We start from the raw sequence: 114,013 nt of genomic DNA, 5'->3' as shown, positions 1-114,013 counted from the left end.
GCTCGGTCACACCGACGCGCTGATCGGCTATCTCCGGGAGGCCGAGGCCAACCACATTCTCGGTTCGGACCCGTTCGCAGTGGAAGACCTCGTACGCCGGATGAAGTACGGCGACTACGGCCGGGCGGGTGAGATCGTCATGTCCGGCATCGCCGTCGTCGAGATGGCCTGCTGGGACATCAAGGGCAAGGCGCTGGGCGTGCCCGTGTGGCAGCTGCTCGGCGGGAAGGTCACCGACAAGGTCAAGGCGTACGCCAACGGCTGGTACACCACCGAGCGGACGCCGGAGGCGTACCACAAGGCCGCCCAGGGGGTCATGGCGCGCGGGTACAGGGCGCTGAAGATCGACCCGTTCGGCACCGGGCACTTCGAGCTCGACCACGAGCAGACCCTGTACGCCGTGTCGCTCATCGAGGCCGTGCGGGACGCCATCGGGCCGGACGCCGAGCTGATGCTGGAGATGCACGGCCGGTTCTCGCCCTCGACCGCGGTGCGGCTGGTGCGCGAGCTCGCCCCCTTCAAGCCGGCCTGGCTGGAGGAGCCGGTGCCGCCGGAGAACCTGAAGGCGCTGGAGAAGGTCGCCGCCAAGGTGGACATCCCGGTCGCCACCGGCGAGCGCATCCACGACCGCATCGAGTTCCGCGAGCTCTTCGAGAGCCAGGCGGTGGACATCATCCAGCCGGACGTCGGCCATATCGGTGGTATCTGGGAGACGAGGAAGCTCGCCGCCACCGCCGAGACGCACTACGTGCTGGTCGCTCCGCACAACGTCGGCGGCTCGGTGCTCACCGCCGCCTCCCTCCAGGTGGGGTTCACCTCCCCGAACTTCAAGATCCTGGAGCACTTCAACGACTTCGCCGACGCCGAGATCAAGAAGGTGGTCAAGGGGGCGCCGGAGGTCGTGGACGGGTACTTCCACCTGTCCGACGCGCCGGGGCTCGGGGTCGAGTTCGACGCCGACGCGGCCGCCGAGTTCCCGCAGCAGCAGGCCCGGTTCGACCTGTGGGCCGAGGGCTGGGAGCAGCGCAAGCCCAAGGGGACCCAGTGAGCTCCCAGGTCGTCGTCGAGGCGCCCGGCGTCCACCGGGTCGAGGCGCACACGCCCCGCGAGCCCGGCCCCGGCGAGGCGCTGGTCGCCGTGCACGCGGTCGGGATTTGCGGAAGCGACCGTGAGGTGTACCAGGGGAACCGGCCCGAGGGGTATGTGCGATACCCGTTGACGCCGGGGCACGAGTGGTCGGGGACGGTGCGCTCGGTCGGTACCGGTGTCCCCGCCTCGCTCGTCGGCCGCAAGGTCGTCGGCGAGGGGTTCCGGAACTGCCAGGTGTGCGACCGCTGCCATGCCGGTGAGACCACCCTGTGCACCGACGGCTACGAGGAGACCGGCTTCACCCAGCCGGGCGCCATGGCCGCCACCCTCACCCTGCCGGCCCGCCTGCTGCACGCCCTCCCGGACGACGCCGACCTCACGGCGGCCGCCCTGCTCGAGCCCGCCGCCTGTATCGCGGCGGCCGCGCTCAAGGGCAACGCCCGGCCGGGCGAGCGGGTCGCGGTGGTCGGCACCGGGACGCTGGGCATGTTCGCCGTCCAGTTCCTGCGCGCGATCTCGCCGGGCGAACTGCTGGTGGTCGGGACCCGGAACGACCGGGAGGCCCTCTCCCGGCAGTTCGGCGCCACCGACTTCCGTACCAAGGACCAGCAACTGCCCGACGATTTCGACGTGGTCATCGAGACCGCCGGGTCCGCGTCCGCCGCGCGCACCGCCGCCTCCCTGCTCAGGCGCGGCGGACGCCTGGTCCTGACCGGTATCCCGGCCGCCGGTGCCGAGGGTCTGGACCCGACCGACCTCGTCGTACGGCAGCTGGAGGTGCACACCGTCTTCGGGGCACCGCCGGACGCCTGGGCGCACACGGTCCGGGTCTTCGGGGCCGGTCTCCTCGACCCGTTGCCACTGGTCACGCATGAGCTGCCGTTGACCGAGTTCCCGCAGGCCATCGAGCTGGTGGGGGCCGGTGATCCAAAGGTGGGCAAGGTGCTGCTCCGCCCCTGAGTCGTACGCCGGTCGCGGCGTGCCCTGACCTCGCCGTGACCGGCGTACCACCAACGCCGTTTTTCTACCCAGAGCCGCGAACCTTGTCCGAAATACCGAACACGAAGGACAGCTTGTGACGACCGACGCTTCCGTTACGGCGGCCCGCCGACCCGGTGAGCAGGCGCTCACCGCTCTCGGCCTGGGTGCGCCCGCCCTCGACCCCGCCGACGCCTCCGCCCACAGCTTCCCGGGCGGCGGCAAGTGGCGCACCGAGATCCCCTCCTGCGAGGGTCCCGAGGCGCTGGCCGTCGTTCTCAAGGAGTCCTCGCGGCTCGACGTGCCCATCCACCGGATCAGCCAGGGCAGCGGTGTGTGGATGCTCACCGACGCCGAGATCACCGAGATGGTCGACGCGACCGGCGAACGGGACATCGAGCTCTGCCTGTTCACCGGACCGCGCGGCACCTGGGACATCGGCGGCTCGGTGCGCTCCGACTCACGGGGGGCCGGACTGCGTGCCCGCGGCCACGACGCCGTCGCCGGGTGCGTCGAGGACGCGGTCCGGGCGACGGAGCTGGGCGTCAAGTGCCTGCTCGTCGCCGACGAGGGCGTGCTGTGGACGCTGCACCGGGCCCGGCAGGCCGGGATCATCCCGGCCGACACCACGCTGAAGGTGTCCGCGCTGATCGGACCGGTCAACCCGGCCTCGTACTCGGTCTTCGAGCACCTCGGCGCCGACTCCGTCAACGTGCCGAGCGACCTGACGCTCGATCACCTCACCGAGATCCGCCGGGTGTCCGGCGCTCCTCTGGACATGTACATCGAGGCTCCGGACGACCTCGGCGGCTACATCCGGATGTACGAGGTCGCCGAGCTGATCCGGCGCGGCGCGCCGATCTACCTGAAGTTCGGGCTGTCCAGGGCTCCCGGCATCTACCCGTGGGGCACCCATCTGCGGGACGTCACCCTGGACACCGCGCGCGAGCGGGTGCGGCGGGGGCGGCTCGCCCTGGACCTGCTCGCCCGGCACGGGGCGGACGGGGAGATGGCGCCGCTGGGGTCGCGGCTGCCGGGTTCTCTCCGCCGGTTCCCGGTCGAGGGTTCCGCCTGATGAACGTCGGGGGCTGCGGGCCGTCAGTGGCTGGTCGCGCCCACGCGGCGGAGCCGCACATCGATACAGCCCCGCGCCCCTTACGGGGCGCTTTCACCGACCTTGCTTGAAATCTCTCAACGTCGAGAAGAACAGGGACCGATCACATGCGCACTCGCAGAAGCGCCCTTACCCTCATAGCCGGGGCCGCCTCGCTCGCTCTCACGTTGTCCGCCTGCGGGCAGAGCAGTGAGGGGGGCAGCAAGGAGAGCAGCGGCAGTGTCAAGGGCTCGACCATCGGCATCGCCATGCCGACCAAGTCCTCCGAGCGCTGGATCGCCGACGGCAACAACGTCGTCAAGAACCTGAAGGCCAAGGGCTACAAGGCCAAGCTGGTCTACGGCGAGGACGACCCGGACACCCAGGTCTCGCAGATCGAGAACCTGATCACGCAGGGCGTCAAGGGCCTGATCATCGCGGCCATCGACAACAAGTCCCTGAACAACGTGCTCCAGGAGGCCGCGGACGCCAACATCCCGGTCATCGCGTACGACCGGCTGATCCTCGGCACGAAGAACGTCGACTACTACGCGTCCTTCGACAACGAGAAGGTCGGTGTCGAGCAGGGCACGTACATCGTGCACAAGCTGGGGCTGGACAGCGGCAAGAAGGGCCCGTTCAACATCGAGCTGTTCGCCGGCTCGAACGACGACAACAACACCAAGTACTTCTTCAACGGCGCGATGAGCGTGCTCCAGCCGTACATCGACAAGAAGGAGCTGGTGGTCAAGTCCGGCCAGACCGCGCTGAACAAGGTCACCACGCTGCGCTGGGACGGCGCGACCGCACAGGCCCGGATGGAGGACATCCTCACCTCCTCCTACAAGTCCGCCAAGGTCGACGCGGTGCTCTCGCCGTACGACGGCATCTCGATCGGCATCATCGCCGCCCTGAAGTCGGACGGCTACGGCTCCAGCAGCCAGCCGCTGCCCGTCATCACCGGGCAGGACGCCGAGCTGGCCTCGGTGAAGTCGATCATCGCGGGCGAGCAGACGCAGACCGTCTACAAGGACACCCGGCAGCTCGCCAAGGTCGCCTCGACCATGATCGACGACGTCCTGAACAAGAAGACGCCGCAGACCAACGACACCAAGACGTACGACAACGGCTCCAAGGTCGTCCCCGCCTACCTGCTGCAGCCGGTCAGTGTCGACAAGTCCAACTACGAGGACGTCCTGGTCAAGGGCGGCTACTACACCGACGCCGAGCTCAAGTAACCGCCGCCCCCTACTGATTGGAAGGCAGACCATGGCGGGACCCGTCCTGGAAATGCGCTCGATCGTCAAGACCTTTCCCGGCGTCAAGGCGTTGTCGGACGTCACACTGACCGTCCGTCAGGGCGAGGTCCACGCCATCTGCGGGGAGAACGGCGCCGGCAAGTCGACCCTGATGAAGGTCCTCTCCGGCGTCCACCCGCACGGCAGTTACGAGGGCGAGATCCTCTTCGAGGGGGAGCCCTGCGCGTTCGGTGACATCCGGGCCAGCGAGCAGCGCGGCATCGTCATCATCCACCAGGAGCTGGCGCTGTCGCCGTACCTCTCGCTGGCGGAGAACATCTTCCTCGGCAACGAGCACGCCAAGGGCGGGTTCATCGACTGGCGGGAGACCCTGCGGCACGCCACCGAACTGCTGCGCCGGGTCGGTCTCGACGACCACCCGGAGACCCGCGTCACCGACATCGGCGTGGGCAAGCAGCAGCTGGTGGAGATCGCGAAGGCGCTGTCGAAGAAGGTGAAGCTGCTCATCCTGGACGAGCCGACCGCGGCCCTGAACGACGAGGACAGCGGCAAACTCCTGGACCTGATCCTGGAGTTGAAGAACCAGGGCATCACCTCGATCATCATCTCGCACAAGCTCAACGAGATCCGCCGGGTCGCCGACTCGGTGACGATCATCCGGGACGGCCACTCCATCGAGACCCTCGACGTGAAGTCGAAGGAGACGACCGAGGAGCGGATCATCTCCGGCATGGTGGGCCGCGACCTGGACCACCGCTTCCCGGAGCGGACCGCGTACAAGGGCGAGGCGGACGCGGCACCGGCCCTGGAGATCCGCGACTGGACCGTGCGGCACCCGATCGACCAGGAACGCAAGGTCGTCGACGACGTGTCGATCCACGTCCGGCGCGGCGAGATCGTCGGCATCGCGGGCCTGATGGGCGCCGGCCGCACCGAACTCGCGATGAGCGTCTTCGGGCGGACGTACGGCCGCTACGACGGCGGCTCGGTCCTCAAGGACGGCACGGAGATCCGTACCAAGTCGGTCGCCGAGGCGGTCGGGCACGGCATCGCGTACGTCACCGAGGACCGCAAGCACTACGGCCTCAACCTGATCGACACCATCAACCGCAACATCTCGCTGACCGCACTGAACAAGGTGGCCAGGCGCGGGATCGTGGACGAGCACGAGGAGCGGCAGGTCTCCGAGGGCTACCGCAAGTCCATGAACATCAAGGCGCCGACGGTCTTCGAGCCGGTGGGCAAGCTGTCGGGCGGCAACCAGCAGAAGGTCGTCCTCAGCAAGTGGATCTTCGCGGGTCCGGACGTGCTGATCCTGGACGAGCCGACCCGCGGGATCGACGTGGGCGCCAAGTACGAGATCTACACGGTCATCGACCAGCTCGCCGCCCAGGGCAAGGCGGTCGTCTTCATCTCCTCCGAGCTGCCCGAGCTGCTCGGCATGTGCGACCGCATCTACACCATGGCCGCGGGCCGCCTGACCGGCGAGGTGCCCAGGGCCGAGGCCACGCAGGAAGTGCTGATGCGCCATATGACGAAGGACAAAGAGGTATCGCGATGAGCACGGATGTCACCGCCAAGAGCCCGGCGCCCGCGCCGCCGGGCAGGAGCGGATCGGCCGTGGACCGAGGTCTGCTCCGCCTCGTCCTCGACGGGCTGCGCCGCAACATGCGCCAGTACGGCATGCTGATCGCGCTCGGTCTGATCGTCGCCCTGTTCGCGGTGTGGACCAACGGGGACCTGCTGCTGCCGCGCAACGTCTCCAACCTGGTGCTCCAGAACAGCTACATCCTGATCCTCGCCATCGGCATGATGATGGTGATCATCGCCGGGCACATCGACCTGTCGGTCGGCTCGCTGACCGCGTTCGTGGGCGCCTTCGCGGCCGTGCTGACGGTCAATCACGGGGTGCCCTGGCCGATCGCGCTGGTCCTGTGCCTGGTGATGGGTGCCGTGGCCGGCTCGCTGCAGGGCGTGCTGATCGCCTACCTGGGCATACCGTCGTTCATCGTCACCCTCGCCGGGATGCTGCTCTTCCGGGGCCTCACCGAGATCCTGCTCCAGGGCCAGACCATCGGCCCCTTCCCGAACGGCCTCCAGAACCTGGGCAACGGCTTCCTCCCCGAGGTGGGCCCGCACACCAACTACCACAACATCACGATGCTGCTGGGCATCGTGCTGATCGCCGCCGTGGTCTGGCAGGAGTTCCGCGACCGGCGCCGCCAGCAGGAGTTCTCCCTGGACGTGCTGCCCACCCGGCTCTTCCTGGTCAAACTGGTCGCGCTGGGCGCCGCGATCCTCGTCCTCACCCTGCTGCTCGCCAGCTACAAGGGCGCCCCGATCGTCCTGATCGTGCTCGGCGCGCTGGTCGTCGGCTACGGCTACGTGATGCGCAACGCGGTCTTCGGCCGGCACATCTACGCGATCGGCGGCAACCTGCCGGCGGCAAAGCTGTCCGGCGTCAAGGACAAGAAGGTCACCTTCTACGTCTTCCTGAACATGGGCGTGCTCGCGGCCCTGGCCGGTCTGGTGGTCGCCGCCCGGCTGAACGCGGCCTCGCCGAAGGCGGGTGACGGCTTCGAACTGGAGGCGATCGCCTCCTCGTTCATCGGCGGCGCCTCCATGAGCGGCGGTGTCGGCACCATCCTCGGTGCCATCATCGGCGGTCTCGTCCTCGGCGTGCTGAACAACGGCATGAACCTTCTCAGCGTCGGCACCGACTGGCAACAGGTGATCAAGGGCCTCGCCCTCCTGGTGGCGGTCGGATTCGACGTGTGGAACAAGCGCAAGTCCGGTTCATAAGTCAGCTCGGGCCCCGCCGGAAGGCGGGGCCCCACCTTTGTGGGAGCCGCACATGGAACTGAACAGACGCACGGTCATCGCAGGAGCCGCAGCCGCGGGTATCGCCGCGAGCACGCTCGGCGCGGGTACGGCGCAGGCCGCCTCGGGAGGCAGGAAACCCGTGAAGGAACTCTTCGGCACCCTCGCCGACGGCACCAAGGTCTACCGCTGGTCCCTGGAGAACGGCGGCACCCGCCTCAAGGTCCTCTCCTACGGCGGCATCATCCAGTCCCTGGAGATCCCGGACCGGCACGGCAAGTACGCCAACGTGTCGCTCGGTTACGACAACCTGGCCGCGTACGTCGCCGGAACCACCTTCTTCGGCGCGACCATCGGCCGGTACGGGAACCGGATCGCCAAGGGCCAGTTCACCCTCGACGGCAAGTCCTACCAGCTCTCCGTCAACGACGGCGTCAACAGCCTGCACGGCGGTGCCAAGGGCTTCAACACGAAGGTCTGGGACATCGAGGGCTTCACCTCGGGCTCCGACGTCGGCCTGCACCTCCACTACACGAGCGTCGACGGCGAGATGGGCTACCCGGGAACCCTCAGGACGAAGGTGACCTTCACCCTCGACCGGCACGGCGCCTGGATCATCGACTACGAGGCCACCACCGACAAGCCGACCGTGGTCAACCTCACCAACCACACCTACTGGAACCTGGCCGGCGAGGGCACGGGCACGATCGAGGACCACGAGCTGACGATCGCCGCCGGCCGCTACACGCCCACCGACTCGGGCCTGATCCCCACGGGCGAGCTGGCCACGGTCTCCGGTACCCCCTTCGACTTCCGCAAGGGCAAGCCGGTCGGCCGGGACATCCGCGCGGGCCACCCCCAGCAGGTGCAGGCCAAGGGCTTCGACCACAACTGGGTCCTCGACAAGGGTGTCACGGCCAGGCCGGAGCACATCGCCACGCTGCGCGACCCGCGCTCCGGCCGCACCCTGAAGATCGCCACGGACCAGCCGGGCCTGCAGTTCTACTCGGGCAACTTCCTCGACGGCACACTCATCGGCACCTCCGGTCACACCTACCGGCAGGGCGACGGGCTGTGCCTGGAGACACAGCACTTCCCGGACTCGCCGAACCACGCCGACTTCCCGTCGACGGTGCTCCGGCCGGGGCAGGTCTACAGGACGCGGACGGTCCACACGTTCGACGCCTGAGGTGAGACAGCGTGGGCGCGGCCGGTAAGGGGCTGGTCGCGCCCGCGCGCGTTCGGTTCCAAGAAGAAACGTAAACTCACACTTTTTTCACACGCGTTGAACGGCGCCGCACCCGCCCCCGTATTCAAGGACGGCCCGTGCTCCCCCGCGCGGGCCGCCCAAGACGACGGGCCCGGACGTCCCCATCGGGCCCGCCTCATACGGAGGTTCAATGGCCGGCAGCGTCACCTCGTTGTTCCGCAGCGGTGCTCACAGCCCGTCGATGGCGGCGCTGACCCGCGAGGGGGGCGACGGAACCGGCCCGGTCGACTTCTGCATACCCTGCAACCCGTACTTCCCCACCCCGGCCATGATGGAAACGATGGCCGCCCGGCTGAAGGACATCGTCACCTACTACCCGAGCAGCGCCGACACCATCACCGCCGAGCTGTGCCAGCTCCTCCAGCTCCCCCCGCAGGCCGTGGCCATGGGCAACGGGTCCACCGAGCTGATCACCTGGATCGACCACCTGCTGGTCCGCGAGTCCCTCGCCATCCCCGTCCCCACCTTCGGCCGCTGGACCGACCAGCCGATGGAGACCGGCAAGCGCGTCGACATGTTCCCGCTCCAGGAGTCCAACGGCTTCGCGCTGGACCTCGCGCAGTACGCCGAGTTCATCCGCAAGCGGGGCACCAGGGTCGCCGTCATCTGCAACCCCAACAACCCCGACGGCGGCTTCCTGCACAAGCAGGCGCTGGTGCAGTTCATGGACGCCATGGCCGACCTGGACCTGATCGTCATCGACGAGTCGTTCCTGGAGTTCGCCGACGCCGAGGCCGAGCCCAGCGTCGTCCAGGAGGCCATGCTGCGGCCCAACGTCATCGTGCTGCGCAGCCTCGGCAAGAACTTCGGCCTGCACGGCATCCGCTTCGGCTACATGGTCGCCAACCCCGCGCTGGCCGGCAAGGTCCGCTCGATGCTCCCGAAGTGGAACCTCAACGCGTTCGCCGAGTACGTCGTCTTCATGCTCAAGGAGCACGGCGCCGAGTACGCGCAGAGCCTGCTGCAGGTCCGCAAGGACCGCCTGGAGATGGCCAGCCAGCTCGCCACCCTGCCCGGCCTGACGGTCTACCCCTCGCAGGGCAACTTCCTCTTCGTGCGCCTTCCCGTCGGCGCCGAGGGCACCGTGGTGCGGGACCGGATGCTCACCGAGCACCGGATCCTGGTCCGCGAGTGCGGCAACAAGATCGGATCTTCCAGCCGCTTCCTGAGGCTCGTGGTGCGCCCCGAGGTGGACGTGCGTCGCCTGGTGTCCGCCATGGAGCAAGTCCTCTACGGGTCCAGGAGGGGAGCCGCCGTACCCGAGCTGAGCACCGGGACCAGCTACAGCTCGGGTACGGCGGCGGTGGATCGGCTGGTCAGCGAGACCAACGGGGCGGGCATGCAGCTCGCGCAGGCCGTCGGCGCGATGCCCGTCCCGGGGCTCGCCGCCGCTCCCGCCGCCGGCGTCGGCATGCCGCTCCCCGTCGCCGCGCAGCACGGCGGCGCCGGGATGCCGATGCCGGCGGCAGCCATGCAGATGCAGCAGCCTCAGCAGCAGCCGATGATGGCACCAGTGCCTCAGATGGCACCGGCACCCCAGATGGCGCCGGTCGCCCAGATGGCACCCGCACCCCAGATGGCACCGGTCGCCCAGATGGCACCGGCGCCCGCACCGGCCCCGATGCCCATGCAGATGCCGACCCCTGTTCCGGCCCCCGCCCCGGCCGGGCCCACGCCGCCCGGCGTGCCGGCGCGGGGTGGTCTCACCGCCGCGCAGGTACGGGGCATGACCGCGCCCGCACCCCCTGCCCCGAACCTGGCCCCGGCCCCGGCCACCGGCTGGCCCAACGCCCAGAGCTGGCCGAACGCGGCGGGGATGGGCCAGGCCGGTTAGCCACCCGCCGTAGGGGTGCGGTGCATGGCCGGGTGCGGCACCGTCGCGGCTTGTCGCGCAGTTCCCCGCGCCCCTTACGGGGCGCTTGACCCGAGCGGCACCACAAGTCACCGTGACTGGCCGCGCCCACGCGGCGGCAGCCGCAGATTCAACACAGCCCCGCGCCCCTTTCGGGGCGCTTGATCTGCCCGGAGTCAAAAGTCGCCGCGGCTGATCCAGTCCCGTACCCGCAACCGTGCCCCGTAAGGGGCGCGGGGAACTGCGCGACCAGCCCCCACCGGCCCGCGGTGGGCGAAACGGCGGAGTGCTCAGCCTCGCACGGCGCTCAGCAGTGAGGCTCCCAAGGGCAGGGGATGGCAGGCCTCCGGCTTGAAGCCCGCCTCCTCCAACAGGCGCCCGTAGTGGGCCTCTTCCCTTTCACGGCCGCCCACGTTGCACAGCATGTGGAGGTCCCAGGCCGCCGCCGCCCGGCTGGGGAGGAGGCGTTCCACGATCAGTAGGCGGCTGCCCCGGCGCATCGCCCGGGCGCACCGGTGCAGGATGGTCAGGCAGCGGTCGTCGTCCCAGTCGTGCAGGACGCGGGACAGGAGATAGACGTCGCCGTCAGCCGGGACGGAGTCGGTGAAGTCGCCCTCGACGAAGGTGCAGCGGCCGGTCAGGTCGGCCAGGTGGGCGCGGGCAGCCGTCAGGGCCTCGGGGCGTTCCAGGAGGACGCCGTCCAGGTGGCCGTGGGCGCGCAGGACCCGGCCCAGCAGTGCGCCGTTGCCACCGCCGACGTCCACCACGCGTCGTACGCCGGAGAAGTCGACCAGGTCCGGCACCGGTGTGAACATCTCGGCGCTCGCCGCCATCGACCGGTGGAAGAGGTCGCCGAGTTCGGGGTGCTCGGCGAAGTAGCGGAAGTGGTGCTTGCCGTAGCGGTGGGCGAAAGCTTCCTGCCCAGTGCTGACGGCGTACGGGAGGCCGGCGAAGGAGTCGTAGAACGGGCCGCCGTAGAGCAGTGCGAGGGGGTGGAGGGAGTGGTCCGTGCCGGTGCGCAGGGGCTCGCCCAGGGCGGTGAGGTGGTAGGTGCCGTCGGAGGAGGCTGTCAGCAGGCCCAGGGTGGAGAGGTAGCGCAGGAGGCGGTGGAGGGCGTCCGGGTCGGTGTGGGTGCGGGTCGCGAGGGTGGCGGCGTCGAGGCCGGGCCGGTCGGCGAGGTGGTCGGCGATGCCCAGTTCGGCCATGGTGCGGACGGCCTGGGTGGCCCAGGCGCCGGTCATCACGCCGAGCAGCGCGAGGGTGGGGTCGGGGAGGGGTTCCTGGCGCCCGGGGAGGCGGAGTTCGAAGCGCCGGTGGTCGGTGGTGCGGAAGTAGAGGACGGTGACGTTCTCGTGGTTGTTGTAGCCGCCGCCGTCCGGGACCGCGCCGCCGCGTTCCGTCAGCAGGGTGCGCAGTCCGGCGGGGATCACCCGGCCCGGTGCGGTCACGGCGAAGGCGTGGTGGGACTCGTGGCCGTTGCTCCGTTCGTCGGCGGCGACCGTCTCCAGCGGGGAGCCGGGCGGCACGGGCAGCGCGAAGATCTCCACGCTCCGCCCGGCCACGGGCACGTGCACGATCCCGACCGGGCTGTCCCCGAGGGCGGCGCCGTAGCGCCGGGCCAGCCGCCCGCGCACCACCACGCTCGGTGTGACGGGGCCCGGGTCGAGGCCGGCGCCGCGCAGGTCGTCGCGGAGCCCGTCGAGGGCGGTGGGGAAGACCAGTACGGCAGTGTGGTCGTAGCCGAGGTGGCGGGCGACGTCGGTCCGCTCGTCGGCCGTCAGGCCGGGCAGCAGCCCGGCGAGGACCTGGTCCGTGTCGTGGTCGCGGGCGTGGTCGGCCGCGCGCCGGATGCGTACCAGGTCGGCTTCCGTCAGACATGCCTGTACGACGGAGAGGTTCATGAAGAATTCCCGTTGATCGTGATGGTGGGGCAGGAAGAACCGGGGACGATGGGCCCCGGGGGTCAGATGCCGGTGTAGTTCTCGGCGAAGAAGTCCTGGTGCGTGCGGGAGGTGCGCAGGCTCTCCAGGCGGGCGTACTGCAACGCACGTGCGTAGCGGGCCTCGTCGGCGTCACCGGTGCCGGTGCCGGTGCCGTCCGCGCCGGCCGGGCCGTGCAGGAGGCCGCTCATCCAGTGCGAGAACTCATGGGCGCGCCAGACGCGGGGCAGGCAGTCGGCGGCGTACCTGGCGAGGCCGGTTCCGTCGCCGTGCGCCAGGGCCTCTTCGAGGGCCCGGGCCAGCAACTCGGCCTGGAGGATGGCGAGATTGGCGCCCTTGGCGGCGGAGGGGCTGATGAGTCCGGCCGCGTCGCCGGCCAGCCAGAGGCGCCCGGCGCCCGGGGACTCCAGGACGTCGGAGCGCAGGTCGACGACCGCCTTCTCCAGGACGGTGCCGTCGCGCAGCGGCCCGAACTCGGCGGCCCGCAGCCGGGTCGCCAGCTCCGTCCAGATCCGGTCCTGGCTCCAGTCGGCGGGGGCGGTGCCGCGCGGGCACTGGAGGTAGTAGCGGGTGACGGTGGCGGTCCGTGCCATGTGACCGGCGAACCCGCGCTCGTGCAGGGCGTATCCGACCGCCTCCAGGCTGGGCGGGGCCGCGACCAGTACGGCCAGCCAGGAGACCCCGTGGTCCCAGCGGGCGGTCCGGATGCCGCGGGCGGTCAGTGCGGCGCGGCCGGTCCCGCGGTGCCCGTCACAGCCGGCGACGTACCGCCCGGTGACGTCCGCGCCACCGCGCACCCGCACCCGGCCCTCGGCCACCTGCTCCGCCTCGGCGCCGAAGCGGATCTCCCCGCCGCGCCGCAGGTACTCGGCGACCAGGTCCCGTACGAGTTCCTGCTGGGGGTAGACGGTGTGCGGCTCGCCGAGGCCCGACTTGCCGTAGTCCAGGGTGAATTCGCCGCTCTCGCTGCGGAACAGGCAGGTGGTGTGGGTCGTCCCGCGGGCCAGCAGGCCGGCCGCCAGGCCGTGCTCGGTCAGCACGCGCACGGAGTGCGGGGCGAGGAATCCGGCCCGGGCCCGGCCCTCCACCGCGGCACGGTCGCGCCGCTCCAGGATCACGCAGTCGATGCCGCGGTCCAGCAGCAGGTTCCCCAGTACGAGCCCTGCCGGGCCGGCACCGAGGATCACTGCATCGACCTGTGCTGTTGCCATGCCCCACCCCTGGAGTTGCTCTTTGTCCAGAAGGTTTCATATCAGCCACATCCGGCACAGAAGCGGAGGAAGTGGACTAATTACCCCTAAAGGGTTGCCTGAGGCAGCGAGAGTCGTCGAAGACGCGCGCGAACAGCGCCGAAACGGCGCGATGCCCGCCCGCAACGAATGCGGACGGGCATCGGATCGAGCGCCGGGCAGGCCTTGCACCTGCATTTCCCCGCAGGAAGCGGAGCGTCTTTCCTTGGACCACCAACGCAGCACCAGCCACCGCGAGTTACGGCGACCAGCTCGGTAACGATCATACCGCACGCAACGCGTCGCCCCGCCCCTCACCTTCATCGAGCTTGCTGACCAGGCCGCGCAGTACCGGACCGTACTCGGGGTGGGCGAGGGCGGAGGCCATCTGGGCGACCAGGTAGTCGGCGGGGTTGCCGGTGTCGTACCAACGGCCCTGGATGACCTGCCCGTACACGGCCCGGCTGGCGGCGTAGGCGTTGATGGCGTCGGTCAGGTAGACCTCGCCGGTCCGGCGCTCGTACCAGCGGCGGGTCTGCTCGCGCAGCTCGTCGATGATGCCCGGGGTGACGACGTAGCCGCCGATGGCCGCGTACGGCGACGGCGCGTCGGCCGGTGCGGGCTTCTCGACCAGGCCGGTGATGCGCAACTGCCCGTCGCCGAGGTCCTCCTTGACGATGGGTACGCCGTAGCGCTGCGAGTCGGCGGGGTCCATCGGCAGCAGGGCCAGCACCGGGCAGCCGGTCTGCTCGTAGGCGCGGATCAGCTGCTGGGCGCGGGGCACCTCGGCGACGAACACGTCGTCGGGCCAGAGCACGAGGACGGGCTCGTCGCCGAACGACCGGGCGGCGTTCAGCACGGGCGTGCCGTTGCCGTACGGGCCGTACTGGTCGAGGTAGGTGATGTGCCCCTTGCGGGCCAGCTCGGCGACCTCCTCGACGGCGTCCGCGTAGGCCGTCTTCCCGTCGCGGCGCAGCTGCTCGACGAGTCCCGGATTGGGCCGGAAATGATCCTGGATCAGGCTCTTCCCGCCCGAGACGACGATGGTGATGTCGGTGATGCCCGAGTCGACCAGTTCTCGCACGGTGTGCTCGATCACCGGTTTGTCACCGACCGGGAGCATCTCCTTCGGCGTGGCCTTGGTCAGGGGCAGCAGGCGGGAGCCCAGTCCGGCGGCGGGGATCACCGCCCTGCGGATCTTCGGGGACATCGGGCCTCTCTCGGTCGAACGGCACGGGCTACGCGGACGCTACCAACGGGGTCTGTGCCCCCGGGGAAACGCGGGTTGCCGGGGACGCTTCGTCCGGATGACGTTCGGACGTCGTCCGGACGACGTCCGGGTGTCGCCACGATGCCACCACGGCCGGGGCGCTCAGTAGGCGACCGGCCATCCCGAGCTCCAGTCCAGGAGGTTGATGCCCAGCTTCGGTGTCCCGCCGTCGTTGCCGTCGTAGTAGTGGTAGACGATCAGGTCACCGTCGGTGTCACTCATGATCGACTCGCCGCCGGGGCCGATGACCGCGCCGTGGGACTCCAGGACCGCCGTGCCGCCGTTGTCCGTCATCGCCACGCCGCTCCTGTCGTAGTAGGGGCCGGTGACCGACGTCGCCCGCCCCACCTTGACCTTGTACGTCGAGCTGGTGCCCTGGCAGCACAGGTCGTAGGAGGCGAAGAGGTAGTAGTAGCCGTTGCGCTTGACGATGTACGGCGCCTCGACCGCCTTGCTGCCCGTGGGCCGCGCGGCGAGCGAGTGGCGGGTGGTGTCGCCCGCGTACTGCTTCCCGGTCGACGGGTCGATGCGGATCATCTTGATGCCGGTCCACCAGCTCCCGAACGACAGCCACCAGGTGCCGTCGCCGTCGACGAAGAGGTTGGGGTCGATGGCGTTGTAGTCGCCGGCGGACGTCGACGTGTAGACGATGCCGTAGTCCGACCAGGAGCCGGGCAGGCCCGTGGTGGAACCGGCCAATCCGATGGCCGAGGTGTTGGAGCCGAAGGTGGAGACGGCGTAGTACATCAGGTACTTGCCGCCGTGGTACGAGATGTCCGGCGCCCACGCCTCCGTGGCGTACGCCGACCACCAGGCGGGCTTGGTGGTGAACGCGTCGGAGCCCGCCGTGAAGGCGACGCGGTCGGTCGAGGTCCTGTAGGCCAGGCCGCCGCCGGTGGAGTAGAGCAGGTAGCGGCCGGCGGAGGTACGGACCATCGTCGGGTCGTGGACGACGACGTCACCGGTGACCGTGCCGGGGTTGGGGTAGGCCGACGCGGTGGTGGGGACCAGGGCGAGCAGGATCGCGGCGGGGAGGGCGAGGAGTGCGGTGCGGGTGCGGGTGCGGGTGCGGGTGCGGGTGCGGGGCACGCTGGGCCTCCTTGTGAAGTTGTGCGGAATGTCGAACGGCGATCGCCAATTCGGACGGACCGTAGAATCGAATCGTTTTGCCGTCAACGGTCTTCGCACGTGTCACCCGTCAACCCACCTGTCTCAACATGGGACTTGACGGGCACTCACTTTGCAAAACTGACAGCCGGCCGACAGGTGTCATTCCTACGGTGCCGTGTCCATGACAGACACCTCAGATGACGCCCGCTCCGTCGGCCGCCGTACCGTACTCGTCGCCACCGGGACGACCGCCGCTGCCCTGGCCGTAGGCGCAGCGCTCTCGACCGAGGCCCCCGCTGCCGCCGCCGCCCCCGACCTCCAGCCGGCCGCCGCAGCGGCAGCGGTCTGCACCCTCACGGAGGAAATGACAGAAGGCCCCTACTACCTCGACGGCGCGCTGGTCCGCACCGACATCACCGAAGGCAAGGCGGGCATCTCGCTCAAGCTCGTCCTCACCGTCGTCAACTCCGCCTGCACCGTCATCCCCAACGCCCTCGTGGAGGTCTGGCACACCGACGCGCTCGGCGAGTACTCCGGCTACGTCGGCAACAACGGCCACAGCGAGGCCGACGACGGCACCTTCCTGCGCGGCGGCGTCCTCACCAACTCCAGCGGCGTCGCCAACATCACCACGATCTACCCGGGTTGGTACCGGGGCCGCTGCATCCACATCCACGTGAAGGTCCACACGGGCGTCACCCTGACGTCCAACGGCTCCTTCACCGGCGGTACGACCGTGCACACGGGCCAGCTCTTCATCAACGAGACCATCACCACGGCGGTCGCCAAGGTCTCGCCCTACTCGACCAACACGACCACCCGCACCACCCTCGCCCAGGACGGCATCTACGACGACGGCGGCGCCTCCTCCGGCCTCATGACCGTCACCGGCTCCACCACCGCCGGCTACACCGGCACGCTCACCCTGGGCGTCTCCGGCTGACGCCCCGGGCCCCGGGGGACGACGAGGTGCGCACGTCCCCCGGGGCCCCTCACCCGGAGTCCCCGGTCGCGGTCCTGCGCCGTACCTGCCAGTACCACTCGTTCTGCACGGCCGTGGAGAAGCCCGTCACGGAGCAGATCAGGGCCTGGAGGGCGGCCAGCAGAGCAGCGGCCTCCCACCAGAGACGGGGCGCCGCGGGCCGGGAACCCCGGTGGACCGCGAACCGGCCCTCGGGGTCCACGGTGACGGTGAGGCGGTCGCCGGTGGCGAGGCCTTCGGCGCTCACCGTGCCGGCCAGCCGGTGACCGGACAGATCGGCCAGCCGGGCCACCCGCCCTCCCGCGCCCAGACCGCCGGCGCCGTCGGCGTAGTACACCGAGGTCACGACCGCCTGCTCGACCCGACCGCGGTCGTGCAGCGCCTGCTGCTCCAGCGCGTAGGTGAACACGGCCGTCGTCAGTGCGACGCACACCGCGGCCACGACATCCGGCTTCCCGAACTCCCGGTGCGCGTCGAGGAGCAGACCGACCAGTCCGATCAGGCAGCCGGTCGCGACGACGACGCCCACGAAGATCAGGAGCGACGACCACCAGTCGGGCGTGCTGGCCACGCCGTACGCGATGCCGAACGAGCCGGCGGTCACCAGGGCACTCGCGGGGACGGCCAGTACGGTCCACAGCACCCGCACGGTCCACTTCCGCAGCCGCGTCGTCTCCCCGGCCTTCTCCATGACACGTACCACTCTCTCGGTCACGCCGAAGGCGGCCACCAGAGTCCTCCTTCGAACGGGTCCTACCCAGACCACCGGGGGCGATACCTGCGGCGACGCCTGACGTCACGGGCGGGGTGCCGCGCAGCGGTGCAGCCGGAGCGGCAGGTCCACCTCGGCCCGTACGGTCTTGCCCGGTGCGCCGTCGCAGTCCCGCTCCAGCACCTCCCACCGATCGGCCAGCGCGTCCACGAGCACGAGCCCGCGCCCACCGGCGTCCAGCGGCCCCGCCGGCCGTACGTCCCGGGGGCCGGGCGGCCGCCGTCCGTCCCGGGTGTCGGTGACCTCGATCCGCACGCTCCCCGTCACCACCGAGAGCCGCAGCTCGAAGTCCCGCCCGGGCACCCGGCCGTGCGTCACGGCGTTCGCGGCCAGCTCCGCGACGATCACCGAGACCTTGTCGATCACCTCCGCCGACGCGAACCGGCCACCCCACGCATGGAGTTGGGCAACCGCGAGATGCCGCGCGAGCCGGGCGCCCCGCGGGGTCGGGCTGAGCCGCTGGGCGAGTGTCCGACTGACGGTGACGGTGGTGGGGGGTGCGTCCATGCCCCCAATCTGGCGCCTGGAGCAGGCAGTTCTCCAGGTGGGAGCCGCGTACGCCGGACCCGCGTACGCGGTCACCGACTGGACCGTACCGGTGACTCGCCGTCACCATGGGGTCGGGAGGTGGCCTACGTGGGCGATGGAGCGGAGCCGGAGTCGTCGGACAGTCTGCGGACCTTCGGGGCGGTGGTCCAGGCCTTGCGCGAACACGCGGGGCTGAGCAGGGAGGAGTTCGGGGAGCGGGTGCGGTTCTCGAAACACACGGTGGCTTCGGTGGAGTTGGGGAGGCGGATGCCGGACGAGTCGTTCGTGGAGGCGGCGGAGGAGGCGCTGGGAAATACGGGGGCCTTGCGGCGAGCGGCGGGGCATGTGGCTCGGCAGCCGGGGTTGGCGGCCTGGTTTCGGCGGTGGGCGCGGATGGAGGCGACGGCGATCACGCTGTACACCTACGAATGCCGGTTGCTTCCTGGGCTGTTGCAGACGGAGGCGTACGCGCGGACGTTGTTCACCCAGCAACTGCCGCCGCTGGACGACGAGCAGATCGAGGCGCAGTGGGTGGCCCGGGCGGACCGGCAGCGACTGCTGCGCGAGCGCCCCAACACGGCGTTCAGCTTCATCCTGGAGGAAGGGGTGTTCCTGCGCCGGACGGGTGGGATGGAGGTCACCAGGGAGCTCCTCGATCACGTGCTGCGGCTCGCGGAGCTGCGGAACGTCGAGATCCAGGTCATGCCGCAGGTACAGGAGACGCATGCCGGCCTGGACGGTCCCATGCAGCTGCTGGAAACACCCGAGAACCGCCGCTTCGCCTACTGCGAAGGCCAGGAGAGCGGTCAGCTGATCGCTGATCCAAAAGTGGTCAGCATGCTCCAGATGCGGTATGCCAGGATGCGCTCGCAGGCTCACACTATTAGAGACTCAGTCGGCCTGCTGAAGCGGATGCGAGGGGACTTATGAGCACCACCAACCTGGCCTGGTTCAAGAGCAGCTACAGCAGCGGCGGTTCCGGCGACTGCGTCGAGGTGTCTCTTTCCTGGCGCAAGTCCGTGTACAGCATCAGCGGTGCCGGTGACTGCGTCGACGTCGCCACCCGCCCCGCCACCATCCACATCCGCGACTCGAAGGACCGGCAGGGCCCCCAGCTCACCGTCTCCCCCGACGCCTGGGCCAACTTCCTTACGCACGCCGGAGTATGACCCTGCGCGGGGCACCTTTCGGCCGAGGCAGCTTCGCGCGGTTCGACGCTGACGGCGTTCCGGAGGAACGGGGCCCTGCGGCCCGCGCGCGGATCACCGACACGAGCTCACCGCGGGACTGGGGCCTGTACTCGCTCGCGGCCCTCGGCATGGTCTTGGTGGTCGACTCCATCGGATACCTGGTCCGGGTGGGGTCCGGATACGGCGCGGAGGGATCGGTCGGCGCCGCGCACGCGGACTGGCTGCCGTTCTTCGCGGCACTGCTGAAATGACGGCCGTCGTGGGAAGATCCAGCCATGTCCAGACGTGTTTTCGCCGTGTTCCTGGCACTGAGCGCCGCCGCCCTCACCTCGTGCTCGGACGGCGGGGGCACGGCCCTGGACGGCGCCGGGCAGGGCAGCAACCTCGTCGGGTACGAGCACACCCAGGTAGGCAAGGAGTACTGGGTGACCATGCCGGAGATGTCCAACAACTCGGGTAAGCCGCTCACCGTCCTCGGCGCAAGGATCGTCCATGTGCCGGCCGGTCTGCGCGTCACGGGTTACCGGGTCGTCAGTGCCGGCGCCGGCGGTCACGTCATAGGGGTGATACCCGTAGGCGTCACGGACGACAACGCCCTCTATCACAAGGGCAGTTCGTTCCAGGTCAAGGCGCACGGCTCGTCGGACCTGTACTACGAGGCCCGGGTCAGGGTGACCGGCGCCGTACACGGTGACCTGACCACCTGCCGCTACGAGTACCGGCAGGGCTCCACCACGTACCACGAGGACATCGGCTGCGACACCCGGATCCGCCTCGGCAAGCCCTGACCGGCCCAAGCCCTAGACCACCCACTTCCCGTCGCGCATCAGGGTCCGTCCGGCCAACTCCGCAACGGTTCCCCATGCTTGCAGCACCTGCGGGGTGACCTGGAAGAAGACATACGACGGGTGGTCCTCGCGGGGGTCCCAGCCGTCCTTGGCGGCGAAGGCGTCACCCACCCCCTTCGGAAGCTCCTCCCGGGTCAGCGTGCGCGCGATGCCGTGGACCAGGACCACGTCCCGGGTAGGACCGAAGGAGAGCCGGACCCGGCCCGAGGCACGGAGGTTGCGCCCGGTCGGGTTGGTGTCGCGGGTGGACAGCCAGACGGTCTCGCCGTCCCACCAGAAGGCAAGCGGAACGAGGCACGGCTCGCCGGTGCTGTCGGCCGTGGCGACCCATACGTCAGTGTCCCGCGCGAGCCGTTCCAGGGCCTCCTGCTTGCGCTGCTCCGGGCTTCGGGGTCCGCTGGGGCGAGAGTCGACTGATGCCATGCGGCGAGGCTATGACGTACAGCACTTGGTCACATCGGGCGGCGGAACTAGGGCGAGAGACGGAGGACCGTACTCGTACGGACCCGCTGGCCCGACCCGGCCTAGTCGTGCGCCTCGGGGTCGAACCCCTCGGGCGCCCGGTCGAGGAAGACCGTGACGGAGCTGATCCGGCCGTCCGCGTCGAGGTGCAGCACGTCGGTGCCGGTGGCGAAGGACGTACCGGCGCCGTCGCCGGTGAGGATCTCCCACCGGAGCCGGGCGCGGTCGTGGTGGACCTGCGGCTGGTCGCGCAGGCGGAGGGTGACCGGGCCCATGTGGGCGGCGAACTGGTTGCGGAAGTCGATCAGCGCCTGGGTCCCGTTGAGGACTCCGATCTGGGCGCGGTACTCGACGCCGTCGGCGAAGGCGGCTGCCGCGTGCGCGCGCTGCTCCTGCTCGGTCCCGGTGTTCCAGAACCGTACGTACTCGTCGAGCCGTTCGGCGGTCTCGGTCATGGTGACTGTCCTTTCGCGGTGAACCGTGCTGCTCTGCTGCGACTTTGGGGCCGCGCTGCGCGCGCTGTCGATGACCTGCGAGGTCATTGCCGTGGCCCGCGCCGCCGGGCAGCCTGGGAGCCATGACGACGACCACCACCGAGCCGGTCGGAGTGCAGGTGCGGCGCTGGCGCGAGCGTCGCCGGCGTTCGCAGCTCGACGTGTCGCTCGCCGCCGAGTTGTCGACCCGGCACCTGAGCTGTATCGAGACCGGGCGGGCGAACCCGAGCCGGGACATGATCCGGCGGCTGTGCGACGAACTCGACGTGCCGCTGCGGGAGCGCAACGCGCTCTATCTGGCGGCCGGTTTCGCGCCGGTGCACCGCGAACGCGCCTACGCCGATCTGGGCGCGGCGCGCGCGGCGGTGGAGGCCGTCCTCACCGGCCACGAGCCGAATCCGGCGCTCGCCGTCAACGTGCGGTGGGAGCTGCTGGCCGCGAACCGTGCCATGGGACTGTTCCTCGGTGACGTCCCGCCGGACGTGACCGGTCCGCCGCTGAACGTGCTGCGGGCGACCCTGCACCCCGACGGCCTCTCCGCACGCATCCGGAACCTCGCGCAGTGGCGTGCGCACGTGCTGCGCCGGCTCCGCCGCCAGCTGGACCGGACCTCGGCCGCAGGACTCGCCGAACTCCTCACGGAACTGGAGAGCTACCCGGCCCCCGGGCCGGACGAGCCCCGGGACCCCGGATCACCCCACGACGACCTGGTGGTCCCCCTCCGCCTGTCCTCCGACCACGGCGACCTCGCCCTCCTCTACACCACCACGGTCTTCGGTTCCCCACGAGACGTGACCCTGGACGAGATCGCCATCGAGACCTTCTTCCCGGCGGACGCACGCACGGCTGCGGTGCTGCGGGCGATGACCGAATGACCAGTCGGTCGTCAGGCGACTCGAGCACCCCGAACCGGCCGTGTCGGTGCCGGTGTTGGTGGGGGCCGGCGACAGTGCCGGCCCCCACCGCGCGGTCAGAACGCCGCGAGGCCGTTCGGTGTGCCGTTGCCCGTGGGGCCGTCGTAGCCGGTGGCGCCGTTGCACTGGTAGTCGCCGCCGCAGTCCACGCGCTCCGCGTTGGTGCCGCCCACGACGTCGTTGAGTCCCGTCGTGCCGCCGTAGAAGTACGACGCGTCCGCGTACCGCTCCGGGTTGCCCGCCAGGGCGATGACCCCGGCGATGTACGGCGCGGACGCGCTGGTGCCGCCGATGACGACCCAGCCGGGATAGCCGCCGTAGCTGTCGTACACCGCCGGACCGGTCAGCGGGTCGGCGACCGCCGCGACGTCGGCGACCATCCGGCCGGGGCAGTTCTCGTCGGTCTGCCAGGCCGGTTTGCCGACCCACGCCGAGCAGCCGCTGCCGGCGCCGCCGTAGGAGTTGCCCCACGCCTTCTCGGTCCAGCCACGGGCGTTGTCCGCCCGGCTGAGCGAGGTGCCGCCGACCGCGGTGACACTGGTGAGGTCGGCCGGCCAGTTGGGAACGCCGTATCCGTAGTCGCCGGAGGACACGGTGATCGCCACGCCGGGGTGGGCGTAGGAGGCCGAGTAGCTCTGCAGGCCGTTCGACTCGGCCGTGCCGTAGCTGTTGGACACCTCGGTGGCGCCCAGCGCGACGGCGGTGTCCACGGCCTTGGACAGGTTGGCGACGCTCGCGTCGTCGCCCTCGACGAGCAGGATGCGGCAGTCCGGGCAGGCCGCGGACACCATGTCCAGGTCGAGGGAGATCTCGGCGCCCCAGCCGCGGTCGGCCGGCAGCGGTGTGCTCTGCCCCTGCTGGTCGACCTTGCTGAAGCAGCCGTTGGCCGTGGTGCACGGTGGCAGGCCGTACGTCTGCCGGTACACCGCCAGGTCGGCCTCGGCCTTCGGGTCGTCGCCGGCGTCGACGACCGCCACCGTCTGGTCCGCGCCGCCCGAACTCGGCAGGTCGTAGGCCGCGTCCAGGTCGGCGGGGCCGTACCCGCCGGGCAGGGAGGTGGCGGTGGCGTTGGTGGTCGTGCTGCCGACGGCGTTCGGGCCGCGGACGCCCCTGCCGCCGTCGATGGCGGTGCGGACCAGCGAGAAGCAGCGCGCGAAGCCGGGGCTCGCGGCGCCGCACGCCGGGGTCACACCCGCGGAGGCGGCGCTCGCCGACGTGGCGTTCGGCGGCGTGGCGTTCGCCGTGGACGCGGTCGTGGCCACCAGCACGGCGGTCAGGGCCACCAGAAGCACGCGGATACGGGACGGGGTCGCCGGGGTCATCGGGCACCTCCGGCAGTGGTGGTGGACGACGTGGTGGCGGGCTTGGCGATGGTGTACGCGTTGGTGACGGTCTGGGTGATCGAGCCGCCGGCCGCGTCGGTCGCGGTCACCTTCAGTGCGGGTGAAGTGCCGCGCGCTGAAGCCGGGTTGAGCCACGCGACCTGGTACGTCCCGTGCCCGCCCACGACAAGGGCGGGCTTCCAGGTGGCGCCTGAGTCGTAGGAGACGGACACCTTCGCCGAGGTGATCCGGGAGTGCGAGCCGGCGCCGTCGTAGGAGACATGGCCCACGTCGAGCCGCATGGTCTGGATCGGCCGGTCACTCGTGTTGTCGTTGTCGGAGGTCAGCCGGTAGCCGAGGGTGAGGGCGGGGAGGATCTGGCAGGGGGTGGCCGCCGACTTGCCGAAGCAGGTGTCCGTGTCGGGCAGCGCGCTGCCGCCACCCGTGCGCGGGACGTACCGGAACGTCAGGTCGGTGTGCGTCCTGGTCGACTGGCTGAACGCCGGATCGGCGCTCAGGTCGGTGTCGTACACCGTGCGGTAGGTCGTCGGCGTCGTCGGCGCCCCCTGGATCTCGACGCCGTACTGGTTCGTCGAGTCGAAGACCCGCTGCCCGTCCGCGTACAGGGTGAAGTGCTGCGGCACCGTCACGAACGCGTAGAAGCCGACGTGCGTCGCAACGCTGTCGACCGCCGGGTCCAGGATCATCGTGAGGTTCGGACCCGCCGCGCAGGCGTAGCAGAACTGGTAGCCGACGTGCCGGCCGAGCGCGGGCTTCAGCGGGCCGTGGTTCCAGTCCACCGAGTACGAGCGGCCGCCGGCGAAGGTGACGGGATCGGCGTACTGCCACACGGCGCCCGGGGAACTGGCCATCTGCTCCCAGGTGCCGCCGTCACCCGTGCCGAGGTACTCCGTCAGGTCGGCGGGCCACTGCTGCCCGTTCCACGGGCTGACCTGCGTGGCCCCGCCGGCGGCGTTGTAGGAGTCGACGAAGCCGTTCAGCAGGGAGCCGTGGTAACTGTTGTCCGCCGCCGGGTCGATGGCGAAGTGCTGGTGCACCGTGGCGAGCGTGCGGGCCGTCTCCCCATGCGTCTGGTCCGCGGGTACCCCGTCCGACCCGTACGCGAGGTCGTAGCGGTACGCGTCGCTCGCCGTGGTCGCCGTGGCGCCCCACTGGATGACGTCGTGGATCTCGCCGACCTCGGCGGCGGGCTGTGCGTTGGTGTACAGCGGGGTGCTGCCCCACATCAGCAGCAGCATGCTGGCCAGGGCGCCGGTCGCGTCCCGCCGGAAGTAGTCCGCCATGAGGATGTCCTGGACCGCCGGACGCGGGGTCCGCACCGAGAACAGCGAGCTCGCGGTGGTCTCGTCGAGCGACACCGTGGTGGTCCCGGTGGCGGAGACGGTGAAGTCGCTGAGGGTGAACTGGCGCACGGCGGACAGCCGGCCCTGCGCGTCGTAGTCGTAGAAGAGGCCGTAGAGCCCGTAGTTTCCGGCCGGCACCGCGACGCGCGCGACGCCGTCCACCACGGTGACGGAGGTGTTCTCGCGCGTGAGCGAATCCGTGTTGTACAGCTGCAGGTAGGCGGTGGCCGGCAGACCGGTCGGCCCCGTCACGTCGATCTGCAGGATCTTCAGGGGGTACTTGGGGCCGACGGTTCCCTCGGGAGTGCCTTCGGCGGGCGCACCGGCCAGGCTCATCGAGGTCAGCCCGTCGAACAGCGGTGTGCTGCCCGGCCGGCGGCCCGCGGCCACGTCGGTGCCGATCGCCCTGCGCAGCGCCGCGGTGAACGCGGTGCCCGAGGAGGCGGTCAGATATCCGTGCGCGGTGGCACCGGACACGGAGGTCAGGGTGACCCCCGCGGGCCCGGTCGGGGTCGTGCCCGGGGCGAAGGACAGGTCGACGGATATTCGGCCGCCGGTGCCGCCGTCGGCGGTGGCAACGTTGTCAGAGGCTGTGCCGGCGGTGCCGGAACCCTCCTGGTCCTGTGCGAGCCGGGTGATGTCGAAGAGCGAGAGGTCGAGTCCGTTGCCCAGGTAGGGCATCGCCACCGCGGGGATGGCGTAGTGGTCGCCGGACGCGTCGTCGTACGACTCGATGGCGCCGTCCTCGCCCGCGGCCGGGCGCGCGATGTACGTCGGCTGCTGACCGGGCCGGGTGGTCACGACGATCCGGTCGCCCGTCACCAGGGTGACGGTCGTCTGGGTGGTGCTGACACCGGTCGCCGTCAACGAGGTGGCGGCGGTGCGGGTACCGGTGTCCGCGGCGGCGGGAAAGGCGGTCAGGAGAGCGCAGGCCATGCCGACGGAGACGGCGACGGCGGCGAGACGGCGCCGGCCGGCGCGCCGCTTCGGGGGTCTGAGCAGGGGGAACGGCATAGGGGGTCCAGCCTCCTCGGGTTCGGGCATGGGAACTCGCCGCAGGGAGGCCACACTTCGTGCGCGACGGCGACTCTGCACCCGAAGTCGTGACCTCAGCTGGGGCAAGCACGCCGCCTTTGGCGCGTGGTTCGCGATCAGTATCGGGACGCGGGAGGGATCGCACAAGAACGCCGCGTTGCCCGACTCCGGGTTCCGACGGATCGTCAGATGGCTTTCCGTGGACGGTTGTTGGCCGAGCATGGCCACCTCGCGCCGCCCCGCACCACCACCGCGTCCGGTCTCCGCCGCGACGTCACGGCCGCACCTCGGCATTACGGCCGCACCGCGGCATCACGGCTGCGCCGCCACGCGCGATGGCCGGATGGGCCGCAAGCGATAGAATCGTGCCATGTCCGTCACCGTCGGCTTCCTGCCCACCCGCCCTCACCGGGTCGTCGTGCTCGCCCTCGACGGGGTCTACCCGTTCGAGCTGGGGATCCCGAACCGGGTCTTTCCCGGGGTTCCCGGTGCCTACGACGTGGTGACCTGCGCGGCGACGGACGACCGTACGGTGGCGACCAACGCCGACTTCACGGTCACCGTCGGGCACGGGCCCGAGGCGCTGGAGAGCGCGGACACCGTGGTCGTGCCGCCGTACGACATGGCGCGGATCACGCAGGAGCTGCCCGAGCCGGTCGCCGCCGCGCTGGCCCGGATCCGGCCCGGTACCCGGATCGTCTCCATCTGCACGGGGGCCTTCGCGCTCGCGGCGGCCGGGATGCTCGACGGGCGGCCGGCGACGACGCACTGGGCGCTGGCGCCGCGGTTCCGGCGGATGTTCCCGCACGTGGCGCTGGATCCGGACGTGCTGTTCATCGACGACGGGGATGTCCTGACCTCGGCCGGGGCGGCCTCCGGCGTCGACGTGTGCCTGCACATCGTGCGCTCCGACCACGGCAGCGCGGTCGCCAACAGTGTGGCCCGGATGTGTGTCGTACCGCCGTGGCGGGAGGGCGGCCAGGCGCAGTACATCGAGCTGCCGGTGCCGGACGAGGGCGCCACCGGTACGGCGGCCACCCGGGCGTGGGCCCTGGAGAACCTGGAGCGGCCGCTCGCGCTCCGGGAGCTGGCCGCGCACGCCCGGATGAGTCAGCGCACCTTCGCGCGCCGGTTCCAGGAGGAGACGGGGACGAGCCCGGGGCGCTGGCTGATTCAGCAGCGGGTGCACCGGGCCCGTCATCTCCTGGAGACCAGCGAACTGCCGGTCGACCGGATCGCGGCCGAGGTCGGCTTCGCCACGGGCACCTCGCTGCGGCAGCACCTGCACGCGGCGATCGGCGTCTCCCCGCAGACGTACCGGAACACGTTCCGGACATCGGCGACGGCCAGGGCCTGAGCCACCAGCACCCCGGCTAGTGGGCCCAGGGCGGTGCCATGGTGCTGCCGTCGGCCAGTTCGGCGGTGAGTCCGACCCGTGTGGTGACCCACATGTGGGCGGGCTGCTCGTCGGTGTTGGCGAGCGCCAGTTCGGAACCCGCAGGTGCCACTGCCGCGTCACCTGCGCGGAGTTCGGCGCTGTCGCCGTCGATGGTGAGCCGGAGGCGGCCGGAGAGGACGTAGAAGGTCTCCTCCTCGCTGATCGTGTGGGTCGGCCCCACCATCGCGGCCGGGATCTCGACGCGCCAGGCGGCAAGGTCCCGGCTGCCGGTGCCCGGACGGACGTAGGAAACGAAACGGCCCCCGTGGATCTCGTGCACGACGGCCTCGTCACTGCGGATGAACGACATGCCGGCACCCTATCTAGACAAGTTCCTTGTCTAGATAGACAAGCGGATTGACGAGTTATAGTCAAGCTCATGGACGACGCCGTGGCCTTCTCCGCAAGCGTGCTGGCACTGTCCGGACAGCTGGTGCAGGAGATCCACATCCGCGTGTCCCGGCAGGGGTTCGAGGATCTGCGACCCGCACACGGCTTCGCCTTCGTCCGCATCTCGGCAGGCGGCGCCACCACGGCCGACCTGGCCGAGCACCTGGGGGTGACCAAGCAGGCCGCCGCCCAGCTGGTCGAGGAGCTGGTCCGAAAGGGATACGTGGAGCGGCATCCGCACCCGCACGACGCTCGCGCCCGCCTCCTGGGACTGACCGAGACCGGCTGGGCCGCCACGCGCGCCGCCGACCAGGCGGCCCGGGAGGCCGTCGCACCGTGGCGACAGGCACTGGGCGAGGCGCGCTTCAGCGAACTCGTCGCCGACCTGACACGACTCGCACCGCCGGGACCGATCCGCCCCGCCTGGTGAGCCGACGGCCCACCACCCTGGAGACCGCCGGCTGGACGTGCCGTCCGCCGTCCGCTCAGCCGAAGTGGCGGACGCGGGCCGGTGTCGCCGGGGCGTACGGGAGCCAGTCGTGGACCGAGCCGGTCCTGACGAACTCGGCGACCGCGGTGCCGAACTCGTGTCCCAGGGCACGCTGGGCGTCTCCGACCCCGCCGAGCATCGGGCTGTCCGGGTAGGCGTCGAAGGTGTTGAAGAGGAAGGGCAGTTCGACGCAGTGGGCGGCACCGAGGGAGTGCGGGTCCTCGGCCGGGCGGTAGTCGAACTGGTAGACGTAGGTCGCGTTGCCGCCGGCCGCGTGGTGGTCGGCGATCTCCAGCGAGCCGTCGCGGAAGAGCGCGTCGGTGCCGATCGCGGTGAAGATCTGTGCAGGGGTGCCCTGCGGGAGCCGGGCGGCGTACGCGTCGTGGACCGTGCGGGCCCGGTCGCCGGCCTGGGCGGACAGGAGGTCCAGGGCACCGGCGGTCGTGAGGTGCTGGATGTGCGGGTCGAAGGCGAAGAAGGACGTCGCCTCGTCGGCGGTGGTGCCGATGAGCAGCGGCTTGCCCTCCAGGGCGCCGTCGGTGAGCGCCCGCTGCCAGGTGCGGGGCATGCCGGGGGCACCGAGCACCGGGTACATCGGCGGGGCGGCGTTGCCGGGGCGCGCGATCCGGACCGCGAGCCGGCCGTAGGCGGACAGGAGCTGCTCGGCGGTCAGCGCGCGCAGGGCCTTCGCGATGTCGGCGCCGGCCTGGATGCCGAGCAGCCGCAGGTAGGCCTCGGCGTGCTCGGCCGCGTCCGCGGGGTCCTGCGGGGCCAGGCCGAAGGGGCCGCTCTGCACGAGCACCCGGGTGACGAAGCCGGAGGTCTGCGGGTCGAGCGCCAGGGACAGCGTGGAGTAGGCGCCGGCCGACTGGCCGCCGACCGTCACCTCGCGCGGGTCGCCGCCGAAGGAGGCGATGTTGTCCCGCACCCAGCGCAGCACGGCGGCCTGGTCCTGGGGGCCGAGGTTGGCGGCGCCGATCTGCGGGAGGTAGAGGTAACCCAGCGGTCCCACCCGGTAGTTGGCGGTGACGACCACGATGTCGCCGAGGGCGGCGAGGCGGCCGCCGTCGTACCAGTCCCAGCCGCCGGAGCCGCTGGTGAAGCCGCCGCCGTGCCACCAGAGAAGGACAGGGCGGGGCGTGCCGTCCGCCAGGGCCCCGCGCGGCGCGAAGACGTTGACGGTGAGGCTGCCGTCCTCGTTCCAGTCCGGCACCCGGCGCCCCATCACCTGTTCGAGGCGGGACGGGCCCTGCGGAACGGCCGGGCCTGCCTGCACCGCCTCCCGCACCCCGGCCCATCCCGGGTGCGGCCGCGGCGGGGCGAACCGCAGCTCGCCGACCGGCGACGCGGCGTACGGGATGCCCCGGAAGGAGACCGCCCCGCCTTCCGCGATGCCCTGGACCCTGCCCCGGTCCGTGGCCACGACCGGGTTCTCGACGCCCACCATGGTGCTCACCTCTCTCGGTTCGGTTGCGATGCCACCGATCCTCACCACGGATGCCGAAACGAGCCAGAACTTGGGATGGAAACCGAGATTGCAGGCCATATGATCCGGAGATATGGAGAAAGCACGCCATCAGCTGGATGAGACCGACAGCCGGATCGCCGCCGCGATGCTGGCCTCCCCGCGCGCCTCGTGGCGTACGGTCGGGCGGGTCCTCGGGATCTCGGAGCGGACCGTGGTCCGGCGGGCGGCGCCGCTCTACCACGACGGCACCCTGCGGGCCACGGCGGTCCGCAACCCGGTGTGCTTCCCCGACCTGATCCCGCTGGTCCTGCGCATCCGGTGCAAGCCCAACCGGATCAGCGCCATCGCCGCCACGCTCGCCCGCCGCCCCGACACCATCTGGGTGGACGTCCTCGGCGGCGGCGACGAGATCTGCACCGTCCTCTTCCTGGACGGCCCGGACGCCCGCAACAACCTGCTGCTGCGCGACCTCCCGGCCACCGCCGCGGTCCAGTCGTGGACCTCGCACGCGCTGCTGCGGGTCTTCCCGGCCGGTTTCGACTGGAGCGGCGGCCTGCTGACGGAGGAGGAGCTGGCCAGTCTGCGCCCGGAGGCGCCGGAGAGCTACCCGCGTCCTTCGCTCGCCGCCATCGACCACCAGCTGGTCGCCGGGCTGGTCGAGGACGGGCGGGCCTCCTACACGGAGCTCGCCCGCCGCGCCGACATCAGCGCGCTGACCGCCCGCCGGCGCCTGGAGGCACTGGCGGGCGGCGCGGTCCTCAGGCTCGCGACCGAGGTGGATCTCGCCCGGCTGGGCATCCGTACCGAGGCACTGCTGTGGATGACGGTCTCCCCCAGCCGCCTGGAGGAGACCGGGCAGCGGCTGAGCCGCCATCCACAGGTCTGTTTCGCCTCGGCCACCACCGGTTCGGCCAACCTGCTCGTGGCCGCCGCGGCGACCGACCTCGACGCGCTCTACCGCTTCCTGAGCGACACGATCGGCGCCCTGGAACACGTCTCCACGATGGAGGTCACGCCGATCCTGAGCGGGGTCAAGCGGACCGGACTGGTGCGGCCCGGCAGCCTGTGACCGGTCCCGGCCCCGGAGCCGGAGTCGGAGTCGGAGTCGGTGGCCGGGGTGCTACTTGGCGGGGCACTGTTTCCAGGCCAGGTGGTAGACGGTGCTGATGTCACCGTCGGTGGAGTCCATGGTCATGAAGCTGACCTTGCCGGGGTTCGCGCTCCCGGCACTCACCCGCAGCTCCGTGTTGATGTTGAAGTTGCGCTGGACCCCGCAGGGCGCCCAGACCAGCTGGGCCCAGTCGGTGGTGTCGGTGGCCTGCCAGTTGTCGTCGTAGGGCCCGCTGAAGGGATGGCTCGCGGCGGCGGTGTTGGACGAGCCCTGGAAGTAGTACGAGGCGCGCTGGGTTCCGGTGGCGCCCGGCTGGAGCGAGGCGAAACCGCGGTAGTCGGCGCTGGCGATGGCGTACGTGAAACCGCCCGGCACATGGACGACCAGGTTGAGCTGGCAGTTGCGCCGGAAGGCGGTGGGGTCGGAGGAGCCGCCGGCCTGGGCGAGGTAGGCGCTGTAGGTGACGGTGAAGGCCTCGTTGTCCTCGGACACGGCCACGGCGGTGGTCCCTTGCGGACAGCCGGAGCCGTTCACCGTGGCGACGTTGATCACTATCTTGTCCGGCGGCGGGTCGTCGAAGACGGGCGACGACGAGGCCTTGGCCTGAGCGGGCAGCCCGGCGGTGAGCAGCGCGGCGAGCGCTCCGCCGAGCAGGAGTCCGTGTCTCCTGGGTCCCATGGTTTCTCCGGTTCGGTGATCGAGTGGGGGGTTGCACCCGCGGCCGTCCGTAGTTCATCTTTGAAGAAACTGTGAGTTTCCTGTGAAGACCGGGGCGCTCGAATCGTAGGAACCCCCATGCGAACCGGTCAGGGCGAACTCCGGCCATTCACAACGCCGGATTTCACATCCGCCACAGGCTCAGGGGTTCTCCCAGGCCGCCGGCTCCGCCGCCAGCGCCCGTACCGGCTCCGGCAGCCTGTCCGCCGCGATGTCCGCCACGGTGACGCCCTCCAGGATCTTGCGGACGTTGGCACGCAGGGCGATCCACAGGGGCAGCAGCGGCTGGGCGGTGCCGGTGTAGGCCAGACCCGTCGGGCGTTCGCCCCGTACCGAGACGATCGGGCCGTCCACCGCGCGGATCAGGTCCGCCACGGTGATCGCGGACGCCTCCCGCGCCAGCCGGTAGCCGCCGCCCCCGCCACGCCGGCTGTCGACGATCCCGGCGCGCCGGAGGTCACCCAGAATGCCCTCCAGAAACTTGTGCGGAATCTCCTGTGCACCGGCGATTTCCTCCGCCTTCACCGGGCCCTCCCCCTGCCGTACGGCGAGCTCCAGTACCGCCCGTACCGCGTAATCCGCTCGTGCCGAGATCCTCATGCGTCCATTGTGGGGCGTCCTCCCGTGGAGAATGGCCGGACCCGCGCCCCGTAAGATCGCCCGGGAGGATCCCTTGGCGCTCAGCAGACGTACCTTCAGTGCCCTCGCCGGCTCGACCGCGCTCGGCTTCGCCCTGGGCGGCAGCGGCGGCCCAGGAGCGCCCGCGGCCTACGCGGCGCGCAGCGTGCCGACCGGCCCGGCCCCGGCCCCGCCGCGCGCGGACGGGCGCCGCCACACGATCGGCTACGACCACCACTCCCTCCTCGTCGACGGCCGGCGGCTGGTGGTCTGGTCCGGCGAGCTGCACCCCTTCCGGCTCCCCAGCCCCTCCCTGTGGCGGGACGTGCTGGAGAAACAGCGGGCGTTCGGCTACAACACGGTGAGCATCTACGTGGCGTGGAACTACCACTCCGCCGCGCCCGGCAGGTACGACTTCACCGGCGTCCGCGACCTGGACCTGTTCCTGCGCACGGCCGCCGAGACCGGGCTGTACGTCATCCTGCGCCCCGGCCCCTACATCAACGCCGAGGTCGACGCCGGCGGCTTCCCCGGCTGGCTCACCGCCACCGCGGGCGCCGCCCGCTCCACCGACCCGACCTACCTCGGCCACGTCGACGAGTGGCTGACGGCCGTCAACCGCATCGTGCGCCGCCACCAGCTCACGGACGGCGGCGGCAGCGTCCTGCTCTACCAGATCGAGAACGAGTACGACGGCCACGTCGCCGACCCGTCCGGCCCCGCCTACATGTCCCACCTGTACAAGAAGGTGCGGGCCGACGGCATCGACGTCCCCCTCTTCCACAACGACAAGGGCCGCAACGGCTACTGGATCCCCGGCTCCTTCGACACCGGCGGCGAGAGGGGCAAGTGGCTGTACGGCTTCGACGGCTATCCCTCGCCCTCCCAGCCCCCGCCGGACTGGGGGGACTTCGGGATCGGCGGCCTCAAGGGCGGCGCCACCGCGAGCCCGCGCACGCCCGGGTTCGTACCGGAGTACGGGGGCGGCTGGTTCGACCCGTGGGGCGGGGTCGAGTTCGGCGGCAAGGGGTACGCCGAGTCCCGGCGCACCCGGGACGCGGCCTACGAGCGCCGCTTCTACCTCACCAACCTCGCCAACGGCCTCACCCTGCACAACGTCTACATGACCTACGGCGGCACCACCTGGGGCTGGCTGCCGGCGCCGGTCGTCTACACGTCGTACGACTACGGCGCGGCCATCGACGAGGCCCGCAACGTGACGCCGAAGATCGCGCCGATGCACCAGCTCGGCCACCTCGTGCAGCGCGTTCCCGACTTCGCGAAGCTGGACCGCGCGGCCGACGTGCACGTGGCCGGGCTGAAGGCGTACCACCTCACCAACCCGGACACCGAGGCGCACGTCTACGTCCTGCGCAACGACAGCGCCGACGAGGTCACCTCGACACTCCGGACGGCCGACGGCGACGACATCGAGATGACCCTCCCGGCCCACGACGCCCGGCTCGTCACCACCGGCCTCTCCCTCGGCAAGCGGAAGCTGCGCTACTGCACCGCCCAGCCGATGTTCGTGCTCACCGCCGGCCGCTATGACGTCGCCCTGTTCACCGGCCGGTACGGCGAGATGGCGCATCTGGTCCTCGAGTGCCCGAGCGAGCCCTTCGTGCAGCGCCTCGACGCCGAGGCGGCCTGGGTCTACGACCAGGGTGTCCTGCACGTCACCGCACCGCTCGGACAGGGCGGCCTCACCCGGGTCCTGGTCCAGCGCGGCGAGAGCGAGACCCCGCTGCTGCTGCTCTTCGCCGACGACGCGACGTCCCTGCGGCTGTTCCCGTACGACACCCCGTCCGGCACGCTCCTCGTCTACGGCCCGGCGCTGCTGCGCCACGCGAAGCTCGACGGGTCGGTCGTCCAGCTCACCGGGGACACGGTCGGCCCGACCGGTCTGGAGGTCTGGGGACCCCGCGGGATCGCCTCGGTCACCTGGAACGGGCGCCCGGTACAGACGCGGGTGAGCCTCTCGGAGAGCCTGGTCGCCCTGGCGGACATGCCGGGGGCGCCGCGGCCGGCGCTGCCGGTCCTCGCCGACTGGCGCCGGAAGGCCGAGAACCCCGAGTCGGCGGCCGGCTTCGACGACTCGGCGTGGACGGTCGCCGACAAGCGGACGTCGTTCAGCACGACGCCGGTCCCGGCAGGTCAGCCGGTGCTCTTCGCCGACGACTACGGCTTCCACTACGGGGACGTCTGGTACCGGGGGCACGTGGACGGCGACCTGTCGGACCTGGAGTCGGTCTCCCTCGCCTACAGCACGGGCACCCAGGGCATGCTGATGGCCTGGCTGGACGGGGAGCCGCTGGGCTCGCACCGGATGCCGGTGCCGGACGCGAAGACGGTACGGAAGGGGAGCTGGGCCGCTACGGCCGAGTTCTCCGCCGCCGGGCTGAAGAAGGAGCAGCGCAAGAAGCAGCGGCACGTGCTGTCCGTGCTGGTGCGGCGGATGCAGCACGACATGGACGGCGCGTCCCTGGACACCCACAAGGTGGCCCGTGGGCTGACCGCCGCCGCCTTCAAGGGGGCCGCGCCGAAGGTGGGCTGGCGCATCCAGGGGGCCGCGGCCGCGGATCCGGTGCGGGGGCCGCAGAACAACGGGGGGCTGTACGGGGAGCGGGAGGGGTGGCACCTGCCCGGGTTCGCGGACGGCGGGTGGGAGGCGGTCACGCTTCCCCGCTCCGACAAGGGGATGGGAGTCACCTGGTACCGGACCGGGTTCCGGATGTCCGTGCCGGGCGGGGTGGACGCGTCGGTGGGGCTGGTGCTGGACGACGACCCCGGGCGGGCGTACCGGGTGCAGATCTTCCTGAACGGCTGGAATCTGGGGCAGTACGTCAATGACGTGGGGCCGCAGCATACGTTCGTGCTGCCGAGCGGGATTCTGCGGACCCGGGGTGCGAACACGTTGGCGCTGGCTGTGCTTTCGGACGGGACGAGTGAGTTCGGGCCGGGGGTCGTGCGGCTGGAGTTGCTGGGGAGCGCGGCCGGAGGAGTGCCGGTGGCTTCGGTGGACTCCCCCGGTCGTTAGCTGCGGGCCGGTGGGGGCCGGTCGCGCAGTTCCCCGCGCCCCCAAGGGGGCGCGTTGACCCTTACGTCAGTCGAATCACATTCCAGGAGAGGGGTTCTAGAACGGCGTTGAGAGTGCCGCTGTTCAGAGACGTGCCCACGGCCGGGTGAGGGGTCACTCGCTCCGGCTCCGCCAAGGTGTTGCGGGCGTCGGGGTCCTCGTCCGACAGGACGCTGTGTTCCGCCACGGTTGTCAGGCCGAGGCCGCTCAGGGCGATTTCCAGGGGCAGGGTTTCTGACTGGCTGCGGTTCACGGCGAAGACGGTGACCGTGCCGTCCTCGGCCCTGACCGCCGTCGCGTGCAGCAGGCTCGTCTCGCCGTACTTCTTCGTGTCGTACGTCGGTGAGTCCACCCGTACGTCCAGGACCTGGCCCCTGCCGTAGCGGGACGCCTGGGCGAAGGGGAAGAACGTCGTCTGGCGCCAGGCCGGGCCGCCGGGCTCCGTCATGATCGGGGCGATGACGTTGACCAGCTGGGCCAGGCAGGCGACCGTGACGCGGTCGGCGTGGCGGAGCAGGGCGATGAGGAGGGAGCCGAAGACCACCGCGTCCAGGACGCTGTAGTTGTCCTCCAGGAGGCGCGGGGCCTCGGGCCAGTCCCGCGCGTCGGAGTTCTCGATCGCGTGCCACTTCGAGGTGTACCAGACGTTCCACTCGTCGAAGGAGAGGTTGATCTTCTTCTGGGACTTCAGCCTGGCGCCGATGTGGTCACAGGTGGCGACCACGTTCTCGATGAAGGACTCCATGTCGACGGCGGAGGCCAGGAAGGAGTCGACATCGCCGTCCTGGGGCTCGTAGTAGGCGTGCAGGGAGATGTAGTCGACCAGGTCGTACGTCTCCGCGAGGACCGTCGCCTCCCACTCGGCGAAGGTCGGCATGGACTGGCTGGAGGAACCGCAGGCGACCAGTTCCACGGACGGGTCCATCTGGCGCATGGCGCGGGCGGTCTCGGCGGCGATGCGGCCGTACTCCCCGGCGGTCTTGTGGCCGGTCTGCCAGGGGCCGTCCATCTCGTTGCCCAGGCACCAGAGCTTGATGCCGAAGGGGTCCTTGTCGCCGTGGGCGGCGCGGAGGTCCGCCAGGGCGGTTCCGGAGGGCTGGTTGGCGTACTCCTGGAGTTCCAGGGCCTCCGCCACGCCCCGCGTGCCGAGGTTGATCGCCATCATGGGCTCGGCCTGCGGGCCGACCTTCTTCAGGAAGGCGATGTACTCGCCGAGTCCGAAGCGGTTGGTCTCCGTCGACCGCCAGGCGAGGTCGAGGCGGCGGGGGCGGTCCTCGACCGGGCCGACCGAGTCCTCCCACTTGTAGCCGGAGACGAAGTTGCCGCCGGGGTAGCGGAGGGTGGTGACGCCGAGTTCGCGGACGAGGTCGAGGACGTCCGTGCGGAGGCCTTCGGCGTCGGCCGTGGGGTGGGTCGGCTCGAAGATGCCGGTGTAGACGCAGCGGCCTAGGTGCTCGACGAAGGAGCCGAAGAGGCGGGGGTTGACTTCGCCGATGGTGAAGGCGGGGTCGAGGGTGAAGCGGGCGGTGCGCAATGTTCGCCTTTCGGGGTGGGTTGTTCTCAATCGTGGGCGGGTGCGGGTGGGTGGGGGTTGCTCGCGCAGTTCCCCGCGCCCCTAAAGGGGCGTTGGCCAACCGTCTCTTGTCCAGCTCAGGGGGTTGAGCCCCAGCTTCGGGGTGCCGTTGTCGGCTGCGTCGTAATAGTGGTACGCCAGCCACGTCTTGCCGTGGGTGCGGAATGTCGACTCGCCGCCCGGGCCGATGTAACGGCCGTGGGAGGAGAGAAGGAGGTCGCCGCCGCCGTTCAGCATCGGTGTGCCCGTGCTGTCGGTGTACGGGCCCGTCACCGTCGTCGAGCGGCCCACTCTGATCTTGTACGTGGAGTTCGCTCCGGCGCAACAGGCGTCGTACGAGGCGAAGAGGTAGTAGTAGCGGCCGTGGTGGAGGATCGCGGCGCCTTCGACGGCGTAGGGGGCGTCCGGGCGGGTGGCCAGCTGCCGGACCGGGGCGCCGGGGATCGCCTTTCCGGTGTGCGGGTCCAGTCGCACCATGCGGATGCCGGTCCAGTAGGAGCCGAACGCCATCCACAGTTTGCCGTCGGCTCGGGTGATCGCCGGGTCGATGGCGTTCCAGGCGTCGGTCGTGTCGGAGGTGAAGGCGGGGCCGTGGTCGGTCCAGGTGCCGGGGAGGCCGGTCGGGGAGGTGGCCACGCCGATCGCGGAGTGGTTGGTGCCCCAGGAGGAGACCGCGTAGTAGAGCCAGTAGCGGCCGTCCCGGTAGGAGAGGTCGGGAGCCCAGGGGTCGGCGGTGGAGTTGTAGTCGTACCACCAGCTCGGCGGTGTGGTGAAGGCGTTGCCCGCGTCGGTCCAGTCGCGGAGGTTCGTGGAGAGGCGGGCGCCGATGATGCCGCCGGTGGAGTAGGCGACGTACTGGCCGTTCCTCAGTCGGTGGACGGTGGGGTCGTGGATGATCTGCTGGCCGGTCAGGGGGAGGGGGTCGGGGTAGGTGGTGGTCGCGGAGGCGGTGGTGGGGAGGAGGGCTGTCGCCGCGGCGGCGAGCAGGGCGGCGAGTCCGGGGAAACGCTTCAACTCCGGCTCCTCACTGGCCGGCCAGGCCCGTGTGGGCCACGCCGCGCACGATCTGGCTCTGGAAGAAGACGAACACGATGATCAGCGGGAGGCCCGCGATCAGGCCGCCGGCCATCAGCTGCGGCCAGACGATGCCGAAGGCGTTCTGGACGGTCGCGATGCCGTTCGGCATCGTCATCAGGTCGGGGTTGTTGGTCACCATGTACGGCCACAGGAAGTTGTTCCAGGAGGCGATGAAGGTGAAGATGCCGACCGCCGAGAGGGACGGTTTCGACAGAGGGAGGACGATCGTGAAGAAGATGCGCCAGCGGCCGGCGCCGTCGATGAAGGCGGCCTCCTCCAGTTCCTTGGGCAGCGACTGGAAGAACTTGTAGAGGATGTAGACCATCGCGGCGGGGGCGCACTGGGGCAGGATCATGCCCCAGTAGGTGTCCACCATGCCGAGCGACTGGACCGTGGTGAACAGCGGGACGCCGAGGATGGCCGGGGAGAACATCAGGCCCGCCATGGTGAGCGAGAGCAGGACGCCCTTGCCGCGGAACTCGGTGCGGGCGAAGCCGTATCCGGCGAGGGACGCGACGAGCAGCACGATGAAGGTGACGCAGACCGAGACGACGACCGAGTTGACGAACCAGTCGGGGATGTTGCCGGCGTCGAAGATGCCCTTCCAGGAGTCCCAGGTGACGTGGTCCGGGATCCAGTGCGGGGAGGCGACGGACTCGGTGGAGGTCTTGAGCGAGGTCGACAGGGCCCAGAAGAGCGGGGCGATCCAGAGCAGGGAGAGGGCGGCGGCGAGCGCCGTGAGGGCGATCTGGGCCGGGGTCCAGGTGGAGCGCGGCCTGCGGACGACGGGGGGTGTGGTGGTGGTGGTCATCGGGTGGCCTCCTCGCGGGTGCGCAGCAGCCACATGCGGGTCAGGGCGACGGCCGCGACGATGATGAAGAGGATCATGGAGATCGCGGAGGCGTAGCCCACGCGGTAGCTGGTGAAGCCCTGCTCGATCATGTACTGGACGAAGGTGCGGGTGGAGTTCTCGGGTCCCGAGCCGAACTGGAACATGATGACGACCTGGTCGTAGACCTGGAGCGAGGCCAGTATCTGGAGCGCGACGACCAGGCCGGTGATGTTGCGCAGGTTGGGGACCGTGATGTGGACCATGCGCTGGAAGGCGTTCGCGCCGTCCAGTTCGGCCGCCTCGTAGAGGTGTTGCGGGATGTTCTGCAAAGCCGCCAGGTAGAGGAGGAAGGAGAAGCCGACCGTCCACCAGAGGGTGGCGATGACGCTCGCCAGCAGGGCGGTGGACTTCTGGGTGAGCCAGGGGGTGTCGAGGCCGAGGGTGTGGTTGACCAGGCCGTTGACCGGCTGGAAGAGCCACCACCAGAGGTTGGCGACGACGGCCGACGGGAGCAGGAACGGGGCGAAGAAGCTGAACCGCCACAGCCACTTGAAGTGGACGGTGTGGTGGGCGATCAGCGCCATCAGGAGCGCCATGACGACGATCAGCGGGACCACCCAGAGGGTGAACTTGACGCTGTGCCACAGGGACTGCCAGACCAGGTCGTCCTGGAGGGCCTCGCGGTAGTTGTCGAGGCCGATGAAGCTGGTGTGGTCGCCGGAGATGTTGGCGTCCGTGAAGGACAGGTACAGGCCGCGGACGATCGGGACCAGGACGAAGAGGCCGTACAGGACGAAGAACGGGGTGACGAACCAGCCGCCGTGCTGGAGGCGACGGCCCCAGCGCAGGCGCAGGGTGTCGGCGCCGGTGGCGGTGCGTGCCACGCGCGGGGCGGCGGGGACCGCCGTGGTGGAGGCGGTGGAGGCGGTGGAGCTCATGCGTCGGCTCCCTTCAGCTCCTGGGCGGCGGTCTTGCCGTCCATCGGGTTCTTCGAGGCGAGGAGGGCCTCCAGGGCGCTCTTCATGGCGCGGGCGGTGGCGTCGGGCCTGGTGGAGCCGAGGTTGGAGCCGGCGATGAGCGGGCCGACCCGCTTGGAGAGGGTGCCGGTGGAGCCCGCGAACCAGATGTGCGGCTCGGTGGCGAGGTGCTGCATGGCGTCCTGGGAGTACTCGCGCTGCGGCGAGAGCTTCGTGTACGCCGGGTCCTTGAAGGTCGGCAGGTAGGCGGGCACGTGGCCGCCCTGGGCCCAGGTCGCCGCGTTCTTCACCAGGTAGGCGGCGAGCGCGTAGGCGCCCTCGTTCGCGGCGCCGCCGCGGTCGGCCTGGTGGGGCAGGACGAAGGAGTGGGACTCGGCGTGGGTGCCGGGGGTGCCGAAGACCGGGGGCAGCGGCGTGGCGCCGTAGTCGATCTTCGCGGGGGTGTAGACCGGCACCGACCAGTCGCCCTCCCAGACGAAGGGGGCGCCGGCCAGGAACATCGCCGCGTCGTCCGAACCCGCGATGGCGTAGCCGTCGGTGACGTGCTTGCGGAAGAACTCCAGGACCCGGGTGGCCTTGTCGGTGTCGAAGACGACGCCGGTCTGGTCGGCGTCGAAGTAGCCGCCGCCGAGCTGCTGGTAGAAGGCGACGAAGAACCACCAGGAGAAGTTCTGGTCGTTGGCGTGCATGCCGAGGGTCTGCAGACCGCCCTTGAGCTTCGCCTTGGCGGCCTTGAGCATGGCGAACCAGTCGTCCTCGGAGGCGGCGTACGGGAGCCGGCCGTCCGCGTCGAGCAGGCCGGCCTTCCGGCAGACGTCCTTGCGGTAGAAGTTCAGCTGGACGTGGACGTCCAGGGGCAGGGCGTACAACTGGCCGCCGACGATGCCGCGTTTCCACAGGATGGGGTTGAAGTCGGCCTCGCGGACGCCGTGTTCGGCGAGCTTGCCGATGTCCCAGGGGTCGAGGAGGCGCCCGGGTGCGAAGCCGGTGACCCGGCCCTGGTGCATGACGGCCAGGTCGGGGGCGCGGTTGCCGGCCGCCGCCATGGCGAGCTTGGTGTAGTAGGGGTCGCCCCAGGTGAGGGTGGACGCCTTGACGTCCGTGTCCGGGTGGGCCGTGTGGAAGGCGTCCACCATGGCCTGCATGTTGGCGCCGTCGCCGCCGGAGAAGAGGTTCCAGTAGCGGACGCGGGTGCGTGCGCTCGATGTCAGTGCGTCGGCGCCGGTGCCGAGGGCCGCGAAGCCGAAGCTCGCCGCCACCGCCAGCCCGCCCGCCGTGCCCAGTAGTTGCCTGCGACCGAGGCCAGGTCGTCCCATGCCATTGCCTGCCCTTGCCTTCGGGATCCGTCGTGCTCGTGATCGCGTCCGTCATTCTTGTTCGAGATATCGGCTCATGCTCGTAACTTCGAACGGGACCGTAAAATCGAAGCGCTTGCGCGTCAATGGGTCGCGCGTGACTTTCATGCATCGAGCACTCGTTGTCATGTGAACTACAGCTCGAACTGGCGCCGCCGGACGCGTAGTCTCGGACCGGCCGACGCAGCGCGGTCACCGCCGCGGGGGCGGTGCGAAGGGGGAGCGATGGACTTGGCCGGCGCGCGGCACCGGTGGGCCCGGATCGCCACGGGGCTGCGGGGCTCCCGGCCGAACGCACAGATGCGTGTCCTCGCCGCCGACCTCACCGCCGCCGTCCGCGCCAGACCCCGGACGCCGGCCGACGTACGGGAGTTGTGCCGGGTGCTGTGCGCGGAGCTGAGCCGTAGACGCGAGGGGCGGCCCGTCGAGCTGCGGTTCGAACGGTTCCCCGACGAGATCGAGGTCACCGGGCTGTGGGTGGAGTTCCAGGACTTCGACCTGGTGATCGTCGAGGAGCGGGCCGAGGCGGTCCAGCAACTGGTCATCCTGGGGCATGAGTTGTGGCACCTGCACACGCGCGGCACGCATCGTCACGAGGCCGCGGCCAACGCCCTCGCCGGGCGGCCGGACTGGGACTCCGTCGCCCTGACCGTGGCGGCCCGCAACGGCTCCCGGGAGGCCGACGAGGCCGAGGCCGACGACTTCGGGCACCGGCTCGCGGCCGCGCTCCGGTCCTTACTGCCCGGACAGGGCGGTGAGGCCCCGCCCGATCCGGTCCAGCGGTCCCTCGGCTACCGCGGGCGCGAAGGCGGAGCGCGGTGACGAACTCCCCGCTGGCCGAAGGCCCGGCCGCGTTCTTCACCGGCCTGTACATCTCCTTCTGGCTCCCCGGCCTGGTGCTGACCGCGGCCCTGGTGATCAAGCTGCCCAGCATCCTCAAACTGTGGCGGGACCCGCTGCTGCGTGCCGTCGGCGGCCTGCTGCTGTTCGCCTGCGCGGTGTTCGCCTTCGCCGCTCCGGCCACCATCTCCTGGACGAACCGGGTCACCGGTGTGCCGAACATCGCGGCACCCCTGGTGTACTCCCTGATCACCGCGCTGTCCGCGTCCTGGCTGCTGCTGGTCGTGCACTGGCGCAACGGCCACACCGACCGCCGTGCACAGACCCGGCGCGCGACCCGCTGGGTGGTCTGCGTCTACGCGGCCGTGGTCGTCGCCCTGTGGGTGCTGTTCGCGCTCGCCGACGTGCCCGTGGAACAGGTCAGGAACCTGGACACCTACTACGCGAGCACGCCGTTCATGCGCGAGGAGATCCTGCTCTACCTCCTCGCGCACACCGCGGCCTGCGCGATCACCACCCGGCTGGTGTGGAACTGGATCCGCACCGACGGCCTCGACGCCTGGCTGCGCTGGGGGCTCAGGTTCCTGGGCATCGGCTACGCGACGAACCTGGTCTTCAGCGCGGCCAAGTTCACGGCCGTGGTGGCCCGCTGGACCGGTCACGACCTGGACTGGCTGAACGCCAACATCGCACCGTCGGCCGCCTGCATCGCCGCCACGTTCGTCGCGATCGGCTTCATCGTGCCGCACGCCGGCCAGTACTTCCACGACCGCTGGCTGGTGCGCCGCCGGCACCGCGCCCTGAAGCCGCTCGCCCGGCTGCTGCGGACCGTCGCGGGCGGCCGCGAACCGCTCGCGCTGCGCGCCACCGCCGAGATGCGCCTGATCCGCCGCGAGACCTACATCCGCGACGCGCTCCTGCAACTGTCCCGGTTCCTCGACGAGAACCTGCGCGGCCGGGCCTACGACGCCGCGCTCGCCCTCGGCCACGAACCCGGCCGGGCCCAGTCCCTGGCCGCCGCCGTGACGATCCTGGAGGCCGTGGAGAGCGGACGGCACGCCCTGGACGACGGCGGCACGGGCGGGACCGACACCTCGTATCTGCTCCAGGAGATCCAGGCCGTCTCCGAGGTCCTGCGCCACCCCGATGAGATCACGGCGGTACGCACCCGCGCGGCCGTCCCGGCAGAGAGCATGTCCACGCATGAGTGACCGTTCCTCCCCCGCCAGAGCCGCCGTCGTCCTGGGGGGATCCCACACCGGCATGCTCGCGGCCCGGGCCCTGGCCGGCCTCGCCGACCGGGTCGTCGTCGTGGAACGCGACGAGCTGCCCGAGGCGCCCCGGCCCCGCAAGGGGCTTCCGCAGGCCCGGCACGCCCACATGCTCTGGTCGGGCGGGGTACGGGCGATGGAGGAACTGCTGCCGGGCATCACCGCGGCCCTCCTGGACGCCGGGGCGCGCCGGGCCCCGGTCACCACGGACATGGTCGCCCTCTCGGCGCACGGCTGGTTCCGGCGCTGGCCCGAGTCCCACCATGTGCTCCTGGCCGGGCGGGACCTGCTGGACGCGACGGTCCGGGCGCGGGTCCTCGCGGACGGGCACGTCGAGGTGGCCGGGGGCACGGAGGTGCTCGGGCTCACGGGCGACGCGGCGGCGGTCACCGGGGTCCGGGTGCGGGACCGCGACGGCCGGGAGCGGACCGTCGAGGCGGACCTGGTCGTCGACGCCACCGGGCGGGGTTCCGGAGCCCCCCGCTGGCTCGCGGCCCTCGGGCTGCCCGCGCCGGAGCACCGCGAGGTCGACACCGGCCTCGCCTACGCCAGCCGGCTCTACCTCGCACCCGAGCAGGCCCGCGCCGGCTTCCCGGTGGTCAACGTGCAGCCGGACCCGCGGGAGGGCGGTCCCGGCCGGGCGGGCTTCCTGCTGCCCATCGAGAACGGCCGCTGGATCGTCACCCTCAACGGCACCCGCGGGGGCGAACCGACGTCCTCCGCCGACGACTTCGTCCCGTTCGCCCGCGACCGGCTGCGGCACCCGCTCATCGGCGAGCTGCTCGCGCAGGCCGAACCGCTGTCCGACGTCGCCGTCACCCGCGCCACCGTCAACCGCCGGTACTTCTACGAGCGGATGGCCGCCTGGCCCGACAACTTCACGGTCCTCGGCGACGCCCTGGCCGCGTACAACCCCGTCTACGGCCACGGACTGGCCGTGGGCGCGCAGAGCGCCCTGCTCCTGCGGGATCTGACCCGGCGCCACGGCTTCGGCACGCGCGGCCTGGCCCGCCGCGTCCAGAAGGCGGTCGCCCGGCCGGTCGGGGCGGCCTGGGACCTCGCCATCGGGCAGGACGTGTTCTATCCCGGGGCGACGGAGAACGGCCCGACGACCCGGGACCGGATCGTGGCCGCCTACGTCGCCCGCCTCATGCACACGGCCACGGGCAACGGCCGCATCGCCCGCCGGGTGACGGACGTGACCTCGCTGGAGCGGCGCGCGGAGGTACTGCTGACTCCGTCCGTCCTGCTGGCGGCGCTGGCGGGGCCGTTGAAACCGACGCTGACCGGACCGCCGCTCACCGCAGAGGAGTTGAAGCGGGCCGGCTTGCAGTAGGGGAAGCGCCCCGTAGGGGCGCGGGGCTGCATTTGATTTGCGGCTGCCGCCGCGTGGGCGCGACCAGCCACCCCGCAGGCTGACGGCGGCCGTTCAGCAGCGCCCCTTTGGGGGCGCGGGGAACTGCGCGATCAGCCCCCACTCGCCCACAGGCGAAAGACGACCCTGCCACGCCGGGCAGTAGACCGTCTGCGGCGCCGTCGTGGCTGGTCGCGCAGTTCCCCGCGCCCCTTACGGGGCGCTCAGCCCTGGAAGGCAGGCTGGGCCACGCCCTTGCCCGCGTCCGGGATCACCAGCAGGGAGCCTGCCGTGGGGTGGGGGCGGTCGAGGCCCACTCTCGCCGTCGTGACGTAGAGGTCAGTCAGGTCGGCGCCCCCGAACGCGCAGGCCGTCGTGAGCGTCGCGGGAAGGGTGACGACCCGGTCCAGCTCACCAGTCGGCGTGTAACGCCGTACCGCTCCCCCACCCCACAGCGCCACCCACACACAGCCGTCCGCGTCGACCGTCAGGCCGTCGGGGAAACCGGCGCCCTCCTCGATCGTCGCGAGCGGGCGGCGGTCGACCGGGAGTCCGTCGACGTAGTCGAAGACGTCCACCCGGCGGGTCGGCGTGTCGACGTAGTAGACGCGGCTGCCGTCCGGGCTCCAGCCCGTGCCGTTGCTGACCGTGACGTCCGGCAGCAGCGTCGTCGCCGTGCCGTCGGGCGCCACCCTGGAGAGCGTGCCGCCCCCGACCGTCTCGTCGTAGCGCATCGTGCCGGCCCACAGGGTGCCGTCGGGGGCGACGGCCGCGTCGTTGGCGCGACGGCCCGGGACCGGCTCGCGGAGCAGCCAGCGGAACGAGTCGTCGGGGTCGAGGAGGCCGACGCCGTCCCGGAGATTGAGGACCAGGCCGCCGTTCGCGCGGGGCTTGACCGCGCCGACGTGCTGTTCGGTGGTGCGGATCGTGCGGTGGCCGGTGGCGGGGTCGTACGTGTGGATCCGTGCACCGAGGACGTCGATCCATATCAGGCGGCCGGCCGCCGGGTCCCACGTCGGTCCCTCGCCGAGCGTCGCCTCCGCCGCGACCGCCACCTCGTACGCCGTCGTCGTCATGCCACGCTCCGGTGGCCGAGGCGCTCGGAGAGTTCGGCGGCGCCCTTGGCCGCGAGCTGCTCCAGCTCGTCGCGGCGCTCGTCGCTCCAGCGGATCATCGGGACGGAGATGGACAGCGCCGCGACGACCTGGCCGGTGCGATCGCGGACCGGCGCGGCGACACAGGAGACGTCCGGGTTGGACTCCCGGCTCTCCACGGCGATACCGCGGGCGCGGATCTCGGTGAGGGCCTCGCGCAGGGCGTCCGGCTCGGTGATGCTGTTCGGGGTCATCGCGACGAGGTCGGCATCGTCCGGGATGCGCGCGGTCAGCTCGTGGTCGGGCAGCGAGGCCAGCAGCATCTTGCCGACCGAGGTGCAGTGGGCGGGCAGCCGGCGGCCGGCGGCGGAGACCATGCGGACCGCGTGCGTGGAGTCGACCTTGGCGATGTAGATGACGTCGGTGCCTTCGAGGATCGCCACGTGCACGGTCTCGTCGCAGGTCTCGGCGACGGACCGGGCGACCTGCTGGCCCTCGGCGGCGAGGTCGAGCTGTTCGGCGTAGCGGCTGCCGAGCTGGTACGGACGGACGCCGAGCCGGTAGCGTCCGGGCTGTCCGGGTACGGGCACGATGTACGACCGGGCGGAGAGCGTGGTCACCAGCTCGTGCACGGTGGTCCGCGGCAGCTGGAGTCTGCGCACTATGTCGGGGGCGGAGAGAGTCCCGTCCCCGTCGAGGAAGAGCTCAAGAATGTCGAGAGCCCGGGTCACGGCAGGCACAAGGCGTCCCACGTCCGGCCCCCTCCCTTGGGTCTAAGCGCCAGATATCGCGGAGCTGCGGAGCCGTTCGAGATATCAACAGGCGATCGGCATGACGAACACAGGCTAGCCATCGGGGATTGTGTGGGCAATGGCCGGGAACCAGCCGGGCACCCGCGTGTGCACCATGGGTGGCATGCAACTGGACTTCCAGCTGGTACTGCTGCGCCGCATGGCCGACCACAACCCGGACCTGGTCGAAGACGCCCGGCGCACGCTGGGTGCGTCGATCGCGGACATGCGGGAGGCCAACAAGCGCTGGCAGGCGATGGCCCGCTCGCCCCGGTCCCGGTCCGCCGCCTCCCGCTACCGCTCGGTCCTCGGCCCGCCCGAGTCGGAGACGAAGCGCACCGTGGGCGACCTGGAGTGCACGGCCTGGCAGTGGCCGCTCCCCCTCTGGCCCACCCTCCGATTCGAGGTCATGGCCGGCCCCGGCGGCGCGGTCTGGAACGAGTGGCTGGTCCGCGCCCCCGGCGCCCCGGCACCGACACTGGAGACGTACGACGACCTCACCCCCTGGTCCTGCACGGTCGACGAGGCCGCCCGCGCCTTCGCCCCCGCCCGCCCCCTGGAGGGCACCGCCCCGACCCGCTGGGGGCTCACCTTCAAGGTGCCCGACGGCCGTCAGGTGGTCGCCGAGTTCACCTGGGGCCTGTTGCAGCGCACCGCGGTCATCGACGGGCCGCGCTGAGGACCGCCGCCACCACGGCCTCCACCGACCCGGGGTGCAGGAACAGGAACAGGTTCGGCTCGACCAGCTCCAGCTCCATCACCTGCGGCCGCCCGTCCGCCCCGTCGACCAGGTCCACCCGGGCGTACAGCAGCTCGGGCGCGTCCGGTACGGCGGCCAACGCGCGCTCCGCCACGGCGAGTTCGGCCGGAGTCGGGGTCCACTGCTCCAGGTCCGGGTGGGCGACCTTGTCCGCGTCGTACGCCGTGCCCGGGGTGAGCACGGCCCGCTTGCGGCTGGCGTGCAGCAGCCGCCCGCCGAAGAACTGGAGCGCCCGCTCCCCGCTGACGTCGATCCCGGCGACGTACGGCTGGACCATCGCGGTCAGCCCCTCCTCGTGCATCCGGGCGAGGTGCTCTGCGGCGGTGCCGTGCTCGTCGGGCGTGTAGCGCGCGGCGAACCGGGCGCCGGCGCCGAAGGTGGGCTTGACGACGAAGTCGCGGTCGGCGGGCAGCCCGGCGGCCGGGTCGCCGGGGGCGAGGTACCGCGTCGGCACGACCGGCACACCGGCCGCCGCGAGGTCACCGAGATACCGCTTGTCGGTGTTCCACCGCACGACCGCGGCCGGATTCGCGATCCGGGTCGCCTTGCCCACCCGCTCCACCCACGGCAGGAACTCGTCCGTCCGCCAGGCGTAGTCCCAGGTTGACCGGATCACGACCAGGTCGTGGCCGCCCCACTCGGCCTCCGGGTCGTCCCACGGGTGGGCGACGGCCTCGGCCCCCGCGGCGGTCAGCGCCTCCAGCAGCACCGGCAGGTCCCGGTCCTTGCTCGGTTGCACGCCGGGGTCGTAGGTGGCGAGGGCTATGCGGGGCACGGCGGGGGCTCCCTTGGCTTCGACTGGCTTCGACTGGCTTCGACGACTGCGTTCCTTCGGCAGGCTAACGGGGACACCGTTGACCTTCACCTTCGGTGAAGCCCCAGCATCGGTGGCGGACGTCGAGGAACGCGAGGTACCGGCATGGAGACGGCATGGAGTGGCTGACCATCGGGGCCTTCGCGAGGGCCTGCCGGCTGTCGCCGAAGGCGCTGCGGCTGTACGACGAGCTGGACCTGCTGAAGCCCGCCCGCGTCGACCCGGAGACCGGCTACCGGTACTACGCCGAGGCGCAGCTGGAACGCGCCCGGCTGGTGGCCTGGCTACGGCGGCTGGGCATGCCGCTGGCGCGGATCCGCGAGGTGTGCGCGCTGCCCGCCGGCCCGGCCGCCCGGGAGGTGCGGGCGTACTGGGCCCGGGTCGAGGCGGAGACCGCCGTACGGCGGGACCTGGCCGCGTTCCTCGTCGACCACCTGTCCGGAGAATCGAGAAGGGAAACGACGAAGATGCTGGAGTTGCGTTACGCCGCCCACTCGGACCGGGGGCATGTCCGGCCGTCCAACCAGGACACCGCGTACGCGGGGCGCCGGCTGCTGGCCGTCGCCGACGGGTGCGGGCCGGCCGGGGCGTCGGCCAGTGCCGCCGCCGTTGCGGCGCTCAAGTCCCTGGAGGACGCGGAGCTTACGACGGGAAGCGTGCTGAACCTCCTGGACGACGCGGTGCGTTCGGCGGGCGAGGCGGTACGGGAGGCGGCGGAGGGAAGTACGGAGGTCGGTACGACGCTGACCGCGCTGCTGTGGACCGGGTCCCGGCTGGCTCTCGCGCACATCGGGGACTCGCGGGCGTATCTGCTGCGGGACGGGGAGCTGTTCCGGATCACGCACGACCACAGTGTGGTGCAGTCGCTGATCGACGAGGGCCGGCTGACACCGGCCGAGGCCGAGAGCCATCCGCAGCGGATGCTGCTGGCGAAGGCCCTCGGTGGCGCCGCCGACACCCCGGACCTGAAACTGCACGAGGTCCGGGCCGGGGACCGGTACCTGCTGTGCTCGGACGGCCTGACCAGGGCGGTCCCCGACGAGCGGATCGCGGAGCTGCTCGGCGGGGGTGAGCCGGGGGATGCGGTGCGGGTACTGGTCGAGGCGGCCAACGCGGCGGGCGGCGACGACAACGTGAGCGCGGTTGTGGCCGACGTGGTTCCGCCCACCCGCCCACCCGTCTCGGTCGGATAAGAAGCTGGGGAAGAACGAGATCCGACCGGACGGAAAGTCGTCCGGGGCACGCGCCCACCTCGGTCGGCGGCAGGGCCGGGGCAAGCCGGAAAGACAGAACACCGCCTCCGACCTCGCCCCGTCTCAGCCCCCGACCCCCACTCCGCTCAGTGGAAAACCCGCCAAGACACTCCCCGGCACCGCCCCACGCCCACATCAGTCACCACAGCCACCACCCCACGCCCCCACCGGTCACCACAGCGACCGCCCCACCCCCACACCGGTCACCACAGCCACCACCCCACCCCCCACCGGTCACCACAGCCACCACCCCACCCCCACCCCCACCCCTGCCCCACCCGACCCCACCCCGACCTCCCCCGGCCTTCCCCACCTGCCCCCACCCCGACCTCCGCCGGCCTCCCCCTGCCCCCACCCCGGTGGTGTGATCTAGGTCGTGGTGCGGAGTGTGAGTGGGGTGTCCTCGGGGCGTGGTACCTGGTGTAGGAAGGGGCTGTCAGGGTTCCGAACGGTGAGGAGTCGTCGCGTGTCGTTTCTGTTTCCGGCCCTGGTGGACGGTCCGGGCGAGCGGGTCGCCCTGCGGTTCGGTGCACGGGCGTTGACGTACGGGCAGCTGGCCGCCGCGGCCGGCGCCCTCGCCGGCCGGGTCGGGCACGCCGGCCGGGTCGCGGTGTGGGCGACGCCGGAGCTGGAGACGGCCGTCGCCGTCGTCGGCACGCTGCTCGCCGGCAAGGCGGCCGTACCGCTCAACCCCAGGTCGGGCGAGAAGGAACTCGCGCACATCCTCGCCGACAGCGCGCCGACGGCCGTCCTGGCCGCGCCCGGCGCCGAACTCCCCGCCGCACTGGCCGACTTGCCGCGGGTCGACGTGGACGCGCACGCCACCGGCCCGGTACCCGAGGACCGCACCACCGGTTCCGACCCCGCCCTCGTCGTCTACACCTCCGGCACCACCGGCCCGCCCAAGGGTGCCGTCATCCCGCGCCGGGCGCTCGCCGCCACCCTGGACGCGCTCGCCGACGCCTGGCAGTGGACCGGGGACGACGTGCTGGTGCACGGTCTGCCGCTGTTCCATGTGCACGGGCTGGTGCTGGGGATCCTCGGACCGTTGCGGCGAGGCGGCTCCGTACGGCACCTCGGGCGGTTCGACACCGACGGCGTCGCCCGCGAGCTGAACGACGGCGCGACCATGTTGTTCGGCGTCCCGACCATGTACCACCGGATCGCCGAAGCCCTGCCCGACGACCCGGAGCTGGCGAAAGCCCTCGGCCGGGCCCGGCTGCTGGTCTCCGGTTCGGCCGCACTGCCCGTCCACGACCACGAGCGGATCGCGGCGGCGACCGGCCGGCGGGTCGTGGAGCGGTACGGCATGACGGAGACCCTGATGAACACCAGTGTGCGCGCCGACGGGGAGGCGCGGGCGGGGACCGTGGGGGTGCCGCTGCCGGGGGTGGAGCTGCGGCTGGTGGAGGACGACGGGACGGCGATCGCGGAGTACGACGGGGAGAGCGTCGGCGAGATCCAGGTGCGCGGCCCGAACCTGTTCACCGAGTACCTGAACCGGCCCGACGCCACCGCCGCCGCCTTCACCGCCGACGGCTGGTTCCGCACCGGTGACATGGCGGTACGGGAGCCGGACGGCTATGTGCGGATCGTCGGGCGCAAGGCCACCGACCTCATCAAGAGCGGCGGTTACAAGATCGGGGCCGGCGAGATCGAGAACGCGCTCCTCGAACACCCGGGGGTGCGGGAGGCCGCGGTCACCGGGGAGCCGGACGCGGACCTTGGCGAACGGATCGTCGCCTGGATCGTCCCGGCCGACCCGCAGGCACCGCCGTCCGCCGAGGATTTGGCGAACCATGTCGCCGGGCGGCTCGCCCCGCACAAGCGGCCCCGCGTCGTCCACTACCTGGACGCCCTGCCCCGCAACGACATGGGGAAGATCATGAAGCGGGCCCTGGGTGCCTGAGCCGACGCGCCGGCCGACACCCGAGCCGGCACCCGAGCCGGCACCCGGGCCGTCACCCGAGCGGCTCTCCGCCCGCCGGATCCTCGCCCTCGTCACCGACCCGGGCACCTTCGCCGAACTCCCGCACCCGGCAAGGCAGTCCCCGCCCGACGGCCCGCTCGCCTGGCAGGGCTACGACGCCTCGCGCGCCCGCGCCGCCGAACGCACCGGCGAGGAGGAGTCCGTCGTCGTCGGCACCGCGCGGATCGAGGGCACCTCGGCCGTGCTGGTCGCCTTCGAGTTCGGCTTCCTCGGCGGCTCGCTCGGGCAGCGGACCGGGGACCGGCTGGAGGCGGCGTACGTCCATGCCCGCGCCCACCGGCTGCCGGTGGTCCCCCTGGTCGCCACCGGCGGCAGCCGGATGCAGGAGGGCATGCTCGCGCTGTCCCAGCTCCAGCGGGTGGCCCGGCAGTCGGCGCTCACCCGGGAGGCGGGGCTGCCCCAGGTCGCCGTCCTGCGCGACCCGACGACCGGCGGCGGCTGGGCCACCCTGGGCGCCGGTGCCGATGTGATCCTGGCCCTGCCCGGCGCCCAGGTGGGCTTCGCCGGCTCCCGGGTCCGCCCGCCGGACGCCGACCCGGCCGCGTACACGGCCCAGGCGCAGCTCGCGGCCGGGGCGGCGGACGCCGTGGTGCCCCTGGCGGATCTGAAGGGGGCGCTCGGGCTGTGGCTGCGGCTGCTGACCGCTCCCGCCCCGATACCGGCCGCCCCGCCGGCCGCCCTCGGCGACACCGCGCTGCCCGCCACCGGCTGGGAGGCCGTCCGGCGCGCCCGCGCCCCGCACCGCCCGCGCGCCGTCGCCTACCTGGACGCGTACTTCACCCGCCGGGTCGCCCTGGTCGGCGACCGCTGCGGCGGGGCGGACCCGGAGGGGATGCTGTGCGGCTTCGGCGAGCGGGACGGCCGTACGGTCGCCTTCGCCGCGCAGACCGGGACGGCGACCCGGCCCGCCGGGTACCGCACCGCGGCCCGTCTGATACGGCTCGCGGACCGGCTGGGGATCCCGGTGCTGACCCTCGTCGACACCCCGGGCGCCGCGAACGACGCCGAGGCGGAACGGCAGGGTGCCGGGGCCGCGATCGCGGAGCTGTTCGGCGAGGTGGCGGCGGCCCGGACACCGATCACCACCCTCGTCATCGGAGAGGGCGGCTCGGGCGGCGCGCTGGCACTGGCCGCGCCCGGCAACACCTGGGCCACACCGGACAGCTACTTCTCCGTCATCGCACCGGAACTGGCGACGGCGATCCTGAAGCGCCCCCCGGAACAGGCCGAGGCCACCGCCGGCCAGCTGCGCATCCGCCCCCAGGACCTGGTCGAACTGGGGGTGGTCCGGGGCATCGTGGACGCCGTGGACCGTCCTCGGGCCTGAGCCGCGTGACCGGGCGGGTTTCCGCCCCGGCGGGCGGACACGGGTGGCCGCGTTCAACGACAATGGTCCGGTTACGGGGCCGTAGACACGGGGGAGCCAGGGGCGCCATGGCGAGAATGATGGAGTTCAGGACCGAGGACGGCGCCGTCGTCGTCGTGGAGTCGGCCGACGGCGTCCCGGGCAGCCGCCCCGTCTCGCGCGACGGCGGTTCGGGCCCAGCGGCGCAGGCCGCCCGTTCCTTCGAGGGCGCCCTGGCCGGAGTGCGGGCGGCGGCCCAGTCCGCGTTGCGGGTCTTCCGGGACGGCACACTGCAACCCGATTCCGTGGAGCTGGAGTTCGGGGTCAAGCTGACGGCGGAGGCGGGTGCGGTGATCGCCAAGGGAGCGGCGGAGGGACAGTTGGTGGTCCGGCTGAGCTGGGCGTCGGGGCAGGGCACGACACCGCCGGAACCGGCTCCTGCGGCCCCGCAGCCTCCGTCGGTCCCGGCGCCCACCCCCGGGTCATGAGCCGCGCTGCCCGGCCCGCCCGGATCGGGTGGTCCCGGCGGCCGTCCGCGAACGGCCCGCGGCTCCCGGAAGCCGCCCGCAGCCTGCCGCAACCACGAAACCCCCATTCAGCGGTGCCCCGCCCGGCCCCTCCCCGCAGGCGCGCCGCTGTGATCCCCCGGAGGATGCGAAGCAGGCCGCCGACCGGCGGCGCCACCGCACACGGCCCGCGTACTCGGGAGGATCTGCCGTGACCGTCAGCCTGGAGCAGTTGCGCCGCTGCCATTTCGCCGTCGATCTGGGGGCCGCCCGCACCCGGGTGTACGTGAAGGGCATGGGCCTGGTCGTCGACCAGCCTTCCGTCGCCGCCGTGAACACCCGTAGCGGCGCCCTGATCGCCGTCGGCGAGTTCGCGGAGAAGATGACGGGCCGTACCCCCGACTACATCCGCGTGGTGCGGCCCATCTCCGGCGGGACGATCGTCGACATCGAGGTGGCCCAGCGCATGCTGCGTCATCTGCTCGGCGACAAGATCCGGCGTTCGCTGCGCCGCAAGCCCCGGCTGCGGGCGGCGGCCTGCACCCCGCACGACGCCGACCCGCTGGCCCAGCGGGCGACCATCGAGACGCTGGCGGGGCTGGGGGCGAGGCGGGTGGAGCTGGTCGACACGCTGATCGCCGCCGCGGTCGGGTGCGGGCTGCCGGTCGAACGGCCCGAGGCCAGCATGATCCTCGTCTGCGGGGCCGCCGCCACCCAGGTCGCCGTGCTGTCGCTGGGGTCGATCGTGTGCGCCGAACGGCTGCCCGTCGGCGGTGAGGCCGTGGACCACGCGATCGTGCAGCACCTGCGGCACGAGCACGAGCTGATGCTGCCGAACCAGTCGATCCGGCCCCTGCAACTGGCCCTGGACGGCAACGGCCTCACCCCGCACGGCCCGGCCTCCACCGAGATCCACGGGCGGGACGTGGTCACCGGGCTCGCCCGCAGCGTACGGGTCGACACCGCCGCCGTACGGGACGCCATCCAGACGCCCCTCATGTCCGTCCTGGACGGGATCGGCCAGGTGCTGCGCGACTGCCCGCCCGACCTGGTCGCCGATCTCGCGGACCGCGGCATCATGATGGTCGGCGGCTCGGCCCTGCTCCCCGGCTTCGACCAGCTGCTGCGGGAGGCCACCGGCATGCCGGTGCACATCGCGGAACGGCCGGACGTGTGCGCGGTCCAGGGCATCGGGGCGATGCTGGAGGGCCGGATCGAGCCCCTGGTACTGGACCCCCTGGCCGCCTGAACACCCGCCCCGCCCCCGCCCGGCACCCGGCCCGCGGTCCCCGCGGGTTCAGGAGGCGGCCTCGAACCAGCACCGGACCGTCGTCCCCTCCGGCCCGGTGTGCACCCGGACCAGGTCGGCGACCAGGTTGACCAGGAGCAGGCCGCGGCCGCCGCTGCGGTCGCGAGGGGCCGGGCGGCGGCCGGCCAGGGGGTCGGTGAGGTGCCCCTTGTCGCGTATCTCGCACACCACCCGCCCGTCCCCGGCCCACACCGCCAGGGTGCCCGAACCCCCGCCGTGCACCACGCTGTTGGTGGACAGTTCGGCGACGGCCAGGGTCAGATCGGCGAGGCGCGCACCGCTCAGGCCGAGCCGTGCGGCCTCGGCGGTGGCGAGGTGCCGGGCCGCGGAGAGGGAGCCCGCCTCGAAGCGGACCGCCGGGGCGGCGGGCGGGGGCGGCAGGGGTTCGTTGTAGCGGGCGAGGATGTCGGCGGGGGCGTAGGCGTGGCTGTCCTGTTCCGGTCCGCCGCCGGCGGGCCGCAGGGTGGGGTGGGTGGCGTGCGCGTCGGCGATGGCCTGCGGATCGAGGCGCCGGGTGTCGTACGGGCACAGGACGGTCGCCGTACGGCCCCGGAAGGCCGCGTTGATCAGGGCCTCGTGCTGGACGCAGGCCGGGTACTCGGCGGTCGTGCGGCCGGGCCAGACGGGTTCGCCGACGATGCGGACGCGGTGGCCGGGCGGCTGGGCGTCGGCGAAGGCGTGCAGTACGCCGGGGAGGATCCGGCCGGGGTTGCGGCCGGCCTCCCGCATGTCGAGGAAGCGCACCGCCCCGGCGTCGGCGCCCAGAGCGGCCCGGATGAGGCGGAGGTTCTCGGCGGGTACGGCGACGGCCACCGGCTCCTGGGCGGCCAGCGCCTCCCGGACGAAGGGCACCGTCCCGGCCAGGTACTCGCCCTCGTCGCCGTAGAACAGGGCGGAATGGCGGAAGGGGCCGGGCGCGCCGGTCATGACCTCGGTACCGCACGCCGTACCGGCTCCCGGATGGTCACGGTGCCCGCCTCCTTGCCCCCGGATCACACGCATGCCCCGTGGACGCCGGCCCAAACCGGCCGACGCGGGCACAGGAGCGGGGTGTGGGATGCGGGGGTGCGGGGTGCCGGGTGCGGGGTGCCGGGTGCGGGAGTGCGGGGTGCCGGGTGCCGGGTGCGGGAGTGCGGGGTGTCGCTGTGGACCGCCCGCGCGCCCGTGCTCGGCGCGGCGGTCGGGTCTCCTAGTACGGCAGGATGCGCCCGGAAGGCGTCCTGCGGTCGATCTCCTGCCCGCGGGGAGCGGGCCGACGAACAACGCGCACGCGAATCCGACCGTCCATGACGCCCTCCTCTTGCCGAGCCCTGACCGGTACCTGCTGTCCGGTAGGAGGGCTCTGCCCCGCACATGGCAGGTCCAAGCCTGGTGCGGGGCAGCAAAGTTGACGGGGGCGGTGCGGGCCGGGGCCGGAACCGGGGCGCGGCGCCCTGTGAAACCACGGTCCCGTTACACGTGAATCACAGGTGGCGGCCCTAGGTTCCCGTGCCCATGACAGACAACTCCTCCGCGTCTCACGGAAGGACATCCCTCCGGTCATGAGCCAACACAGGAACCGCCGGGCCGCGCGCATCGTGGCCTTCTCAGCCGCCGGTGCCTTGACGGTCGCCGCGGGCGTCACGGCCGTGGCGTCGGCGAGCCAGCCGGCCACGACGACGGCGACCACCTGCTCCTTCACCAGGTCCGACACCTCGGCGAGCACCGGCGACAACCCCCGGCACGTGGTGACCGGCGACCTCGACGGCGACGGGAACGCCGACGTGGTCGCCGCGGACAACTCCGCCGACTCGGTCTCCGTGCTGCCCGGCAACGGCGACGGCACCTTCGGGACGGCCACGCAGTACACGGTCGGCTCGGGCGCCCGCGCGCTGGTCGCCGGGGACGTCGACGGGGACGGCGACCTGGACATCGCGGTGGCCGAGGAGTCCGCCGGGCGGGTCAACCTGCTGCTGGGCGACGGTGAAGGTGCGTTCACCGTCTCCTCGCGGACGGTGACCGTGACCCGGCCGCACGGACTGGTCCTCACCGACTTCGACGGCGACGGCGACCTGGACGTCGCCACCGCCGGTGTCGCCACCGCCGGGGGCGTGAGCGTGGCCCTCGGCAACGGCGACGGGACCTTCGGCGACGTCACCGGGTACAGCAGCGTGCAGCGGCTGTACTCGCTCACCGAGGGCGACTTCGACGGGGACGGCACCACCGACCTGGCGACCGTCAGCAACGGCTCCGACACCCTGGAGATCTACGCCGGCAACGGCGACGGCACCTTCCAGGACCCGGTCGCCTACACCACCTCCGCCCTGCCGGTCGCCGTCAACGCAGCCGACGTCAACGGCGACGACATCCCCGACGTGCTGGTGTCGTCCCTCGACGGCAACTCGGTCGACGTCTACACGGGCACCGCGGGCGGCACGCTGAGCGAGCTGACCGAGCTGTCGGCGGACGGCGCCTACGAGGCGGCCGCGGCCGACGTGACCTCCGACGGCACGACGGACCTGCTGGTGGCGAGCAGCGGCGACGACGCGGTGGACGTCTTCACCGGCTCGTGCGGGTGACCGGTCGGCGCCGACGCCGATCGTGATCGCTCCGCCGCACTCCTCCGCGGTCACGGACGTGCCTGTGGACAGTGTGCTCAGGCGGCCAGGCCGGCGGCCAGCCAGAGGGCGACGTCGCGCGGGTCTGCGGTGGTGCCGGTCATGCGGAGTTCGCGGTGCACCGCGCGGGGCAGTTCGGGGCGGTGCAGCAGCGGGCGGGCGCCGAGGGCGAGGACCAGGCCGGTCCATGCGTCGGCGTCCTCGGGGTCGCCCGTCAGCAGGCGGGCGTAGGCGCCGGGGGCGGCGGGGTCCCCGGCGACCAGGGCCCGGTCGGCGGCGGACGACGCGGGCCAGTCGTCGGTGTCCGGCACCGCGAGGCGCTGCCGGATCAGTCCGTTGCGGGCCTGGGACCAGGGTGCGGCGGGGTCGGGCACCACGGCGGACGCGGCGATGCGGGCATCGGCCGCGGCACCGGCGGCGTAGGCCCGGGCCAGGGCGCGGACGTCGTCCGGGGCGGGGGTCAGGTGCCGGACCCGCCAGCCGGTGCGGTGGTCGGTGGCCGCCAGTTCGGCCAGCGCAGCGGTGTCCGGCCGGATCCGGCGGTCCGCCCACCAGGCCGGCAGCCGCGCGGCCATGCCCCCGAGGAAACGGCGGCCGTGCTCGGTCAGGCCCGGGTCGGCGCGCAGGGTGTGGATCGCCTCCTGGGTCTGCCGCCGGCGCAGCGCGAACTCGAACTCGGCCAGCGGCCGCCCGGCCGGCGGCACATGGTCCAGGTACCTGCACCAGAAGTCGGTGATGCCGAGGAAGGCGTAGGCGCCCTGGAGCAGGCCGCTCAGCGGCCGCGGGTCGTTGCGCCAGGGGGCGTGGTGCCGTTCGGTTCCGCTGTCCCGCTCCAGCGTCAGCAGATGCAGCAGCGCGCCGAGTTTGGTGTGCTGGAACTCGTGGACCAGGGTGACCGCGAAGCTGACCGGGTCCGGGGGCAGCGAGGAGAGCAGGCCGCCGAAGGCGTCGCCGGAGGAGGCGCTGAGGACCGGGAAACTCCGCGCCGGCCGGACCTCCGCGACCGTGCGCAGTCCCTCCGCCAACGCGGCCGCCATGCCCGGGTCGCTGCCCGCGAGCAGGTCCACGGCCCGAGCGAACCGCTCCTGCCAGCGGGCCAGTTCGTCCTTGCCCAGGCGTCGCGGGGGCAGTGGTTCGCTCAGGTCCCGGTAGGGGTCGATGTCGTCGAGCCAGACGGTCACCGGGCGGCCGTCCGCGGTGGCGCGCAGGCTGCGCAGCCCCTGCCAGCCGGGGGCGTCGCCGTCGGGGGTCGCGGGCGGCTCGGGCGGGCCCACCCCGGCGCCGTACGGGCCGGCCCGCAGCCGTCCCGCCTCCACCGCCACCTCCGCCGTCCCCCATCGCGGGCGGTCCGGCAGGCGGGCCAGCCCGAGGGTGGGGAACATCGCGGTGCCGTCCCGCAGCGGCACAGCGGTGCGCAGCGGCAGCCCGGCGCGCAGCGCGGCGACCGCGCACACCGCGTGCAGATGGCCGAGGTCGGTCCACAGCGGCCCGTCGCCCCAGGCCGTGTGCCTGAGCCGGCGCAGGCTGTGCCCCAGCCAGGTGCCGATCTGCGGGTGCAGCAGCAGTTCCCTGAACTCCTGCGGGGCGCGCTGCTGGGCCGCCGTCAGGATGTCCCACGCGGCGTCCACGGGCGGCAGCGGGCCCAGCGCGCCGGGGGTCGCGGCGGCGGTGTCGAGCAGGGCCCTCAGCAGCAGGAGCCGCCTGCTGTACTCGGTCGTCCACAGGAAACGAACCGTCTCCGGACCGCCCCGGCCCGCGGCCAGATCGTCGAAATACGCCGTGGGAACGAGATGGTGCGCGGCGTGGGCGAGTGCGGAGCGTCCGTCCGGCTGCACATGGCTCCTTCCACGGGGATCGTCAGTCGGCCCGCCTGGCCGGTCCGTCGTCGTCGGCGAAGTTGACCCGTGGTTGTTCGACCTGTCGCAGCAACCGGTCCAGTGCACGCGCGTAGACGTCCGGATCCCCCGGCCGAAGGCCGGAGAGGGCGGTATCGCTGAGATCGGGCAGTTCGGATCGCACGAATTCCGCAGGCGTGTTCATGCGCCATCCCCCTGAGAACGTCCTCCCGTTGACTTCATGATGACGCATGGCCCGGGTGTCGGGAAGGCCGTGATCAGGCCGGTCAGCCTCCTATTCGGGCGGCAGCCGGCGGGCCGCCCAGTCCTTCAGCTCGCGTTGCGCGAGCGAGCCCGGTTCGAGCACGGTGAGCGCCTCGACGAGGGCGGCCAACCCACCGGGGTGGAGACGGCAGGTACGCACGATGCTGATGATGTCGGCCCGTGCCGCTCCCAGCCTGGGGATGGCGCCGGCCAGGTCGGCCGGCAGCATGCCGATGACGAGTTGACGCTGGTCACGGTCGGCCAGACCGGGCCATCCGGCGAGCAGTGCGATCAGCTCGGACAGGGCCGATTCCGGTACCGGTTCCCCGCGGTGCCGGGTGGCGGGGAAGTCGTAGTGGCGTACGTCGCCGGTCCCGGACCGGTACCAGAGCGAGGTGGGCCGCTGTCCGCCCTCCGTGAACTGTCCGATCACCGTCTCCGCTACGGAGCTCATGTCCGGTGGCCAGTTCTCGTCGCCCGCGGCGTCCAGAGTGGCCAGCACCGCCCGGGAGAACGCCCCGGTGCGCCGCACGGGGTCGTTGGCCGCTCGCTGCCCCGGCCCCGAGGCCAGCAGCACGAACTGCTCCCGGCCCGGCAGCCGGTCGCCGTGGGAGGGGAGTTCGCTGGGCAGTGCGCGCGCGAAGCCCAGGTCCTCGACGAAGGTCTGGCAGGAGTCCACCAGCCAGATCTGCCGCCGGAAGCCGGGCAGGGCGTCGGTGGTGAGGGCGGCCAGCCAGGCGTCCAGGTCGAGGTTGCGCTTGTCGTCGGCCGTGGCGTCGGCGTAGAAGAGCCTGCGGTGGCCCTGCGCGTCGGTGACCCCGTGGCCGCCCCAGACGACGAACAGCAGGTCGCCCTCCAGCGCGGGCAGCCGGCGGGTCAGCACCTCCTGCACGGCCTCCCGCCCGGCGGGACCGGCGGTCACGTCCGTCTCGGGTCCGCCCGTCCCGGGCAGGGCGCCCAGCAGCAGGGAGATGTGGGCCGCGGGCACGCCGCGGCCGCGCAGCCAGGCGGTGAAGCGGCGGGCGTCGGCGGCGGGGCCCGGCAGGTCCCAGGACGGGCCGACGGCATAGCGTTCCACGCCCACGACGACGGCGTGGGTCCGGTCCGGGCGGGCGGCGGTCACGGCAGCTCCTCGGCCAGCACGCGGTACAGCTCGGGGTTGCTCCAGTAGGCGCTGTGGGAGAGCGGGAAGGGCTGGCGGCTGTCCAGGGCGACGTCCCGGACCCGGCCGGGGAAGACACCGGCGCCGAGGTAGCTGAGCAGGTCCCGCCGGTCGTAGACGTTCAGCCAGGGCGGTACGTGGGCGGGCAGCGGGCAGCCGGGCTCCAGGCTGGGCAGGGCCCCCAGTTCGTACAGGAACGGGGCCTGCGAGCCGACGGTCACCAGCAGCGCGACCTGCGGCAGCGGCCGCAGCACCAGCAGGTCCAGGGCGGCTATGCCGCCGAGGCTGTGGGCGAGCACGACCACCGGGGGCTCCGCCTCCTGTACGGCGGCCGCGACGGCCTCCCGGATCGGGCCGCCGCGGGCCAGGTAGAGCAGCACGTCCCCGGCGGCCGGATGGGCCGCGTCGGTGAGTGCCGAACGCCGTCTGACCGCCTGCGCGGAGGCCAGGCCGAGGGCCAGCCGCCCGGTCAGCCGCTTGATCCGCCGGGTCACCGGGCCGCGGTGGGTGCCGGGCTCGTCCCCGGTGGTGGAGGGCCCGGGGAGCAGGGCGGCGATCCGGGCGACGGCCTCGTCGCGGGCGGTGCCGTCGAGGGCCGCCGCCGGTCCCTGCCGGTCGGTCCGGCGCCGTACCGCCTCGGCGACGAAGGCCCGGGCCAGTTCGGCCGTGCCGGCGCCCTCGGCCGGGGCGCGCAGGAAGCGGCGGCAGTCGTCGGTGGTCAGTACGGCGGCCACGGCGGCGGCGAAGTCCTCGGCGAGGCCCGCCGCGTCCAGCAGCCGGCGCAGCCGGTCGTCCGCGGTGAGTGCCGGGGCCGCCGCGGAGAGGGCCTCGCCGGGCGGCCGGGCGCCGGGGGCCAGCTCGGTTCTGCTTGGGGTCTCCGCGGTGAGCAGGCGCAGTTCGAGCAGCGGGTCCAGATAAAGAAGTCCCCAGAATTCGACGTCCTCGTCGAGCTCGTCCTGCGGCGCGCCGGAGGCGCCCGCGCGCGGTAATTCACGCCCCGTCCCGTACCCCGGCACGGAAATACCGTTCGAATGCAGTACCGATCCGGCAGTTCCTCCCCAATAACAGGAAGACACGCGGACTTCGGGCCGTAACGGCCGCAATCCTTCCCGTACGACTGCCACGGTTCCGCTGAATCCCGGCTCCCGTACGCCGGTGCCGTGTACGAATAAGACCGTCGTCACCGCCGACCCCCCGCTCCAGAACGGCATATTCCAAACGCACGCAACAATAGGTCACTTGCCCCTGCACCGGCTACACTGCGTGTGAACAACGCCACAGAGTGCGGCACTTGCCCGAAGGGGGATGCCGGTGAGCATCGACTCCACTGTCACTCACGTCGTCGCAGCTCTCGCGGTGGTGATCGCAGCCTCCTCGGCCCTGGGAGCGGCGGCCCGCAGGCTACGCCAGCCCTCCGTCATCGGGCAGTTATTCGCCGGCATCGCCCTCGGCCCCAGTCTGCTGGGCCTGGCTCCCGGCGGGGTGTATCAAACCCTCTTTCCCGATGAGATCAAGCCGATTCTGACTTCCGTGGCGCAAGTCGCGCTGGTGCTCTTCCTCTTCGCGGTCGGTTATGAACTCGACCTCGGCCAGTTGCGCAATCGCAGCGCGGTCACCACCGTCTCGCTGAGCGGGTTCGCGATTCCCATGCTGATGGGAGCCGGCATCGTCCTGCTCTTCACCGGAGGTTTCCGTTCCGCCAACGGCGGGCATCCGGTCGACGCGACATTCACCCTCTATATGGCGGTCGCCCTGTCCATCACGGCGGTTCCCGTGCTGGCCAGCATCATCCGGGACCAGGGACTGGCCGGCACCCGCCCCGCCACCATCGCGATGGCCGCCGCCGGTGTCATCGACGCGCTGAGCTGGCCGGTGCTGGCCGTCGCCCTGATCGGCGGCGAGGACGGCTCGCTGCGGTCCTGGACCGTCAAGGTGGCGCTGCTCGCGGCCTACGTACTGGTGATGTTCGTCGTCGTGCGGCCCGCGCTGAAGTGGTGGACGAACCGGCCCGGCGCCCTGATGACCAATCATGTCCCGCTCGCCGCCGCACTGGCGCTGGCCTCGGCCTGGGCGACCAGCGCGCTCGGACTGCATGTGATCTTCGGTGCGCTGCTGGCCGGGATCATCATGCCCCGCCAGTCCGACGGCGCTCCGGACAGCCAGGTGCTGCGCCCCCTCCAGGAGACCGGCGGACTGCTGCTGCCGGTGTTCTTCACGATCTCCGGGATGTCGGTCCAGCTCAACGGACTGCACGCCTCCGACCTGCTGCTCCTGCTGGTGATATGTGCCACCGCGGTGGTGGGCAAGGTGGCCGCCGGTGCCCTGTCGGCCCGGGGCGGCGCCCGGCTGCCCTGGCGTGACTCGCTGCTGATCGGCGTGCTGCTCAACACCCGGGGGCTCACCGAACTGATCGTGCTCAACGTGGGCTTGCAGGCCGGGGTGATCGGCCCCCGGCTGTACGCGCTGCTGGTCGTGATGGCGCTCTTCACCACGGCGGCCACCGGCCCGCTGATCCGCCCGCTGTACCGCCCGGCCGGCGCGTCGGCGGCCGGACCACCCGCCGGAACCGGCCCCGGCGGCGACGGCACACCCGACTCCGGACAGGCCCCGGCCATCGGCGCCGAGCCGACACCGCAGCCGTAGGCACAGCCGTAGCCGTAGGCACAGCCGTAGCCGGAGCGCGTCGGTCGGGCACCGGGCCCGACCGACCGGCGGTCTCGGCCTAGAACGGCACCGGGGCGATGTCCACGTCGGCCCGCTGGCTGCTGGCAGCGGACACGGTCGCCGGGTGGCCCTCGCCCAGCGTCCGGCGGAACCGCGCCAGGGTGTCGGTGTGCAGCACCGTGGCCTCGTCCACACGGCCCAGCGCGCGCAGGTCCAAGGCGACGTTGTTGGCGCAGGCCAGCGTGGTCGGGTGGTCCTCGCCGAGGTTCCTCTTCAGGATCTGAAGGGTCTGCTGGTCCAGCTCCAGGGCCTCCGTGTGGCGCCCCAGCGCGCTGTACTGGTTGGCCATGCCGAGGGTCGTGGTCAGGGTGAGGATGTGCTCGTCGCCCAGCACCTCGCGCATGCCCCGCAGCGCCGCGTCGAGGTGTGCCCCGGCGTCGTCGAGTTCGCCCAGATGGCGCAGGGTGATGGCCACGTTCGTACGGGCCGACAAGGTGTGCGGGTGGCCCTCGCCCAGTTTGGCCGTGTAGCGCACCACGGTCGCTTCGCCCAGTTCCCTGGAACGCGTCAGCTGGCCGTCCTGCCGGAGGTCGACGACCAGGTTGGCCGCACAGGCGATGGCGTCCGGGTGGTCGGCGCCGTAGCGGGTCTCGAACTTCGACAGCGCCAGCTCGGCGAGTTGCAGCGCCCGGTCGTGGTCCCCGGCACGCCGACGGCACACCGCGAGAACACGGGCGCAGCTGATGCTGGCGGGGTTGTCCTCGCCGTAGTTGGCGACGTAACGGGCGTAGACATCCTCCTGGTGGACCACGGATCCCAGGTAGTCACCGGTCTCGCGGATGTCGAGGGACAGGCCGCTGAGGGTGTTCAGGGTGAGGAGGTGGTTCTCGCCGAGTGCGATGGCACGCAGCCGGGCCGTCTCCGTGTCGCGTTCGCGCGCCTCTTTGTACAGGCCCATCAACCGCAGGCCGACGCCCAGACTGTGGGCCGCGCGGAGGGTGGCCGGGTCGTCGTCGCCGAAGACCCGCAGGGAGCGTTCGTACACCGATCGGTTGATCTCCAGTGCCTGTGTCAGTTCGGCCCGGAGCCGCAGCCCGCTGGTCAGCTGGATGAGGGCGTCCAGGGTGCCCTCGTCGTCCTCGCCCGCGATCCGGATGTACGTGTCCGCCGTGCGCTGCATCATGTCGGCGGCTTCCTGGTACTCGCCGACCCTGCGCAGCAGGAAGGCCAGCCACTTCGCCATCTCCAGCGTCTGCTGGTCCTCGGAGCCGAACTTCCGGGTCCACACCTCCAGCGCCTCACGCGCCATGGAGACCGCGCTGTCGTGGTCGCCCCAGATGAAGAGGAACTCCGCCACGTCCCGGATCAGGCTGCGCACCCAGGGCGAGTCGCAGTCCACGGCCCGCGACACCACGATGTGCGGCAGCAGCTGCTGGTAGCGCGGCCACAGTTCCCTGGAGCCGGGGCTGTTGGGGTTGGCGTCGGCGAGGAGCAGGTGCGCGCCGTGCCGCATGTCCGCCTGCTGCTGCGGGGACATGCGGTTGACCAGGACCGCCTGGACCAGACGGTGCAGCTGGATGGTGTCGTGCCGGTGCTCGATCCGGGCCAGGGCGTAGACGTTGATCTCCCGGATGGCCCGCCCGAGCCTCATGGGGTGGCGCAGCGCCTCGTCCAGCTCGGGGGCGATGTTGCTCCGCGAGTTGTTGAAGAGGGCGCGGGAGATCGGCTCGGGCGCGAAGAAGGAGGAGACCTGGAGGAGTTGGAGTGCCGCGGGGTTGCGCTGTTCGAGCTGGCGCAGCGAGACGTCCCAGGCGGCGGCCACCGACATGGGATAGTCCGGCGACGGGACGAGTTCGAGCATCAGCTCGGCGATCTTCTCCCGGATCAGCCCCAGGTACTCGGACACGGCCATGCCGGTGACGGCCTGCCAGGCCGCGGCCTGCTCGATGGCGAGCGGCAGGTCGCCGAGCTCCTGGGCGAGCAGGTCGGCGTCGGTGTCGCTCAGGTCGCGGGCCCGGCGGCGGAGCAGCGCCTTGCTCTCCTCGCGGGTGAAGACGTCCACGGAGAGGGTCCTGGCCACCCGGTCCCATTCCTGGTTCCGGGAGGTGATGAGGATCTTCCCGGTACCGCCGGTCGGGAAGTAGGGGCGTACCGCCTCGACGTTCTCGGCGTTGTCGAACACCAGGAGCCACCGGTCATAGGGCTCCCCGCGGCGCAGGGCCTCACGGACCGCCGGGACCGCCCGGTTGGCCTCCGTGCCCACGTTCAGGCCCAGCCGGTGGGCGAGTTCGGTGAGGGCGGTCAGGATCATCGTCGGCTGTTCGGACGGAATCCACCAGATCACGTCATATTCGGACGAATGCCTGTACACATATTCGATGGCGATCTGGGATTTCCCGACGCCGCCCATGCCGTGCAGGGTGTGGGGCAGCACGGCAGAGGTGTCGCCCGTCAGCAACTGCTGGTGCACCTGGGCGAGGAGTTCCTCCCGCCCGGTGAAGTTGGGGTTGTTCGGTGGCACGTTGCCCCAGACCACGGGCACGGAGGCGCGCTGCGGGGCCGGCCGGGACTGCGGTGCGGCCGGGCCCGGGACCGTCCTGCCGGGTGACGAGAGGCCGGCGCCCGACCGCTCGTCGGCGCTCGGAACGGGATTCTCCCGCACTGGAGTCCCGCTCGCGGAACCTCCCGCCGCATGCTGGTGCTCACTGGCAGTGGTGTCGGTCATGTCCAGGCCGCCCAAGTCTGAATTTACAACATTTTTATTACGGACATCGTGGCCTATTTGCCGCGAATTCTCGGTGATCGACGCACCCGAAGAGGCCCCTTCCAGCGCCGCGCCGACCCGGCGGGCACGCAGCAGGTAGGGCCCCGACAGGGCGCGCAGCACGGCCAGTTCGACACGCACGAACGGCAGGTTCTCCGCCGTCACCTGTGGAACCGGCTCCTCCTCCGGGGCGAGCAGCGCACCGTGCAGCCCGCGGGCCGCCTCGAACCGGTCGCCGTAGAACTCGGACACCGAACTCACCACCCGGGCCGTGTCCGCGCGCATCGCGCCCGCCAGCAGCGCCTCGCGCGCGCCGTCGACGAACTCCAGCGGGGCGGGCGCGACGGCGCTCTGCGCCTCGGCGGGCGGCGGCTCCAGCAGGCCGCTCAGGAAGAGCTCGGCCAGATGGGCCGGCTGCGCCTCGGGCACCAGTCTGCGCTGGACGTCCCGCACCAGGCGGGGCTCCAGGATCGCGGCGGCCAGATGGGTGGCCAGCCGGAAGGCGGTGGGGGTGGCATGGCTGCGGAAGCGCCGGATGCGCTCCTGGACCGAGGGCGCCGGGATGACGAGCGGCGGTTCGTCGACGTCCCCCTCGTCCTCCCCGGGCACGTCGGGCGCGCCGAGCAGCAGCACCGGGGCCTCGATCCAGTCGGGCCCCGCACCGGCCACCAGTCCGGCCCAGCGGCCCAGCCACCGGGCGTCTAGTTCGAGGACCGGGACCGCCGCGGTCCAGTCGGCGGGCGGCGGGTCGAACGGGTCGTGCCACTCGGCCGGGAAGTCCACGGCCAGTTCGGTGGTGCGGGCCCCCGCGCGGGGGCTGCGCAGCCGCGCCGGGCGGGGCGCCAGCGCGGTGCGGTGCCAGTCCCGCTGGGACAGCAGGTGCACCACCGCCAACGGACCGGCCGCCGACCACAGCTCCAGCGCCTGCCGGCCGGCCCCGGTCCGCCACAGCGGTCCCAGGCCGTCGGTCAGGACCAGGATGATCCGGCGGCCGGTACGGTCCACCAGCTCGCCGGGCACCCCGAGGACGTCGTGCTCCGGGTACGGCCCGCGCAGCACCGCCTCCGGCCCCCGCGAGGTCTCGCGCAGGCCGAGCCGGCGCACCCGTACGTCACGGAAGGCGCCCAGCCGTTCGGCCACCGTGGTGAACTCGGCGACCGTCTGCTCCCAGATCACCATGGTCGGGTGGTCGTCCACCACCAGCACCAGGTCGAAGCGGCGCTCGTCCGCCGACCGGGTGTAGGGCAGCCACAGACCGTCCTCGGCGGCGCGTTCGGCGGTGGTCTCCTCGTCCAGCTCGACCTCGAACGCCGAGGGCACCAGCTGCTTCAGCGCGCGCAGCGCACGGCTGATCCCCGCCGCGTCCCGCAGGTCCGGCACGACCTCGACCGGCAGGACCTCGACCGGCTCGACCGGCTCAGCCGCCTCGGCGTGGACCCGCCGGGCCGCCTGCTCCTGTGCGGAGCCGGGCCCGGACCCCTCCGGTCCGGCGGGCTGCAACGGCAGGAACAGCACCCCGGCCATGTCACCGGACAGGTCCTGCCCCTCGCCGCCGGCTGCCCCGCCCGGCGTTCCGTCGCCGTTCCCGGCCGCCGTGCCGAACCCGGCGGCCCCGCCCGTCGTACCGCCGTCCGTCCCGCCTGTCCGGCCCGTCCCGCCCGTACCGTTCTTCGCTCCGCCGCCGGTGCCGGGCATACCGCCTGCCCCGCCTGCCCCGCCCGCTCCACCGGTCCTGTCCGTGCCGTTCGCCCTGTCCGTGCCGTTCGTCCTGTCGGACGCCGGTGGTCCGCCGGGGGGTTCGGGCAGCCCGGAGATCCCCGACAGGCCGGCCGGCCGGGACCGGGGCGGGCGGTCCGACGCCGGCAGCCGTGCCGCCAGCGTCTGGTACGCGTGCAGCCAGAGGCCCTCCGCCACTTCGAAGGCCTCCGGACGGGCACGCGAGTCCTCACCCATCAGGGCGCCCCCGACAGCTCACGCCAGAGGGCCTCCAGCAGCTCGCCCCAGGACTCGTCGTCCTCCCGGACCCCGGCCGTCCGCAGGAACACGGCGTTGAGCAGCTGGTCGGTCGCCAGCCCGCCGTTCTGCCGGCTGCGTTCCACGAACTCCCGGATCATGTCGTCGTACCGGCCCTCCTGGTCCCGGAAGTGCGCGGCGATCATGCTGGCCAGCTGGTCCTCGCGGGGCGGGGTGACGTCCAGCCGGACACAGCGGCGCAGAAAGGCCGCCGGGAACTGCCGTTCCCCGTTGCTGGTGATGACGACGAACGGGAAGGCCCGGCACCGGACCCGGCCGTCCGTCACCGTGACCGTGGTGTCCGGGTCGTCGGTGAACACCCGCGCCCGGCCCTCGTGATGGCGGGCGCGGACCAGTTCCGGAATGTCGTACGAGCCGTTCTCCAGCACATGGAGGAGGTCGCTGGGCAGGTCGATGTCGCTCTTGTCCAGCTCGTCGATGAGCAGCACGCGGGGCAGCTCGTACGGGAGCAGGGCTGTGCCGAGCGGGCCGAGCCGCACGAAGTCCCCGATCCGTGCCCCGGTGCCGCCCTCCGGTGCCGCCACCGCGGTGCCGTCCGCCGCCTCCGGGGTGCCCTCGCCGGACGGGGTGGCCGGGCCGCGCCCGAGGGACGCCTGGGCCCGGCCGATGGCGTCGTACTCGTACAGTCCGGAGCGCAGGGTGCTGCGCGAGGTGATCCCCCAGTGCAGCACCCGGCCCAGGCCCAGTTCGCGCGCGACCAGGTAGGCCAGCGTGGACTTCCCGATGCCGGGCCGGCCGGTCACCAGCAGCGGCCTGCGCAGCAGCAGGGCCGTGTTGATCATGTCGATGTCGTGCGGGTTCTGCCGGGAGGTGGTGCGGCCCACGCTGCCGAGCCGACGGTCGGTCTCGGCGCTCTCGGCCGGTACGGGCGGCAGCACCGGGCCGCCGTCGAAGGCCCGCCAGCCGGGCGGCGGGGGCAGCACGTCGGCGAGGCGGATGTCGGGCAGCGGCTGCCCCGTGCCCCGGTAGATCCACCAGCTGCGGCTGACGGGCCCGCCGTTGCGGCTGTTCTCCACCGGGTGCTGGACGCGGCTCATGAGGTCCCCTCGTCGTTGTGTCCGCCGCGCACGCTCCCGGGATCCGACGCCGGGTATTCGGACCAGTCCACCATCCGATTCGGGTTGTCGAGGAGCACCGCGAGGTGACGTCCGGTGTGCGCATCGCGTTGCGCCGCGGCGGCGGTGGCCGCCTCGTTCCGCAACTTCCTCACGCGTTGCGGCAGTTCGGCGGCCGTTCCCTTCAGCAGTTTGTCGACCCGTTTCCTGAAGTCGCCCGCGGGTGCGGGCCGGCGGTCCCAGACCGCCAGCGGCACCCCGGCCAGCAGCGCGGCTTCGAGGGTGGCCTGGCGGCCACCGGGTCCGGGCAGCGGCGGCGCGGTGAGCGCGACCGACACCAGCCGCTCGTCGGCGGCGAGCGTGCGGTTCCATCGCACGGGGTCGTGGCCGCGCTCCCCCGTCGTGTCCCAGTGGCAGACGATCCGGGGGCCGGCGGCCAGCTGCTGCCAGCGGTTGCGCCAGCGCCGGTGGAACTGCCGGGCCCGCATCCGCTCCAGACTCCGCAGCGCCACCGGGTAGTCCAGGCACAGAGGGGTGGCGGCGGACGAGTCCGAGGCCGTCGGCAGCCATTCCATGGGGTGGTTCAGCAGTTGGAGCGGCAGCACGAACTCGAGGACCGGCCTGCCGGGGTGCTCGCCCCACTCCTCCTCGACGCTCTCGACCAACTGCTCCACCGCGGCCTCGACTTCGCCCAAGGCCACGATCTGGTCCTCTCCTCGCTCCGGCCGCCACGAGCCCGGACGCCGCTGACGCCAGTGGGACAGCAGATACTCGTCCGAGCTCAACCCGTGTTTGCTCAACTGCACAACGAGACAGGCGGGAGCGGGTTCCGCTGCCCCCTGAGCGATCTGCGAGCGCAGGACTTCGAGAGGTTTGACCAGGTCAAGTCGTGTGCTCTGATCGTCGTTCCAGCGGCGCAGGCCGTCGAGGACCGGCCGCTCGACGTCGGACGCCGCGCCCGCCGCGATCGCGTGCTCCACCAGGACCAGCACGGGAAGCAGGCCGTCGGGGCGGGCGTTGGCCTCCGCCAGGAAGTCGAAGGCCTCCTGGAGCGTGGAGACCGGCCGGGCCGGGAGCGGAAGGTCACCGGCCGCCGCGTACAGCAGGCCCTGCGCGTCGGGATACGGGAAGCGGCTCAGCAGCGAGCGGGCTCTGCGGGACTCGGCGTCGGGCAGGGCCGCGAGAACCGGCGAGGTGGAGACCAGCTCCACGATCCGCAGCACGGGAATCGAGCCGGGGTCGTACTCCTGGAGGGTGTCGGCCAACACGGAAAGCCCCGCGGGCCGTTGCCAGCAGGCTCGGGCTATCTCCATTATGTCGTGCCGCTTCCGGTCATGTCGCCGGACGTTGGCTAACTCGGGTAACCGGCCCGCCAGCATGTCGATCAAGAGATCGCGCCCTCCCGGTGCATCGAGTCCCGACACCGCGCACATCTGGTCTACCAGCTCATGCTCGAATCCCGCCGCATGACCGCCGTTTCTGCCACTGAACAAAAGTCCCCCCGTCACGACTCCAGCGCCCCTCAACTCCCTTCCGTTGCAGGGCAGTCCGGGTGCCGTAGCCCTGAGTCCAGGGTATGGCCCAGGCCTTACACGTGGCCACCCCGGAACGGCAATCACAGGCATTCGCTCAGACGGTCGGATGCGCGTGGACCAGGGGGGGCCACCTCGCCCTCGTAGGACTGCCGCTTCGCGGTCGGGTGCGGGCACCGCCTAAGGTCGTCCGGTGACGAACAGCAGCGCGACGCGTTCCCACGACCTCGACGGCATACGCCCGGCGCCACCGGCCCCCGGGCGGCTGGCCCGGCTGCGCCGGTTCGGTTACGCCGGGGCCCCGCAACCGGCCGCCGGCGTGCGGGAACGCCTGGTCCCGCCCTTTCCCGAGCCCGCGACCCGCCTCTGGCAGCTTCTGGGCCTCGGCCCGGTCCGGGCACAGCGGCTGGCGAGGGCGACGCAGTGGCTGGGCCCGCTGCTCGTCGCCGCCCTGGCCGGTGCCCTCCGCTTCTGGCACCTCGGCCGGCCGCGCGACCTGATCTTCGACGAGACGTACTACGCCAAGGACGCCTGGTCGATGCTGCATCTCGGGTACGAGGGCACCTGGCCCGACCGCAAGATCGCCGACCCGCAGATCCTGGCGCACCCGCAGGTGATCTCGCTCTCCGACACCGGCTCCTTCGTCGCGCACCCGCCGACGGGCAAGTGGCTGATCGCCCTCGGCGAGGGGCTGTTCGGCCTCGACCCCGTCGGCTGGCGCTTCATGACGGCGCTGCTGGGCACCCTGTCGGTGTTCATGCTGTGCCGGATCGGCCGCCGGCTGTTCCGTTCGACGTTCCTGGGCTGTCTGGCCGGGGCGCTGATGGCGATGGACGGCCTGCACCTGGTGATGAGCCGCACCGCCCTGCTGGACCTCGTCGTCATGTTCTTCGTCCTGGCCGCGTTCGGCTGCCTGCTGATCGACCGGGACCGGTCCCGGGCCCGGCTCGCGGCGGCCCTGCCGGCCGACGCGGCGGGGCGGGTGCGCCCGGACGCCGACACCGCCGGCCGGGCCGGCACCGGCCGCCGGCCCTGGCGCCTCGCGGCCGGCGTGCTGCTCGGCCTGGCCGCCTCGACCAAGTGGAACGGCCTGTACGTCCTGGTCTTCTTCGTGGTCCTGACGCTGCTGTGGGACGTCGGCGCCCGCCGCGTCGCCGGGGCCGCCCGTCCGTACCGGGCGGTGCTGCGCCGGGACCTCGCCGGGTCGGTGCTCGCCCTCGTCCCGACCGCGCTCCTGACGTATCTGGTGACCTGGACCGGCTGGTTCCTGTCCGACGACGGCTGGGGCCGGCACTGGGCGGACGGCCGCGGCGGCACCTGGTCGTGGATACCGGCCCCGCTGCGCAGCTTCTGGCACTACGAGTACCTGGTGTACCAGTTCAACGTGAACCTGCACACGCCGCACAAGTACCAGTCGAACCCCTGGAGCTGGCTGGTCCTCGGCCGTCCCGTGCTGTTCGCCTACGACTCCCCCGAGCCCGGCCGGGACGGCTGCTCCACGGCGGCCGCCTGCACCCGCACGGTCCTCGCCCTGGGCACCCCGGCGCTGTGGTGGTCGGCCTGCCTCGCCCTCGGCTACCTCCTCTACCGCTGGGCCCTGCGCCGTGACTGGCGGGCCGGCGCGATCCTCTGCGCGGTGGCGGCCGGCTACCTCCCCTGGTTCCTCTACCAGGACCGTACGGTCTTCTCCTTCTACGCCGTGGTCTTCGTGCCGTACCTGTGCCTGGCCGTGGCGATGATGACGGGGGCCCTGCTCGGACCGCCGGGCGCGACGGAGCGACGCCGGCTGCGGGGCGCGGTGGCGGCCGGGGTGCTGGTGCTCCTCATCTCCTGGAACTTCGCCTACTTCTACCCGATCTACACCGGGCAGACGATTCCCTACAGCGGCTGGCAGGCCAGGATGTGGCTCGACACCTGGATCTGAGGCTCGCCCAGCTGTGCGGTCGGCGGTGTGCGGTCAGCGGTGTGCGGTCAGCGGTGTGCCGAGGCCGTGGGCCTGGGCGTGGGTTCCTGGCCCTCCGCGCGTACCGAGCCGTGGCCGGGCCGGGTGCGGGGGCTGGGACTGGGGCTGCCTGCCGCCTCGGTCGTCTCCTTCGTGGCGTGGTGCCGGGGCACGACGTCCTGGGGGAAGGTCAGCTGCTCGTTCATCCACTTCAGGGCGGCGGGCATCTCCCGTACCCAGGTGGGGAAGTTGTGGCTGCCGTTCTCGGGGAGGATGGAGACGACCCGCATGGGTGCCTTGACGGCCTTGATGAAGGCCTCGGTCTGTGCGTAGCCCTTCTCGCCGTGCTTGCTGTTGGCGACCAGGACCGAGACCTGGGGGGCGGGCAGGTGCTTCAGCCGCCACATCAGGTCGTGGCCGTCGACCCGGGCCTGGCGGCCGGGACCGCTGCCGAAGAGGTTGCCGGTCGTGGGGTCGTCCTTGACCTCGTAGTCGGGCGACAGGGCGGCGGCCGTGGTGTAGACGCCGGGGTCGCGCATGGTGAGCTGCAGGGCGCAACTGCCGCCCGAGGAGTACCCCATGACGCCCCAGGAGTTCGCGTCGTGGCCGGCCCGGTAGACGGACTTGACGGCTTCGGGCAGGTCCTTGGCCAGGAACGTCTCGGTCTGCGGTCCGCCGGGGACGTCCACGCACTCGGTGTCGCGCGGCGGGGCGATGGTGGGCCGGATCATCACCATGATCGTCGGCTGCATCTGCCCCTTGTGCTGGAGCTCGCCGGCGGTCTGCGAGACCCGCAGGTGCTGGGCGAGGTTGAAGATGCTGCCCGGGTAGCCGCTGAGCGCGACGATCACCGGGAAGCGCATGCGGTGGTACGCCTTCTGGAAGTACTGCGGCGGCAGGTAGACGAAGGCCGGGTCGACCACGCCGGTGCGGCGGCCGATGATCTTCACCGACTCCACCCGGCCGACGGCCGCTGCGGGCCCGGACGGCAGCCCGCTGACCCGGCTCAGCTGCTGGTCGCCGGCGGGCTGCACGAGCGACGCCCCGCGGACGCTGCTTATGCCGTTCACCGAGCCGCCGCCGTTCCCGCCGGCCGCCTGCGTCACGCCGACCGGAGCGGTGTCGACGTTGCCCAGCAGTTCGTTCCAGGAACCGAAGAACTGGTACGACGAGTTCACCGCGCACGCGAACGCCGCGACGATCGTCACCTGCGTCACCGCGACGGCCCCGAGCCGCCCCAGCACCTGCCACAGTCCCGGCCGGGCCAACCGCGGCCACAGCCAGACCAGCAGGGCCACACACAGGGCGGCCAGCGCCGCGAGCGCGTATACGGTCGTTCGACTGGTCAAACCCATGTCACTCAGTCCCTGGTTGTCCTGCCCGTGCATCGTTGCTTCCGCACAGGAGGAGGGCCGAAGAGCCTTCCGCGTTCCGTAACGAGGGATTCAGGAAGAAGACATGACCTGTTGGGCCATGTCGGGCAGGGGCGGCGGCGCCGGGAGGTGACGAACGTCATTGACACGGCGGATCACCGGAGGTTGTCATGAACACATGCTTCTGACCGGGCGCCGTACGCTGCTCGACGCCGCCCGGGTCCAGGCGGCGGCGCGCCCCGGACTGCTCCTCCACGGCCCCGCCGGCATCGGCAAGTCCACGCTCGTGACAGCCCTCTTGGCGGACCCGGCCGCCGGCACCGTACTGCACTGCGCGCCCGCCGAGGAGGACGCCCGGCTGCCCTTCGCGGGGCTCGTCGACCTGTTCGCGGGGGTCCCGGAGAGCCGCCTGGAGACGCTGCCGCCGGAACCCCGGGCGGCGCTGCGGACGGCCCTGCTGCGCGGCGGCGGACCTGCGGACGGCCGCGGCCTGCTCGGCGTACGCGTCGCCGTCCTCGACGCGCTGCGCGCCCTGGCCGCCGACGGTCCCGTCCTGCTGGTCGTCGACGGCCTCCAGTGGCTCGACGAACCGACCGCCGACGTCCTCGCCTACGCCGTGCGCCGGCTCGACGGCCCCGGCATCCGGATGCTCGCCGCCGAGCGGGTGCCGGACGGCGGCCGGCCCGAGCGGCTGCGCTGCTGCCCGCCGGGCACTGTCGAACTCCCCGTGCCGCCCCTGACGGACGGCGAGACGGCCCACCTCGTCCGTACCGACCTCGGCGCCGACCTGCCCCCGACCGTGCTCCGGGCGATCCTGCTGACCGCCGCAGGAAACCCTTACTACGCACGGGAGTTGGGGCGCGCCGCGCTGCGCGCCCCGGCGCCCGCCGGGTTCGGCGCGCTGCCGCCGGTGCCCCCGGGACTGCGCACCCTCCTGCTGGAGCGGGCCCGTTCGCTGCCGGACCCGGTGCGCCGCACCCTGCTCGTCGCGAGCGCCGCCGCCCGCCCCAGCCTCACCCTGCTGCGCGCCGCCGGGCTGCCGGACCCGGCCGCCGACCTCGCGGAGGCGGAGCGGCTCGGCGTCGCGGCGGCCGACGCCGACGGGGTCGTACGCTTCCGGCATCCCGTGCTCCGGGCCGCCGTGCACGCCGACGCCGGCGCCGACGGGCGCCGGCAGGCGCACGCGCTGCTGGCCGGCGCGGTGCCCGAACCGGTGGAGCGGGCCCGCCATCTCGCCCTCGCCCACCCGTACGAGGACGAGGCCACGGCCCGCACCCTGATGTCCGCGGCCGGGTCCGCACGCAGCGACGGCGCCCCCGGCACCGCCTTCGAACTGGCCGTCCTCGCCGCCCGCCGCACCCCGGCCGGCCACCCGGCGGAACGTGCCGAACGGCTGCTGGCCGCCGCCGAGTACGCCTGCGACGCCGGACGCACCGAGGAGGCGGGCGAGGCCGCCGGGGCCGTACTCGCCCGGTCGGGCTCGGCGGCACAGCGGGTGCGGGCCCGGCTGGTCCTGCTGCGCGGCGCCGGGCAGGCCCTGGAGGGCACCGAGGACCTGATCGCGGACGGTCTGCGGGACGCCGCCGGGGATCCGCGCTCTCAGGCCCGGCTGCACCACTGGGCCGCCGTACGGGGCCTGCTGTGCGGGGAGTTGGCGGAGGCGGCCGAGCACGCCCGGCGGGCCGCGCGGCAGGCGGGCGCGGCCGGCGACACCGGGACCCGGATCGACGCGCTCGCCACCCTGGCCCGGGTCCGGTCCCTGGCCGGGGACCCGGTCGCCGCCGACGCCGCGCTGGCGGAGGCGCTGACCCTGGTCGGCGGGTCCGGCGCAGTCCGCGCCGGTTCGGCAGCGCCCCGAAGGGGCGCGGGGCCCCATCCGATATGCGGCTGCCGCCGCGATGGGGGTCCCCCCGGGTTCGAGCGAAGCCGAGAACTTGGGGGAGCGACCAGCCACGACGGCGCCGCAGTCGACACACAGCATGTCGCGGCGCTTCCAGCGGAGCGTTCCTGCGGCCCGGAGAGCCGGCGGCTGATCCGGATGCGGGCGATCCTCGCCCTGGACTCCGACCGGGTGACCGAGGCCCGCGACCAGGTCGTCCCGCTGCTCGCCGCGACCGGTGAGCCGGCGGGCGCCGAGGAGACCGTCGCGACCCTGGTGGCGCTGACCCGCATCCAGGTGCGCGCCGGACAGTGCCGGGAGGCGCTGCGCACCGCGGCCCGCTGTTCCCGCGCCCTGGCCCAGGCGGCTCCGGCGCTCTACGCGGCGGCCCTGGCCGCGACCGCGGGCGGAGCCGTCGACGAGGCCCGGCGGCTGGCCGCGCAGGCGGTCCGCGCCTCGGAGGCGGACGGCGACCGGCTGTTCCTGCTGCGCGCGCTCGCGGTGCTCGGGCAGGCCGAACTGCTCGGCGGCGACCCGCGCGGGGCGGCGGCCGCCGTCGAGGCGCTGCAGCGCGTCCGGGAACTCGGCGAGGCCATGTGCGCCGCCGACCCGCCGCTGCTGCTCTGGTACGGCGACCTGGCCGAGGCGCTGGTGGTGCTGGGCGAGACGGACGCGGCCGGGGCCGTGCTCCACGACGCCCGGCAGCGGGTGCCGGACGGGGCGCCCGGCAGCGTCCTGGCCGCCCTGGACCGGGCGGAGGGGCTGCGCGAGGCGGGCCTCGGCCGCGCGAAGGAGGGGGCGGTACGGCTGCGCGCCGCCGTCGACCGGCTGCGCCGGCTGCCGCTGCCCGTCGAACTGGTCCGCACCCTGATCGCGCTCGGCGCGGTCGAGCGGCGCGCCCGCCGCCGGAACGCGGCCCGCCAGGCGCTCGCCGAGGCCCTGGAGACGGCGACCCGTATCGGCGCGGCCCCGCTCGCGTCCCGGGCCCGGGACGAACTGGCCCGGCTGGCGGCCTGGGAGCGCGGCGGCGGCGAGACGGGCGCGGGCGGGCCCGGACTGACGCCCACGGAGGCGCGGATCGCCGAACTGGTCGGCGGCGGGGCGACCAACAGGGAGGTCGCCGCGGAGCTGTTCATCAGCGTCAAGACGGTGGAGGGGGCGCTGTCCCGGGTCTACCGCAAGTTCGGCGTGCGCTCGCGCACCGCGCTGGCGCACGCGATGGCGGTCGCCGTGATCGCCGCCGGCGCGACGGTGGACACCGGTGACGACGACCGACCCGGGCCCGCCGCACAGACGGTGACGGTGAGTCAGGCCGCGCGGGCCCGCCTCCCCCGCCCGCTCGACACACGCCGTTGACGTGACATCCGCAGTTAACACGTAACGCAAGGGTTCCCCCGCTTACGGGGGTGGGGCCGCAGTTCCTACGGTGATCCCGTTCCGTTTCCGGGACGCAACTCCCCACCCCCCACTCTCCATTCCTCGGAGGACCCCAGTGAAGTCACGCCTGAAGCTGCTCGGCCTGGTCGCAGCGCCGGCCCTGGTCACGGCGGTCATTCCGGCCGCCTACGCGGCGAACGCCCCGCACACCGCCCGGGCCACCGTCGCCGGTGACGTCCTGCCCGGCCTGAAGCACGACGCCGCCCGCACCGGCAAGGTGGCGGCCGGCAAGCGGATATCCGTGGCGATCAGCCTGGCTCCCCGCGGCGGTTCGGCGCTCGACACCTTCGTGGCGAAGGTCAGCGACCCGCACTCGGCGTCCTACGGCCACTACCTGACCAAGAGCCAGTTCGCGGCCCGCTTCGGCCGCACCGACGCCGAGGTCAAGAAGCTGAGGGACTACCTGCGCTCGCAGGGCGTCACCGTCGGCAAGGTGCACTCCGGGAACCTGCTGGTCGACGCCAGCGGCACCGCCGCCCAGCTGCAGAAGGCCTTCGGCACCCAGCTGTCGACCTGGAAGGACGCCACCACGGGCCGCTCCTTCTACGCCAACGACAGCGCGCCGACGCTGCCGTCCTCCCTCGCCTCCATCGTCAGCGACGTGGCGGGCCTCAACAACCGCGTCCAGCTGCACCACCAGGCGACCCCGCACACCGTCTCCCCGCACGACGGCCCCGGCGGCGGCTACACCCCGGCCCAGCTCAAGGGCGGCTACAACGTCTCCAGCACCTACACCGGCAGCGGCCAGAAGATCGCGCTCCTGGAGTTCGACGGCTTCCAGCAGTCCAACATCACCAAGTACGACACCAACTACAGCCTGGGTTCGCCCACCCCGACCGTGTCCAAGGTGGACGGCGGCTCCGGCTCGCTCGGCGACGGCCAGGTCGAGGTCGAGCTGGACATCGAGGTCCTGCACGCGATCGCCCCGAAGGCGAACGTGACGGTCTTCGAGGGCCCCAACTCCGACGCCGGCGAGGTCGACACCTACCAGGCCATCGTCGACTCGGGCATCCCGACCACCTCGATCAGCTGGGGCGCCGCGGAGTCGGCCCGCACCACCTCCAACATCAACGCGGTGGACGCGGTCTTCAAGACGGGCGCCGCCGAGGGTCTCGGCTTCTACGCGGCCTCCGGTGACGACGGCTCCGACGACGCGGGCGACGGCGGCACCTCCGTCGACTACCCGGCCAGCGACCCGTACGTCACGGGCGTCGGCGGCACCAAGCTGACCGTCACCTCGGCCAACGCCTTCAGCAAGGAGGTGGCCTGGTCCGGCGGCGGTGGCGGCAAGTCCTCCGTCTTCAAGATCCCGAGCTGGCAGACGGCCGTCCAGAAGAGCGCGGGCGGCGGCTACCGCCAGGTCCCGGACGTCTCGGCGCACGCCAACCCGAGCCCCGGCGTCTCCATCTACTCGCAGGGCTCCTGGTCCTCGGTCGGCGGCACCAGCGCGGCGGCCCCCGAGTGGGCGGCGTTCGCGGCGCTGTACAACCAGCAGGCCGCGGCGAAGGGCAAGGCCAACCTCGGCTTCGCCAACCCGGCCCTCTACGCCGCGAGCGGCACCGGCTTCCACGACATCACCAGCGGCAGCAACGGCGCCTACTCCGCGGCCACCGGCTGGGACTTCACCACGGGCTGGGGCTCCTACAACTCCACGACCCTGGCGACGAAGCTCCTCGGCTGACCCGCACCCCGCACCACTGAACCACCCGCCCCTGCGCACACCGGGATCCGTCCCGGCCCGCGCGGGGGCGGTGGTGCGTGGGCCGCCGGTGCCGGGCCGCCTGCCGGGCGCCCGGGGGTCAGGATCTGCGCAGGACCCGGTTGGCCCCCGCCACCACCGTGCTCGCGAGCACCCAGCCCACGCTGACCAGGACGACCACCACCCACTGCATGGCGCCGTGGGAGCTGTACGAGCGCTCCTGCCCGAAGTCGACCACCGGCAGCAGCAGGTCGAGGGTGTACACGGCCGGCTGGAAGTCCGGGGGCGTGCCGTCGCCGTAGGGCTGCGGCGGCCAGGTCGCGAAGAGCGCGGTGCCGACGGTGAAGAAGACGGCGAGCAGCAGCACCGCGCGCAGCGGCCGGTAGCCGTAGCCGACGGTGAGGTCCTGGAGGAGGCTCCAGATCCGGGCGGGCCAGGCCAGGGTGGACCGTCTGCGGCGCTGTTTGGCGAGCAGGACGCGGCGGGCGTCGGCGTCCCGGCCGTGGCGCACGTAGTTGGCGGCCAGCTGCTCGTAGGGCTGCGGGGCGAAGCCGGCCGGGTCCCGGTCGAGCCAGGTCAGCCGCCGGTGCCCGGGCAGCGCGGGCTTGGTGCTGTCGTAGGCGAGGCCCTCCAGGACCAGCGAGCGGGGCCAGCCGGCCGGGTCGTCGCGCAGGACGCCGACCCGGGTGTGGCTGAGGTCGACGATGCCGTCCGGTGCCTCGCGGGGCTTCAGCGTCAGCTCGGCGGCCGCGGAGCGCCGGCAGATCAGGGCACGCTCCCCCGCCGGGACGTCCAGCAGGGCGTTCTCGAAGCAGAGCCTGGCCCGTACGGTGATGCTGCTGAGGGAGATCCGGCCGTGCGCGGTCAGTCCGTCGCAGCAGTTGAACTCCGCGCCCACCTCTATGCCGTTGGCCCGCAGGGCGGCGGCCCCGGCGCGGCCGGTCAGCTCGGCGCCCTCGAAGAGGGCCGAACCGCCGACCCGGGCGTCGCAGAGGTCCACGGTGCCCTGCGAGACGAAGCCGTCCCGGCAGTCGAGGTCGCCGCCGACGTGCAGGCGGTGGGCCCGGAGCGCGGTGCCGGCCGGATGGTGCAGCCGGGCCCGGCGCAGGACGACGCTGCCCCGCACCGAGGTGTCCCGCATGTCGACGCTCCCCCGTACGGTGAACCCGGAGCCGGCCTGTATGTCGCCGCCGACCGAGGCGCAGAGCAACTGGAGCGCGGGTTCGCCGCCTTGTGCGTCCGCACCGGTCAGGGTGCTGTCCTCCAGGTGCAGCGAACCGCCTATCGAGGCGCCGTAGAGGTTGATGCCCCCGTCGCCGGCGAACCCTTGGTCGAGGTAGAGGCCGCCGCCCACGGTCAGTTCGGGAGCCTGGAGGCAGGCCCGGTCGCCCTGGAGGGTGGCACCGCGGAAGCCGAGGGTGTCCTGCACCCGGGAGCTCTTGAGCCGGACCGGACCGGTGCACAGCAGCCCGGTCGCCGAGAGGTGTTCCTCGACGGCGAGCGACTGGGCGTCGACGGCATCCGCGCCGTCCGGCGGGTGCACCGTCGAGCGGTCGAGCAGCAGGTGCGTGCCGACGGTCAGGGAGCGGAGGTTGAGGGTGCCGTCGAGGGCGCACCCGACGATCTCGCACTCCTGGCCCACCCGCGCCCGGGCCGCGCTCAGCCCGGGCAGGGCGCAGTCCGTCAGCTGGAGCACGCCGAACTGCCCGCCGTCGAAGCAGGGTTCGGCGTCGAAGCGGCAGCAGTGGAGGCGTATCGCGCCCGTGACGGCCGCCTCGGCCAGATCCAGGGTGCCGGTGATCCTGGCACCGCGGAGCCTGAGCCGGGCCAGCCGCCCAGGTACCGGCCGCGGCGCGGCGACGAGCAGCCACCGCAGGACCTCGGCCCGCACCTCCGGCACGTCCTCGCACCACTCGCCGTTCCGGTACGCCTCCCACAGCCGGCGTTCGTGCGCGTCCCAGTCGTCCGGCGGGCCGTCGTCCGACACCCTGTGATCCCCCTTCGCACGCGTCCCGCACGGCTGCGGAGCAGGACGTTGCTACCCGACCGGCGCGCAGATCACGCCTGGCACCGTCGAGGGCGACCAGGGGGGTGTCACCTGACGTCGACGAAGTCTCCGGCCGCCGTGGCCGGGCCGGTGGTGGCGGTGCCGGCGAAGACGTACCGGAAGTAGCCGTCCGCCGTGGCCTTGGTGGTGGTCCGCAGGGTGCCGCCGGCGCCGCTGGTGACGGTCTTCAGGGTGGTGTAGACGGAGCTGCCCTTCTTGCGGAACTGCAGCTTGGCCGGCTGGCCCTGGTAGCCGGTGTAGCTGCCGCTCTCCCAGTTGGCGCGGGTCAGCTTGCCGGTGACCGTGATGGTTCTGCCCTTCTTCACCGGCTCCGGCGCGGCGTTCACCGTGACCTTGGCCAGCCGCTTGACCGAGGCGGTGCCCGCGGCGTCGATCTCCGTCCAGTCGTCGGTTCGGTCCTGCGCCCCGGCGAGCACCTTCCAGGTACCGGCGAGGCCGTTGTGGTCGAGGTCCCGTGCGGCGTCGACGGCGATGCTCACCTTGCAGTCGGCGGTGGTGGGGTTGGGGATGGCCGGCACCTCGCACGTACCCGCCGGGTACGCCCCCAGGATGCCGTCCTCGTCGTCGGTGTTCGGGCCGTGCCACAGGTAGGCCCAGGACGCGCCGATGCCGTCCGGGTCCGTGGCCGTCCAGGTGATCGTGACGGTCTTCTTCGTGGTCAGGCCGAGCACGATGTCCTTGCCGCCGTTGACGACGACGTGCGAGAACGTGGTGTCACTGGCCGCTGCCGGTGCCGCCGCGTGGGCGGTCGCCGGGATCACGGACACGGACAGGGCGGTCGTCAGGGACGCGACGGCTGTGGCCGGGCGGATGCGCATGGGTCCCCCTCCGGGACGGCAGACTCCGCCGTCTCCCCACGGCGAGGCCTGATGGTGTGTCATCGGTGGCTAGACCCACGAGGGACGGTCCCGGTTGTGCTGTTCTCCGAACCGGTGTCCCCGGCGTCCTCCTGCGGTGCCGCGGCGCGGTGGCCTACTTGCACTCGACTCGGCCGGCCGGGGCCGTCCCGGTCGTCAGTGCCTCGCACGCCGTCTGCCAGGCGTGGCGGTCGGGCCGCAACTGGGTGCGCAGGTAGGCCGCGGTGAGCTGCCCGAGGGCGGCGACGCGCTCGGGGTTCTCGTCGGTGGTCTCGTCGGCGTCGTATCCGGAGACACCGCCGAGCAGGTGCTCGGCGCCGAACAGGGTGAGCAGGGTCTTGGGGGCGGGGGCGAGGCGGTACGGGTCGGCGTGCCAGTCGGGGCCGATGTCGGTGAAGTGCCGGGAGTCGTCCTTGTCGCCGACGACGACCAGGGTGGGCGTGGTCATCGTGGAGAAGTCGGTGGTGCGGAAGAACGGCACCTTCTCGGCCATCGGTCCGTTGAGTATGTCGCCGCCCCTGCCGGGTGCCGCCAGTAGTACGCCCGCCTTGATCCGGGGCTCGCTCAGGTTCACCTCCGTCCCGGTGTCGGGGTCGGTGATGCGGGCGCCCAGCAGGAGGCTCGCGGTATGGCCGCCGAGGGAGTGCCCGGCGACCGCGATCCGGCCGTGGTCGAGGCGGCCGGCGAGCTGCGGCACGGTGTTCTCCACCTCGTCGAGCCGGTCGAGGATGCGGCTCATGTCCTCGGCGCGCGAGCGCCAGAAGAAGGGGGCACCGGGGGCGCCGGCGAGTTTCCGGCTCAGGGTCCGGGAGCTGAGGTGCGTGGGCTGGACGACGGCGAATCCGGCTGCCGCCCAGAGGTTGGCGAGGGGTGCGTACCCGTTCAGCGAGGAGAGGTTGTGGGAGCCGCCGTGGCCGTGGGAGAGCAGGATGACGGGCAGACCGGTCCCGGTCGCGGGCGCGGAGACGCGGAGCTGGAGGTCCACGGGCCGCCCGGGCACGGACAGGGTCACCGGGCTGTAGGACAGGACGGGCGTGGGCGGGCCGAAGGCGGCGGTGTCGGGGCCGGTGCCGTCGCCGGTTTCGGTGGATGGGCTCATGGTGGGCGGTTCCCTTCTGGCGTCCCGCACACCGGCGGGCAGGCGTGTGGCCGGACGCGTGCGGCCACAGCCGAGAAAAACGGAACACTGTCCCGATTACTATCCGGAACAGCGTCCCGTTTTGTCAAGCGGCACCGGTCGCCGACCGCCGGGAAGGTCTGGCCCGGGGGCTCTGTCGCGTCGAGGGCGAGCGGGTGCCCGGTCCCCGTCGGGCGAGCGCGAGATGTCTCTGGAGCCGTGCGTGACGGAACTGGTAGACCGGTCCGGCCTGACGGAGGACGCCCGACCGATGGGCGTCCTCGAGAAACGCGGCGACCCTCAGGGGCAGCCGACGCTCGGCCACGGGAAGCCAGCAGCGCACCAGGACGGCCCACCGCGGCCAGGCGCCGATGGTGACCAGCTTCCAGACTCCGGACATCGCACCGACGGCAAGCCCCACCGGCAGCCAGCGCGTCCCGAGAGCAGCCACCAGGATGAGAGACATGCCCATCGCGTGGAGCACACCGGTGATCAGGGCCTGCTGCACCGTCCGTCTGCGGTCGATGGCCAGCAGCGCGGCGGGAGTCGCGATCATCCGGATGTCCTCCGCCTCCTCCAGGAGTGCCGTGGTCGACGCCAGTCCGATCAGGAAGGAGCCGGCCAGCCCCATGACGACTCCGACCGGTAACCCGGTCCACCAGCCCGTGCGCCGGCCCGCCACCAGACCCACCGCGATCGGGCCCTGAAGTACGTGCCCCGGCATGGCACGCCGAGCCTCGGCCGCCCAGGCGGCCGGCCGGTTGCGGACACCACGGATCTGCAACCGGACACGTGCGGGTGCCGGCCCGGGTTCGGCGCCGAAGGCGATCTGGCCCGCGCGTGCGCTGGCAGCCGCTCCGAGCAGCACAGTGCCCGCCGCACACACCTGGATGAAGGGGTGCGCCGACGAGATGAAGGGCCCGGTGACCGCCGTACCCGCCAGCAGCGCACTGGTTCCGGCGGCCCAGTGTCCGAGCCGCACTCGGACCCCACCGGGCAGCGAGTCGCCCAGCCGCCACCAGGCAAGGTCGTAAGTGCCCTGCTCCTCAAGGTGCTCGGCCAGACCGACCAGCCATTTCTCGGCGCGTTCCGCATTCCAGCGCCGGCCGCGCCCCGAAGTCCGCCGACGGCCGTACACCGCGGGCAGGTAGGCACTGAGCAGATGGGATTCGAGATCTTCCTGGTGGTCGAACCCGACCAGTTCCCAAGGGTCGCTTCCGGGCGGCTCGCTGTAGATCTCGCGCGCCATCGCGGCCATCAACGGCACGGAGAGCACCGCGCGCAGAGTCTCCGCCCGGCCGGTCCGCATGTGGTCCAGCACCTTGTCCCACACGCTGTCGCCGGTTCTGGCCGCCCCGGCGACAGGGGCACTGCGCGGCAGATAATGAGCAAGCTCCGCCAGCGTCAGGTCCTGGAGCTCGACCACGGCGGCCTGGGCGAGGGGGCCGGATTCGACGACTGCTTTCTCGTATTCCTCGCGTCTGCTGGTGAGCAGGAACGGGATGCCGCTGTCCCGCAGCGCGACCAGGGCCTTCGCGTGCAGTCCGGGGGCCATCTCGTCGAAGCCGTCCAGGACGGGCAGGATGAGCCGGTCATGGGACGACAGGAGAGCGCCGGCCTCCGAGGTCCCGTCCATGGGCTCGGCCAGGCCGGGCTCCAGTTCGATCAGGCGCTGTGCCAGCCAGTCCTCCAGCGCGACCTCCGGATTCCACGACGCGAGGCCGAAGACCACCGGAACCGACCGTCCGGACGGCGTTCCCTCCAGCCCGTTCGGCGCCTGACGCCGCTCTTCGAGGCGAGCGCGGGCGAACGCCAGGGTCAGGCAGCTCTTGCCGGAGCCGGCCTTGCCGAGCACCACCAGCCGCCCGGACTCGATCGTCCGGTACACCTCCGCGATCCGTTCGATGCGACCGTCCAGGGCCAGCGGGCCGCCGTCCTCGCCCATCCGGTTCATGCGGATGTTGGCCCACTGGTCCTGCAGGCCGTCCACCGGGCGGAAACACACCGGAAGCAGGCCGGGGTAGTGCAGACGGCGTGTTACCCATTCCCTGTTCCACTGCGTGTGGAAGTTCGCGGCAAGTGCGTCCGCCGTCTTCCTCAGCCGCTGGTGCCGGCCGGACCCGGACAGGTCCGCCGCCACCGTCACGTTGCCGTTGTTGACACCCATCGCCACGAGACCGCCTGCCACGTGGGCGACGTCCGCCAGGGCGGGTGCCGCGCCGTCCGCGTCCGAGGCGACGGGGGGCGTGCGTACGTCGGCCGGTCCGGTCAGCCCTGTTCCGGAACCGGCACCGTAGGGTGGGACAGATTCAGCTCCCCCTGGAAGACACCGGCGGCGAACGCACCTCGGTCGGCTCTGACATCGACCCTCCCCTGTGTCACCGACCCGTCGCCCCTGGTCGGCTGCTCGGCGTCGAAGCCGGAGAGCAGAGAGCGAAGCCGGGCCGCCATCCGGTCTCGTTCCTCGTCGGCCAGACCGGCGAACAGGGCTTCGAACCTGGTCTGCCAGGCCTCCTCCTGACGCCGGCGCAGGACGTGCGCCTCCTGCGGCGGCACCGAGCCGGAGAGAACGTGTGCGGACTCGCCCAGCCGCTGCCACTCGGCGTCCTCACGGTCCTGATCGCCGTTGCCCAGCCAGCGGGCCAGCCGCCGCCGGAAGCCTTCCCACGCGTCACTGCCGGCGGCCTGCACCACCGCCGCCGCCCCCGCGGTGGCCAAAGCGGCCAGCTCGTCGTCGAGCATCCGTCCCCCCACGAGTACCTGCCGGTTCCGATGCCACGGACCGGCTCCCCACTCCCCCTCGGAGTGGCCGGGCTGCGACCGTAACGGCCGCGGGGCGTCCTTCATGCCTTTCCCGGCAATCAGCACATCACCGCCGACGTATGCGGTATGGGGCAGGACGGCCGGGCCGGCCTGGACCGGCCGGCCAACCGCTGAGGAGCGAAGGGTCCGGGCTCCGGGCTTCAGCTCTTCGGTGTGCTCTTCAGGGCCGCCTCGCAGGAGGGCCAGTCGTGGAAGTCGTGCCGGACGCTCCACAGACGGTGCGCCGCCCTGATGTTCCAGTCCGGGTCGAACGCCCGCAGCGGGGTGCCGCCGAGGTCCCGCAGGCGGGCGTCGGAGATCTGGAAGACACCCCAGTTGCGGCTGCCGTCGGTGTTGGGCAGGACGTACAGCGGGTCGAGGAACGACGCACAGCGGGCGACGGCCACGGCGGTGCCGGGATCCTCGGCGAACACCTCACGGATCCGCTGCGCCACCCTCGCCGGCGACCAGGTCGTCATCCTCACCTTCTGCGCGTAGAGCGCCTTCTTGGTGGCGTCGTCGACCACGCTGGTGGCCGGCAGACCCGCCAGCACCTGGAACGCGGTCACCCTGCGCAGGGTCTCCGGCCCGAAGTCCCCGTCGACGGCGAGTCGGCCCTTCGCCCGCGTCAGCAGGTTCTGGACCTCGCGCACACACTCGTCGTGCTGCCCCATGCTCACCGTTGCGCACGCGGGGGAATAGAGCAGTTCGCCGCCGGCCGCCGGTGCGGCACCGGTGGAGCCTCCGCCGGGCAGCCGCATCCACAGGGAGCCGGCCACCAGCACCACGGCGACCGCGGCGGCCAGTATCGCGAAACGAGGGGACAGCTTCCCGGGCAACCGGGGCCGCGGCGGCTTCCCGGTCCCTCCGGGAGCGGTCTCCGGCGGGGTGACGTCACCCGGCTCCGACTTCGGGTCCGGGGCCGGGTCCGGTTCCAGTGCCGTGGGCGTGGGCGTGGGCGTGGCCGGGTCCGGGGTCGGCTCGGCGGTCACGGCCGGTGCGCCCCGGTCGGTGTCCGCCAGCGCCCACAGCCGGTGGAGCTCGCGGAGCTCCTCCGCACTGGCGCCGCACACCTTGGCGAAGGCGTGCACGGCCCGGTAGTCCGTCGGGACGCCGGCGCCGGAGCAGTACCGATGCAGGCTGGAACCGCTGACGCCCGCCTCCTTGCCGAGGCGGTCGTACCCCCGGCCGCTGCGGTCCTTCAGCATCCGAAGGTAGGCGGCGAACTTCTCGGTCTGCGGAGCGGCAACCACGCATCCCCCCTTGCTCAAGCCCCCTGCCGACGGGGAGAAGCTACACCGGGGAAATGACCTGCGGGTGTCCTTTCAGCACCTTAATCCGACCTCAATTGGCTTTCTGTAGACGCTATTTGACAAAACGTCAATTACTCGCACATCCCCGCCGCCAGGACGGCGCCGTCGGCGGGGTCGAGCAGGATGAAGGAGCCGGTGAGGCGGGAGTCGGCGTAGGCGTCCAGCGGGAGCGGTTCGGAGGCGCGCAGGACGGCGGAGCCGATGTCGTTGACGGCGAACTCGCCGGGGCGGGCATCGCGGGTGAGGCCGTGCGTGAGGTCGATGCGGTGCGGGAGCGCCTTCACGACCGCCTTCACGGTGCGCGTGGCGTGTTTGAGCAGGACGCGGGAGCCGACGCGCAGGGGGCGTTCGTGGAGGTGGCAGACGGTGGCGGCGATGTCCTGCGTGACGGCCGGGGCCTGCGCGCTGGGCGCGATCAGGTCACCGCGGGAGATGTCGAGGTCGTCGGCGAGCAGGACGGTGACGGACTGGGGCGCCCGGGCGCGGTCGACGGGTGTGCCGAGGTCGTCGATGGCGGTGATGGTGCTGGTGAGGCCGGAGGGCAGGACGGTGACCTGCTCGCCGACCCGCAGCACCCCGGAGGCGATCCGGCCCGCGTAGCCGCGGTAGTCGGGGAGTTCGGCGCTCTGCGGGCGGATGACGTACTGGACGGGCAGGCGGGCGGGGGCGTCCGCGAGTTCGGTGCCGACGGGGACGGTTTCCAGGTGTCCGAGGACGGTGGGGCCGCCGTACCAGTCCATGGCGGCGGAGGTGGTCACCACGTTGTCGCCGGCGAGGGCGGAGACCGGGATCGCGGTGATGTCCGGGATGCCCAGCTCACCGGCGTACGCCGTGAACTCCCCGGCGATCGCCGCGAACACGGACTCCTCGTAGCCGACGAGGTCCATCTTGTTGACGGCGAGGACGACGTGCGGGACCCGCAGCAGGGCGGCGACGGCGGCGTGCCGGCGGGTCTGTTCCACGACGCCGTTGCGGGCGTCGACGAGGATGATCGCCAGCTCGGCGGTGGAGGCGCCGGTGACCATGTTGCGGGTGTACTGCACATGGCCGGGGGTGTCGGCGAGGATGAACCGGCGTTTCGGGGTGGCGAAGTAGCGGTAGGCCACGTCGATGGTGATGCCCTGTTCGCGTTCGGCGCGCAGGCCGTCGGTGAGGAGGGCGAGGTCGGGGGCGTCCTGGCCGCGGCTGGCGGAGGCGCGTTCGACGGCTTCCAGCTGGTCGGTGAGGACCGACTTGGAGTCGTGCAGGAGCCGTCCGACGAGGGTGGACTTGCCGTCGTCGACGGAGCCCGCGGTGGCGAACCGCAGGGTGTCGATGGTGGTGCTCATGTCTAGAAGTACCCCTCGCGCTTGCGGTCTTCCATCGCGGCCTCGGAGAGCTTGTCGTCGGCACGCGTCGCGCCGCGCTCGGTGAGCCGGGAGGCGGCGATCTCGGCGATGACCTTCTCGATGCTGTCGGCGCCGGAGTCGACGGCGCCGGTGCAGGACATGTCGCCGACGGTCCGGTAGCGGACCTGGCGCTTCTCGACGCTCTCGCCGTCTTTCGGGCCGCCCCACTCGCCGGCGGTCAGCCACATCCCGCCCCGTTGGAACACCTCGCGGTGGTGGGCGAAGTAGATCTGGGGCAGTTCGATCTCCTCGCGGGCGATGTACTGCCAGACGTCGAGTTCGGTCCAGTTGGAGAGCGGGAAGACGCGGACGTGTTCGCCGGGGGCGTGGCGGCCGTTGTAGAGGTTCCACAGCTCGGGGCGCTGGCGGCGCGGGTCCCACTGGGAGAACTCGTCGCGCAGGGAGAACACCCGTTCCTTGGCGCGGGCCTTCTCCTCGTCGCGTCGGCCGCCGCCGAAGACCGCGTCGAACTTCTCGTTCTGGATCTTCTCGGTGAGGGGGACGGTCTGGAGGGGGTTGCGGGTGCCGTCGGGGCGTTCGCGCAGTACACCGCGGTCGATGTAGTCCTGTACGGAGGCCACATGGAGGCGCAGCCCATGTGCGGCCACCACACGGTCCCGGTACTCCAGGACCTCGGGGAAGTTGTGTCCGGTGTCCACATGCAGGAGCGAGAAGGGGACGGCCGCCGGGGCGAAGGCCTTCAGCGCGAGGTGCAGCATGACGATGGAGTCCTTGCCGCCGGAGAACAGGATCACCGGCCGTTCGAACTCGCCGGCCACCTCGCGGAAGATGTGGACCGCCTCGGACTCCAGCGCGTCCAGGTGGGACAGCGTGAAGGTGCTCATGCCAGCCCCCGCTCGACCAGCAGCGCGTGCACCGCGTCCGCCGACTCCTGCGGGTTCTGCTGCTCGGTGTGCAGCACCAGCGCCGGGTCGACGGGCGGCTCGTACGGGTCGTCGACGCCGGTCAGCCCGGTCAGCTCACCCGCGGCCTGCTTGGCGTACAGGCCCTTCACGTCCCGCTCGCTGCACACCTCGACCGGGGTCGCCACATGCACCTCCAGGTACGGCGTCCCGCTCTTCTCGTGCCGGGTGCGCACCGCCTCGCGGCTGTCGGCGTAGGGGGCGATGACCGGGACGACGGAGAGCACGCCGTTGCGCGCGAGCACCTCGGAGACCAGGCCGATGCGCTGCACGTTGGTGTTGCGGTCCGCCCGGGAGAAGCCGAGGCCGGCCGAGAGGAAGCGGCGTATCTCGTCGCCGTCGAGGACCTCCACGCGATGTCCCTCGGCCTTGAGCCGGTCGCCGAGGAGGCGGGCGATCGTCGTCTTGCCCGCACTCGGCAGTCCCGTCAGCCAGACCGTGGCTCCCTGAGCCCTTGGCGTGGTGGTCATGCGCAACAGACCTCTTCCTTACCTTCTCGGCGAACTCGCGAACGACCCGTCGAAGAGTAGGTAAGAAGTCTGAGAGGAGTGGTTAAGGAAGCTGAGGTTTGACTGAGTGACTCCTGGTAGGCAAGGGGTCACAGCGTCCTGCAATGAACATTTCACAAAGGGGCCGTGTGTTCACAGAGCCGGTGGCAGGTCACAGGCCGGCGAAGGCGCCCCCGGCCGCCCGCAGCCGGTCGTGCAGTGCGCGGAAGACGGCGGCCGAGCGGGTGCCCGGCCAGTCGGCGGGCAGCAGGCCCGTCGGCAGTCCGGGGTCGGTGTACGGCAGGTGGCGCCAGGAGTCGAGGGTGCGGAGATAGTCGCGGTAGGCGTCCTCCGGCGGAGTGTCCGTCCGGTGTTCCCAGTCGCGCAGCACCGGCTCGTGGGCGTCGAGGAACTGCTCGTGCGCCTTGGCGATCGCCGTCAGGTCCCACCAACGGGCGACCGCCTCGGTGGTGGGTGCGAAGCCGAGGTGCTCGCCCCGGAAGAAGTCCACGTACGGGTCGAGGCCGAGCCGGCGCAGGGTGTGCCGGGTCTCCTCGAACAGCCGGGCCGGGGCGATCCACACGCCCGGCGCGGCCGTGCCGAAGCCCAGTCCGGCCAGCCGGGAGCGCAGCACGTGCCGTTTCTGCCGCTCCGACTCGGGCACCGAGAACACCGCGAGCACCCAGCCCTCGTCCTCCGGCGGCGCGTCGGCGTACACCCGGCGGTCGCCGTCGTCGAGCAACTGCCGTGCTTCCGCGGAGAGTTCGTATCCGGCGGCGCCCTGCGCGGTACGGGCCGGGACCAGCAGCCCGCGGCGTTTGAGCCGGGACACCGACGAACGTACGGACGGGGCGTCCACGCCCACGGCGGCCAGCAGCCGGATCAGCTCGGCGACGGGCACCGGGCCGGGCAGGAAGCGGCCGTACGCGCCGTAGAGCGTGACGATGAGGGACCGCGGGGCGTGTTGCTCGGGCACGTTGATCATTTTAGGTCCCCGGCATCGCTGCTGGTCACCTTCGGTGCACGGCTGAACGTGAGTCAGTGCTCCGGGGCCGGTCCCGGGCGCCTGGTGGCCGGGTGTCCGGTGGCCGGTGCACGGCACCCGGCGGCGGGTCAGGCGGCGATGGCGAGGCGGTCGGCCGGGCCGCGGTGCGGCGGGACCACGCTGCCGTCGGCGTGCAGCTCGCCCGTGTCGTCGAAGACGACCGCCCCGTCGCACAGCAGGGTCCAGCCCTGCTCGGGGTGGGCGGCGACGATGTGTGCCGGGCCGAGGTCGGCCGTCGCGCTCGGGGACTGGTGGGAACACATGGCGCACCTCCACGGGGCTGCCTCCGGCACCGTCGCCGACCGGCATGTCCAGACCATCCTCCTGGCGTGAACGACGCGGAACCCCCTGCCGCGACCTGTGACAACACGCGGACAACTCCCGGACGCCGCCACGACGGTCGCGGCGGCTCCGGGATACGACCGGGCTGCTGCGGGGCACGGCGGGACGCGCCACCGAAGGGGTGACGATCACGCTCCGGGGCCCGGCCGCCCGGTATGCAGGGCATACCCCCACCTCGTGATCCGGGAAGGAAACCATGCCCGTACGCCCCGTCCTCGCCGCGACCCTCGGTTCGGTCGCCCTGCTGTGCGCCGCCGTCGCCCCCGCGACCGCCGCCACCACGACCGACGCCGCCAAGGAGTCCGTCACCGTCGACCCCACCGGCCGTCTCGCCGCCGACGGCACCCTCACCCTGTCCGGCACCTACACCTGCACCGATGCCACGGGACCGGTGTTCATCAGCTCCTCGGTCAGCCAGGACTCCCCGAACTACCGGCACGGCATCGGCGGCACCCGGGCCGTGTGCGACGGCGCCGAGCACCACTGGGAGAACACCGGCGAGGTCACCTCGGAGAAGCTGAAGCCCGGCGCGGCCCACGTCGAGGCCACGATCATGGAGCTGCGCCCCGCGGGCGGCCTGCCGCTGCCGTTCTTCCACGCCACCAGCCAGCAGGACGTCACCCTCGGCAAGGCCTGACCCGGACGCGGGCACCGGGCCCCGGTGCGGCCGGGCCCCGGTGCCGTCGGGACCCGTCCGGTCAGCGGGTCAGCAGCTTCCGCAGTGCGGCGGTGACCTCGTCCGGCGCCTCCTCCGCCATGAAGTGCCCGCACGTCACCGTGTGGTGCTCCAGGTCCGGGGCCCAGGCCCGCCACAGCGCGGCCGCGTCGTAGCCGAGGGCGGCACCCCAGTCCTGCTGGAGCACGGTGACGGGCATGCGGAGCACGTTCCCGGCGGTCCGGTCGGCCCGGTCGTGCTCGGCGTCGACACCGGCCGAGGCACGGTAGTCGGCCACGATCGAGGGCACCGCAGCCCGGCAGGCCGCGAGATAGGCGGCGCGGACACCGGCCGGGATCGCCGCGGGATCGCGGGTCCACAGGTCGAGGAAGTGGCCGAAGAACCGGTCCGGGGCCGCCCCGATCAACTCCTCCGGCAGACCCGGCGGCTGGGCCATCAGATACAGATGGAAGGCGACGGCGGCCGGGGCGCCGTGCAGCACCTCCCACATGTCCAGGGTGGGCAGCACGTCCAGCAGCGCCAGGTGCGTCACCGCGTCCGGGTGGTCGAGCCCGGCCCGGAAGGCGACCAGCGCGCCCCGGTCGTGCCCGGCCAGGGCGAAGGTCTCGTGACCGAGCGCCCGCGCCAGCGCCACGACGTCGGCGGCCATGGTCCGCTTCGCGTACGACGTGCCGTCCGCGTCGGCCGGTTTGTCGCTGGCGCCGTAGCCGCGCAGGTCGGGACAGATCACGGTGTGCCGGTCCGCGAGGCCGGCGGCCACGTGCCGCCACATCAGGTGGGTCTGGGGGAAACCGTGCAGCAGGACGACCGGGCTGCCGGTGCCGCCGACGGCCGTGTGCAGGGCGACGCCGTCCGCGACCGGGACGCGGTGCCGCCGAAAACCGGGGATGTTCATGCGCCGAGGCTCCCGTGCCCGGATCAGCAGCCGATCAGCAGCGTGTGCGGCACGTACGGTGGGCGGGTGAGGAACGTCCAGGTCGCCTTCGGGGTGCTCGGACCCGTGACGGCCGAGCGGACCGGCCTCCCGCTCGCCCTGAAGGGCCCCCGGCACCGCGCCGTACTGGCCCGGCTGATCGTCGCCCGCGGACGCGTGGTGCCCGTCGCCCGGCTGGTCGCCGACCTCTGGGAGGAGCCGCCGCCCACCGCCGTCGGCGCCCTCCGCACCTTCGTGGGCGACCTGCGGCGGGCCCTGGAACCCGACCGGCCGCCCCGCGCCCCGGCCCGGCTGCTGGTCACCGACGGCCCCGGCTACGCCTTGCGCGCGGAGGCGGTCGACGCCTGGCGGTTCGAGGAGGCCGTGGCGGCCGCCGGCCAGGAGGAGCCCGGACGGGGCGCACGGCTGCTGGGGGAGGCGCTGGAGCTGTGGCGGGGGCCCGCCTACGCCGAGTTCGCGGACGAGGAGTGGTGCAGGGGCGAACGGGCCCGGCTCGCCGAGCTGCGGCTGCGGGCCGTGGAGCAGCGGGCCGAGGCGCTGCTGGCGGCGGGCCGGGCGGCCGAGGCGGTGCCCGATCTGGACGCCCACCTCACCGGGCACCCGTGGCGTGAGGAGGCCTGGCGACTGCTGGCGCTCGCCCTCTACCGGACCGGCCGCCAGGGCGACGCCCTCGCGGTGCTGCGCCGGGCCCGTGCGCTCCTCGCCGATCAGCTGGGGGTCGAGCCGGGCCGGGCGCTGCGCCGGCTGGAGACCGGCATCCTCGCGCAGGACCCGGGCCTGGACGCGGAACGCGGGGCCGCGGCGGCCAGGGTCTGGTCCCGGGCGGCCGCGGCGTACGACCGTACCGTCGCCGCCGGATCCCGGGCCCGGCTCGAATCGACCGTCGGACTGCTGCGCACCCTCGCTGTGACCGGTTCCGACGGGCTGGCCGCCGCCCGTGAACACCGGCTCGCGGCGATCACCGCGGCCGAGGAGTTCGGCGACCCGGAACTCACCGCCCGGGTCATCGGCGCCTACGACGTCCCCGCGATCTGGACCCGGTCCGACGACGAGACGGGCGCCCGCCGGATCGTCCGGGCCGCCGAGGGGGCGCTGGCCCGGCTCCCCGCCGCCCCCGCCCAGGACGCGGCCCGCTGCCGGCTGCTCGCCACCGTCGCCCTGGAGTCACGCGGTACCGGGTCCGGCCGTGCCGTGGCAGCCGCCGCCGAGGCGGAGCGCCTCGCCCGCCGCCTGGACGACCCGGCGCTGCTCGCCTTCGCCCTCAACGGCGTCTTCATGCAGTCCTGCACCCGGGCCGGCCTCGCCCCGCGCCGCGACACCCTCGGCACCGAACTGGTCGCCCTGGCGGCCCGGCACGGCCTGGTCACCCATGAGGTACTCGGCCATCTGGTCCGGGTGCAGGCGCGCGCCGCGCTCGCCGACTTCACGACCGCCGACGAACACGCGGAGGCGGCCGACCGACTGGCGGACCGTCATGAACTGCCGCTGGCAAGGGTGTTCACGGAGGGCTACCGGGCGCTGCGGCTGGCGGCGACGGGCGGGACAGGGCACGGCGGGGGAAGAGCCGGTGCCGTCGAGGCCGCCTACCGTGAGGTCGGCCGACTGCTCGACGGGCCCGGTATGCCCGGGGTGCGTGACGGGCTGCTCCCCCTCGCGCTGCTCTGCGTCCGGCTGGCAGGACGGCCGTACGGCATCCGGGACGCCGTCGACCCGGGCGCCGACTGGGGCCCGTACCTCCCCTGGATCCGCCCCGCGCTCGCCCTTGCCGCCGACGACGAAAGGGCAGCCCGCGATGCGCTGCGCGGACTGCCCGAGCCTCCTGCCGACCTCGTGCAGGAGGCACTGTGGTGCGTCGCGGCGGCCGTCGCCCTGGAACTCGGCGACCGTCCTACCCTGCGCCGCTGCCGGGCGGCGCTGCGCCCGGCAGCCGGCCAACTCGCCGGTGCGGGCAGCGGGTTCCTGGTGATGGGGCCGGTCGACGACTGGCTGAGGGCGATGGAAGAGGCCCTCGGCTGAGCAGCGCCCCAAAGGGGCGCGGGGAACTGCGCGACCAGCCACGACGGCGCCGCAGCCGGCATGTCCCGGCCCTCCCGGCGCAGCGCTACGCCGCCAGCTCCTTCGTGATGCGGTCCAGCATGAACGCCGAGGACTCGCGCGCCCGTTCCTCCCAGGCGAAGACGCAGGCGGTGGCGACCCCGTCGAAGCCCAGCTCGCGCAGGGTGCCGAAGAAGGCGTCCCAGTCGACCTCGCCCTGGCCGATGTCCAGGTGCTGATGGATCCGGGCCGTGGTGCCGGGCGGGTTGAGGATGTAGCGCAGCCCGCTGGAGCCCTTGTGGTTGAAGGAGTCCGCGATGTGCACGTGCTGGAGCCTGTCGCCGGCGTAGCGCATCATCGCCGCGATGTCGGCCGTCGGGTCGGCGCCGGACAGGTGGAAGGAGTGCGGGGCGCAGTAGAGGTAGTTCACCCACGGCTTGTTGATCGCGCGGACCAGGTCGACCGCGGGGGTGTTCTCCTCGTAGAAGTCGTCCGGGTGCGCCTCCAGGTTGAGGGCGATGCCCTCGCGCTCGAAGACGGGGAGGAGCTCCTCCAGCGAGCGCCAGAACGCCGCCTCGCTCTCGGCGGCGCGCTCGGGGCGGCCGTTGAACTCACTGTTCATCAGCGGGCATTCGAGCTCCGCCGTGATCTCGATCATCCGCTTCCAGTAGCGGACGGCCGCCTGCCGCTCCGCCTCGTCCGGGGACGACCACTTGTACAGCGGAAGGACGGACGACAGCTGTACTTCGTGCGTACCCAGGGAGTTCCTCAGCTCCGCGATCCGCCCGTCGTCCGCGCGCGGGTGCAGGAAGAACGGCATGAAGTCGTCACGCGGCGACAACTCGATGTACTCGTACCCGAGTTCGGCCACCGTGCGCACCATGTCGTCGATCGGCAGGGCCCGGAACATGTACGGGTCGAGGGCGATCTTCACGCGGTACCTCCGTAGAAGGCCGGGCGGGGCTTGAGGTCGGTGGCGACGACGGTGCCCGACTCCAGGGCCTCGACGGTCGCGGCGGTGATGACGGTGGCGGCGTAGCCGTCCCAGGCGGTGGGGCCGGTGGGTTCGGTGCCTGCCGCGATGCCGGTGATCCACTCGCGGAACTCGGTGTCGAAGGCGTCCTTGAAGCGGCCCGCCCAGTCCGTGAGGATCGCGGTGCTGTGGTGTCCGGCGGTGCGGACGCCGACCGCGGCCGGGTCGGGCAGCCGGACCAGGCCCTTCTCGCCGACCGTTTCGCACTGGATGTCGTAGCCGTACTGGCAGTTGACGAAGACCTCCAGGTCGATGCGGACGCCCTTGGCGGTCTCGAAGAGCATGATCTGCGGGTCCGTGAGGTGCTCGAAGCGCTTGCTCGTGGAACGCGGCAGGACCACCTGGGTGGAGACGATCTCGTCGTCAAGGAGCCAGCGCAGCACGTCGATCTCGTGCACCGCCATGTCCAGCGCGGCCATCGGGGAGGTGTAGGACTCGGGGGCGGTCGGGTTGCGGTGGGCGCAGTGCACGATCAGCGGCTCGCCGATCCGCCCGGCGTCGATGACCTGTTTGAGCTGCCGGTAGCCGGTGGGGGACCTGGTGCTCGTCCTCGGGGAACCAGATGCCCCAGGAGTCGGGGGCCGAGCCCAGGCACAGGTTGCCGGCGGTGGTGCGGAGGGCGGTTGGCGCCGTTGCCATGGAGTGTCCTTCGGGGAGGGGACTCTGCCGCGTCGGAGCGGGCCTTTGTCGCGCTCTACTAGCGCGCTCTAGTGGGAGTACGATGACCCCTGTCCGAATGTCATGTCAATACCTCGTTGCCGGGAGATTTCCGGGAGCTTCCGGGGCGGGGCCTAGGGTGGGCTCCGTCGAAGGGTGGGTGCACAGGTGGATGCAGCGGGCAGGCGCCAGCGGCCGACGATGGCCGACGTCGCCGACAGGGCGGGGGTCTCCCGGGCGCTGGTGTCGATCGTCTTCCGCAACCAGCCGGGTGCGAGCCGCGAGACGCGTGAGCGGGTGCTGCGGGTCGCCGACGAGATCGGCTACCGCCCGGACAGCGCGGCCCGGCTGCTGGCCCGGGGCCGCAGCCGCACCCTCGGCGTGATGTTCACCGTCCACCAGACCTTCCACACCGATCTCATCGAGGGCATCTACCCGGAGGCCGAGCGGCTCGGCTACGACGTGCTGCTCTCCGCGGCCGCCGAGGGCCGCAGCGAGGAGAAGGCGGTGGAGGCGCTGCTCGGCCACCGCTGCGAGGCGCTGATCCTGCTCGGCCCGGACGCGGACCCCGGCTACCTGGACGCCCTCGGCCGGCGTGCCGTGACCGTGTCGGTCAGCCGCCGGGTGCCGCGGGCCCGGGTGGACTTCGTGCACAGCGCGGAGAACAAGGGCGTCCGGCAGGCCATGGACCACCTGGTCGAGCTCGGACACCGCAGGATCGCGCACATCGACGGCGGCCGGGGGCCCGGCTCGGCCGAGCGCAGGCGCTCCTACCGGGCCGCGATGCGCCGGCACGGGCTGGAACCGGAGATCCGGGTGATACCGGGCGAGCACACCGAGCAGTCCGGCATCGAGACCGGACGGCTGCTGCTCGCGGAACGCGACCGCGGGCTGCCGCTGCCGACGGCGGTGCTGGCGGGCAACGACCGTTGTGCGATGGGTGTGTTGATGGCGATGACGCGGGCCGGTGTCGAGGTTCCGGGAGACGTCTCCGTGGTCGGCTTCGACGACAGCCATCTCTCCCACCTCATGCCGATCGGCCTCACCACCGTCCGCCAGGACGCGCGGCTGATGGCCGAGTACGCGGTGCGGTTCGCCGTGGAGCGGCTGGAGCAGCCCGAACTGGAGCCGCGGGAGGCGGTGCTGGACCCGAAACTGGTGGTACGCGGCACGAGCGGGCCGCCCCCCGCGGAGGACGGCCCGCTCGCCCGGTGAGTGGCGACCTCGGCCTTGCTGCCCATCGCTCTGTCATGGGGTTCCGACCGAGGGGGCGCAGCCGTTCACCGCGTGCTGCACACCGACTTCGGAGCCGCCGCGGTGTCGGCGGCGTTCTGTGCGGACTGGGCGTTCTGCACGCGTTGTATGTCCTGGAGAAGGCCGGGGATGCCGGGGTCCTGGCCGGCGGCGACCCGCGCGATGGTCAGCAGGGCGGCCTCGTAGAAGGCGTCCCGTACGGCGGGTGCCATCACGTCCGAGGCGTCCAGGCAGCGGGGGCCCGTGCGGAGCCGCTCCGCGATCTCGCGTTCCACCGTGCCGCCCTGCGGTTGCACCTCGCGGTTCGCGGAGAACACGTCCGCCAGCTTGGCCCACTTCTGCTGGCCCTCCCGCGAGGCCAGCTTTCTGATCAGGTCCTTGGCCGCGGACCGGTCGCTGAAGAGCGCCGCGAAGTCGCCGCTCACCTCGTGGCCCCGGACCGTGCCGTCGCTCTCCGGCAGCAGCGGTGCGGAGTCCGTCAGCCGGGCGCGCCGGGCGTCGTCCGCGTTGTAGAAGGAGCGGGCGAAGGAGCCCTGGTGCTCCAGGCCGCACCCGCGCCACTGGTCGAAGAGCAGCCCGCGGCCGTTGGGGTCACCGCGGTGGTCGGTGAGCAGGGCGTGCCGGGCCGCACCCCGGTCCTGGCGCAGCAGCGAGACCCAGGCCTCCCAGGCGGTGCGCACCGGAGCGCTGCCCCACGTCACGCCGTTCTCGCCCAGCACCCAGTCCTGGTAGGTGTCCCGGCCCGACCGCTGCAGCACGAGATCCTCGATCCAGTCGGTGCCCGGCCAGCCGGAGGCCCCGTCGTCTCCCATGCCGATACACCAACTCCGCAACGGGGCAGGTGAGTTCGCGGGCTTCTCGCCCTGGCGGTACCAGACGATGCTCTTCAGGTCCGCCTTGACCGGAACCCAGTACACGTCTTCGGACGAGGTGCCCGTCGGCTTCCAGGGAGCGCCGTACTCCTGTGGGTCGTAGAGACCGTTCAGCGGCTTGAGGCGGTTCTGGCCGGCGTACTCGGCGAGTTCGCCGATGCCCGGCATGATCACGACGTCCGGGGGTTCGCCCGACTGCACCTTGGAGAGCAGCACCTCACGCTGGGCCGCGGTGCCCTGGTAGTGGAAGGGGATGCCGAAGCCGCGCAGCAGGGACTCGAACTGCGCCGCCTGCTGACCGGTCCAGGTGCCGAGGATGGTCACCGGCTCCTCGTCGTCGTGCCGGGCCCAGGCCGCCACCAGACCGCCGGCCGCGATCAGCACCATGACCACCAGGAAGACGAGCACGCGCAGCCGCCGGGTCACCGCCGCCTCCAGTAGTCGCCGTCCAACCGGAGCGCCAGCCCCAGCGCGGGCAGCACGACGACCAGCAGGCCGCCGACGAACGTGCCCTCGTACACCCGGCCGGTCCAGGTGCCGTCGGTCAGCTCCTCGTGGATCCGTTCCGAGGTGTCGGTGACGCTCTGCTGCGCACCGGCCAGCCCGCCCCGCCCGGACATCTTCGTGATCAGCCCCAGGTCGCCGAGCGCCGCGTGGACGCCGTGCTCGGTGGCGGACGCCGCCATCAGCGGGACCACCGCCAGCAGCGCGGTCAGGACCAGCGCGGCGAGCAGGTACGGATTCCAGTCCCGGCCGCACCGGTCGCGCAGCACGAACAGCGCCGAGAGCAGGGTCAGGGCCAGTGCGGCCAGGGCGAGTTCGCCGAGCCACCAGCCGGCGAGCTGCCAGTGCCCCTGGGCGGTCGCGGCCTCGGCGTGCCGCAGCTGGACCGCCTCCAGGTCGTGCAGGCGGGGCACGAGACCCACCGTCTTCCGGGTGAGCAGCGAGTGCGCCTCCTCGAGCTTCTGCTCCCGCATGAGGGGCTGGTCGTGGTAGACGGAGGTACCCACGCTGAGCGAGTTGCCGTAGGTGTCGAGCAGGCCGTCGACCGTGCCGAGGTCCTGGTCGGTGCGGTCGGCTATCCGGGACAGGCCCTGATCGGCGGCGGACAGCTGGGACCGGTAGGCCTCGCCCGAGCCCGCGACGTCGACGAGTTTCCGGTCCACCAGGAACTCGGCCTCCTGGTAGGAGCGCAGCGCCGCGAGCCGGGCGGCGGCGAGTCCCTGCACGGCCGGTGCCTCCCGGGCCGCGAGCGCCTCCGTGCCCCGCTGGGTCTGCCGGCAGGACAGGGACAGCGAGGTCGCCGCCACGACCGCGCACACGAACGCCACCAGCAGGTGTGCCTCCAGCAGCCGGCGGGTCCGCCAGGGGCGCAGCCGCCCGCGCCAGAACGCGGCGGGGGAGTACCGGCGCAGCCGGGCCGCGCGCACGCTCGTCGTCACAGCAGTTCCTTCCCGCAGGCGATGCAGTACCGGGCCTCGCTGCCGGCCGGGGTGCCGCAGTTGCCGCAGCGCGGGCCCGGCCGGGGGCCGGCGGTGTCGGCCGGGGGTGCGCCGGGCCGGGACCCGGCGCGCAGGATCATCGGGCCGAGCGCGTCGGCGTCGACGGCGCGCAGCCGGATCCGCCCTTCGGCCGCGTCCTCGACCTCGGCGACCGTGCGGATCTCGTCCAGCACCCAGCCGATGTCCAGCCCGGCCGCCAGCCGGGCGGCCTGCCCCAGACACTCCTCGGCCGTGTCCCGCCGGTGGTCCCGCAGCGCGGCGAGCCCCTCGCGCAGCGCACCGCGCATCTGGGCCGTGGCATTGAGGCTGCGCACACTGCCGGGGCCCGCCGCCGGGGCGTGCGGCGCGGACTGGTCGGGAAGGTGCCAGCGGGCCACGACGGGTGCGTGGACGTCCCCGACGGAGACCATGGCGAACTGCAACTCGGTCTCCAGCGGGTCGGCGTCGGCGTCGGCGACCAGCGTGAGCAGGTAGTCCCGGCTGCCCTGCTCCCACTGGTACGTCGGGAAGCTCCAGCGGTGCGGCCGGCCGGGCTGGGGCAGTCCGCCGAGGCGGTGCGGCCGGGGCGCCTTCTCGCTGAGCGAGACCTGGCGTACGGAGGGCCGCAGTGTCACCTCGATCGGCAGCTGCGGGGTGTGCACCCGGCGCAGCCGCGCGATGGCGTCCGTGACCGCCCGGCCGAGACCGTCGTCCACGAACTGCGCGGTGCCGTGCAGCCGTTCGGCCAGGTCCAGCAGCGGGTCGGGGTTCCAGTCGGCGCCGACCGCGAACACGTCGCAGGTGAACTGCCCCGCGCAGCGGTCCAGTTCCTCCTCAAGACGGTGCTCCGCCGCGGCACCGCCGCCGTCGGTCTCCGGACGGTGCTCCCCGGCGGCGCTGCTGCCGTCCGTGATCAGCACCAGATGCTGTACCGACAGCGGGCGGCCGGCCAGCAGGGCGCGTGCCCCGGCAACCCAGTCGGCGTACCCGGCGGGCCGCGGGCCGCCCCGGTGCAGCGGCAGCGAGCCCGCGACGAAGGCGGCCCGGCGCCGGTGGTGCTGATCGGCGACGGCCCATTCGCCGTCGCCCCGCGGATAGCACCGGACCGGCTCGGGACCGCCGCCGAGGACCGCGAAGGAGATCCGGTCGGGCAGGGCACGCAGCGCGGCCGGCAGCGCGTGCCGGACGGCCGCCCGGTTCCGCTCGGCGACGTCCACCGCGATGATCACGGCGAGTTCGACCGCGGGCAGGTCGGTGGGGGCGCCGTCGGCGGCCACGTCGACCCGGAGCCGGGCCTCGATCTTCGCGCTGCGGTGCGGACTCGGATCGCCGTCGAGGTCGACCCGCAGACGGATGCCCGGTTGCGGCGGCCGGGTGTGGCTGCTCATGTCCTACGTCACCGCTCCTTCCCTTCGTACCGTCCGAGCAGGGCCTTTCGTGCGGTCTGAACAGGGTCTTCCGTGCCGTCAGAACAGGGTCTGCGGGCGTACCGCGTGCACGAGGTCCACGAGGTGTTCGTGGGTGGCGCCCGACTCCCGGTGCCGGGCCGCGAGTTGCCGGTACAGCGACTCCAGCCGCCGGCGCAGCTCGCGCTCCGCCGCGGTCAGGCGTCTGAGCCGGCGGGCGTCCAGCCGGCCGACGGGACCGGGCCGGTCGTTCAGCCGGTGCAGCGCGTCCAGTTGCCATTCGTGCAGCTCGGTACGGAGGCGCAGCGCCTCCTCCTCGGACAGGCTCGGCTCGCCGGCGCCCGGCCGGCGGCCCACCAGAGCGGGCAGTTCGGCCAGCGCCGCGTCCACCTCGGCGGGCGCGGGGAGCGAAGCGAGATGGGGGTCCCCCCGGACGGAGTCTGGGGGAGGATCGACGTCCCCGGGCAGCCGGGCCGCGCGGATGCGCAGGGAGGCGATCCGGGCGACGGTGTGGTCCAGGGTGCCGGGCCCCACCCGGCCCAGCACGTCGAGGGCCGACCGGCGGTCGCCCGCCCGCAGCGCGAGCCTGGCCAGGCCCAGGGCGGCGCCGCCGTGCGCGGGGTTGCGGGCGAACACCGCCTCGTACAGCTCCGCGGCGGTGGGCCCGGCCGTGTCGTCGTCGAGCTGTTCCCCGCAGTAGGCGAGGGCCAGCTTGGGGGCGTACTCGCCGGGCAGTTCGAGGTGGACCCGCATGAAGTGGTTCCTGGCCTCGGCGACCTGCTGCGGGTTGCCGTCGAGACCGGCGCTGCGCAGCGCGAGCAGGGCGCGGTGCCACTCCAGCCGCCACCGGCGTACGGCGGACGGCCCCGGGATGGAGTCCGCGGTGTCGAGTTCGGTCTGCGCCCGCTCCAGGTCGTCCCGGGTGTTCCGGTCCAGCAGGACCCGCACGTTGTGCAGGCAGATCTCCACCGAGCGCGGCTTCTCGTCCTCCTGGTCGAGGAGTTGCCCGGGGTCGTAGCCGCTGCTCACCTCGAACCGCGCGGTCTGCGGGTCGCCCGGATACCGCCTCGGCACCGGCAGACAGCCGGCGATCTCGGCGGGGGTGGGGGCGCCGAGGTCGAGGGCCGGGGCGACGGGCGGCCCGTACCGGTCGGGACGGGGCCGGGCCAGCCAGTGCTCGATGGCCGGCACCGTGCCGAGCCGGGCGCCGAGCAGCTGCGGGGACGGCCGGAAGTAGTCGGAGGGCTCGGGCGGGTCGCTCTTGCCGCGCAGGGCCCGGATCTCCCGCAGCGCGCCGCGCAGTTGGCCGGCCATCTCGCGGGCGTCGGCGAAACGCCGCCCGGGGTCGTCCCGGACGGCACGCTCGACGACCCGGCGGAAGGACTCCGCGCCGAGGCCGGGCGCCCGGTCCACCGCCCAGCCGGCGAGCTCCCGCAGGGTGACGCCGACGGTGTGCAGGTCGTGGGCGACGGAGGGCAGGCCCGAGAACGCGGTCTCGGGGGCCATGTACTCGGGGGTGACATGGGCGGGCGGCGTGCTCTGCCCCTCCTCGCGCATGCCGCCGAGGTCGATGACCTTGACGCCGTTTCCGTGGTGCACGACGTTCGAGGGCTTCATGTCCCCGTAGACGAAGACCCGTTCGCCGCCGTCGTGCAGATGCGCGAGGGCTTCGAGGATCTGGCAGCCGTACGCCGCGACGTGCTCGATGTCGAGGACCGACTCGCCCCGCCGGGTCTCCTCGACGACCTTGGCCAGGGTGCCGTCGCCGACGTCGTCCATGACGATGTGGCCGCCCGTGGTGGCACCGCCGGCGTCGCGCCGGGCGACGAAGTCGCGGATCTGGACGATGCGCGGGTGCCGGATGGCGACGAGGTTGCGGCGTTCGAGGTCGGCCAGCCGGGCGCCGTCGTGCTCGTACCGGTTGAGCAGCCCCTTGACGGCGACGACGTCACCGAGATGGGTGTCCTCGGCGAGGTAGACCCAGCCCTGGCCGCCGTGCGCGATGGGCCCCATGATCTCGTACTGGTCGCGCAGCAGTTCGCCCGCGGTGAGTTCGGGCTCGTACGAGTAGCGTGCGCCGCAGGCCGGGCAGTACCCCTTGATGGGCACCGGCCCCTCGGTGTACGGCGGGGCGAAGGTGATGCCGCAGTCGGCGGCCGAGCAGCCCATGCGGATGCGCAGCGGTGCCTCGGGACGGACGAGCCGGGCCTCGACGGGGCGGGCGGCGCGCCCGGGGAGCGCGAGGAGGCCGCGGGGGCCGAGGTCCCGCGGATCGTCGGGCAGGGCGGGCAGTCCGGCGTGCTGTTCGGCGCGGCCGCACAGGTCGCACCAGCCGGTGGGCAGGACGGTGCCGGCACAGGGGGAGCCGTCGAAGTTCCGGTGCGGGCAGCTGGTCATCCGGCTGTCGCCTGCCCTTGTGGCCCGGTCCGGGCGCGCCGCATCAACGGCCTCCCTGACGGTCCAGGTCGGCGCGCAGCGTCCTGATCAGCGCCCGCAGCCGGGCGAGTTGCTGCTGCGGGTCCGGTAACGCATTGATCCGGCGGCGCTCGGCCCGGCGCAGGTCGGCCGTCTCGGTGACGGGGCCGAGGGAGGCGCTGTCGACGACGTCACGGCGGACGGCGTTGCCCAACTCCGCGAGTTCCAGGCGGCCGAGCAGCGCGTCCGTGTGGCGGAGCAGCGCGGGCCGCAGCAGGTCGTCGCGGGCCGCGGTCCAGCCGGGGCCGCCCTCGTGCCGGAAGACGAGCAGCAGCCGGAAGCCCAACTCCCGCAGCCGAGCGAGGAGTTCGAGCAGCGGGCCCGGCCGGGGTTCCTCGTCGAGCCCGTCGACGACGACGGTCACGGGGCGAACCGGCCGAACGGGCCGCACAGGCCGCGCGGGCTGTCCGGGACCGAGGGCGGGAGCGGGTGAGGGCGCGAACGCGGCGACGCCCGGGGGGTGGCGCGCGGCGCCGAGCAGCCAGTCCCAGTGGGCGAGGTATTCGCCCACCGGGAACGAGATCCGGCCCAGGGCGTGGTCGGCGAGCTGCGGTCTGCTGTCGCCGCCGCGGTGGACGATGTCGGCGAGGTGCAGCAGATGACGCAGCGAACGGTCCTTGCCGCTGCCCGGGGGTACCACGGTGATCTTCACCGGGTCCTCGTCCGGGTCGCCGAACCACCGGGTCAGCCGCTCCCCGAACTCGTGGTCCCAGGCGTCCGGTCTGCTCAACTCCGCGACAAGAGGCGAGAGTTCGGCGATCCGGTCGACAGGTATCAGATACGAGAAGGCGAGCCGGTTGTCCTCGGGCAGCAGCTCGCCCAGGTCACCCCGCCAGCTGACGACGAGGCCGACCACAAGGGCCGGACGGTCGTCCCTCGGCTGGGTGCACACGGCGGCGCCGCTGAAGCCGGCGCGCACCACCTGCGCCTTGGTGACGGCGTCGAGCTGCACCCGTTCGCCGCTGGCACCGCTGATGCGGCCCCACAGGTTCATGCCGTCGTCGAAGCCCTCCGCGTAGCCGGTCGCGTACACCTCCGTGCCGGCTCCGATCCGGGGCTCCAGCCGGGCGGGACGGGCCCGGGGCCGCGGGCTCTCCAGCCGTAACACGGCGACGTCCTCGCCGTGTTCGGCCTCCGGGAGCCAGCCGCCCGGCGCGACACGCGCGGCCACCGGCTCCAGCGCGTTGTTCTCGGCGAACTCCAGCCACATCACGGCGTCCGGGTGACGCACCACGTGTGCGCAGGTCAGTGCCGTGTGCTGGTCGACGAGAACCCCGGCCCCGCAGACGGGACCGTGCGCGTCCCCGCGTCGCAGCCGGAGTCTCCAGTCCGCACGCAGTTCCCCCATGCTGTCTCACACTACGCGCGAGGCATGCTGCGTCCCTAGACTTGGGACCTGGTCGGATCGGTCAATCAACGGAAGCCGGCGGTGTGTTGCCATGGGGGATCCGGAACCGATCGGTCTCGCGGAGGCCATCGGCACGGTACGCGCGGAGTTGGCCAGGGCTCAGGCCGAAGGCGCCGAGAGCGACTGGCGGTTCAGTGTGGAGCAGGTCAGCCTCGAGTTCTCGGTGCAGTTCCACCGGGCCGGCGAGGGCGGGGCGGGGCTGCGCCTGGGCGTGGTCGAGGCCCGGCTGGGCGGCTCGGTGAGCCATGACTCCACGCATCGCATCCAGGTCGACCTCAAGCCGCTGCCCCGCCCCGACGGCCGCCACCACGAGGTGAGCCGCGAGGACGACGGCCTGCTCGGCCGGGGCTAGCCGGGGTCGGCCGGGTCGGCCGGATCCTCCGGGATGGGGAGAGCTCGCGCGGGGACACCCCCGTCGACCCCGCGCGAGCTTGTCCGGGAGTCGCCGCGGTCAGAAACCGCGGGAGTGGTCGGAGCCGGAGCCAGTTGTGGTGCCGGGAAGCGGCGTGGTCGGTGCGCGCCCCATCTTGGTCGGTCGGCTGCCCAACCGGCTATGGATAAAGGCCAGTTGGGACATCGAGGGACGATCCCGGTGCTGACCTGGCGAGACGTCGTGTGGGACGACGGGGCGGCGGGATGTGCGGATATCGTGAAGGCGGGACGGGGGCTGGACGGGTGTGCAACGGCGTACGCGAAGGGTTGGGGCATGCCGCGATGGAAGCCGCTGCCCGAGTCGATGGATCCCCGGATCCGCCGACTCGTGGTCGAGCTGCGCCGGTTGAAGGACCACAGCGGGCTGAGCATGGCCGCGTTGGCGTCCAGGACGGGGTTCAGCAAGTCGTCCTGGGAGCGCTATCTCAACGGCAGGGTGACCCCGCCCCGCAACGCCGTCCAGACCATGGCCGACGCGTGCGGTGGCGACCGGATCGGCCTGGCGGCACTGTGGGAGGTGGCCACCTCCGCCACCGCGCCGGATCCCGCGGCGCACGCTCCGCAGGAGCCGGAACAGCCGGAGCCTCTCCGGGCGGCGCCTGTGGAGCAGCCCCGGGAGTCCCGGGAGCCACCGGCCCCGGGCGAGCGGACGGACACCGGGAGACCGGACGGCGGCCGGACTCCGCGCCGCGGACGGCCGGTCGCGAAGGTGGCCGGAGTGGCCGTGGTGGTGGCGGCCCTCGCCGTACTGGCGGCGGTGGTCGTGGCGATCACCTGGCCCGGGTCGCCGTCGGCTCAGCCGGCCACGGCCGCCGCGACCACGAAGGTGCCGACCTCCACCTACTCCGCCGAGACGTTCCCCTGCTACTTCACCCTGCGCCGCGGCCTGTTGTACGCCGGGCACAGCACCACCCTCACCGACACCTACCACGTCGGCATCACCGTCGAGGCGGTGGCCGAGGTGCAGTGCCTGGTCAGACGGCACGGCTTCGACCCGAAGGGGATCGACGGCTCGTTCGGACCCAACACCAGGGCCGCGGTCCAGCGGTTCCAGCGGTCCCGCGGACTCGCCGCCGACGGCATCGTGGGCTCCATGACCTGGCGCGAGCTCAGGAAGCCGGGTGACTGAGGGCGCCCGGCCGGACCCGGGCCGTACGCCGCGGGCGGCCACCGCACCCGAGGTCCGCCACCTGGTGGAGCGGCTGCGGGAGGCGAGGGAGGGCACCGGCCTGAGCTTTGCCGCGCTCGCGGCCAGGACCGCGTACAGCAAGTCGTCCTGGGAGCGGTATCTCAACGGCAAGACGCTTCCGCCCCGGGATGCGGTGGAGACGCTGGCGAAGCTGAGCGGCGCGGATCCCGCACGGCTGCTGGCGCTGTGGCAGCTCGCCGACCGCGCTTGGAGCGGACGCGACGCCCGCGCCACCGGTCCGTCGACCGCCGACCCGTCGACCGCCGGTCCGTCGACCGCCGACCCGTCGACCGCCGACCCGTCGACCACCGGTCCGTCGACCACAGCCTGGGCGACCAGCGCCCCCTCGACCACCGACCGTTCCGAAGCGGTGCCGCCGGGCGCGGACGCGTCGGAAGAGCCGAGGGCGGAGACGGTGGCCGCGGACCGGCCCCCTGCTCCTCGGAAGCCGCGCCGCGCCGTCCTCCTCGTGGCGGCCGGGACCCTGCTGGCCATCGCCCTCAGTGTGGGCGCCGTGGCATGGACGTACGGCGGCCGGCACCGCGAACCCGTGTCGGGGCCCACCAGCGGTACCTGCCGGGGGGCGACTTGCACGGACCGCGACGCCGAACAGCAGGACACGGACTGTTGGACGGACGCGGCAACCCGGGCACGGCGGGAGATCGCCGGGCGGACCGTGGAACTGCGCTTCAGCCCGACGTGCCGGGCGGCCTGGGGCCGGGTCACGGAGCCGCGCGGCGGGGACCGGGTGCGGGTCGACACCACCGGCGGGCGGCACCAGTCACGGATGGTCCTCGTCCCCGGCCGGTACCTCTACACCCTGATGATCGGCGTCGCCCGCCCGTCCGAGGTACGGGCCTGCGTCGAACTGCCCGACGGCTCGGCCGCCTGCACCGGCTGGGGGCACTGACCCGCGGGTGATCGTCTCCTCCGGATGCGCGGAACGTGGACGACGTCGGCGCCCGGCAGCGAGGGCTCCTCGAACGCCCCTTTGCCGATTTGCCGATTTGCCGACGAGGAAGGCAACGGGGCTACGGCCTGCGGTTCTCCAGGCCGGCGAGGAATTCCTCGACCAGGGCGGGCGCGCGTTTGCGGACGAGAGCGGGCACGAGCAGGGCCCAGCCGTAGAGCGGCCCGACGACGCCCTCGAAGTAGCCGATGGCGTCGACCGACGGTTCACCGCGGGCGGCGGCGCGTTCGAACATGACCCGTGCGCCGCCGGTGCCCTCGAGGAGCGCGCGTTGGCCGGAGTCGTCGTCGCCGGTGCCGTTCCCGGCGATGATCAGGGCCCGCAGCAGGAAGCGCCGGTTCTCCCCGGTCAGGTCGTTGACCAGGATCTCCGAGTGCGCGCGGATGTCTCCGGCCAGGGTTCCGGTGTCGGGCAGGGGGGACCGCTCCGACACGGTGGCGTCGGCGAGATCGCCGACCAGATTCTCCAGGGAACCCCAACGCCGGTAGACCGTGGTGGGGTTGACCCCGGCGCGCTCGGCGATCCGCGCCATGGTGATGCGGCTCCAGTCGGGCTCGCGCAGGAGCTCGGTGGCCGCCTCGAAGACCGCTGCCCGGACCCGCGCCGAACGCCCGCCAGGGCGGCTGGCCGCCGCCTGCCGTTCGGGTTGCCCTGGTTCGTCCGTCGGCAGAGACACCAGTCCTCCAAAAGCTTAGGCATCTGCTTTAGTGGTCACTAGGGTTGCCGCCAAGTGATCCACGAGAGAGAGGCCCGGCGTGACAGACGACCCGGGCGTCGTCATCACGGCGACGCTAACACCGGGTGCCACCAGGCCGATCGGACCGCGACCCCCGGGGCGTGCGCCGGGTCTCGAGGCGCAGGTCCGGGACCGCACCGGCCCGCCTCCGCAGGCGGGCGTCATGAGGGCGGGCGGCGTCACCCGGGGCCGCCGGGCGCTGCGGCGCCTGCTGGCGGGGGTGCTGGCGGTGGTCACCGGCATGGTGGGCGGGTGGCGCTGAACCAGCTGTCGGTGCAGCCGGGCGCGGCGCTGATGGCGGCGACCTTCGACCAGGGCACGCTGGTGACGCCCCCGGCGGGCTTCGCCGCGACCGCACGGACCGTGACCGAGACCCGGGTGCCCGTCGCGGTCGGGGACGCCCCCGCTGCGCATCTGGACGTGTTCGAGCCGAAGGGCACTGCCGCCGCGCCGCGCCCGGTGATCCTGTGGGTGCACGGCGGCGGGTTCGTCACCGGTTCCGCCGCGAGAGTGGCCGACTACGCCATCATGCTCGCCCACGCGGGCTACACCGTGGCGAGCCTCGACTACAGCCTCGCGCCCGGCTCCCGGTACCCCGTCCCGGTGCGGCAGGCCGACGCGGCCCTGCGGTACCCGCACACCGACGCCGCACGGTACGGCGGCGACCCGGCCCGGATCGTCCTCGGCGGAGACTCCGCCGGGGCCCAGATCGCCGGTCAGCTGGCCGCCGTACAGACCGACCCGTCCCTGGCCCGCTCGTTGGGGCTCACGGCCGCGGTACCGGCGAGCGCGCTGCGCGGCGTCGTCCTGTTCTGCGGCATCTACGACATGCGCACTGTGGGCGCGTCCGACTTCCCCGCGTTGCGCACCTTCCTGTGGCCGTACACCGGCTCCCGCGACTGGACGTCCTATCCGGAGATCGACCAGCTGTCGACCGTCCGGCACGTCACCGCGCAGTACCCGCCGACCTCGCCACCGCCACCGCCACCGACACCAAAGGCTGACCCGTGTCCCCCTTGTCCGAACGGTACGACTCCCCACCCCCGCGTCACTCCGGCCGCGCCGCGCGTGTGGCGTGGCGGGCCGGCTGGGGCCTGCTCGCCCTGGTCAGCATGGCCGTCACGTACGTGGCTCTGGTGTACCGCGGGCAGTGAACGCTCCGCCGGCAAGCGCGTCCTGTCGCGGCCGACTCCCTTGACTCTCAAGCCGCTTGAGATCCCATAGTGAAGGGCATGAAGGAGCTCTACTCCATCGGGGACGTCGCGCGCCGCACCGGTCTGAGCGTGAGCGCGATCAGGTTCTACGCCGACGAGGACGTCGTCGTGCCCACCGGCCTCACCGAAGGCGGCTTCCGGCGGTACGACGTGCACGCCATCGCCAGGCTCGAACTCGTGCGCACTCTGCGCGACCTGGGTGCCGGCCTGGACGACATCCGCCGGGTGCTGGCCGAGGAGACCACCCTGCACGACCTGGCCGTCACGCATCTGCGGCTGGTCGAGGACCAGTTGAGGCAGTTCCGGGCGCGCCGTGCCGTGCTGCGGGCCGTCGTGCGGCAGCACACCACGACAGAAAAGGTCAGGCTGATGCATCAGCTCGTGTCGATGTCCGACGACGACCGTGACCGGCTCGTCGACCAGTTCTGGGACTTCGTGACCGACGGCCTGGACGTCCGTCCCAGCTACGTCGAGCGCCTGCACAACCTGCGACCGCACCTGCCCGAGGAGCCGTCGACCGAGCAGCTGGAAGCCTGGATCGAACTCGCCGAGATCGTCCAGGACGAGGAGTTCCGCACCGAGCTGCGGGACTTCTTCCACCGCACATTCGGCACCGAGCAGGGCAGACTGATGGCTTCGCCGGAGATGACGGCCCGCGTCGAGCGGCACCGGAAGCTTCTCCTGGAGGCACGGGCCTCCCAGCAGGCCGGCGTGCCCGCGACTTCACCGCAGGCCCGGGACATCGCCGAGCGGGTGGCCGCCGACTCGGCCGAGTTGGTCGCCGCCATGACCGGGGAACACGACATCGACAAGGCGCGGCGCGGCATCGCCGAGTTCGACCGGAACGGCAGGGCGGCGCAGTGGCGGGCCAGGGCGACCGGCCTGAAGCTGCTGACCAGGTACCACTCCCTGGTGGCGACAATCAACGGTACGCCCGGACCGGACCCCGACACGGGCCGGGCGGCGGCGATCCGGGGGTGGCTGGCCGCAGCCCTGCGCCAGGACGCGGAGTGAACGCGAGCAACCTGCGGAAGCCTGGGCCGGAGGCCGAGGGATCCCGAGGGCAATGGAAGCCGACGAGTTGGCCTTCGGCTTCGGCGGCGAGAAGGACCACGCTTGAGGCGAGAGCGGCTGCGGCGGCGGGCCGGGCTTCGCCGACTCCGCCAAGGCCGTCAACGCGGCTGCGGGTTCCCCCGCTGGTCGCCCGGCTGCTCCAAGGCGGCCTCGTAGGCGTGCAGGGCGCTGATGACCGTGGCGCGCTCCGCGGGGTCGAGACCGCGCATGACGCTCTTCCAGGCAGAGGCGCTGCCGGAGAGCCATTGCCCGATCGCCGCGGCATAGGCGGGGGCGATGGCGACGATGCGACGGCGGCGGTCGGCGGGATCGGCGGTGCGCTGCAGGACGCCCAGCCGTGACAGCTCGCTCACCATGAGGCTCACGGTCGTCGGGGCCACCTCCAGCCGGGCGGCCAGTTCGTTGACGCTGGTGGCGCCGTCGTACTCCAGGTGGGCCAGCAGCGCGAGATGCCGCGGCGCCAGGTCCAGGCCCTGGAGCGCCGGAGGGATGGGCAGGCGCTTGGCGCGGCCGACGAGCCGTGGCATGAGCAACAGCAGGGTACGGACGGCCTCGTCGACGGCTGGACCGTCCGATTCCGTGGACATCGGCGACCTCTTCCAGATACCTTTAAACTCAAAGGCTTTGGATTCAAAGGGAACGAGGTCCACTATGCCGCACCTGACGGTCCACCTTCCAGAGAACAGGCTGACCGGCAAGGAACCCGCGCTCGTCGCCGCACTGACCGACGCGATCGTCGACGTCTACGGCGAATGGGCCCGTGACCTCGTCAGCGTCCGCCTGTCCGGAGTCCCCGCAGGCCGTTTCGCACAGGGCGGCAGGGCCGTGGATACCATCGCCTCGGTGGTCCTGGGCGTCCGCGCCGGCGTCTTCGACCGCCCCGACGCCGCCCAGATCACCGCACGCCTCGGCACCGCGCTCACCGACGCGATCACACGCGTGGTCGGCGATGACCTCCGCACCGGCACCATGGTCGAACTCGTGGCCTCACCACCGCAACGAACCTTCGTCGGCGGCGCCCTCGCCGTGTGAGCCCCCTCATCCGGGCCACCCGGACGTTCACAGATGACGTAGCGGCCGATCATGCTGCCCTACTGCTAGGTGTGACCGCCGCCGCTGGGTCCGTGCAGGGTGAGGTCGTCGGCGTAGTAGTCGCCCTGTGCGTACCAGCCGTGCACGTAGATCGTCGCGCGGGTCTGGGAGGTGCCGGTGGTGAAGGAGACGGTCAGTAGGCCGTATTGGGAAGGGGAGTTGGTCCAGGTGGATGCGCCGCCGTTCACGCCGAGGTAGACGTAGGAGCCGCGGACCCAGCCGCTGAGTGAGTACGTGGTGTTCGGCCGTACGGTGACGGTCTGGTCGCATTGCGCGGTGTCGCTTGAACTCACCTTTCCCTGAAGGGCTTTGGAGCCCCCATGGACAGGGGAGGAGACGATCGAGCCCGGGTTGCCGGCGCAGCTCCATGGTGAGAGGCCGCCCGACTCGAAGCCGGGGTTGGTCAGCAGGCCGGCCGCCTCGTCCGCGCCCGGGGCCGCCGACGTAGGGGTCGCTGACGTCGGGTCGGCCGGTGTCGGGGAAGCCGACGCGCTCGCCGAGGGAACGGTCGGGGCGGCCTCGGTGGGACCGGGGATCAGGAGAGAGCAGCCGAAGCCGACGACGGCCGCCGCGGCGATCGCGATCACCACGGCCGCCCGGCGCTGCCCGGGCCCCAGGCGCGGGCTGTCCACGGGACGCGACGGGCGGGTGCCGCCCTTGGGTGCGGGGAGCTCCTCCGTCCTGCCGCCGGGGACAGGCGGGAGTTCTTCCGTCTCGCCGTCGGCCGGGGCGTGCGGGACGCGTGCGGGTGCGGCTGTGTGGCCGCGGTAGTCCTCGTCCTGGCGTATGTCGTCGAGCAGTTGGGCCAGCGCGTCGGTGTTGCGCATGCGCAACACGCGGATGGGCTCCAGCGCGGTGCAGTCGTCCGGTGCGTCGGACGCGGGCGGTGTGGACACGGTGCTCTCCTTCCGTCCCGTGGCAGAGACCGGAACTGTGCCTGCGGAGTTCATACGCAACGCCCGCCCCGGAGGTTCAGCCGGCACCGCACCCGGGGAAACCACGCCCGACGCCCGTCAGGTCAGGAACAGCACGCACCCCGTGCCGCGCCGGCACGGTCCGCCCCCCGACGAAGTTGTGCTGCGCGCCCCGGACCGGCCGGCGGCCCCGCCCCGACTTCGGGCGGGGCCGCCGGCGTGGGGTCAGCAGGCTATGACGTACCAGACCGGCGTCCAGTCGACCGTGCGCGATTCGTACGCCTTCGACGTGAACAGGAGGTTGTGGTTCTTGCCGTAGAACTTCGCCACGGTGCCCGGCGTCTGGTTGTTGATGAGGGGCCCGGAGCCGATCAGGTTGGGCAGCTGGAACTCGAAGTTGCAGTCGTAGTACTGGAACCAGCTGCCGTTGGCGGCCTGCCCGCACACGTACTCGTACGGGCAGGTCAGCTGAGCCGTCGCCGGGCTGGACGACGCGGCGGAGGCCGAGGTGGCCCCGATCAGCGATCCGCCCACCAGGGCAGCCGTGGCGAGTAAGGTCGCGGCCGACTTGCGCAGTGACATGAGTTTCCCCCTTGAAGTGTTCGGTCGGTGGGCCACGGTCCGCGGCCCTTCACCAGGGTGGGCTGCGGGGCGCCGGGGAAGCCAGGTGTTTCAGTGAGCGCCGAAAACCTCAGGTCGGACCCTTGCCGCCGGGCAGGCGACCGCTGAGCAGGGCGGTGCCGAGCGGGGTGAGGCTGTGCAGGACCTGGTTGCCGGTGCGGTGGCTGCGCACCAGGTTGGCGGCGGCGAGCGCGTGCACGTGCTGGCTCGCCGAGGCCGGTGACACGCACAGCAGGCGGGCGAGTTCCCCCGTGGTGGCCGTGTCGCCCAGCGCGGTCAGGACGCGGGCACGGGTGTGGCCCAGCAGGGTGGGCAGGGCTTGCCGGCCGGCCTCGCCCGGGCCCGGAGCGCCGTGGTCGACGGGATAGACCAGGACGGGCTCCAGCTCCGGGTCGACCAACGAGATCGGGGTGGGCCAGCAGAAGTACGACGGAACGAGCCGCAGTCCGCGCCCGGCGAGGCGGAGGTCGCGGTCGACCGGATACTCGACGTACAGCACCGGGGGCTCCCAGCGGGCGAAGGGGCCCAGGGAGCCGAGCAGCCCGTGGACCCCGCTGTCCCGCAGTCTCCGGGCGCGCCGGACGCGGTCCGCCTCGGCCAGGGCGGTGGCTTCCGGCCAGTCCACAGCGGTGACCACCCCGTGCACCGCGCGGATGGCGTCGGTCAGATCGGCCATCCGGGTCCGGTCACC

General features: G+C 72.4%; 95 protein-coding genes and 3 pseudogenes (2 of these 98 only partly in view). 42 read left to right on the top strand and 56 right to left on the bottom strand.

Features of this window, described 5'->3' with window-relative positions:
- The 8 genes from ACWGKQ_RS13305 to ACWGKQ_RS13270 form a co-directional block, all read left to right on the top strand.
- Positions 1-1,048: the 3' portion of a mandelate racemase/muconate lactonizing enzyme family protein gene (locus tag ACWGKQ_RS13305; RefSeq protein ID WP_453292030.1), read on the top strand. Its footprint begins 110 nt before the window's first position; 1,048 of the gene's 1,158 nt are visible here — the last part of the coding sequence; its start codon lies beyond the left edge, outside the window; the stop codon is at positions 1,046-1,048.
- The gene (locus ACWGKQ_RS13300; protein ID WP_453292029.1) at positions 1,045-2,049 is read left to right on the top strand and encodes a zinc-dependent alcohol dehydrogenase; all 1,005 of its coding nucleotides are present in this window, start codon (positions 1,045-1,047) and stop codon (positions 2,047-2,049) included. The genes ACWGKQ_RS13305 and ACWGKQ_RS13300 overlap by 4 nt, the downstream gene beginning before the upstream one ends.
- Positions 2,050-2,164: 115 nt before the next feature.
- Positions 2,165-3,142, top strand: coding sequence for a hypothetical protein (locus ACWGKQ_RS13295; RefSeq protein WP_453292028.1), 978 nt, complete (start codon positions 2,165-2,167; stop codon positions 3,140-3,142).
- A gap of 146 nt (positions 3,143-3,288) precedes the next feature.
- Positions 3,289-4,398, top strand: a complete 1,110-nt coding sequence (gene chvE, locus ACWGKQ_RS13290; protein ID WP_453292027.1) for a multiple monosaccharide ABC transporter substrate-binding protein — start codon at positions 3,289-3,291, stop codon at positions 4,396-4,398.
- Between the two features lie 31 nt (positions 4,399-4,429).
- A complete protein-coding gene (gene mmsA, locus ACWGKQ_RS13285; protein ID WP_453292026.1) occupies positions 4,430-5,980 on the top strand; it encodes a multiple monosaccharide ABC transporter ATP-binding protein in 1,551 nt (516 codons plus the stop codon).
- A complete protein-coding gene (gene mmsB / locus ACWGKQ_RS13280) occupies positions 5,977-7,221 on the top strand; it encodes a multiple monosaccharide ABC transporter permease (protein WP_453292025.1) in 1,245 nt (414 codons plus the stop codon). The genes mmsA and mmsB overlap by 4 nt, the downstream gene beginning before the upstream one ends.
- Before the next feature lie 52 nt (positions 7,222-7,273).
- A complete protein-coding gene (locus tag ACWGKQ_RS13275; RefSeq protein WP_453292024.1) occupies positions 7,274-8,428 on the top strand; it encodes an aldose epimerase family protein in 1,155 nt (384 codons plus the stop codon).
- Positions 8,429-8,639: 211 nt separating this feature from the next.
- The gene (locus ACWGKQ_RS13270) at positions 8,640-10,343 is read left to right on the top strand and encodes a pyridoxal phosphate-dependent aminotransferase (RefSeq protein WP_453292023.1); all 1,704 of its coding nucleotides are present in this window, start codon (positions 8,640-8,642) and stop codon (positions 10,341-10,343) included.
- 308 nt (positions 10,344-10,651) lie between these two features.
- Here the strand turns inward: ACWGKQ_RS13270 and ACWGKQ_RS13265 are convergent, their stop codons facing one another.
- The 4 genes from ACWGKQ_RS13265 to ACWGKQ_RS13250 form a co-directional block, all read right to left on the bottom strand.
- Positions 10,652-12,262 (bottom strand): methyltransferase, encoded by a 1,611-nt coding sequence (locus tag ACWGKQ_RS13265; protein ID WP_453292022.1) that lies wholly within the window; start codon positions 12,260-12,262, stop codon positions 10,652-10,654.
- A 62-nt stretch (positions 12,263-12,324) separates the two neighbouring features.
- Positions 12,325-13,512, bottom strand: a complete 1,188-nt coding sequence (locus ACWGKQ_RS13260) for a 4-hydroxybenzoate 3-monooxygenase (RefSeq protein WP_453292021.1) — start codon at positions 13,510-13,512, stop codon at positions 12,325-12,327.
- 301 nt (positions 13,513-13,813) lie between these two features.
- The gene (locus ACWGKQ_RS13255; protein WP_453292020.1) at positions 13,814-14,740 is read right to left on the bottom strand and encodes a UTP--glucose-1-phosphate uridylyltransferase; all 927 of its coding nucleotides are present in this window, start codon (positions 14,738-14,740) and stop codon (positions 13,814-13,816) included.
- 162 nt (positions 14,741-14,902) lie between these two features.
- Positions 14,903-15,889, bottom strand: a complete 987-nt coding sequence (locus tag ACWGKQ_RS13250; RefSeq protein WP_453292019.1) for an arabinan endo-1,5-alpha-L-arabinosidase — start codon at positions 15,887-15,889, stop codon at positions 14,903-14,905.
- A gap of 202 nt (positions 15,890-16,091) precedes the next feature.
- On the opposite strand from ACWGKQ_RS13250, the gene ACWGKQ_RS13245 reads away from it, so the two are divergent.
- A complete protein-coding gene (locus ACWGKQ_RS13245; RefSeq protein WP_453292018.1) occupies positions 16,092-16,853 on the top strand; it encodes an intradiol ring-cleavage dioxygenase in 762 nt (253 codons plus the stop codon).
- A gap of 49 nt (positions 16,854-16,902) precedes the next feature.
- Here the strand turns inward: ACWGKQ_RS13245 and ACWGKQ_RS13240 are convergent, their stop codons facing one another.
- Together ACWGKQ_RS13240 and ACWGKQ_RS13235 are read right to left on the bottom strand one after the other, a co-directional pair.
- Positions 16,903-17,622, bottom strand: coding sequence for a hypothetical protein (locus tag ACWGKQ_RS13240; RefSeq protein ID WP_453292017.1), 720 nt, complete (start codon positions 17,620-17,622; stop codon positions 16,903-16,905).
- Positions 17,623-17,688: 66 nt separating this feature from the next.
- Positions 17,689-18,171, bottom strand: coding sequence for an ATP-binding protein (locus tag ACWGKQ_RS13235; RefSeq protein ID WP_453292016.1), 483 nt, complete (start codon positions 18,169-18,171; stop codon positions 17,689-17,691).
- A 129-nt stretch (positions 18,172-18,300) separates the two neighbouring features.
- Between ACWGKQ_RS13235 and ACWGKQ_RS13230 the strand changes: the two genes are divergently transcribed.
- The 4 genes from ACWGKQ_RS13230 to ACWGKQ_RS13215 are packed head-to-tail and all read left to right on the top strand — an operon-like array spanning position 18,301 to position 20,170.
- Entirely contained in the window at positions 18,301-19,122 is an 822-nt protein-coding gene (locus tag ACWGKQ_RS13230) for a helix-turn-helix domain-containing protein (protein ID WP_453292015.1), read from the top strand.
- Complete coding sequence (locus tag ACWGKQ_RS13225) at positions 19,119-19,361, top strand: DUF397 domain-containing protein (protein WP_453292014.1); 243 nt, start codon at positions 19,119-19,121, stop codon at positions 19,359-19,361. Before ACWGKQ_RS13230 ends, ACWGKQ_RS13225 begins: the two co-directional genes overlap by 4 nt.
- Positions 19,358-19,633, top strand: a complete 276-nt coding sequence (locus tag ACWGKQ_RS13220) for a hypothetical protein (RefSeq protein ID WP_453292013.1) — start codon at positions 19,358-19,360, stop codon at positions 19,631-19,633. The genes ACWGKQ_RS13225 and ACWGKQ_RS13220 overlap by 4 nt, the downstream gene beginning before the upstream one ends.
- 24 nt (positions 19,634-19,657) lie before the next feature.
- On the top strand, positions 19,658-20,170 hold the full coding sequence (locus ACWGKQ_RS13215; protein ID WP_453292012.1) for a hypothetical protein: 513 nt from the start codon (positions 19,658-19,660) through the stop codon (positions 20,168-20,170).
- 12 nt (positions 20,171-20,182) lie between these two features.
- Here the strand turns inward: ACWGKQ_RS13215 and ACWGKQ_RS13210 are convergent, their stop codons facing one another.
- Positions 20,183-20,653: a pyridoxamine 5'-phosphate oxidase family protein gene (locus ACWGKQ_RS13210; protein ID WP_453292011.1), complete on the bottom strand. Its 471-nt coding sequence runs from the start codon at positions 20,651-20,653 to the stop codon at positions 20,183-20,185.
- Between the two features lie 101 nt (positions 20,654-20,754).
- Positions 20,755-21,147: a nuclear transport factor 2 family protein gene (locus ACWGKQ_RS13205; RefSeq protein WP_453292010.1), complete on the bottom strand. Its 393-nt coding sequence runs from the start codon at positions 21,145-21,147 to the stop codon at positions 20,755-20,757.
- Between the two features lie 122 nt (positions 21,148-21,269).
- Here ACWGKQ_RS13205 and ACWGKQ_RS13200 point away from each other — a divergent pair, with 122 nt between their 5' ends.
- Positions 21,270-22,061, top strand: coding sequence for a helix-turn-helix domain-containing protein (locus ACWGKQ_RS13200; protein WP_453292009.1), 792 nt, complete (start codon positions 21,270-21,272; stop codon positions 22,059-22,061).
- A 95-nt stretch (positions 22,062-22,156) separates the two neighbouring features.
- Here ACWGKQ_RS13200 and ACWGKQ_RS13195 read toward each other — a convergent pair whose 3' ends face one another.
- Positions 22,157-23,422, bottom strand: a complete 1,266-nt coding sequence (locus ACWGKQ_RS13195; protein WP_453292008.1) for a S53 family peptidase — start codon at positions 23,420-23,422, stop codon at positions 22,157-22,159.
- The gene (locus ACWGKQ_RS13190; protein ID WP_453292007.1) at positions 23,419-25,800 is read right to left on the bottom strand and encodes a hypothetical protein; all 2,382 of its coding nucleotides are present in this window, start codon (positions 25,798-25,800) and stop codon (positions 23,419-23,421) included. The genes ACWGKQ_RS13195 and ACWGKQ_RS13190 overlap by 4 nt, the downstream gene beginning before the upstream one ends.
- 391 nt (positions 25,801-26,191) lie before the next feature.
- Between ACWGKQ_RS13190 and ACWGKQ_RS13185 the strand changes: the two genes are divergently transcribed.
- On the top strand, positions 26,192-27,178 hold the full coding sequence (locus ACWGKQ_RS13185; RefSeq protein WP_453292006.1) for a GlxA family transcriptional regulator: 987 nt from the start codon (positions 26,192-26,194) through the stop codon (positions 27,176-27,178).
- 16 nt (positions 27,179-27,194) lie between these two features.
- On the opposite strand, the gene ACWGKQ_RS13180 is transcribed toward ACWGKQ_RS13185, so the two are convergent.
- On the bottom strand, positions 27,195-27,569 hold the full coding sequence (locus ACWGKQ_RS13180) for a cupin domain-containing protein (protein WP_453292005.1): 375 nt from the start codon (positions 27,567-27,569) through the stop codon (positions 27,195-27,197).
- A 69-nt stretch (positions 27,570-27,638) separates the two neighbouring features.
- Between ACWGKQ_RS13180 and ACWGKQ_RS13175 the strand changes: the two genes are divergently transcribed.
- Complete coding sequence (locus ACWGKQ_RS13175) at positions 27,639-28,079, top strand: MarR family winged helix-turn-helix transcriptional regulator (RefSeq protein ID WP_453292004.1); 441 nt, start codon at positions 27,639-27,641, stop codon at positions 28,077-28,079.
- A gap of 55 nt (positions 28,080-28,134) precedes the next feature.
- Here ACWGKQ_RS13175 and ACWGKQ_RS13170 read toward each other — a convergent pair whose 3' ends face one another.
- Entirely contained in the window at positions 28,135-29,586 is a 1,452-nt protein-coding gene (locus tag ACWGKQ_RS13170; RefSeq protein ID WP_453292003.1) for a carboxylesterase/lipase family protein, read from the bottom strand.
- Positions 29,587-29,698: 112 nt separating this feature from the next.
- Between ACWGKQ_RS13170 and ACWGKQ_RS13165 the strand changes: the two genes are divergently transcribed.
- The gene (locus ACWGKQ_RS13165) at positions 29,699-30,676 is read left to right on the top strand and encodes an Lrp/AsnC family transcriptional regulator (RefSeq protein WP_453292002.1); all 978 of its coding nucleotides are present in this window, start codon (positions 29,699-29,701) and stop codon (positions 30,674-30,676) included.
- Positions 30,677-30,727: 51 nt separating this feature from the next.
- Here the strand turns inward: ACWGKQ_RS13165 and ACWGKQ_RS13160 are convergent, their stop codons facing one another.
- Entirely contained in the window at positions 30,728-31,396 is a 669-nt protein-coding gene (locus tag ACWGKQ_RS13160; RefSeq protein WP_453292001.1) for a DUF4360 domain-containing protein, read from the bottom strand.
- 180 nt (positions 31,397-31,576) lie between these two features.
- Complete coding sequence (locus ACWGKQ_RS13155; RefSeq protein ID WP_453292000.1) at positions 31,577-32,035, bottom strand: RrF2 family transcriptional regulator; 459 nt, start codon at positions 32,033-32,035, stop codon at positions 31,577-31,579.
- A gap of 73 nt (positions 32,036-32,108) precedes the next feature.
- On the opposite strand from ACWGKQ_RS13155, the gene ACWGKQ_RS13150 reads away from it, so the two are divergent.
- Positions 32,109-35,090 (top strand): beta-galactosidase, encoded by a 2,982-nt coding sequence (locus ACWGKQ_RS13150; RefSeq protein WP_453291999.1) that lies wholly within the window; start codon positions 32,109-32,111, stop codon positions 35,088-35,090.
- 61 nt (positions 35,091-35,151) lie between these two features.
- Here the strand turns inward: ACWGKQ_RS13150 and arfA are convergent, their stop codons facing one another.
- The 5 genes from arfA to ACWGKQ_RS13125 all read right to left on the bottom strand — a co-directional run bounded on the left by arfA (position 35,152) and on the right by ACWGKQ_RS13125 (position 40,904).
- Positions 35,152-36,663 carry an arabinosylfuranosidase ArfA gene (arfA, locus tag ACWGKQ_RS13145; protein WP_453291998.1) on the bottom strand — a complete coding sequence of 504 codons (1,512 nt, stop codon included), beginning with the start codon at positions 36,661-36,663 and terminating at the stop codon, positions 35,152-35,154.
- Between the two features lie 81 nt (positions 36,664-36,744).
- Positions 36,745-37,716 (bottom strand): arabinan endo-1,5-alpha-L-arabinosidase, encoded by a 972-nt coding sequence (locus ACWGKQ_RS13140; protein WP_453291997.1) that lies wholly within the window; start codon positions 37,714-37,716, stop codon positions 36,745-36,747.
- A gap of 10 nt (positions 37,717-37,726) precedes the next feature.
- Complete coding sequence (locus ACWGKQ_RS13135) at positions 37,727-38,590, bottom strand: carbohydrate ABC transporter permease (RefSeq protein ID WP_453291996.1); 864 nt, start codon at positions 38,588-38,590, stop codon at positions 37,727-37,729.
- Positions 38,587-39,549 carry a carbohydrate ABC transporter permease gene (locus ACWGKQ_RS13130; protein ID WP_453291995.1) on the bottom strand — a complete coding sequence of 321 codons (963 nt, stop codon included), beginning with the start codon at positions 39,547-39,549 and terminating at the stop codon, positions 38,587-38,589. Before ACWGKQ_RS13130 ends, ACWGKQ_RS13135 begins: the two co-directional genes overlap by 4 nt.
- Positions 39,546-40,904 carry an extracellular solute-binding protein gene (locus tag ACWGKQ_RS13125; RefSeq protein ID WP_453291994.1) on the bottom strand — a complete coding sequence of 453 codons (1,359 nt, stop codon included), beginning with the start codon at positions 40,902-40,904 and terminating at the stop codon, positions 39,546-39,548. The genes ACWGKQ_RS13130 and ACWGKQ_RS13125 overlap by 4 nt, the downstream gene beginning before the upstream one ends.
- 264 nt (positions 40,905-41,168) lie before the next feature.
- On the opposite strand from ACWGKQ_RS13125, the gene ACWGKQ_RS13120 reads away from it, so the two are divergent.
- The 3 genes from ACWGKQ_RS13120 to ACWGKQ_RS13110 are packed head-to-tail and all read left to right on the top strand — an operon-like array spanning position 41,169 to position 44,390.
- On the top strand, positions 41,169-41,765 hold the full coding sequence (locus ACWGKQ_RS13120) for a toxin-antitoxin system, toxin component family protein (RefSeq protein WP_453291993.1): 597 nt from the start codon (positions 41,169-41,171) through the stop codon (positions 41,763-41,765).
- Positions 41,762-42,994, top strand: coding sequence for an MAB_1171c family putative transporter (locus tag ACWGKQ_RS13115; protein WP_453291992.1), 1,233 nt, complete (start codon positions 41,762-41,764; stop codon positions 42,992-42,994). The genes ACWGKQ_RS13120 and ACWGKQ_RS13115 overlap by 4 nt, the downstream gene beginning before the upstream one ends.
- Positions 42,987-44,390, top strand: a complete 1,404-nt coding sequence (locus tag ACWGKQ_RS13110) for an NAD(P)/FAD-dependent oxidoreductase (RefSeq protein ID WP_453291991.1) — start codon at positions 42,987-42,989, stop codon at positions 44,388-44,390. The genes ACWGKQ_RS13115 and ACWGKQ_RS13110 overlap by 8 nt, the downstream gene beginning before the upstream one ends.
- Before the next feature lie 242 nt (positions 44,391-44,632).
- On the opposite strand, the gene ACWGKQ_RS13105 is transcribed toward ACWGKQ_RS13110, so the two are convergent.
- A complete protein-coding gene (locus ACWGKQ_RS13105) occupies positions 44,633-45,484 on the bottom strand; it encodes an SMP-30/gluconolactonase/LRE family protein (RefSeq protein ID WP_453291990.1) in 852 nt (283 codons plus the stop codon).
- Positions 45,481-46,254, bottom strand: coding sequence for an IclR family transcriptional regulator (locus tag ACWGKQ_RS13100; RefSeq protein WP_453291989.1), 774 nt, complete (start codon positions 46,252-46,254; stop codon positions 45,481-45,483). Before ACWGKQ_RS13100 ends, ACWGKQ_RS13105 begins: the two co-directional genes overlap by 4 nt.
- A 118-nt stretch (positions 46,255-46,372) precedes the next feature.
- Here ACWGKQ_RS13100 and ACWGKQ_RS13095 point away from each other — a divergent pair, with 118 nt between their 5' ends.
- A complete protein-coding gene (locus ACWGKQ_RS13095; protein ID WP_453291988.1) occupies positions 46,373-46,972 on the top strand; it encodes a hypothetical protein in 600 nt (199 codons plus the stop codon).
- On the opposite strand, the gene ACWGKQ_RS13090 is transcribed toward ACWGKQ_RS13095, so the two are convergent.
- Positions 46,953-47,828, bottom strand: a complete 876-nt coding sequence (locus ACWGKQ_RS13090; protein ID WP_453291987.1) for an ATP-grasp domain-containing protein — start codon at positions 47,826-47,828, stop codon at positions 46,953-46,955. The genes ACWGKQ_RS13095 and ACWGKQ_RS13090 overlap by 20 nt on opposite strands.
- 155 nt (positions 47,829-47,983) lie before the next feature.
- Here ACWGKQ_RS13090 and ACWGKQ_RS13085 point away from each other — a divergent pair, with 155 nt between their 5' ends.
- The 5 genes from ACWGKQ_RS13085 (at position 47,984) to ACWGKQ_RS13065 (ending at position 54,210) form a co-directional block, all read left to right on the top strand.
- A complete protein-coding gene (locus ACWGKQ_RS13085) occupies positions 47,984-49,060 on the top strand; it encodes a MerR family transcriptional regulator (RefSeq protein WP_453291986.1) in 1,077 nt (358 codons plus the stop codon).
- 526 nt (positions 49,061-49,586) lie between these two features.
- Positions 49,587-51,029, top strand: a complete 1,443-nt coding sequence (locus ACWGKQ_RS13080; RefSeq protein ID WP_453291985.1) for an acyl-CoA synthetase — start codon at positions 49,587-49,589, stop codon at positions 51,027-51,029.
- Positions 51,030-51,108: 79 nt separating this feature from the next.
- The gene (locus ACWGKQ_RS13075) at positions 51,109-52,437 is read left to right on the top strand and encodes a carboxyl transferase domain-containing protein (RefSeq protein ID WP_453292041.1); all 1,329 of its coding nucleotides are present in this window, start codon (positions 51,109-51,111) and stop codon (positions 52,435-52,437) included.
- A 107-nt stretch (positions 52,438-52,544) separates the two neighbouring features.
- The gene (locus ACWGKQ_RS13070; protein ID WP_453291984.1) at positions 52,545-52,943 is read left to right on the top strand and encodes a CU044_2847 family protein; all 399 of its coding nucleotides are present in this window, start codon (positions 52,545-52,547) and stop codon (positions 52,941-52,943) included.
- 229 nt (positions 52,944-53,172) lie between these two features.
- On the top strand, positions 53,173-54,210 hold the full coding sequence (locus ACWGKQ_RS13065; protein WP_453291983.1) for a rod shape-determining protein: 1,038 nt from the start codon (positions 53,173-53,175) through the stop codon (positions 54,208-54,210).
- Positions 54,211-54,258: 48 nt separating this feature from the next.
- Here the strand turns inward: ACWGKQ_RS13065 and ACWGKQ_RS13060 are convergent, their stop codons facing one another.
- Entirely contained in the window at positions 54,259-55,197 is a 939-nt protein-coding gene (locus ACWGKQ_RS13060) for an anti-sigma factor RsbA family regulatory protein (protein ID WP_453291982.1), read from the bottom strand.
- Positions 55,198-55,811: 614 nt separating this feature from the next.
- On the opposite strand from ACWGKQ_RS13060, the gene ACWGKQ_RS13055 reads away from it, so the two are divergent.
- Complete coding sequence (locus tag ACWGKQ_RS13055) at positions 55,812-56,828, top strand: FG-GAP repeat domain-containing protein (RefSeq protein WP_453291981.1); 1,017 nt, start codon at positions 55,812-55,814, stop codon at positions 56,826-56,828.
- A 77-nt stretch (positions 56,829-56,905) separates the two neighbouring features.
- Here the strand turns inward: ACWGKQ_RS13055 and ACWGKQ_RS13050 are convergent, their stop codons facing one another.
- The 4 genes from ACWGKQ_RS13050 to ACWGKQ_RS13035 all read right to left on the bottom strand — a co-directional run bounded on the left by ACWGKQ_RS13050 (position 56,906) and on the right by ACWGKQ_RS13035 (position 61,144).
- Positions 56,906-58,702, bottom strand: a complete 1,797-nt coding sequence (locus tag ACWGKQ_RS13050) for an HEXXH motif domain-containing protein (protein ID WP_453291980.1) — start codon at positions 58,700-58,702, stop codon at positions 56,906-56,908.
- A 22-nt stretch (positions 58,703-58,724) separates the two neighbouring features.
- Positions 58,725-58,907 (bottom strand): hypothetical protein, encoded by a 183-nt coding sequence (locus ACWGKQ_RS13045; RefSeq protein WP_453291979.1) that lies wholly within the window; start codon positions 58,905-58,907, stop codon positions 58,725-58,727.
- A 90-nt stretch (positions 58,908-58,997) separates the two neighbouring features.
- Positions 58,998-60,089 carry an effector-associated domain 2-containing protein gene (locus ACWGKQ_RS13040; protein WP_453291978.1) on the bottom strand — a complete coding sequence of 364 codons (1,092 nt, stop codon included), beginning with the start codon at positions 60,087-60,089 and terminating at the stop codon, positions 58,998-59,000.
- Entirely contained in the window at positions 60,086-61,144 is a 1,059-nt protein-coding gene (locus ACWGKQ_RS13035) for a hypothetical protein (protein WP_453291977.1), read from the bottom strand. Before ACWGKQ_RS13035 ends, ACWGKQ_RS13040 begins: the two co-directional genes overlap by 4 nt.
- Positions 61,145-61,439: 295 nt before the next feature.
- Here ACWGKQ_RS13035 and ACWGKQ_RS13030 point away from each other — a divergent pair, with 295 nt between their 5' ends.
- A complete protein-coding gene (locus ACWGKQ_RS13030) occupies positions 61,440-62,771 on the top strand; it encodes a cation:proton antiporter (protein WP_453291976.1) in 1,332 nt (443 codons plus the stop codon).
- A 79-nt stretch (positions 62,772-62,850) separates the two neighbouring features.
- Here ACWGKQ_RS13030 and fxsT read toward each other — a convergent pair whose 3' ends face one another.
- From fxsT to ACWGKQ_RS13015, 3 genes are read right to left on the bottom strand one after another with little or no spacing between them, the layout of a single operon-like run.
- On the bottom strand, positions 62,851-67,509 hold the full coding sequence (gene fxsT, locus ACWGKQ_RS13025) for an FxSxx-COOH system tetratricopeptide repeat protein (protein ID WP_453291975.1): 4,659 nt from the start codon (positions 67,507-67,509) through the stop codon (positions 62,851-62,853).
- A complete protein-coding gene (locus tag ACWGKQ_RS13020) occupies positions 67,509-68,627 on the bottom strand; it encodes an AAA family ATPase (RefSeq protein WP_453291974.1) in 1,119 nt (372 codons plus the stop codon). The genes fxsT and ACWGKQ_RS13020 overlap by 1 nt, the downstream gene beginning before the upstream one ends.
- Positions 68,624-70,078, bottom strand: coding sequence for a VMAP-C domain-containing protein (locus ACWGKQ_RS13015; protein ID WP_453291973.1), 1,455 nt, complete (start codon positions 70,076-70,078; stop codon positions 68,624-68,626). The genes ACWGKQ_RS13020 and ACWGKQ_RS13015 overlap by 4 nt, the downstream gene beginning before the upstream one ends.
- A gap of 292 nt (positions 70,079-70,370) precedes the next feature.
- On the opposite strand from ACWGKQ_RS13015, the gene ACWGKQ_RS13010 reads away from it, so the two are divergent.
- Entirely contained in the window at positions 70,371-72,101 is a 1,731-nt protein-coding gene (locus ACWGKQ_RS13010; protein WP_453291972.1) for a dolichyl-phosphate-mannose--protein mannosyltransferase, read from the top strand.
- Positions 72,102-72,148: 47 nt separating this feature from the next.
- Here ACWGKQ_RS13010 and ACWGKQ_RS13005 read toward each other — a convergent pair whose 3' ends face one another.
- The gene (locus tag ACWGKQ_RS13005; protein WP_453291971.1) at positions 72,149-73,474 is read right to left on the bottom strand and encodes an alpha/beta hydrolase; all 1,326 of its coding nucleotides are present in this window, start codon (positions 73,472-73,474) and stop codon (positions 72,149-72,151) included.
- Between the two features lie 196 nt (positions 73,475-73,670).
- Here ACWGKQ_RS13005 and ACWGKQ_RS13000 point away from each other — a divergent pair, with 196 nt between their 5' ends.
- Together ACWGKQ_RS13000 and ACWGKQ_RS12995 are read left to right on the top strand one after the other, a co-directional pair.
- Complete coding sequence (locus ACWGKQ_RS13000; RefSeq protein WP_453291970.1) at positions 73,671-76,727, top strand: AAA family ATPase; 3,057 nt, start codon at positions 73,671-73,673, stop codon at positions 76,725-76,727.
- A 136-nt stretch (positions 76,728-76,863) separates the two neighbouring features.
- Positions 76,864-78,489, top strand: a complete 1,626-nt coding sequence (locus ACWGKQ_RS12995) for a S53 family peptidase (protein ID WP_453291969.1) — start codon at positions 76,864-76,866, stop codon at positions 78,487-78,489.
- A 118-nt stretch (positions 78,490-78,607) separates the two neighbouring features.
- On the opposite strand, the gene ACWGKQ_RS12990 is transcribed toward ACWGKQ_RS12995, so the two are convergent.
- The 11 genes from ACWGKQ_RS12990 to ACWGKQ_RS12940 form a co-directional block, all read right to left on the bottom strand.
- Complete coding sequence (locus ACWGKQ_RS12990) at positions 78,608-80,494, bottom strand: hypothetical protein (RefSeq protein WP_453291968.1); 1,887 nt, start codon at positions 80,492-80,494, stop codon at positions 78,608-78,610.
- 107 nt (positions 80,495-80,601) lie between these two features.
- On the bottom strand, positions 80,602-81,393 hold the full coding sequence (locus ACWGKQ_RS12985; protein ID WP_453291967.1) for a hypothetical protein: 792 nt from the start codon (positions 81,391-81,393) through the stop codon (positions 80,602-80,604).
- Positions 81,394-81,547: 154 nt separating this feature from the next.
- Positions 81,548-82,531 (bottom strand): alpha/beta hydrolase family protein, encoded by a 984-nt coding sequence (locus ACWGKQ_RS12980; RefSeq protein ID WP_453291966.1) that lies wholly within the window; start codon positions 82,529-82,531, stop codon positions 81,548-81,550.
- Between the two features lie 124 nt (positions 82,532-82,655).
- The gene (locus tag ACWGKQ_RS12975) at positions 82,656-84,737 is read right to left on the bottom strand and encodes a hypothetical protein (protein ID WP_453291965.1); all 2,082 of its coding nucleotides are present in this window, start codon (positions 84,735-84,737) and stop codon (positions 82,656-82,658) included.
- A gap of 80 nt (positions 84,738-84,817) precedes the next feature.
- Positions 84,818-85,291, bottom strand: coding sequence for a hypothetical protein (locus tag ACWGKQ_RS12970; RefSeq protein ID WP_453291964.1), 474 nt, complete (start codon positions 85,289-85,291; stop codon positions 84,818-84,820).
- 221 nt (positions 85,292-85,512) lie between these two features.
- Entirely contained in the window at positions 85,513-86,604 is a 1,092-nt protein-coding gene (locus tag ACWGKQ_RS12965) for a helix-turn-helix domain-containing protein (protein ID WP_453291963.1), read from the bottom strand.
- A 131-nt stretch (positions 86,605-86,735) separates the two neighbouring features.
- Positions 86,736-87,992 (bottom strand): sulfate adenylyltransferase subunit 1, encoded by a 1,257-nt coding sequence (locus tag ACWGKQ_RS12960; RefSeq protein ID WP_453291962.1) that lies wholly within the window; start codon positions 87,990-87,992, stop codon positions 86,736-86,738.
- 2 nt (positions 87,993-87,994) lie between these two features.
- The gene (cysD, locus tag ACWGKQ_RS12955; RefSeq protein WP_453291961.1) at positions 87,995-88,897 is read right to left on the bottom strand and encodes a sulfate adenylyltransferase subunit CysD; all 903 of its coding nucleotides are present in this window, start codon (positions 88,895-88,897) and stop codon (positions 87,995-87,997) included.
- Positions 88,894-89,445: an adenylyl-sulfate kinase gene (gene cysC / locus ACWGKQ_RS12950; protein WP_453291960.1), complete on the bottom strand. Its 552-nt coding sequence runs from the start codon at positions 89,443-89,445 to the stop codon at positions 88,894-88,896. Before cysC ends, cysD begins: the two co-directional genes overlap by 4 nt.
- Before the next feature lie 190 nt (positions 89,446-89,635).
- On the bottom strand, positions 89,636-90,448 hold the full coding sequence (locus tag ACWGKQ_RS12945; RefSeq protein WP_453291959.1) for a PaaX family transcriptional regulator: 813 nt from the start codon (positions 90,446-90,448) through the stop codon (positions 89,636-89,638).
- Between the two features lie 128 nt (positions 90,449-90,576).
- Positions 90,577-90,771 (bottom strand): DUF5999 family protein, encoded by a 195-nt coding sequence (locus ACWGKQ_RS12940; protein ID WP_453291958.1) that lies wholly within the window; start codon positions 90,769-90,771, stop codon positions 90,577-90,579.
- A gap of 275 nt (positions 90,772-91,046) precedes the next feature.
- Here ACWGKQ_RS12940 and ACWGKQ_RS12935 point away from each other — a divergent pair, with 275 nt between their 5' ends.
- Positions 91,047-91,487 carry a DUF6299 family protein gene (locus ACWGKQ_RS12935; RefSeq protein ID WP_453291957.1) on the top strand — a complete coding sequence of 147 codons (441 nt, stop codon included), beginning with the start codon at positions 91,047-91,049 and terminating at the stop codon, positions 91,485-91,487.
- 61 nt (positions 91,488-91,548) lie between these two features.
- On the opposite strand, the gene ACWGKQ_RS12930 is transcribed toward ACWGKQ_RS12935, so the two are convergent.
- Positions 91,549-92,421 (bottom strand): alpha/beta fold hydrolase, encoded by an 873-nt coding sequence (locus ACWGKQ_RS12930; protein WP_453291956.1) that lies wholly within the window; start codon positions 92,419-92,421, stop codon positions 91,549-91,551.
- A 66-nt stretch (positions 92,422-92,487) separates the two neighbouring features.
- Here ACWGKQ_RS12930 and ACWGKQ_RS12925 point away from each other — a divergent pair, with 66 nt between their 5' ends.
- Positions 92,488-94,476, top strand: a complete 1,989-nt coding sequence (locus ACWGKQ_RS12925) for a BTAD domain-containing putative transcriptional regulator (RefSeq protein WP_453291955.1) — start codon at positions 92,488-92,490, stop codon at positions 94,474-94,476.
- Positions 94,477-94,561: 85 nt separating this feature from the next.
- Here the strand turns inward: ACWGKQ_RS12925 and ACWGKQ_RS12920 are convergent, their stop codons facing one another.
- From ACWGKQ_RS12920 to ACWGKQ_RS12910, 3 genes and pseudogenes are all read right to left on the bottom strand, one after another.
- Positions 94,562-95,428, bottom strand: a complete 867-nt coding sequence (locus ACWGKQ_RS12920) for a sugar phosphate isomerase/epimerase family protein (protein WP_453291954.1) — start codon at positions 95,426-95,428, stop codon at positions 94,562-94,564.
- Positions 95,425-96,066, bottom strand: a pseudogene (locus ACWGKQ_RS12915) (Gfo/Idh/MocA family oxidoreductase); the annotation flags it as partial. The gene ACWGKQ_RS12920 and the pseudogene ACWGKQ_RS12915, both read right to left, overlap by 4 nt.
- Positions 96,056-96,166: pseudogene (locus tag ACWGKQ_RS12910) on the bottom strand (2-keto-myo-inositol dehydratase); the annotation flags it as partial. The pseudogenes ACWGKQ_RS12910 and ACWGKQ_RS12915, both read right to left, overlap by 11 nt.
- Before the next feature lie 219 nt (positions 96,167-96,385).
- Here ACWGKQ_RS12910 and ACWGKQ_RS12905 point away from each other — a divergent pair.
- Positions 96,386-97,399 carry a LacI family DNA-binding transcriptional regulator gene (locus ACWGKQ_RS12905; protein ID WP_453291953.1) on the top strand — a complete coding sequence of 338 codons (1,014 nt, stop codon included), beginning with the start codon at positions 96,386-96,388 and terminating at the stop codon, positions 97,397-97,399.
- A gap of 65 nt (positions 97,400-97,464) precedes the next feature.
- Here the strand turns inward: ACWGKQ_RS12905 and ACWGKQ_RS12900 are convergent, their stop codons facing one another.
- The 5 genes from ACWGKQ_RS12900 to ACWGKQ_RS12880 form a co-directional block, all read right to left on the bottom strand.
- Complete coding sequence (locus ACWGKQ_RS12900) at positions 97,465-98,736, bottom strand: carbohydrate ABC transporter substrate-binding protein (protein WP_453291952.1); 1,272 nt, start codon at positions 98,734-98,736, stop codon at positions 97,465-97,467.
- A complete protein-coding gene (locus ACWGKQ_RS12895; RefSeq protein ID WP_453291951.1) occupies positions 98,733-99,752 on the bottom strand; it encodes a hypothetical protein in 1,020 nt (339 codons plus the stop codon). The genes ACWGKQ_RS12900 and ACWGKQ_RS12895 overlap by 4 nt, the downstream gene beginning before the upstream one ends.
- Positions 99,749-101,179 (bottom strand): hypothetical protein, encoded by a 1,431-nt coding sequence (locus tag ACWGKQ_RS12890; protein ID WP_453291950.1) that lies wholly within the window; start codon positions 101,177-101,179, stop codon positions 99,749-99,751. Before ACWGKQ_RS12890 ends, ACWGKQ_RS12895 begins: the two co-directional genes overlap by 4 nt.
- Before the next feature lie 78 nt (positions 101,180-101,257).
- Positions 101,258-103,594, bottom strand: coding sequence for a tetratricopeptide repeat protein (locus tag ACWGKQ_RS12885; RefSeq protein ID WP_453291949.1), 2,337 nt, complete (start codon positions 103,592-103,594; stop codon positions 101,258-101,260).
- A gap of 43 nt (positions 103,595-103,637) precedes the next feature.
- Positions 103,638-105,020 carry a S1 family peptidase gene (locus ACWGKQ_RS12880; protein ID WP_453291948.1) on the bottom strand — a complete coding sequence of 461 codons (1,383 nt, stop codon included), beginning with the start codon at positions 105,018-105,020 and terminating at the stop codon, positions 103,638-103,640.
- A 91-nt stretch (positions 105,021-105,111) separates the two neighbouring features.
- Here ACWGKQ_RS12880 and ACWGKQ_RS12875 point away from each other — a divergent pair, with 91 nt between their 5' ends.
- The 3 genes from ACWGKQ_RS12875 (at position 105,112) to ACWGKQ_RS12865 (ending at position 107,611) form a co-directional block, all read left to right on the top strand.
- Positions 105,112-105,432 (top strand): trypco2 family protein, encoded by a 321-nt coding sequence (locus ACWGKQ_RS12875; RefSeq protein ID WP_453291947.1) that lies wholly within the window; start codon positions 105,112-105,114, stop codon positions 105,430-105,432.
- 354 nt (positions 105,433-105,786) lie between these two features.
- Positions 105,787-106,641 carry a helix-turn-helix domain-containing protein gene (locus ACWGKQ_RS12870; protein WP_453291946.1) on the top strand — a complete coding sequence of 285 codons (855 nt, stop codon included), beginning with the start codon at positions 105,787-105,789 and terminating at the stop codon, positions 106,639-106,641.
- Positions 106,634-107,611 carry a helix-turn-helix domain-containing protein gene (locus ACWGKQ_RS12865; RefSeq protein WP_453291945.1) on the top strand — a complete coding sequence of 326 codons (978 nt, stop codon included), beginning with the start codon at positions 106,634-106,636 and terminating at the stop codon, positions 107,609-107,611. Before ACWGKQ_RS12870 ends, ACWGKQ_RS12865 begins: the two co-directional genes overlap by 8 nt.
- A gap of 121 nt (positions 107,612-107,732) precedes the next feature.
- On the opposite strand, the gene ACWGKQ_RS12860 is transcribed toward ACWGKQ_RS12865, so the two are convergent.
- Positions 107,733-108,347, bottom strand: a complete 615-nt coding sequence (locus ACWGKQ_RS12860; protein WP_453291944.1) for a TetR/AcrR family transcriptional regulator — start codon at positions 108,345-108,347, stop codon at positions 107,733-107,735.
- 79 nt (positions 108,348-108,426) lie between these two features.
- Here ACWGKQ_RS12860 and ACWGKQ_RS12855 point away from each other — a divergent pair, with 79 nt between their 5' ends.
- Genes ACWGKQ_RS12855 through ACWGKQ_RS12845 form a run of 3 tightly spaced genes read left to right on the top strand, consistent with a single transcriptional unit; the run spans position 108,427 to position 110,635 of the window.
- Positions 108,427-108,669, top strand: a complete 243-nt coding sequence (locus ACWGKQ_RS12855) for a hypothetical protein (protein WP_453291943.1) — start codon at positions 108,427-108,429, stop codon at positions 108,667-108,669.
- Complete coding sequence (locus ACWGKQ_RS12850; RefSeq protein ID WP_453291942.1) at positions 108,660-109,631, top strand: alpha/beta hydrolase; 972 nt, start codon at positions 108,660-108,662, stop codon at positions 109,629-109,631. The genes ACWGKQ_RS12855 and ACWGKQ_RS12850 overlap by 10 nt, the downstream gene beginning before the upstream one ends.
- Before the next feature lie 8 nt (positions 109,632-109,639).
- The gene (locus tag ACWGKQ_RS12845) at positions 109,640-110,635 is read left to right on the top strand and encodes a MerR family transcriptional regulator (RefSeq protein ID WP_453291941.1); all 996 of its coding nucleotides are present in this window, start codon (positions 109,640-109,642) and stop codon (positions 110,633-110,635) included.
- Between the two features lie 158 nt (positions 110,636-110,793).
- Here the strand turns inward: ACWGKQ_RS12845 and ACWGKQ_RS12840 are convergent, their stop codons facing one another.
- The gene (locus tag ACWGKQ_RS12840; protein ID WP_453291940.1) at positions 110,794-111,282 is read right to left on the bottom strand and encodes a MarR family winged helix-turn-helix transcriptional regulator; all 489 of its coding nucleotides are present in this window, start codon (positions 111,280-111,282) and stop codon (positions 110,794-110,796) included.
- A 64-nt stretch (positions 111,283-111,346) separates the two neighbouring features.
- Between ACWGKQ_RS12840 and ACWGKQ_RS12835 the strand changes: the two genes are divergently transcribed.
- Positions 111,347-111,727, top strand: coding sequence for a tautomerase family protein (locus ACWGKQ_RS12835; protein ID WP_453291939.1), 381 nt, complete (start codon positions 111,347-111,349; stop codon positions 111,725-111,727).
- A gap of 74 nt (positions 111,728-111,801) precedes the next feature.
- Here ACWGKQ_RS12835 and ACWGKQ_RS12830 read toward each other — a convergent pair.
- The 3 genes and pseudogenes from ACWGKQ_RS12830 to ACWGKQ_RS12820 all read right to left on the bottom strand — a co-directional run.
- A pseudogene (locus ACWGKQ_RS12830) lies at positions 111,802-112,227 on the bottom strand (carbohydrate binding domain-containing protein); the annotation flags it as partial.
- 699 nt (positions 112,228-112,926) lie between these two features.
- Entirely contained in the window at positions 112,927-113,283 is a 357-nt protein-coding gene (locus ACWGKQ_RS12825) for a hypothetical protein (RefSeq protein WP_453291938.1), read from the bottom strand.
- 109 nt (positions 113,284-113,392) lie between these two features.
- Positions 113,393-114,013, bottom strand: partial view of an ArsR/SmtB family transcription factor gene (locus ACWGKQ_RS12820; RefSeq protein WP_453291937.1) — the 3' portion only. 390 nt of this gene lie beyond the right edge of the window; 621 of the gene's 1,011 nt are visible here — the last part of the coding sequence; its start codon lies beyond the right edge, outside the window; it ends in the stop codon at positions 113,393-113,395.

This window comes from Streptomyces sp. NPDC054770 (assembly GCF_053611985.1).
The sequence above is the reverse complement of the archived record's forward strand: the minus strand, read 5'-3'. Positions and strand labels throughout refer to the sequence as shown.

Coding starts and splice junctions, on each gene's coding strand:
- ACWGKQ_RS13105 (WP_453291990.1), bottom strand. CDS start 45,484: ATGACGACGACGGCGTACGAGGTGGCGGTCGCGGCGGAGGCGACGCTC.
- ACWGKQ_RS13160 (WP_453292001.1), bottom strand. CDS start 31,396: ATGGGACCCAGGAGACACGGACTCCTGCTCGGCGGAGCGCTCGCCGCG.
- ACWGKQ_RS12885 (WP_453291949.1), bottom strand. CDS start 103,594: ATGACCAGCTGCCCGCACCGGAACTTCGACGGCTCCCCCTGTGCCGGC.
- ACWGKQ_RS12935 (WP_453291957.1), top strand. CDS start 91,047: ATGCCCGTACGCCCCGTCCTCGCCGCGACCCTCGGTTCGGTCGCCCTG.
- ACWGKQ_RS13200 (WP_453292009.1), top strand. CDS start 21,270: ATGACGACGACCACCACCGAGCCGGTCGGAGTGCAGGTGCGGCGCTGG.
- mmsA (WP_453292026.1), top strand. CDS start 4,430: ATGGCGGGACCCGTCCTGGAAATGCGCTCGATCGTCAAGACCTTTCCC.
- ACWGKQ_RS13195 (WP_453292008.1), bottom strand. CDS start 23,422: ATGACCCCGGCGACCCCGTCCCGTATCCGCGTGCTTCTGGTGGCCCTG.
- ACWGKQ_RS12945 (WP_453291959.1), bottom strand. CDS start 90,448: ATGATCAACGTGCCCGAGCAACACGCCCCGCGGTCCCTCATCGTCACG.
- ACWGKQ_RS13005 (WP_453291971.1), bottom strand. CDS start 73,474: ATGGGTTTGACCAGTCGAACGACCGTATACGCGCTCGCGGCGCTGGCC.
- ACWGKQ_RS12890 (WP_453291950.1), bottom strand. CDS start 101,179: ATGAGCAGCCACACCCGGCCGCCGCAACCGGGCATCCGTCTGCGGGTC.
- ACWGKQ_RS13085 (WP_453291986.1), top strand. CDS start 47,984: ATGGAGTGGCTGACCATCGGGGCCTTCGCGAGGGCCTGCCGGCTGTCG.
- ACWGKQ_RS13275 (WP_453292024.1), top strand. CDS start 7,274: ATGGAACTGAACAGACGCACGGTCATCGCAGGAGCCGCAGCCGCGGGT.
- ACWGKQ_RS13000 (WP_453291970.1), top strand. CDS start 73,671: ATGCTTCTGACCGGGCGCCGTACGCTGCTCGACGCCGCCCGGGTCCAG.
- ACWGKQ_RS13120 (WP_453291993.1), top strand. CDS start 41,169: ATGGACTTGGCCGGCGCGCGGCACCGGTGGGCCCGGATCGCCACGGGG.
- ACWGKQ_RS13245 (WP_453292018.1), top strand. CDS start 16,092: ATGACAGACACCTCAGATGACGCCCGCTCCGTCGGCCGCCGTACCGTA.
- ACWGKQ_RS13125 (WP_453291994.1), bottom strand. CDS start 40,904: ATGGGACGACCTGGCCTCGGTCGCAGGCAACTACTGGGCACGGCGGGC.
- ACWGKQ_RS13180 (WP_453292005.1), bottom strand. CDS start 27,569: ATGTCGTTCATCCGCAGTGACGAGGCCGTCGTGCACGAGATCCACGGG.
- cysD (WP_453291961.1), bottom strand. CDS start 88,897: ATGAGCACCTTCACGCTGTCCCACCTGGACGCGCTGGAGTCCGAGGCG.
- ACWGKQ_RS13045 (WP_453291979.1), bottom strand. CDS start 58,907: ATGAACACGCCTGCGGAATTCGTGCGATCCGAACTGCCCGATCTCAGC.
- ACWGKQ_RS13165 (WP_453292002.1), top strand. CDS start 29,699: ATGGAGAAAGCACGCCATCAGCTGGATGAGACCGACAGCCGGATCGCC.
- ACWGKQ_RS13235 (WP_453292016.1), bottom strand. CDS start 18,171: ATGGACGCACCCCCCACCACCGTCACCGTCAGTCGGACACTCGCCCAG.
- ACWGKQ_RS13015 (WP_453291973.1), bottom strand. CDS start 70,078: ATGTGCGCGGTGTCGGGACTCGATGCACCGGGAGGGCGCGATCTCTTG.
- ACWGKQ_RS13135 (WP_453291996.1), bottom strand. CDS start 38,590: ATGACCACCACCACCACACCCCCCGTCGTCCGCAGGCCGCGCTCCACC.
- ACWGKQ_RS12985 (WP_453291967.1), bottom strand. CDS start 81,393: ATGCGCATCCGCCCGGCCACAGCCGTCGCGTCCCTGACGACCGCCCTG.
- ACWGKQ_RS13130 (WP_453291995.1), bottom strand. CDS start 39,549: ATGAGCTCCACCGCCTCCACCGCCTCCACCACGGCGGTCCCCGCCGCC.
- ACWGKQ_RS13190 (WP_453292007.1), bottom strand. CDS start 25,800: ATGCCGTTCCCCCTGCTCAGACCCCCGAAGCGGCGCGCCGGCCGGCGC.
- ACWGKQ_RS13055 (WP_453291981.1), top strand. CDS start 55,812: ATGAGCCAACACAGGAACCGCCGGGCCGCGCGCATCGTGGCCTTCTCA.
- ACWGKQ_RS13060 (WP_453291982.1), bottom strand. CDS start 55,197: ATGACCGGCGCGCCCGGCCCCTTCCGCCATTCCGCCCTGTTCTACGGC.
- chvE (WP_453292027.1), top strand. CDS start 3,289: ATGCGCACTCGCAGAAGCGCCCTTACCCTCATAGCCGGGGCCGCCTCG.
- ACWGKQ_RS13070 (WP_453291984.1), top strand. CDS start 52,545: ATGGCGAGAATGATGGAGTTCAGGACCGAGGACGGCGCCGTCGTCGTC.
- ACWGKQ_RS13260 (WP_453292021.1), bottom strand. CDS start 13,512: ATGGCAACAGCACAGGTCGATGCAGTGATCCTCGGTGCCGGCCCGGCA.
- ACWGKQ_RS12845 (WP_453291941.1), top strand. CDS start 109,640: ATGAAGGAGCTCTACTCCATCGGGGACGTCGCGCGCCGCACCGGTCTG.
- ACWGKQ_RS13185 (WP_453292006.1), top strand. CDS start 26,192: ATGTCCGTCACCGTCGGCTTCCTGCCCACCCGCCCTCACCGGGTCGTC.
- ACWGKQ_RS13095 (WP_453291988.1), top strand. CDS start 46,373: ATGGCCGGGAACCAGCCGGGCACCCGCGTGTGCACCATGGGTGGCATG.
- ACWGKQ_RS12940 (WP_453291958.1), bottom strand. CDS start 90,771: ATGTGTTCCCACCAGTCCCCGAGCGCGACGGCCGACCTCGGCCCGGCA.
- ACWGKQ_RS12870 (WP_453291946.1), top strand. CDS start 105,787: ATGCCGCGATGGAAGCCGCTGCCCGAGTCGATGGATCCCCGGATCCGC.
- ACWGKQ_RS12930 (WP_453291956.1), bottom strand. CDS start 92,421: ATGAACATCCCCGGTTTTCGGCGGCACCGCGTCCCGGTCGCGGACGGC.
- ACWGKQ_RS13110 (WP_453291991.1), top strand. CDS start 42,987: ATGAGTGACCGTTCCTCCCCCGCCAGAGCCGCCGTCGTCCTGGGGGGA.
- ACWGKQ_RS13155 (WP_453292000.1), bottom strand. CDS start 32,035: ATGAGGATCTCGGCACGAGCGGATTACGCGGTACGGGCGGTACTGGAG.
- ACWGKQ_RS13175 (WP_453292004.1), top strand. CDS start 27,639: ATGGACGACGCCGTGGCCTTCTCCGCAAGCGTGCTGGCACTGTCCGGA.
- ACWGKQ_RS12970 (WP_453291964.1), bottom strand. CDS start 85,291: ATGCTCGACGACGAGCTGGCCGCTTTGGCCACCGCGGGGGCGGCGGCG.
- ACWGKQ_RS13020 (WP_453291974.1), bottom strand. CDS start 68,627: ATGAGCCGCGTCCAGCACCCGGTGGAGAACAGCCGCAACGGCGGGCCC.
- cysC (WP_453291960.1), bottom strand. CDS start 89,445: ATGACCACCACGCCAAGGGCTCAGGGAGCCACGGTCTGGCTGACGGGA.
- ACWGKQ_RS12825 (WP_453291938.1), bottom strand. CDS start 113,283: ATGTCACTGCGCAAGTCGGCCGCGACCTTACTCGCCACGGCTGCCCTG.
- mmsB (WP_453292025.1), top strand. CDS start 5,977: ATGAGCACGGATGTCACCGCCAAGAGCCCGGCGCCCGCGCCGCCGGGC.
- ACWGKQ_RS13210 (WP_453292011.1), bottom strand. CDS start 20,653: ATGGCATCAGTCGACTCTCGCCCCAGCGGACCCCGAAGCCCGGAGCAG.
- ACWGKQ_RS12840 (WP_453291940.1), bottom strand. CDS start 111,282: ATGTCCACGGAATCGGACGGTCCAGCCGTCGACGAGGCCGTCCGTACC.
- ACWGKQ_RS13225 (WP_453292014.1), top strand. CDS start 19,119: ATGAGCACCACCAACCTGGCCTGGTTCAAGAGCAGCTACAGCAGCGGC.
- ACWGKQ_RS12835 (WP_453291939.1), top strand. CDS start 111,347: ATGCCGCACCTGACGGTCCACCTTCCAGAGAACAGGCTGACCGGCAAG.
- ACWGKQ_RS13220 (WP_453292013.1), top strand. CDS start 19,358: ATGACCCTGCGCGGGGCACCTTTCGGCCGAGGCAGCTTCGCGCGGTTC.
- ACWGKQ_RS13270 (WP_453292023.1), top strand. CDS start 8,640: ATGGCCGGCAGCGTCACCTCGTTGTTCCGCAGCGGTGCTCACAGCCCG.
- ACWGKQ_RS13255 (WP_453292020.1), bottom strand. CDS start 14,740: ATGTCCCCGAAGATCCGCAGGGCGGTGATCCCCGCCGCCGGACTGGGC.
- ACWGKQ_RS12905 (WP_453291953.1), top strand. CDS start 96,386: ATGGCCGACGTCGCCGACAGGGCGGGGGTCTCCCGGGCGCTGGTGTCG.
- fxsT (WP_453291975.1), bottom strand. CDS start 67,509: ATGGGTGAGGACTCGCGTGCCCGTCCGGAGGCCTTCGAAGTGGCGGAG.
- ACWGKQ_RS12980 (WP_453291966.1), bottom strand. CDS start 82,531: ATGAGCCCATCCACCGAAACCGGCGACGGCACCGGCCCCGACACCGCC.
- ACWGKQ_RS12960 (WP_453291962.1), bottom strand. CDS start 87,992: ATGAGCACCACCATCGACACCCTGCGGTTCGCCACCGCGGGCTCCGTC.
- ACWGKQ_RS13170 (WP_453292003.1), bottom strand. CDS start 29,586: ATGGTGGGCGTCGAGAACCCGGTCGTGGCCACGGACCGGGGCAGGGTC.
- ACWGKQ_RS13205 (WP_453292010.1), bottom strand. CDS start 21,147: ATGACCGAGACCGCCGAACGGCTCGACGAGTACGTACGGTTCTGGAAC.
- ACWGKQ_RS12880 (WP_453291948.1), bottom strand. CDS start 105,020: ATGGGGGAACTGCGTGCGGACTGGAGACTCCGGCTGCGACGCGGGGAC.
- ACWGKQ_RS13215 (WP_453292012.1), top strand. CDS start 19,658: ATGTCCAGACGTGTTTTCGCCGTGTTCCTGGCACTGAGCGCCGCCGCC.
- ACWGKQ_RS13265 (WP_453292022.1), bottom strand. CDS start 12,262: ATGAACCTCTCCGTCGTACAGGCATGTCTGACGGAAGCCGACCTGGTA.
- ACWGKQ_RS12875 (WP_453291947.1), top strand. CDS start 105,112: ATGGGGGATCCGGAACCGATCGGTCTCGCGGAGGCCATCGGCACGGTA.